The sequence below is a fragment of the Kitasatospora cineracea genome, from assembly GCF_003751605.1.
Lineage (GTDB): Bacteria > Actinomycetota > Actinomycetes > Streptomycetales > Streptomycetaceae > Kitasatospora > Kitasatospora cineracea.
The window spans coordinates 398190-510178 of sequence record NZ_RJVJ01000002.1; the positions used below are offsets into that span (position 1 = coordinate 398190).

At 74.3% G+C, this 111989-nt stretch carries 106 protein-coding genes, 2 pseudogenes and 1 riboswitch (2 of these 109 cut by a window edge); of the genes and pseudogenes, 43 read left to right on the forward strand and 65 right to left on the reverse strand.

Annotation, left to right across the window (positions count from 1 at the left end):
• A protein-coding gene (locus EDD39_RS28270; RefSeq protein ID WP_123561495.1) for an alpha/beta hydrolase crosses the window boundary here: on the forward strand, positions 1 to 639 show its 3' portion. The gene continues 495 nt to the left of window position 1, outside the view; only the last 639 of its 1134 coding nucleotides appear in the window; its start codon lies beyond the left edge, outside the window; the stop codon is at positions 637 to 639.
• A 67-nt stretch (positions 640 to 706) separates the two neighbouring features.
• Here EDD39_RS28270 and EDD39_RS28275 read toward each other — a convergent pair whose 3' ends face one another.
• Entirely contained in the window at positions 707 to 1681 is a 975-nt protein-coding gene (locus EDD39_RS28275; protein WP_148089548.1) for a glycoside hydrolase family 16 protein, read from the reverse strand.
• A gap of 529 nt (positions 1682 to 2210) precedes the next feature.
• On the opposite strand from EDD39_RS28275, the gene EDD39_RS28280 reads away from it, so the two are divergent.
• The 4 genes and pseudogenes from EDD39_RS28280 to EDD39_RS41480 form a co-directional block, all read left to right on the forward strand.
• Positions 2211 to 2594 (forward strand): hypothetical protein, encoded by a 384-nt coding sequence (locus EDD39_RS28280; protein ID WP_123561499.1) that lies wholly within the window; start codon positions 2211 to 2213, stop codon positions 2592 to 2594.
• A gap of 94 nt (positions 2595 to 2688) precedes the next feature.
• Positions 2689 to 4776 carry a bifunctional polysaccharide deacetylase/glycosyltransferase family 2 protein gene (locus EDD39_RS28285; protein WP_425269795.1) on the forward strand — a complete coding sequence of 696 codons (2088 nt, stop codon included), beginning with the start codon at positions 2689 to 2691 and terminating at the stop codon, positions 4774 to 4776.
• A 1-nt stretch (position 4777) separates the two neighbouring features.
• Positions 4778 to 6127, forward strand: coding sequence for an acyltransferase family protein (locus EDD39_RS28290; RefSeq protein ID WP_244257330.1), 1350 nt, complete (start codon positions 4778 to 4780; stop codon positions 6125 to 6127).
• A gap of 325 nt (positions 6128 to 6452) precedes the next feature.
• A pseudogene (locus tag EDD39_RS41480) lies at positions 6453 to 6671 on the forward strand (serine/threonine protein kinase); the annotation flags it as partial.
• Positions 6672 to 6718: 47 nt separating this feature from the next.
• Here the strand turns inward: EDD39_RS41480 and EDD39_RS28300 are convergent.
• A complete protein-coding gene (locus EDD39_RS28300; protein WP_123561504.1) occupies positions 6719 to 7357 on the reverse strand; it encodes a TetR/AcrR family transcriptional regulator C-terminal domain-containing protein in 639 nt (212 codons plus the stop codon).
• Between the two features lie 100 nt (positions 7358 to 7457).
• Between EDD39_RS28300 and EDD39_RS28305 the strand changes: the two genes are divergently transcribed.
• Positions 7458 to 7784 (forward strand): hypothetical protein, encoded by a 327-nt coding sequence (locus tag EDD39_RS28305; protein ID WP_123561506.1) that lies wholly within the window; start codon positions 7458 to 7460, stop codon positions 7782 to 7784.
• Positions 7785 to 7881: 97 nt separating this feature from the next.
• On the opposite strand, the gene EDD39_RS28310 is transcribed toward EDD39_RS28305, so the two are convergent.
• Positions 7882 to 9474 carry a PucR family transcriptional regulator gene (locus EDD39_RS28310; RefSeq protein WP_123561508.1) on the reverse strand — a complete coding sequence of 531 codons (1593 nt, stop codon included), beginning with the start codon at positions 9472 to 9474 and terminating at the stop codon, positions 7882 to 7884.
• Between the two features lie 285 nt (positions 9475 to 9759).
• Here EDD39_RS28310 and EDD39_RS28315 point away from each other — a divergent pair, with 285 nt between their 5' ends.
• The 5 genes from EDD39_RS28315 (at position 9760) to EDD39_RS28335 (ending at position 16356) form a co-directional block, all read left to right on the forward strand.
• Entirely contained in the window at positions 9760 to 10647 is an 888-nt protein-coding gene (locus EDD39_RS28315) for an FAD binding domain-containing protein (RefSeq protein ID WP_123561509.1), read from the forward strand.
• Entirely contained in the window at positions 10644 to 11132 is a 489-nt protein-coding gene (locus tag EDD39_RS28320) for a (2Fe-2S)-binding protein (protein ID WP_030460384.1), read from the forward strand. Before EDD39_RS28315 ends, EDD39_RS28320 begins: the two co-directional genes overlap by 4 nt.
• Complete coding sequence (pucD, locus tag EDD39_RS28325) at positions 11129 to 13489, forward strand: xanthine dehydrogenase subunit D (RefSeq protein WP_208765672.1); 2361 nt, start codon at positions 11129 to 11131, stop codon at positions 13487 to 13489. Before EDD39_RS28320 ends, pucD begins: the two co-directional genes overlap by 4 nt.
• Positions 13490 to 13677: 188 nt before the next feature.
• Positions 13678 to 15141, forward strand: a complete 1464-nt coding sequence (locus tag EDD39_RS28330; protein WP_123561511.1) for an NCS2 family permease — start codon at positions 13678 to 13680, stop codon at positions 15139 to 15141.
• 63 nt (positions 15142 to 15204) lie between these two features.
• On the forward strand, positions 15205 to 16356 hold the full coding sequence (locus EDD39_RS28335; protein WP_123561514.1) for an XdhC family protein: 1152 nt from the start codon (positions 15205 to 15207) through the stop codon (positions 16354 to 16356).
• Positions 16357 to 16362: 6 nt separating this feature from the next.
• Here EDD39_RS28335 and EDD39_RS28340 read toward each other — a convergent pair whose 3' ends face one another.
• The 5 genes and pseudogenes from EDD39_RS28340 to EDD39_RS28360 form a co-directional block, all read right to left on the reverse strand.
• Positions 16363 to 16638: a hypothetical protein gene (locus tag EDD39_RS28340; protein ID WP_123561516.1), complete on the reverse strand. Its 276-nt coding sequence runs from the start codon at positions 16636 to 16638 to the stop codon at positions 16363 to 16365.
• A 53-nt stretch (positions 16639 to 16691) separates the two neighbouring features.
• Complete coding sequence (locus EDD39_RS28345; RefSeq protein ID WP_123561518.1) at positions 16692 to 16961, reverse strand: hypothetical protein; 270 nt, start codon at positions 16959 to 16961, stop codon at positions 16692 to 16694.
• 129 nt (positions 16962 to 17090) lie between these two features.
• Positions 17091 to 17417 (reverse strand): annotated as a pseudogene (locus EDD39_RS28350) (transposase); the annotation flags it as partial.
• 152 nt (positions 17418 to 17569) lie between these two features.
• Entirely contained in the window at positions 17570 to 19141 is a 1572-nt protein-coding gene (locus EDD39_RS28355) for an amidohydrolase family protein (RefSeq protein ID WP_208765673.1), read from the reverse strand.
• A 228-nt stretch (positions 19142 to 19369) separates the two neighbouring features.
• Complete coding sequence (locus tag EDD39_RS28360; RefSeq protein WP_244257331.1) at positions 19370 to 20524, reverse strand: Dyp-type peroxidase; 1155 nt, start codon at positions 20522 to 20524, stop codon at positions 19370 to 19372.
• 31 nt (positions 20525 to 20555) lie between these two features.
• Between EDD39_RS28360 and EDD39_RS28365 the strand changes: the two genes are divergently transcribed.
• Positions 20556 to 21890: a right-handed parallel beta-helix repeat-containing protein gene (locus tag EDD39_RS28365; RefSeq protein ID WP_244257332.1), complete on the forward strand. Its 1335-nt coding sequence runs from the start codon at positions 20556 to 20558 to the stop codon at positions 21888 to 21890.
• Positions 21891 to 22029: 139 nt separating this feature from the next.
• On the opposite strand, the gene EDD39_RS28370 is transcribed toward EDD39_RS28365, so the two are convergent.
• Both EDD39_RS28370 and EDD39_RS28375 read right to left on the reverse strand, forming a co-directional pair.
• Complete coding sequence (locus tag EDD39_RS28370; protein WP_208765674.1) at positions 22030 to 22812, reverse strand: hypothetical protein; 783 nt, start codon at positions 22810 to 22812, stop codon at positions 22030 to 22032.
• A 137-nt stretch (positions 22813 to 22949) separates the two neighbouring features.
• Positions 22950 to 25658, reverse strand: a complete 2709-nt coding sequence (locus tag EDD39_RS28375; RefSeq protein WP_123561524.1) for an SdrD B-like domain-containing protein — start codon at positions 25656 to 25658, stop codon at positions 22950 to 22952.
• A gap of 396 nt (positions 25659 to 26054) precedes the next feature.
• Between EDD39_RS28375 and EDD39_RS28380 the strand changes: the two genes are divergently transcribed.
• Entirely contained in the window at positions 26055 to 26348 is a 294-nt protein-coding gene (locus tag EDD39_RS28380; protein ID WP_123561526.1) for a hypothetical protein, read from the forward strand.
• 36 nt (positions 26349 to 26384) lie between these two features.
• On the opposite strand, the gene EDD39_RS28385 is transcribed toward EDD39_RS28380, so the two are convergent.
• The 6 genes from EDD39_RS28385 to EDD39_RS28410 form a co-directional block, all read right to left on the reverse strand.
• The gene (locus tag EDD39_RS28385; RefSeq protein WP_123561528.1) at positions 26385 to 27008 is read right to left on the reverse strand and encodes a LysE family translocator; all 624 of its coding nucleotides are present in this window, start codon (positions 27006 to 27008) and stop codon (positions 26385 to 26387) included.
• Between the two features lie 26 nt (positions 27009 to 27034).
• Positions 27035 to 27874 carry a DUF3626 domain-containing protein gene (locus tag EDD39_RS28390; protein ID WP_244257333.1) on the reverse strand — a complete coding sequence of 280 codons (840 nt, stop codon included), beginning with the start codon at positions 27872 to 27874 and terminating at the stop codon, positions 27035 to 27037.
• Positions 27875 to 28185: 311 nt separating this feature from the next.
• Positions 28186 to 29919: an SDR family oxidoreductase gene (locus EDD39_RS28395; protein WP_123561532.1), complete on the reverse strand. Its 1734-nt coding sequence runs from the start codon at positions 29917 to 29919 to the stop codon at positions 28186 to 28188.
• Positions 29916 to 30749, reverse strand: coding sequence for a M24 family metallopeptidase (locus EDD39_RS28400; RefSeq protein ID WP_244257334.1), 834 nt, complete (start codon positions 30747 to 30749; stop codon positions 29916 to 29918). Before EDD39_RS28400 ends, EDD39_RS28395 begins: the two co-directional genes overlap by 4 nt.
• A 10-nt stretch (positions 30750 to 30759) precedes the next feature.
• Positions 30760 to 31839, reverse strand: coding sequence for a PDR/VanB family oxidoreductase (locus EDD39_RS28405; RefSeq protein ID WP_123561537.1), 1080 nt, complete (start codon positions 31837 to 31839; stop codon positions 30760 to 30762).
• A 350-nt stretch (positions 31840 to 32189) separates the two neighbouring features.
• The gene (locus EDD39_RS28410) at positions 32190 to 33083 is read right to left on the reverse strand and encodes a metal-dependent hydrolase (protein WP_123561539.1); all 894 of its coding nucleotides are present in this window, start codon (positions 33081 to 33083) and stop codon (positions 32190 to 32192) included.
• A 207-nt stretch (positions 33084 to 33290) separates the two neighbouring features.
• Between EDD39_RS28410 and EDD39_RS28415 the strand changes: the two genes are divergently transcribed.
• Both EDD39_RS28415 and EDD39_RS28420 read left to right on the forward strand, forming a co-directional pair.
• A complete protein-coding gene (locus EDD39_RS28415; RefSeq protein ID WP_123561541.1) occupies positions 33291 to 33593 on the forward strand; it encodes a hypothetical protein in 303 nt (100 codons plus the stop codon).
• On the forward strand, positions 33590 to 34135 hold the full coding sequence (locus EDD39_RS28420; protein WP_123561543.1) for a pyridoxamine 5'-phosphate oxidase family protein: 546 nt from the start codon (positions 33590 to 33592) through the stop codon (positions 34133 to 34135). The genes EDD39_RS28415 and EDD39_RS28420 overlap by 4 nt, the downstream gene beginning before the upstream one ends.
• Here the strand turns inward: EDD39_RS28420 and EDD39_RS28425 are convergent.
• The 12 genes from EDD39_RS28425 to EDD39_RS28480 all read right to left on the reverse strand — a co-directional run bounded on the left by EDD39_RS28425 (position 34128) and on the right by EDD39_RS28480 (position 46411).
• Positions 34128 to 35075, reverse strand: coding sequence for an alpha/beta hydrolase (locus tag EDD39_RS28425; protein WP_244257335.1), 948 nt, complete (start codon positions 35073 to 35075; stop codon positions 34128 to 34130). The two genes, EDD39_RS28420 and EDD39_RS28425, sit on opposite strands and share 8 nt — an antisense overlap.
• A gap of 6 nt (positions 35076 to 35081) precedes the next feature.
• Entirely contained in the window at positions 35082 to 35783 is a 702-nt protein-coding gene (locus EDD39_RS28430) for a DUF6193 family natural product biosynthesis protein (RefSeq protein ID WP_123561545.1), read from the reverse strand.
• A gap of 67 nt (positions 35784 to 35850) precedes the next feature.
• Positions 35851 to 38013, reverse strand: a complete 2163-nt coding sequence (gene helR, locus EDD39_RS28435) for an RNA polymerase recycling motor ATPase HelR (RefSeq protein ID WP_123561547.1) — start codon at positions 38011 to 38013, stop codon at positions 35851 to 35853.
• Between the two features lie 252 nt (positions 38014 to 38265).
• Entirely contained in the window at positions 38266 to 39618 is a 1353-nt protein-coding gene (locus tag EDD39_RS28440) for an ammonium transporter (RefSeq protein ID WP_123561549.1), read from the reverse strand.
• 27 nt (positions 39619 to 39645) lie between these two features.
• Entirely contained in the window at positions 39646 to 40608 is a 963-nt protein-coding gene (locus EDD39_RS28445) for an urease accessory protein UreD (RefSeq protein ID WP_123563417.1), read from the reverse strand.
• An 11-nt stretch (positions 40609 to 40619) separates the two neighbouring features.
• On the reverse strand, positions 40620 to 41240 hold the full coding sequence (gene ureG, locus EDD39_RS28450; RefSeq protein ID WP_123561551.1) for an urease accessory protein UreG: 621 nt from the start codon (positions 41238 to 41240) through the stop codon (positions 40620 to 40622).
• A 22-nt stretch (positions 41241 to 41262) separates the two neighbouring features.
• Positions 41263 to 42003, reverse strand: coding sequence for an urease accessory protein UreF (locus tag EDD39_RS28455; RefSeq protein WP_123561553.1), 741 nt, complete (start codon positions 42001 to 42003; stop codon positions 41263 to 41265).
• 3 nt (positions 42004 to 42006) lie between these two features.
• On the reverse strand, positions 42007 to 43731 hold the full coding sequence (ureC, locus tag EDD39_RS28460) for an urease subunit alpha (RefSeq protein ID WP_123561555.1): 1725 nt from the start codon (positions 43729 to 43731) through the stop codon (positions 42007 to 42009).
• 1 nt (position 43732) lies between these two features.
• On the reverse strand, positions 43733 to 44254 hold the full coding sequence (locus EDD39_RS28465) for an urease subunit beta (protein ID WP_123561557.1): 522 nt from the start codon (positions 44252 to 44254) through the stop codon (positions 43733 to 43735).
• Complete coding sequence (locus EDD39_RS42285; protein ID WP_123561559.1) at positions 44251 to 45090, reverse strand: sirohydrochlorin chelatase family protein; 840 nt, start codon at positions 45088 to 45090, stop codon at positions 44251 to 44253. The genes EDD39_RS28465 and EDD39_RS42285 overlap by 4 nt, the downstream gene beginning before the upstream one ends.
• Before the next feature lie 2 nt (positions 45091 to 45092).
• Positions 45093 to 45398, reverse strand: a complete 306-nt coding sequence (locus EDD39_RS28475; protein ID WP_123561561.1) for an urease subunit gamma — start codon at positions 45396 to 45398, stop codon at positions 45093 to 45095.
• A complete protein-coding gene (locus EDD39_RS28480; protein WP_123561563.1) occupies positions 45395 to 46411 on the reverse strand; it encodes an urea transporter in 1017 nt (338 codons plus the stop codon). The genes EDD39_RS28475 and EDD39_RS28480 overlap by 4 nt, the downstream gene beginning before the upstream one ends.
• Before the next feature lie 169 nt (positions 46412 to 46580).
• On the opposite strand from EDD39_RS28480, the gene EDD39_RS28485 reads away from it, so the two are divergent.
• Together EDD39_RS28485 and EDD39_RS28490 are read left to right on the forward strand one after the other, a co-directional pair.
• Positions 46581 to 47078 carry a fluoride efflux transporter FluC gene (locus tag EDD39_RS28485; protein WP_123561565.1) on the forward strand — a complete coding sequence of 166 codons (498 nt, stop codon included), beginning with the start codon at positions 46581 to 46583 and terminating at the stop codon, positions 47076 to 47078.
• Positions 47068 to 47445 carry a fluoride efflux transporter FluC gene (locus tag EDD39_RS28490; RefSeq protein ID WP_123561567.1) on the forward strand — a complete coding sequence of 126 codons (378 nt, stop codon included), beginning with the start codon at positions 47068 to 47070 and terminating at the stop codon, positions 47443 to 47445. Before EDD39_RS28485 ends, EDD39_RS28490 begins: the two co-directional genes overlap by 11 nt.
• Before the next feature lie 43 nt (positions 47446 to 47488).
• Here EDD39_RS28490 and EDD39_RS39890 read toward each other — a convergent pair whose 3' ends face one another.
• Complete coding sequence (locus EDD39_RS39890) at positions 47489 to 47641, reverse strand: hypothetical protein (RefSeq protein WP_162870236.1); 153 nt, start codon at positions 47639 to 47641, stop codon at positions 47489 to 47491.
• A gap of 288 nt (positions 47642 to 47929) precedes the next feature.
• Between EDD39_RS39890 and EDD39_RS28495 the strand changes: the two genes are divergently transcribed.
• A complete protein-coding gene (locus EDD39_RS28495; RefSeq protein ID WP_123561569.1) occupies positions 47930 to 49030 on the forward strand; it encodes an AraC-like ligand-binding domain-containing protein in 1101 nt (366 codons plus the stop codon).
• Positions 49031 to 49189: 159 nt separating this feature from the next.
• Here EDD39_RS28495 and EDD39_RS39895 read toward each other — a convergent pair whose 3' ends face one another.
• The 9 genes from EDD39_RS39895 to EDD39_RS28540 form a co-directional block, all read right to left on the reverse strand.
• Positions 49190 to 50362 carry a hypothetical protein gene (locus EDD39_RS39895; protein ID WP_162870237.1) on the reverse strand — a complete coding sequence of 391 codons (1173 nt, stop codon included), beginning with the start codon at positions 50360 to 50362 and terminating at the stop codon, positions 49190 to 49192.
• A 56-nt stretch (positions 50363 to 50418) separates the two neighbouring features.
• On the reverse strand, positions 50419 to 51048 hold the full coding sequence (locus EDD39_RS28505) for a GNAT family N-acetyltransferase (RefSeq protein ID WP_208765675.1): 630 nt from the start codon (positions 51046 to 51048) through the stop codon (positions 50419 to 50421).
• 52 nt (positions 51049 to 51100) lie between these two features.
• The gene (locus tag EDD39_RS28510) at positions 51101 to 51889 is read right to left on the reverse strand and encodes an IclR family transcriptional regulator (protein ID WP_123561573.1); all 789 of its coding nucleotides are present in this window, start codon (positions 51887 to 51889) and stop codon (positions 51101 to 51103) included.
• Between the two features lie 180 nt (positions 51890 to 52069).
• Entirely contained in the window at positions 52070 to 53530 is a 1461-nt protein-coding gene (locus tag EDD39_RS28515) for a catalase (RefSeq protein WP_123561575.1), read from the reverse strand.
• A 105-nt stretch (positions 53531 to 53635) separates the two neighbouring features.
• Positions 53636 to 54784, reverse strand: coding sequence for an allantoicase (gene alc / locus EDD39_RS28520; protein WP_123561577.1), 1149 nt, complete (start codon positions 54782 to 54784; stop codon positions 53636 to 53638).
• Between the two features lie 29 nt (positions 54785 to 54813).
• Positions 54814 to 56169 carry an allantoinase AllB gene (allB, locus tag EDD39_RS28525; RefSeq protein ID WP_123561579.1) on the reverse strand — a complete coding sequence of 452 codons (1356 nt, stop codon included), beginning with the start codon at positions 56167 to 56169 and terminating at the stop codon, positions 54814 to 54816.
• Between the two features lie 113 nt (positions 56170 to 56282).
• Complete coding sequence (locus EDD39_RS28530) at positions 56283 to 57407, reverse strand: glycerate kinase (RefSeq protein WP_123561581.1); 1125 nt, start codon at positions 57405 to 57407, stop codon at positions 56283 to 56285.
• A 338-nt stretch (positions 57408 to 57745) separates the two neighbouring features.
• A complete protein-coding gene (locus tag EDD39_RS28535; RefSeq protein ID WP_030460521.1) occupies positions 57746 to 58633 on the reverse strand; it encodes a 2-hydroxy-3-oxopropionate reductase in 888 nt (295 codons plus the stop codon).
• 69 nt (positions 58634 to 58702) lie between these two features.
• Entirely contained in the window at positions 58703 to 59548 is an 846-nt protein-coding gene (locus tag EDD39_RS28540; RefSeq protein ID WP_123561583.1) for a TIM barrel protein, read from the reverse strand.
• A gap of 134 nt (positions 59549 to 59682) precedes the next feature.
• Between EDD39_RS28540 and EDD39_RS28545 the strand changes: the two genes are divergently transcribed.
• The 8 genes from EDD39_RS28545 (at position 59683) to EDD39_RS28580 (ending at position 66966) form a co-directional block, all read left to right on the forward strand.
• Complete coding sequence (locus EDD39_RS28545) at positions 59683 to 60972, forward strand: RNA-guided endonuclease InsQ/TnpB family protein (protein ID WP_123561586.1); 1290 nt, start codon at positions 59683 to 59685, stop codon at positions 60970 to 60972.
• Positions 60973 to 61350: 378 nt separating this feature from the next.
• The gene (locus EDD39_RS28550) at positions 61351 to 61647 is read left to right on the forward strand and encodes a thiamine-binding protein (RefSeq protein ID WP_244257336.1); all 297 of its coding nucleotides are present in this window, start codon (positions 61351 to 61353) and stop codon (positions 61645 to 61647) included.
• Positions 61644 to 62015 (forward strand): helix-turn-helix domain-containing protein, encoded by a 372-nt coding sequence (locus EDD39_RS28555; RefSeq protein ID WP_123561589.1) that lies wholly within the window; start codon positions 61644 to 61646, stop codon positions 62013 to 62015. Before EDD39_RS28550 ends, EDD39_RS28555 begins: the two co-directional genes overlap by 4 nt.
• Positions 62016 to 62167: 152 nt before the next feature.
• The gene (uraD, locus tag EDD39_RS28560; RefSeq protein WP_123561591.1) at positions 62168 to 62674 is read left to right on the forward strand and encodes a 2-oxo-4-hydroxy-4-carboxy-5-ureidoimidazoline decarboxylase; all 507 of its coding nucleotides are present in this window, start codon (positions 62168 to 62170) and stop codon (positions 62672 to 62674) included.
• Between the two features lie 46 nt (positions 62675 to 62720).
• Positions 62721 to 63053 (forward strand): hydroxyisourate hydrolase, encoded by a 333-nt coding sequence (gene uraH / locus EDD39_RS28565; protein WP_030460516.1) that lies wholly within the window; start codon positions 62721 to 62723, stop codon positions 63051 to 63053.
• Positions 63054 to 63084: 31 nt separating this feature from the next.
• Positions 63085 to 64005, forward strand: a complete 921-nt coding sequence (pucL, locus tag EDD39_RS28570) for a factor-independent urate hydroxylase (protein WP_123561593.1) — start codon at positions 63085 to 63087, stop codon at positions 64003 to 64005.
• 211 nt (positions 64006 to 64216) lie between these two features.
• Entirely contained in the window at positions 64217 to 65623 is a 1407-nt protein-coding gene (locus EDD39_RS28575) for a nucleobase:cation symporter-2 family protein (protein ID WP_123561595.1), read from the forward strand.
• Positions 65584 to 66966 carry an 8-oxoguanine deaminase gene (locus EDD39_RS28580; protein WP_123561597.1) on the forward strand — a complete coding sequence of 461 codons (1383 nt, stop codon included), beginning with the start codon at positions 65584 to 65586 and terminating at the stop codon, positions 66964 to 66966. The genes EDD39_RS28575 and EDD39_RS28580 overlap by 40 nt, the downstream gene beginning before the upstream one ends.
• Positions 66967 to 67071: 105 nt before the next feature.
• Here the strand turns inward: EDD39_RS28580 and EDD39_RS28585 are convergent, their stop codons facing one another.
• Entirely contained in the window at positions 67072 to 68307 is a 1236-nt protein-coding gene (locus tag EDD39_RS28585) for an MFS transporter (RefSeq protein ID WP_123561598.1), read from the reverse strand.
• Positions 68308 to 68363: 56 nt separating this feature from the next.
• Between EDD39_RS28585 and EDD39_RS28590 the strand changes: the two genes are divergently transcribed.
• A complete protein-coding gene (locus EDD39_RS28590) occupies positions 68364 to 69365 on the forward strand; it encodes an ArsR/SmtB family transcription factor (RefSeq protein WP_123561600.1) in 1002 nt (333 codons plus the stop codon).
• A 126-nt stretch (positions 69366 to 69491) separates the two neighbouring features.
• Here the strand turns inward: EDD39_RS28590 and EDD39_RS28595 are convergent, their stop codons facing one another.
• Both EDD39_RS28595 and aceB read right to left on the reverse strand, forming a co-directional pair.
• Positions 69492 to 69878, reverse strand: coding sequence for an allophanate hydrolase-related protein (locus tag EDD39_RS28595; RefSeq protein WP_123561602.1), 387 nt, complete (start codon positions 69876 to 69878; stop codon positions 69492 to 69494).
• A 101-nt stretch (positions 69879 to 69979) separates the two neighbouring features.
• A complete protein-coding gene (aceB, locus tag EDD39_RS28600; RefSeq protein ID WP_123561604.1) occupies positions 69980 to 71626 on the reverse strand; it encodes a malate synthase A in 1647 nt (548 codons plus the stop codon).
• Between the two features lie 79 nt (positions 71627 to 71705).
• Here aceB and EDD39_RS28605 point away from each other — a divergent pair, with 79 nt between their 5' ends.
• Positions 71706 to 72524, forward strand: coding sequence for an IclR family transcriptional regulator (locus tag EDD39_RS28605; protein ID WP_123561606.1), 819 nt, complete (start codon positions 71706 to 71708; stop codon positions 72522 to 72524).
• A gap of 25 nt (positions 72525 to 72549) precedes the next feature.
• Here the strand turns inward: EDD39_RS28605 and EDD39_RS28610 are convergent, their stop codons facing one another.
• Positions 72550 to 73836 carry an SUKH-4 family immunity protein gene (locus tag EDD39_RS28610; protein ID WP_148089550.1) on the reverse strand — a complete coding sequence of 429 codons (1287 nt, stop codon included), beginning with the start codon at positions 73834 to 73836 and terminating at the stop codon, positions 72550 to 72552.
• Between the two features lie 101 nt (positions 73837 to 73937).
• Here EDD39_RS28610 and EDD39_RS28615 point away from each other — a divergent pair, with 101 nt between their 5' ends.
• The gene (locus EDD39_RS28615) at positions 73938 to 74387 is read left to right on the forward strand and encodes a hypothetical protein (RefSeq protein WP_123561611.1); all 450 of its coding nucleotides are present in this window, start codon (positions 73938 to 73940) and stop codon (positions 74385 to 74387) included.
• 7 nt (positions 74388 to 74394) lie between these two features.
• On the opposite strand, the gene EDD39_RS28620 is transcribed toward EDD39_RS28615, so the two are convergent.
• Positions 74395 to 75573, reverse strand: a complete 1179-nt coding sequence (locus tag EDD39_RS28620) for a glycoside hydrolase family 16 protein (protein WP_244257337.1) — start codon at positions 75571 to 75573, stop codon at positions 74395 to 74397.
• 13 nt (positions 75574 to 75586) lie between these two features.
• Positions 75587 to 75715, reverse strand: a riboswitch (cyclic di-AMP (ydaO/yuaA leader).
• A 385-nt stretch (positions 75716 to 76100) separates the two neighbouring features.
• Positions 76101 to 77354, reverse strand: coding sequence for an esterase/lipase family protein (locus tag EDD39_RS28625; protein ID WP_123561615.1), 1254 nt, complete (start codon positions 77352 to 77354; stop codon positions 76101 to 76103).
• A gap of 202 nt (positions 77355 to 77556) precedes the next feature.
• On the opposite strand from EDD39_RS28625, the gene EDD39_RS28630 reads away from it, so the two are divergent.
• Entirely contained in the window at positions 77557 to 77952 is a 396-nt protein-coding gene (locus EDD39_RS28630) for a guanyl-specific ribonuclease (RefSeq protein WP_208765676.1), read from the forward strand.
• Between the two features lie 91 nt (positions 77953 to 78043).
• Positions 78044 to 78370: a MoaF-related domain-containing protein gene (locus EDD39_RS28635; RefSeq protein WP_030460502.1), complete on the forward strand. Its 327-nt coding sequence runs from the start codon at positions 78044 to 78046 to the stop codon at positions 78368 to 78370.
• A gap of 51 nt (positions 78371 to 78421) precedes the next feature.
• On the opposite strand, the gene EDD39_RS28640 is transcribed toward EDD39_RS28635, so the two are convergent.
• Both EDD39_RS28640 and EDD39_RS28645 read right to left on the reverse strand, forming a co-directional pair.
• Positions 78422 to 79600, reverse strand: coding sequence for an alpha/beta hydrolase (locus tag EDD39_RS28640; protein WP_123561619.1), 1179 nt, complete (start codon positions 79598 to 79600; stop codon positions 78422 to 78424).
• A 181-nt stretch (positions 79601 to 79781) separates the two neighbouring features.
• Positions 79782 to 80546 (reverse strand): SDR family NAD(P)-dependent oxidoreductase, encoded by a 765-nt coding sequence (locus EDD39_RS28645; RefSeq protein ID WP_123561621.1) that lies wholly within the window; start codon positions 80544 to 80546, stop codon positions 79782 to 79784.
• A gap of 171 nt (positions 80547 to 80717) precedes the next feature.
• Here EDD39_RS28645 and EDD39_RS28650 point away from each other — a divergent pair, with 171 nt between their 5' ends.
• On the forward strand, positions 80718 to 81359 hold the full coding sequence (locus EDD39_RS28650) for a TetR/AcrR family transcriptional regulator (protein ID WP_123561623.1): 642 nt from the start codon (positions 80718 to 80720) through the stop codon (positions 81357 to 81359).
• Positions 81360 to 81382: 23 nt separating this feature from the next.
• On the opposite strand, the gene EDD39_RS28655 is transcribed toward EDD39_RS28650, so the two are convergent.
• From EDD39_RS28655 to EDD39_RS28685, 7 genes are all read right to left on the reverse strand, one after another.
• Entirely contained in the window at positions 81383 to 82246 is an 864-nt protein-coding gene (locus tag EDD39_RS28655) for a universal stress protein (RefSeq protein ID WP_123561625.1), read from the reverse strand.
• Between the two features lie 148 nt (positions 82247 to 82394).
• Positions 82395 to 84047, reverse strand: coding sequence for a bifunctional aspartate transaminase/aspartate 4-decarboxylase (locus EDD39_RS28660; RefSeq protein WP_123561627.1), 1653 nt, complete (start codon positions 84045 to 84047; stop codon positions 82395 to 82397).
• A gap of 24 nt (positions 84048 to 84071) precedes the next feature.
• A complete protein-coding gene (gene aspT, locus EDD39_RS28665) occupies positions 84072 to 85769 on the reverse strand; it encodes an aspartate-alanine antiporter (protein WP_123561629.1) in 1698 nt (565 codons plus the stop codon).
• A 6-nt stretch (positions 85770 to 85775) separates the two neighbouring features.
• Positions 85776 to 87458, reverse strand: coding sequence for an aspartate-alanine antiporter (aspT, locus tag EDD39_RS28670; RefSeq protein ID WP_123561631.1), 1683 nt, complete (start codon positions 87456 to 87458; stop codon positions 85776 to 85778).
• Positions 87459 to 87512: 54 nt separating this feature from the next.
• Positions 87513 to 87863, reverse strand: coding sequence for a DUF488 domain-containing protein (locus EDD39_RS28675; RefSeq protein ID WP_123561633.1), 351 nt, complete (start codon positions 87861 to 87863; stop codon positions 87513 to 87515).
• A gap of 88 nt (positions 87864 to 87951) precedes the next feature.
• Positions 87952 to 90111 carry an MMPL family transporter gene (locus EDD39_RS28680; RefSeq protein ID WP_123561635.1) on the reverse strand — a complete coding sequence of 720 codons (2160 nt, stop codon included), beginning with the start codon at positions 90109 to 90111 and terminating at the stop codon, positions 87952 to 87954.
• A gap of 191 nt (positions 90112 to 90302) precedes the next feature.
• Positions 90303 to 93713, reverse strand: coding sequence for an ATP-binding protein (locus EDD39_RS28685; protein WP_123561637.1), 3411 nt, complete (start codon positions 93711 to 93713; stop codon positions 90303 to 90305).
• Positions 93714 to 94107: 394 nt separating this feature from the next.
• Here EDD39_RS28685 and EDD39_RS28690 point away from each other — a divergent pair, with 394 nt between their 5' ends.
• The 8 genes from EDD39_RS28690 to EDD39_RS28705 all read left to right on the forward strand — a co-directional run bounded on the left by EDD39_RS28690 (position 94108) and on the right by EDD39_RS28705 (position 99417).
• Positions 94108 to 94314: a hypothetical protein gene (locus EDD39_RS28690; protein ID WP_123561639.1), complete on the forward strand. Its 207-nt coding sequence runs from the start codon at positions 94108 to 94110 to the stop codon at positions 94312 to 94314.
• Positions 94315 to 94563: 249 nt separating this feature from the next.
• On the forward strand, positions 94564 to 97149 hold the full coding sequence (gene lanKC / locus EDD39_RS28695; RefSeq protein WP_148089551.1) for a class III lanthionine synthetase LanKC: 2586 nt from the start codon (positions 94564 to 94566) through the stop codon (positions 97147 to 97149).
• Positions 97150 to 97233: 84 nt separating this feature from the next.
• Positions 97234 to 97353 carry a class III lanthipeptide gene (locus EDD39_RS40420; protein WP_193588068.1) on the forward strand — a complete coding sequence of 40 codons (120 nt, stop codon included), beginning with the start codon at positions 97234 to 97236 and terminating at the stop codon, positions 97351 to 97353.
• Between the two features lie 75 nt (positions 97354 to 97428).
• Positions 97429 to 97548 (forward strand): class III lanthipeptide, encoded by a 120-nt coding sequence (locus EDD39_RS40425; protein WP_193588067.1) that lies wholly within the window; start codon positions 97429 to 97431, stop codon positions 97546 to 97548.
• Between the two features lie 66 nt (positions 97549 to 97614).
• The gene (locus EDD39_RS40430; protein ID WP_193588066.1) at positions 97615 to 97734 is read left to right on the forward strand and encodes a class III lanthipeptide; all 120 of its coding nucleotides are present in this window, start codon (positions 97615 to 97617) and stop codon (positions 97732 to 97734) included.
• Between the two features lie 68 nt (positions 97735 to 97802).
• On the forward strand, positions 97803 to 97922 hold the full coding sequence (locus EDD39_RS40435; protein ID WP_198545003.1) for a class III lanthipeptide: 120 nt from the start codon (positions 97803 to 97805) through the stop codon (positions 97920 to 97922).
• A gap of 197 nt (positions 97923 to 98119) precedes the next feature.
• Complete coding sequence (locus EDD39_RS28700) at positions 98120 to 99031, forward strand: MFS transporter (RefSeq protein ID WP_162870239.1); 912 nt, start codon at positions 98120 to 98122, stop codon at positions 99029 to 99031.
• Complete coding sequence (locus tag EDD39_RS28705) at positions 98998 to 99417, forward strand: MFS transporter (protein WP_123561645.1); 420 nt, start codon at positions 98998 to 99000, stop codon at positions 99415 to 99417. The genes EDD39_RS28700 and EDD39_RS28705 overlap by 34 nt, the downstream gene beginning before the upstream one ends.
• Positions 99418 to 99427: 10 nt before the next feature.
• On the opposite strand, the gene EDD39_RS28710 is transcribed toward EDD39_RS28705, so the two are convergent.
• Entirely contained in the window at positions 99428 to 99877 is a 450-nt protein-coding gene (locus tag EDD39_RS28710; RefSeq protein WP_208765677.1) for a group III truncated hemoglobin, read from the reverse strand.
• 143 nt (positions 99878 to 100020) lie between these two features.
• Here EDD39_RS28710 and EDD39_RS28715 point away from each other — a divergent pair, with 143 nt between their 5' ends.
• Entirely contained in the window at positions 100021 to 101010 is a 990-nt protein-coding gene (locus EDD39_RS28715) for an aldo/keto reductase (RefSeq protein ID WP_123561648.1), read from the forward strand.
• 56 nt (positions 101011 to 101066) lie between these two features.
• Here EDD39_RS28715 and EDD39_RS28720 read toward each other — a convergent pair whose 3' ends face one another.
• From EDD39_RS28720 to EDD39_RS28745, 6 genes are read right to left on the reverse strand one after another with little or no spacing between them, the layout of a single operon-like run.
• Positions 101067 to 102137, reverse strand: coding sequence for an LLM class flavin-dependent oxidoreductase (locus tag EDD39_RS28720; RefSeq protein WP_123561650.1), 1071 nt, complete (start codon positions 102135 to 102137; stop codon positions 101067 to 101069).
• 5 nt (positions 102138 to 102142) lie between these two features.
• Entirely contained in the window at positions 102143 to 103057 is a 915-nt protein-coding gene (locus EDD39_RS28725; RefSeq protein WP_123561652.1) for an ABC transporter substrate-binding protein, read from the reverse strand.
• Positions 103058 to 103083: 26 nt separating this feature from the next.
• Entirely contained in the window at positions 103084 to 103848 is a 765-nt protein-coding gene (locus EDD39_RS28730) for an ABC transporter ATP-binding protein (protein ID WP_123561654.1), read from the reverse strand.
• Positions 103845 to 104714 (reverse strand): ABC transporter permease, encoded by an 870-nt coding sequence (locus EDD39_RS28735; RefSeq protein WP_123561656.1) that lies wholly within the window; start codon positions 104712 to 104714, stop codon positions 103845 to 103847. The genes EDD39_RS28730 and EDD39_RS28735 overlap by 4 nt, the downstream gene beginning before the upstream one ends.
• A complete protein-coding gene (locus EDD39_RS28740; protein ID WP_123561658.1) occupies positions 104711 to 105745 on the reverse strand; it encodes an ABC transporter substrate-binding protein in 1035 nt (344 codons plus the stop codon). Before EDD39_RS28740 ends, EDD39_RS28735 begins: the two co-directional genes overlap by 4 nt.
• Before the next feature lie 26 nt (positions 105746 to 105771).
• On the reverse strand, positions 105772 to 106782 hold the full coding sequence (locus tag EDD39_RS28745; protein WP_123561660.1) for an ABC transporter substrate-binding protein: 1011 nt from the start codon (positions 106780 to 106782) through the stop codon (positions 105772 to 105774).
• 336 nt (positions 106783 to 107118) lie between these two features.
• On the opposite strand from EDD39_RS28745, the gene EDD39_RS28750 reads away from it, so the two are divergent.
• Positions 107119 to 107889 (forward strand): IclR family transcriptional regulator, encoded by a 771-nt coding sequence (locus EDD39_RS28750; protein WP_123561662.1) that lies wholly within the window; start codon positions 107119 to 107121, stop codon positions 107887 to 107889.
• Between the two features lie 76 nt (positions 107890 to 107965).
• Positions 107966 to 108421 carry a hypothetical protein gene (locus EDD39_RS28755; RefSeq protein ID WP_123561664.1) on the forward strand — a complete coding sequence of 152 codons (456 nt, stop codon included), beginning with the start codon at positions 107966 to 107968 and terminating at the stop codon, positions 108419 to 108421.
• A gap of 117 nt (positions 108422 to 108538) precedes the next feature.
• On the opposite strand, the gene EDD39_RS28760 is transcribed toward EDD39_RS28755, so the two are convergent.
• The 5 genes from EDD39_RS28760 to EDD39_RS28780 form a co-directional block, all read right to left on the reverse strand.
• Entirely contained in the window at positions 108539 to 109204 is a 666-nt protein-coding gene (locus EDD39_RS28760; RefSeq protein WP_123561666.1) for a winged helix-turn-helix domain-containing protein, read from the reverse strand.
• 578 nt (positions 109205 to 109782) lie between these two features.
• A complete protein-coding gene (locus EDD39_RS28765; protein WP_123561668.1) occupies positions 109783 to 110391 on the reverse strand; it encodes a GTP-binding protein in 609 nt (202 codons plus the stop codon).
• Entirely contained in the window at positions 110372 to 110884 is a 513-nt protein-coding gene (locus tag EDD39_RS28770; protein WP_123563420.1) for a DUF742 domain-containing protein, read from the reverse strand. Before EDD39_RS28770 ends, EDD39_RS28765 begins: the two co-directional genes overlap by 20 nt.
• Positions 110885 to 110892: 8 nt before the next feature.
• Positions 110893 to 111312, reverse strand: a complete 420-nt coding sequence (locus EDD39_RS28775; protein ID WP_030462671.1) for a roadblock/LC7 domain-containing protein — start codon at positions 111310 to 111312, stop codon at positions 110893 to 110895.
• A protein-coding gene (locus EDD39_RS28780) for a sensor histidine kinase (protein ID WP_123561670.1) crosses the window boundary here: on the reverse strand, positions 111309 to 111989 show its 3' portion. It continues 1980 nt past the right edge of the window; the window shows 681 of its 2661 coding nt (coding positions 1981–2661); its start codon lies off the right edge, out of view; its stop codon occupies positions 111309 to 111311. Before EDD39_RS28780 ends, EDD39_RS28775 begins: the two co-directional genes overlap by 4 nt.

Genomic DNA, 111989 nt, shown 5'->3' on the forward strand with positions numbered 1-111989 from the left:
TGGCCGGGCTCCTCGAAGACCTGGTTCGGCACCCTGAAGGTCTCCGAGCAGTTGAAGCCGATGATGCAGAGCGGGCAGGTCTCCCCGTTCATCCTGGTCTCGCCGCGCACCAACCTGCTGGGCGACAACACCGACACCGGCTGCGCGGACGTCCCGGGCAAGGTCAACGCGGACACCTGGCTGTCGCGGGACGTGCCGCAGATGGTGCTGGACAACTTCCGCGTCGACCCGGCCGCCGGCCGCTGGGCGGTGGCCGGCTACTCGGCGGGCGCGCACTGCGCGGCCAAGCTCGCCCTGGAGCACCCGGACCGCTACCGGGCCGGGGTCAGCCTGTCCGGGTACAACGACCCGGGCATCGAGGACAAGTCGCTGACCGCCAAGGACCCGCACCTGCGCGAGGTCTCCAACCCGCTGAACATCCTGAAGTCCGCCAAGACCCCGCCGAAGACCGCGCTGTACGTCAGCGGCAACAAGGGCGACGGCCTGGAGGCGGGCGAGGCGCTGAAGGCGGCCGCCAAGGCCCCGACCACGGTGACCGTGCAGGAGACCGCCGGCGCGCACAGCAGCGACGTCTGGAAGCCGATGGTCCCGGGCGTGTTCACCTGGCTGACCTCGGTCATCCCGGCCGCCGGGCGCTGACCGCGGACGCGACGAGGGGGGTGCGGGCCCGCGGCCCGCACCCCCCTCGTCGCGTCCTGACGGGCGGTCAGGACTTCGGCAGCGTGTTGACGTAGCCGGTGCCCGCGGCGTAGAAGCCGTCGACGGCCTTCTGCACGTCGGCCTGCGAGACGGCCTGGTCGGCCTTGTAGTAGAACCAGTTGACCTTCATGTCCCAGCTGCGCTGCCCGGCGATCGAGGGCATCAGGTCGATGAACCAGTTGCTGAAGTGGATGTCCATCTTCTCGCGCGGCACGTACTTGCCGGTGCTGGTGAACAGGTCCTTGCCGTCCAGCGAGTAGGTGACCTTGCCGTCCATCGCGGTGATCATCATCAGGTGCCAGCCGCCGAGGTTCTTCTTCAGCGCGTGGGTGACCCGGTCCGGCGGGTCGGACTTGAACCAGCTGGTGGTGTCCAGCTGCGGGCCCACCGAGCCCCAGCCGCCGTTGGGCATGTACTCGTAGTCGAGTTCGCTGTAGTTCGCCGAGGAGTCCTCGGGGGAGATCGGGAAGAAGGTCTGCACGACGTGGTCGCCGGTGCGGCCGGCGGCGGGCTTGTCGGCGAGGTAGACCCGGGCGGCGAAGGTGCCGTTGAACAGGTTGTTGCCGGTGCTGTGCACCTCGACCTGCTTGGTGCCCTGCTTGGTGCCGTCGGTGGACGAGCTCAGCTTGAGCACCCGGCCGCCCTGGGCGTCGGCGTCCTCGGGGAAGGCGGCGCCGGTGGTGGACCAGCTGTCCTTGATGCCCGGGCCGCCCGCGCCGTCCCGGACCGCCCAGCCGTGGGCGGCCAGTTCGGGGTCGTCGGCGCCGGTGTAGTGGAAGGTGTCGAACATCGTGCCGGGCGGGCCGGTCGGCGTCGGGGAGGGCGACGCGGCGGCGGCGCCGGAGGCGGACTTCCCGCCCGCGGCGGCCCGGGGGCCGTCGGGGGCCGGGCTGCTGGAGCAGGCGGCGAGCACGCACACCAGGGCCGGCAGCGCGAGCACCCTCCACGCGCGGGAACGGGGGACGCGGCGGGGCTGGCTCACACGGGCTCCTTGGGCGTGGCGGCGGGCCGGTGGCGGAACGTCCGGGGCGCCCGCTGCGCGGGGGGCCGGACGACCGATCATACGAAGCGGTCATCCTAACGGGGCGCGCAAGGGCGCCTCCCCGGGCGGGGGCCCGGTCCTGACGGACATGAGCCAAGGTCACCGCTCCGTACACGCTTGTGCACGGCGCCAGTGCAACGGTCATCTCGATCCGATTACAACACCGCGTCAGATCGCACCAAATCAGGACATCGGTTTCTATTCGGTTCGGACCGGTGGACTAGCGTTCGGCCTACGCTCCCGCGTCCTCCGTCACCCTGCACTGAAAGGGGCCCCGCAAGGTGCGCCCTGCCACGACCCCTCCCCCCGGACCCGGACCGGCGTACCCGGCGGAGCCCGCCGTGCCCGACGACCGGTTCGAGAGGTACCGGGACTTCCTGGAGCCCCACGGCCCCGGGAGTTCGAGGACTCCGAGGACCCCGAGGACTTCGGGGACCCCGAGGACTTCGGGGAACCGCCGCCCGAGCCGGTGTTCGTCGACCAGTCCGGCCTGCGCGGCCGGCTGCTGCGCGGAATGGGCTGGCCGGTCTCGCTGGTGGGCGCGGTCCTGGCGGTCGCCATGGGCGGCAGCCTGATCGGCATGCAGGCCGACGCCCCGCCGCTGGTGATCCCCCCGCAGCCCGCCCAGTCGCCGGCCGCGCAGGCCCCGGTGTCGCCCTCCCCCGCCGCGTCGCCGACGGCCGCCGGGTCGCCCTCGCCCTCGGCGACCTCCTCCCGGACGGCCGTGCGCCCCAGCGGCACCCCGTCGAAGCCGACCGGCACCAAGACCACCGGTACCAAGGCCACCGGCGCGAAGTCCACCGCCGGGCAGCACGGGTCGACGCCGACCGGCACGTCGCCCAAGCAGCCCTGACCGTCCGCACCGCCCATCTCCAGGAGCGCCCTTGTCCCGCCACCAGCGCCGCCGGCAGTCCCTGCTCAGGCCGCGCCGACTGGCCGCGCCGCCGCTGCGGTTCTTCATGCCGCTGTCCCTGCTGGCGTGCCTGCTCGTGCTCCTCGTGCTGCGCGGCCTGGCCACCAACGAGGTGTTCCACGACACCCGGATCGCGCAGTCCGTCGACAAGACCACCGTGCCCGAGGACCTGCTCAAGGGCGGCCCGGTGATCGACGCGCGCGACAAGAAGGCGGAGCCGGTCAGCTACCGGATCCCGGACAAGACCGTGGTGCTGAGCTTCGACGACGGCCCCTCCCCGGAGTGGACCCCGAAGATCCTCAAGGTGCTGGAGGACCACCAGATCCGGGCCGACTTCTTCGTCACCGGCTCGATGACCACCCGCAACCCCGACCTGATCCGGAAGATCGTCGCGGACGGCCACGAGATCGGCCTGCACACCTTCACCCACCCCGACCTGGCCTACCAGTCGCACGCCCGGATCAGCTGGGAGCTGGCGCAGACCCAGCTCGCGCTGGCCGGCGTCGCGGGCGTGCACAGCTCGCTGTTCCGGCCGCCGTACTCCTCCGACGCCTCCGCGATGGACGACTGGAACTACCCGGTCATCAAGTACGTGGGCTCGCACGGCTACCTGACCGCGTTCATCGACCGCGACACCGACGACTGGAAGCGCCCCGGCGTCGAGGAGATCGTCAAGGCGGCGCTGCCCGCCAAGCCCGGCGCGGGCGAGCTGATCCTGCTGCACGACGCGGGCGGCGACCGCTCGGAGACCGTCGAGGCGCTCGAGCAGATCATCGTCAAGCTGCAGGGCGAGGGCTACCGGTTCACCACCATCTCCGACGCGCTCGGCGCGCCCAGCGCCATGGTGCCGGTGCACGGCTACCAGCTGTGGGCGGGCAAGGTGTTCATCTGGGCCAGCAAGGTCGCGGTGGTCACCCTGCCGGTGCTGGTCGCCCTGCTGGCGCTGGTCGGCTTCCTCAACTTCGGCCGGTTCGCGCTGATGGTCGTCCTGGCGCCGGTGCACGCCCGCCGCTCCAGGAAGCAGGGCGCCTGGGGCGAGCCGGTCACCGAGCCGGTCACCGTGCTGGTCCCGGCCTACAACGAGCGCGAGTGCATCGCCAACACCCTCAACTCGCTGGCCGCCAGCGACTACCCGATCGAAGTGATCGTCATCGACGACGGCTCCACGGACGGCACCGCGGACATCGTCGAGGAGATGGACCTGCCGTTCGTCCGGCTGATCCGCAAGGTCAACGGCGGCAAGCCGAGCGCGCTGAACGCCGGCGTCGCGGCCGCCGCCCACGACATCGTGGTGATGATGGACGGCGACACCGTCTTCGAGCCGTCCACCGTGCGCGAGCTGGTGCAGCCCTTCGCCGACCCGAAGATCGGCGCGGTCGCGGGCAACGCCAAGGTCGGCAACCGGGACAGCCTGATCGGCGCCTGGCAGCACATCGAGTACGTGCTGGGCCACAACCTGGACCGCCGGATGTACGACGTGCTCAACGTCATCCCGACCATCCCCGGCGCGGTCGGCGCCTTCCGCCGGGAGGCGCTGCGGGAGGTCGGCGGGATGAGCGACGACACCCTCGCCGAGGACACCGACATCACCATGGCGGTGCTCAGCGCGGGCTGGCGGATCGTCTACGCCGAGCGCGCCCGCGCCTGGACCGAGGCGCCCGCCAGCCTCCAGCAGCTGTGGTCGCAGCGCTACCGCTGGAGCTACGGCTCCATGCAGGCGATGTGGAAGCACCGCCGGGCGGTGACCGCCCGCGGCCCGGCCGGCCGGTTCGGCCGGATCGGCCTGCCGCTGGTGGTGATGTTCGGCGTGGTCGCCCCGCTGCTGGCCCCGCTGGTCGACCTGTTCCTGCTGTACGGGGTGCTGTTCGGCGACACCCCGATCACCCTGGCCAGCTGGGGCGGCTTCATCCTGCTCCAGTCGGCGCTGTCCTGGTACGCCTTCCGGCTCGACCGGGAGAAGCCCTGGCACCTGATCAGCCTGCCGCTGCAGCAGGTGGTCTACCGGCAGTTGATGTACATCGTCCTGTTGCAGTCCACGATCACCGCGTTCACCGGTGGCCGGCTGCGCTGGCAGAAGCTCCGGCGCACCGGCGAGGTCGCCGCCGCACCGGTGGAGGGCTGACATGACTTCACCCGTCGGGCGGCGCGGGGTCCACCAGGACACCGTCCCGCTGCGCATCCCCGCCGGCTTCGGGCGCGACGGGGAAACCCCCGGGCAGCCCGAGGGCTCCTTCGGGCGCCACGAGGACACCATGGCGCTGCGCATCCCCGAGCAGGTGCGCCGCCAGCTGGAGGAGGCCGCCGAGCCCGCGCCGCCGGTCCGCAAGGGCGGCCGGGACCGCTACCTGGACCTGCTGCGCGCGCTGGCGCTGGTCCGGGTGGTGCTCTACCACAACTTCGGCTGGTTCTGGCTGCCGCTGCTGTTCCCGTCGATGGGCGTGATGTTCGCGCTGGCGGGCTCGCTGATGGCCCGTTCGCTGAAACGCCCCGCGCTCGGCGTGGTCCGCGGCCGGCTGCGCCGCCTGCTGCCGCCGATGTGGCTGTTCGGCGGCATCGTGGTGGCCCTCCAGGTGGTCGACGGCGGCGGCCCCGGCGCCGACGGCCACCCCACCTGGTGGTGGGCCAAGCTGTCGTTCTGGCTGCTGCCGCTGAGCACACCCCCGTACGCCGAGGACGGGCTGCACGGCCTGGGCGGCCACCTCGAGTCCGGCTGGGCCACCCAGCTGGTGGTGCCGCTGTGGTACCTGCGGGCCTACCTCTGGTACGTGCTGCTCTCGCCGCTGCTGCTGCGGATGCTGCGCCGATTCCCGGTGGCCACGCTGTGCTTCCCGCTGGCGATGGTGATCGTGATGAACGGGGTCTTCGCCGACCAGGAGTTCGTCTACCACCGGGTCTGGGAGACCGCCAACGACTTCGCCACCTTCGGCTCCTGCTGGATCCTCGGCATGGCCCACCAGGAGGGGCTGCTGAAGAAGCTCCCGCAGTACGTCCTGCCGTCGATCGCGCCGCTGGTGATGGTCGCCGGGTTCTGGTACCTGCAGACCCGGCCGGTCGACCCGACCCAGCCCACCGACATCGAGGCGTGGCCGATCGCCCAGGCGGTGTGGTCGCTCGGCTTCGTGGCCCTGCTGCTGCACGTCAGCCCGTCGTGGGAGCGCTGGCCCGCCCCGCTGGAACGCTGGAACGGCCTGGTCAGCCTGCTCAACTCGCGCGCCGTCAGCGTCTACCTGTGGCACGTGACCGCGCTGGTGGCCGCCGTCCCGGTGATCGACCGGCTGTGGGACGTCGACTTCTTCTACCAGCACCTGCGCTGGCTGCTCACCAGCCAGTGGTTCACCCTGCTGGTCGGCCTGCCGCTGCTGCTCCTGCTGGTGCTGGCCTTCGGCTGGGTCGAGGACGTGGCCGCCAAGCGCTCGCCGCGGCTGCTGCCCTACCCGCGCCGCCCGCGCGGCAAGCGCCGGGGCGCCGCCTGACCCGCCCCCACCCGCCCGCAGGGGCCCGGCCGCCCGGCCGGGCCCCTGCGGCGTTCCTCCGCCAGGCGGTCGGGCCTTCGCGGGGCGGTTCGCGGGCCGCCCGGTAGTCGGCGGCGGCGGTGCGGGCGTCGTGCACGGCGGACGTCCTCCGGTCGGTGGGGAGCGGGAAGGGGCTCAGGCGGCGGTCGGCAGCACCAGCTCCCAGGTGTCGACGGCGCGCGGCCGCGGCCCCGGCCAACGGGCAGCACGCCGGTGTTGGACGCCCAGGTGGTGCCGGGCGGTCGCGCACCAGCCCGTAGCCGACCGGCTGGCCCTCGTCCTGCACACCCGCACCGGCATGCTGATCGGCTCCCCCGGCTTCATGCCCCCGGAGCAGGTCCGGGGCCTCGAACCCACCGCCGCCAGCGACGTGTTCCGCCCCGGCGCGGTCCTGGTGTACGCCGCCACCGGGCGGCTGCTGTTCGGCGCCGCGGACTCCAACCTGAACGCCCACCTGTTCCGGGTCGCCGAGGAGGAGCCCGAGCCCGCACGACGCCCCGGCGGCCCCCGCCCCGCACCCCTGACCCCACCCGCCCTCCCGGCCCCGGACGCTCACCCGCCGGGCCGCTCCAGCAGGGCCGCGTAGCCGTTGACGATGATCTCCAGGGTGCGGTGGTGGCGGCGGTCGAAGTCGAGGCCGGCGCCGGTGGCGAGGGCCCGGGCGAAGTGCGGGTGCGCCTGGGGGTCGAGGGCGGGTGGGGTCTCGGGGGCGTCGCCGAGTTCGGCCAGGGTGTGGCCGATGGTGAAGGTCATCGCGGCGTTGAGGACGTCCATCGCCAGGTCGAGCGGCACGCCGGCAGCCCGCAGCCGGGCCAGGGCGTGCTCGAACACCCCGATCGCGGCGGGTGAGTTGACGGGCCGGACGGCGATCACCGGCAGCATGCCGGGGTGCCGGTGCAGCACCGCGCGCAGCGTGTCGGCGGCGGTGCGGACGGTCTGCGTCCAGGGCTCGCCGTCGGCGTAGCGGGCCTCGGCGTCGACCTGGAGCAGCAGTCGTTCGACCATGCCGTCGAGCAGGGCGGCCTTGCTGGGCACGTAGTGGTAGAGCGTCATGCCCTCGACGCCGAGTTCCGCGCCGAGGCGGCGGGTGGAGAGGGCCTCCGCGCCGTGCCGGTCGACGAACTCAACGGCGGCGTCGAGGACCTTCTCCCTGGTCAGTCCAGAGCGGGGGCGGGAGCGCCGGTCGGCCATGCGGGTTCCTCCTTGACTTCTCTTGCAGTGCAAGGCAATCTATCGCCATCGCGGTTCTTACACCGTAAGAATCCATCGGAACCACGAGGAGGAACCCGCCGTGAAGCTCATCGCCGTCATGGTCCGCACGCTCAACGCAGGCGTCGACTACCAGGAGTTCCGCCGCGCCTGGGCTCCCGACGAGGTCGTCCCGGACGACCCGCGGGTGGTGCTGAGCGCGCTCAACCTGGAGGACCCGCAGGAGCTGTGCACTGTCGCGGTCATCGAGGACGTCGAGCCCGCGGACATCCCGGTCTGGATGGAGCGCCTCGCCCCGATCGAGGAGCGCCGCTACCAGCGGATCCGGCACCTGGTCAGCGAGCCCCGGCTGAACGCCGTCTACCGCGTGGTCGCCGAGGACGCCCTCGCCCACCCGGTCGCCGCCTGAACGGAAAACTCGTCGACGCCGCGCCAGGCCCTCTCGTTCGGATCTTGTCGGATCAGCGCGCGTCGTCGGGCTCCCGGCAAGATCCGAACGAGAGGGCCTAGGCGAGTTCCAGGGCCAGGTAGAAGTCGACCCGGTCCTCCAGCCGGGACAGGTCGCGGCCGGTGAGCTCCTCGATCCGGCCGATCCGGTAGCGCAGCGTGTTGACGTGGACGTGCAGCTGGGCGGCGCAGCGGGTCCAGGAGCCGTCGGAGCGCAGGAAGGCCTCCAGGGTGCGGACCAGGTCGGCCTGGTGCTCGAGGTCGTAGGCGATGACCTTGTCCAGCAGGCGGCTGCGGAAGGCGCGGCGGACCTCGTCGGGGACGGCGGCCAGCAGCAGGACGTGCGAGGCGAGCTCCTCGGGGCCGGCGACGCAGATCCGGCCGACCCGGGCGGCGGCGATCCGGCGGGCGTGCCGGGCCTCTTCGAGGGCGCCGCGCAGGCCGCCGGACTCGGCGGCGGGGGCGCAGACGCCGACGGTGATCCGGCCCTCGGAGCCGAGGCCGGCCTCCAGCGGGGCGAGCAGGGCGCGGACCGCGTCGGCGGGGACGGCGGTGTCCAGGGCGGGCAGGACGACGACGGCGCCGGTGGGGCCGAGGGCGGCGACCAGGGCCCGGTCGGTGGCGGCGGCCAGCGCCTCCTCGAGGACCGGGCGCAGCGCGCCGTCGGGCAGGCCGGTGGCGTCGGCGGAGAGCACCAGCCACTGGGGCTGGTCGCCGGAGGTCTCGGTGGAGCCCTCGTAGCGGGCGGCCATGGTGGTGGACGCCTGGAGGGCGCGGCCGATCTCGGCGGGGTCGGCGTCGCGCTGGAGCAGGGCGAGGACCTCGTCGGCGATCCGGCGGCGCAGCCGGCGGCCCTCGTCGCGGCGGGTGCGTTCGGCGGCGACCAGCCGGGCCAGGTTCTCGGCGAGCTGCTGGCGCTTGGGGGTCCACTCGGTGACGTCGCCGGCGACGGCGAGGATCCAGTCGGCGAGCGGGGCCTCGTCGGTGGGGTCGGCGGCGGCGGGCAGCAGCGAGTAGGTGCCGGTGGCGAGGCGGACCCGGTGCGGGGGGCGGCGGCGCTGGCGCTGGGCGGCGAGGTGGGCGCGGACGAGCTGGTCGCGGTCGGCGGGCGACAGGTGGTCGGCGGGCCCGGCGACGACGCGCCCGGTGGGGGTGAGGACCCAGCAGTCGAGGTCGAGGTCACCGCCGAGCAGGTCGAGGACGGCGTCCAGGCCGCCGGCTCCGGCGGCGGAGACCAGCAGGCGGTGCCGGTCGACCAGGGCGGCGAGGTCGGCGGCCCGGTCGGCGGAGACCTGGCGGCCGACGTACTCGGTGACGGCGCCGAAGGCGACGTCGTCGGGGACGGCGAGCAGCGGCAGGCGGTGGCGGCGGCAGGCGGCGGCGAGGTCGTCGGGGACGGGTCCGACCTCGACCTCGCCGGCGCCGAGGGCGGCGGCGCCGGCCGCGACGATGGTGCGCACGAAGCGTTCGGAGTCGGCGGGGGCGGTGCGCCAGAGCATGCCGGTGAGGACGAGCTCGCCGCCGTGCAGGTAGCGCCCCGGGTCCTGGAGGTCGGTGGTCATCACTCCGGTGACCTGCCGGTCGAGCTCGTCCTCGCCGGCGAGCAGGCGCAGCCGGGGGGCGCCGGGGGCGAGCAGGTCGCGGACGCGCATGGGCGCCCTCCTTGGTCTGTGAGGGTGGGAACGGAGGGTTGGAACGGCCCAGTGTGCACGAGCTGAGCTGGAGGATCGTCCACCTTAGAGGAACGTACAGGACGGCGCGGTGGGCCACCGCCGGGCCTCATGCCATCGGTGACTGCCAGTGGCCCCCGTCACAGAGGTTCACTTGCCAACACGCCGCCGGGCTGCACCGCGGCACCCGACCGGGCCTCCCGGCCCCGGGTGCCGGCAAGGGCGCAGTGCCCGCGTCCGTCGGCGACGACTTGAGGAGTTACCCGCATGGAGTTCCTTCGGCCCGCTACCTGGGACGAGGCACTCGCGGCGAAGGCCGAGCACCCCACCGCGCTGCCCGTCTCGGGCGGCACGGACGTCATGGTCGAGATGAACTTCGACGTGCACCGGCCATCCGCGATCCTCGACCTGAACCGCATCACCGAGCTCACCGAGTGGACGGACGACGGCGACGCCGTCCGGTTGGGCGCGGCGGTGCCGTACGCCCGGATCATCGACGAGCTGTCGGTGCCGCTGCCGGGCCTGGCGCTGGCCGCGCACACGGTGGGCTCGCCGCAGATCCGCAACCGCGGCAGTGTCGGCGGCAACCTGGGCGCGGCCTCGCCGGCCGGCGACTCGCACCCGGCGCTGCTGGCCGCGGGCCGGGACGTGCTGGTGGAGGCGCACTCGGTGCGCGGGGTGCGGCTGATCCCGATCGACGAGTTCTACCTCGGGGTGAAGCGCAACAGCCTGGAGCCGGACGAGCTGATCCGCGCGGTGCGGATCCCGGTCGCGGACGGCCCGCAGCAGTTCTCGAAGATCGGCACCCGCAACGCGATGGTGATCGCGGTCTGCGCGTTCGGCTTCGCGCTGCACCCGAAGGACGGCACGGTCGGCACCGGCATCGGGTCGGCCGCGCCGACGCCGCGCCGGGCCGTGGAGGCCGAGGAGTACCTGGGCGGGGTGCTGGCCGAGCGCGGCCTGTGGGAGTCCGGCGAGCTGCTGGGCCCGGAGGTGGTGCAGCGCTTCGGCGAGCTGGTGAAGGCCGCGGCCTCGCCGATCGACGACGTCCGGGGCACCGCCGACTACCGGCGGCACGCGCTGGCCGTGATGGCCCGGCGCACCCTGACGTGGTGTTGGAACGACTATCGCAAGCAGATCAGGAGCGCGGCATGAGGGTCACGTTCAGCGCGAACGGCAAGCCGGTGGAGGCCGACGACGTGTGGGAGGGCGAGTCCCTGCTGTACGTCCTGCGCGAGCGGGTCGGCCTGCCCGGGTCGAAGAACGCCTGCGAGCAGGGCGAGTGCGGCTCGTGCACGGTCTACCTGGACGGGGTGCCGGTGTGCTCCTGCCTGGTGGCGGCGGGCCAGGTGCAGGGCCGCGAGGTGCGCACCGTGGAGGGCCTGGCCGGCCAGGACGGCGAGCTGGGCCTGGTGCAGCAGGCGTTCGTGGACGCGGGCGCCGTGCAGTGCGGCTTCTGCACCCCGGGGCTGCTGGTGCAGACCGACGCCCTGCTGGCCGCGGACCCGCAGCCCTCGGACACGGACATCCGCGAGGCGCTGTCGGGCAACCTGTGCCGCTGCACCGGCTACGAGAAGATCATGGACGCGGTGCGGCTGGCCTCGGCCCGCAAGTGCTCGGTCGAAGGGGTGGCGAAGTGACCGCGCGGACGATCCAGGGCCAGAAGAACCTGCAGAAGATCAACCAGGCGTCCAAGGACGGCATCGGCGGCTCCCCGCTGCGCCCGGACGGCACGCTGAAGGTGAAGGGCGAGTTCGCCTACTCCTCGGACATGTGGCACGAGGACATGCTGTGGGGCACCGCGCTGCGCTCCCCGCACCCGCGCGCCAACATCCTGTCCGTCGACGTCTCGGAGGCCCTCAAGGTGCCCGGGGTGTACGCGGTGCTCACCCACGAGGACATCCCGGGCGAGAAGTACTACGGCCTGGAGATCGCCGACCAGCCGGCCCTGGCGATCGACAAGGTCCGCTACCACGGCGAGGCGATCGCCCTGGTGGCCGCGGACCACCCGGAGACGGCCCGCCGCGCGGTGAAGAAGATCAAGGTCGAGTACGAGGTGCTCACCCCGATCACCACCGAGGAGCAGTGCCTCGACCCGGAGACCCACGGCTACGTGCACGAGCCGCACGAGTACCGGTCGCACGCGTACGGCAACATCTGCCACGAGCAGAAGCTGGTCTCCGGCCTGGGCGTCACCGACGAGGTGCGGGCGCTGGCGGACGTGGTCGTGTCCGGCGAGTACGAGGTCGGCATGCAGGACCAGGCGTTCCTGGGCCCGGAGTCCGGCCTGGCGGTGCCCGCCGAGGACGGCGGCGTCGACCTGTACATCGCCACCCAGTGGCTGCACGTGGACCGCCAGCAGATGGCGCCCGTCCTGGACCTGCCGCTGGAGAAGGTCCGGCTCACGCTGGCCGGGGTGGGCGGGGCGTTCGGCGGCCGCGAGGACCTGTCGATGCAGATCCACGCCTGCCTGCTGGCGCTGCACACCGGCAAGCCCGTCAAGATCGTCTACGCCCGGGACGAGTCGTTCTTCGGGCACGTGCACCGCCACCCGGCGAAGATGCGCTACGAGCACGGCGCCACCCGGGACGGCAAGCTGGTCTTCGCGGACTGCCGGATCGTGCTGGACGGCGGCGCCTACGCCTCCGCCTCCCCCGCGGTGGTCGGCAACGCCGCCTCACTGGGCCACGGGCCGTACGTCATCCCGAACGTGCGGATGCACGCCATCGCGCTGTACTCCAACAACCCGTCCTGCGGGGCGATGCGCGGCTTCGGTGCGGTGCAGGCCGCGTTCGGCTACGAGTCGCAGCTGGACAAGCTGGCCGAGGCGCTCGGCATGGACCCGGTGGAGCTGCGGCAGCTGAACGCCGTCACCCAGGGCGACCTGATGCCGACCGGGCAGCCGATCGACGCGCCCGCGCCGGTCGCCGAACTGCTCCAGCGGGTCAAGGACATGCCGCTGCCGCCGCCGCTCGACCTGGAGCACCTGGACGTGCGCACCCTGCCGGGCGCGCTTTCCAACACCTCGCACGGCGAGGGCATCGTGCGCGGCGTCGGCTACTCGGTGGGCATCAAGAACGTCGGCTTCTCCGAGGGCTTCGACGACTACTCGACCGCCCGGGTCCGGCTGGAGGTGATCGGCGGCGAGCCGGTGGCCATGGTGCACACGGCGATGGCCGAGGTCGGCCAGGGCGGCGTCACCGTGCACGCCCAGATCGCCCGCACCGAGCTGGGCGTCGAGCAGGTCACCATCCACCCGGCCAACACCGAGGTCGGCTCGGCCGGCTCCACCTCCGCCTCCCGGCAGACGTACATGACCGGCGGCGCGGTGAAGCTGGCCGCCGAGGCGGTCCGGCACGAGCTGCTGGAGCGCGGGCGGCACCGCTACGGCTGGCGGCAGGACGACCTGTCGCTGGTCGGCGGCAAGGTGGTCTCGGCCTCGGCGGGCGTGCTGATCCCGATCGTGGACCTGCTCGGGGACGACGCCATCGAGCAGACCCGCGAGCACCACCACCGCCCCACCGTCCCGTTCGACAAGGAGACCGGGCAGGGCTTCGGCCACGTCCAGTACACCTTCTGCGCCAACCGCGCGGTGGTCGACGTGGACGTGGAGCTGGGCCTGGTCAAGGTGGTCGAGCTGACGGCCGTGCAGGACGTCGGCAAGGCGCTCAACCCGCTCTCGGTGGTCGGCCAGATCCAGGGCGGCTGCACCCAGGCGCTGGGCCTCGCGGTGATGGAGGAGATCGTGGTCAAGGACGGCAAGGTGCGCAACGCCTCCTTCACCGACTACCTGATCCCCACCATCCTGGACACCCCGCCGATCCCGGTGCAGATCCTCGAACTCCCCGACCCGCACGCCCCGTACGGGCTGCGCGGCGTCGGCGAGGCCCCCACCGTCTCCGCCACCCCGTCGATCGTCGCGGCCATCCGCCAGGCCACCGGCAAGGCGCTCAACCGCATCCCGGTGCGGCCGGAGCACCTGACCGACACGCTCTGACGGCCTGTCAAGAACGTCCCCGGGGGCGGCACCAGTCTTCCCTGCCGACCCCCGGGGCGCTGCCGGAGCCTCGCCGGGCCCCGCAGCACCCCCACCCGTGAGTCGAACCAGTCCCCCTGCGTACCCCACCTGACGGGCATTCAGGTCGGCTCGCCCACCCCAACCCCCTATGAACCTTGGGAGTGGACATGTCCCGGACCTCCACGGAGCCCGGCCCCACCGATGAAGCGGCCCCCACCGCGCCCGAAACACCTCCCAGAGGCGCCCTCGACGCCTACTTCAAGATCTCTGCGCGCGGCTCCACCCTGGGCAACGAGATCCGCGGCGGTCTCACCACCTTCATGGCGATGGCCTACATCGTCCTGCTCAACCCGATCATCCTGAGCGGCGCGGACGTCACCGGCGCCAAGCTGAGCCACGCCCAGCTGACCACCGCCACCGCGCTGGCCGCCGCCGTCACCACCATCCTGATGGGCGTGGTCGGCAACGTGCCGCTGGCGGTCGCGGCCGGCCTGTCCGTCTCCGGCGCGATATCCGCGCTGGTGGTGCCGCACACCACCTGGGCGCAGGCGATGGGCCTGTGCGTGATCTACGGCCTGCTGATCGTGCTGCTGGTGGTCTCCGGCCTGCGCGAGAAGATCATGAACGGCATCCCGCTGCCGCTCAAGCACGCCATCACCATCGGCATCGGCCTGTTCGTCTCGATCATCGGCCTCTACAAGGCCGGGTTCGTGCACACCGGCGGCCCCACCCCGCTCTCGCTCGGCCCGTTCGGCGAGCTCCAGGGCTGGCCGGTGCTGATCTTCGCGCTCACCCTGCTGACCATCTTCGTGCTGCTGGCCAGGAACGTCCGGGGCGCGATCCTGATCGGCATCGCGGCCGGCACCGTGGTCGCGCTGGTCGTCAACGAGGCGGCCGGGCTGACCGCGAAGGACTGGGGCGGCTCGGCGCCGACCTGGCCCGGATCGCCGGTCTCCGCGCCCGACTTCGGGCTGTTCGGGCACGTCGACCTGTTCGGCGCGTTCGGCTCGCACGGGCTGGGCGCGATCAGCGCCTCGGTCGCCGTGTTCACCCTGGTGCTGGCCGGGTTCTTCGACGCGATGGCCACCATCATCGGCGTCGGCACCGAGGCCGGGCTCGCCGACTCCAAGGGCCGGATGCCCGGCCTGTCGAAGGCGCTGTTCATCGACGGCGCGGGCGGCGCGATCGGCGGCCTGTCCGGGGCGTCCGGGCAGACCGTGTTCGTCGAGTCGGCGACCGGCGTCGGCGACGGCGCCCGCACCGGCCTGGCCTCCACCGTCACCGGCGGCGTGTTCGCGCTGATGCTGTTCTTCTCGCCGGTGGCCGCCGTGGTGCCGGTGCAGGTCGCCTCCGCCGCGCTGGTGGTGATCGGCTCGATGATGATGAGCCAGGCCCGGCACATCGACTGGTCGGACCGCGAGGTCGCCATCCCGGCGTTCCTCACCTGCGTGCTGATGCCGTTCACGTACAGCATCACCGCGGGCGTCGCGGCCGGCGTCATCTCGTACACCGTGATCAAGGCGGGCACCGGCAAGTGGCGCGAGCCCGGCCCGCTGATGTGGATCCTGACCGGCGTGTTCGTCGTGTACTTCGCGCTCGTCCCGATCAAGTCCTGGCTGGGCGTCCACTGACGCCCCCGCCGCCCCGCCGGACCCCCCGGCGGGGCGGCGCCGTCCCGCTGCGAGGAGCAACCCGTGCACGACATCGCCGCCCAGCTGCACACCTGGCACGCCGCCGGACGCCCCTTCGCGGTGGCCACCGTGGTCGGCGTCTCCGGCTCCGCCCCGCGCGACCCGGGCGCCGCGCTGGCCGTCGACGCGGACGGCGAGGCGGTCGGCTCGGTCTCCGGCGGCTGCGTCGAGGGCGCCGTGTACGAGCTGTGCCGCACCGCGCTGGAGACCGGCACGCCCGTCCTGGAACGCTTCGGCTACAGCGACGAGGACGCCTTCGCCGTCGGCCTGACCTGCGGCGGCCTGCTCGACGTCTTCGTCCAGCCGGTCGTCCCCGGCGCGGACCCCGGCCTGGACGCGGCCGTCGCCTACACCGCCTCCGGCACGCCCGTCGCGGTCGCCCGGATCGTCGACGGCCCGCCCGCGCTGCTCGGCGGCACCGTCGCCGTCACCGCCGACGCCCACCACGGCACCTTCGCCTCCTTCCGGCTGGAGCGCGCCGCCGTCGCCGAGGCCCGCGCGATGCTCTCCGCCGGGCGCACCGGCCGGCTGGTCCTCGGCCTGGACGGGCGGCCCTGCGACCCGTCCGCCGAGCACACCGTCACCGTCTTCGTCGAGGCGTACGTGCCGCCGCCGCGGATGCTGGTCTTCGGCGCGATCGACTTCGCCTCGGCCGTCGTGCGGATCGGCAAGTTCCTCGGCTACCACGTCACCGTCTGCGACGCCCGGCCGGTCTTCGCCACCGAGCGCCGCTTCCCCGAGGCCGACGAGCTCGTCGTCGACTGGCCGCACCGCTACCTCGACACCCAGCTGGAGCGGCTCGACGGCCGCAGCGTGCTGTGCGTCCTGACCCACGACGCCAAGTTCGACATCCCGCTGCTGGAGCGCGCCCTGCGCCTACCGGTCGGCTACGTCGGCGCGATGGGCTCCCGCCGCACCCACCGCGACCGCAACGCCCGGCTGCGCGAAGTCGGCCTCACCGAAACCGAGTTGGCCCGCCTGCACTCCCCCATCGGCCTCGACCTCGGCGCCCGCACCCCCGAGGAGACCGCCGTCTCCATCGCCGCCCAGCTCGTCGCCGAGACCCGCGGCGGCTCCTGCCTCCCGCTCTCCGCCACCGGCGGCCCGATCCACCACGACCTCACCGCCGACCCCGGCTCCCCGCACGCGGCCTGAGAACCCCTACCGGCTGTCCCCGCCCCAGTCCCACCGCCGCGGATCCGCCGCCCGCGGCGCGTACCGGGAGGTACCGGCCCCGCCGTAACGCCCCAGGTGGGTGGGCAGGTCGGCGCCGTCCGCGAGGGTGTCGGCCGCCCAGCCCGTGACGTCCAGCAGCAGCCCGTCCAACGGCCCCCCGACCAACTCCCGGTACGCCCGGCCCGGCCGGGGGCCGGGGTCGTCGTGGTCCGCGCCGTAGACCCGGCCCCGCAGCAACTGCTCGCTGTCGCGTTCGTCCATGGGCTCAGGCTGGCACCCGGGACCGACAACCCGGGCCTCCGCACCGGGGAGCGTCACTCCACGACGGGGTGGAGCGCCAGCAGCACCAGGATCGCCGCGGTGAGGGCACCGGCGGCCAGCGAGGCCACGCCGTAGGCGATCCCGTGCCGGGCGAAGAGCGGGGCGAGTACCGGGGTCGGGCTCCCGGTGAGCCGGGAGCGTTCGAGCAGCGCGGTCCAGCGGGTGGCGAGCCGCGTGCGGACACCGCGGAAATCGGTGACCAGCACCAGCCCGTGGACGATGACCACCGCCACGAACATCCAGCCCACCACGAACCCGGCCACGGGTATTCCGGGCTCCGCCACATCCTCAGCAATGATCATGGCAGCTGATGATCGGGGTCAGCGCCCCCCGTGTCGATCCCCGACCGACCTCCGGGCGCACCGCCGTGACCAGCGCACTTACTGATCATTTCAGAATGAGGTTCGGAGCTTCCTCAGGCAGATGATGCCGCAGGCGAGTTGGAGCAGGCCCAGGTGAAGGTCGGCGTGTGTCTCGTAGCGGATCCGCAGGCGCTTGAACTGGTGCAGCCAGGCGAAGGTCCGCTCGACCGCCCAACGGGTCTTGCCGAGTCCGGAGCCGTGGGCGATGCCGCGCCGGGCGATCCTGGGGGTGATGCCGCGGCGCCGGAGGATGCGGCGGTACTTGTCGCAGCCGTAGCCGCGGTCGGCGAAGAGCCTGCGCGGCCGGTGTCGTGGCCGTCCGCGCAGGCCCCGGATTCGCGGGATCGCGTCCAGCAGGCGGCGGTGGCGTCGTTCGGGAGCGGGTGGCAGCAGTGACGCCACCCGCTCCCACCGGTCGTCCGGGGCAGGATCAGCACGCACCCGGATACCCTGCCGACCGAGATCGCCGAGGGCAGGTCCTGCGGTTCGGCTCGTTCTGTGGTGGCCGGTTACACCGATGCCTTCGGCGCCGTGGGGCGGCGGATCGGGCGGCCGGGGCGCGCCTCCAGGATCTCCTTGCCGTCCTGGATGATCGGGGTGCCGTTCACGATCACGTGCTGGAAGCCGGTGGAGCGTTGCGCGGGCTCGGTGAAGGTGGCGTTGTCCTGCACGGTGGCGAGGTCGAACACGACGATGTCGGCGTCCGCGCCGACCTGGACGCGGCCCTTGCTGCGCATCTGGGGCACGGCCTTCTCCAGGATCTGCGCGGGGATGAGGCTCGTCTTGCGGATCGCCTCGACCAGCGTCAGCTTGGGCTCGGTGCGCTCGCGGCCGCCGCGGGCCCAGCCCGCGAGGAAGCGGGCGTAGCAGCCGGCCGAACGCGGGTGGGCGAAGGCGTCGTCGGGCAGCGGCCAGGCGTCGCCCTCGATGATCGTGCCGTCCTTGCGTGCCCACGGCATCGCGTCGGAGGCGATCGCGGCCCCGGGGTGCAGGACGGAGAGGTCGAGCATCTCGGCGTCCTCGGCGTTGTCGTCCGGGTGCAGGAAGTGCATCACGATGACGGCGCCGGGGTCCTCCTTCTGCAGTTCGTCGATCCTCTCCTGGGTCAGGGGTTCGCCGTTGTACTCCATCGCGGAGGCGTCGTCCACGCCCCAGCGTGCGAGCCAGTCGTTCTTGAAGACCTCGGCGCCCACGGTGCTGGAGCACGCGCCGTAGGGGTAGGCCTCGACGGTGATCGGCAGACCGCGTTCCTGGGCTTCGGTGACGAGTTCCACGCAGGCTTTGACGTCCCGGCCGGCGACGCTGTTGAGGTGGCAGATGTGCATGTGCGCGCCGGTCGCCGCGGCGAGGGAGATGAGTTCGCCGAGTCCTTCGAAGCCGCTGTCCGGCTCCTGGACGGAGAGGTAGCGGATGTGGGTGAAGGTCGGCACGCCGTGCCTGGCGGCGAGCTGGGCGAGTGCGTGGTACTCCTTGCGGCCGTAGCCGGGCGCGTAGCCGCCGTTGATGCCGATGCCCAGGGCCCCCTGGTCCAGCCCTTCCTCGACGCCGGCGATGATGCGCTTCACCTCCTCCTCGTCGGCCAGGCTCTGCTGCCAGCCGTCGCGCTCGAACGCCTTCTGGAACCAGGTCAGTTCGGCCTTGGGGGGCGCCAAGTCCTTCTCCTTCTCCGCGATGCGCGCGTACGTCCACGCGGCGGAGGCGCCGTAGTTGATCGGGCGGCCCTCGGCGGCCACCTGGTCGTAGAAGTCCGCGATCGGCAGGAGTCCCGACTCCAGTTCGAGCGCGGTGGTCACCCCGTCGAAGGCCTGCATCCACGCGGCGGGCAGCTGCTGGCCGTGGGCGTGGAGGTCGATGAACCCGGGGGCGACGACCAGGCCCGTGGCGTCGATCACCGTCTCGCCCTCCAGTGGTTCGGCCGAGATCGCCGCGATCCGCTCCCCGGTGATCCCCACATCGAGGACCTTGTCGGTGCCCGTCTCGGGGTCGACCACTCGCCCCCGTGCGAGCACGACATCGTACGGACCGGGCTCGTTCGGCTGCTGGGGGCGCTCCGTGCGGATCTCTTGCGGGTTCTCGGTCATCAGTACATCCCTGGTCGCCGTAGTGGTTCGCATGCAGGGAGATCCTGACAGTCCATCAATTGGCCGGACTCGGGGCGAGGCCGGGATTCACCCGATGGGCGGAGCCCGACCCAGCCGGCACCCGCCCTCCGCCGTCCAGGAAGTCCTCGTCGTCTTCGGCCGACTCGCGCATTGATCGGCAGCCCCCCAGCTGGCCGGACCCTCTCGCGATCATTCTGGAACGATCAGTCACAGCCCCTCCCCCAGCGTCCCGCCCTCCCGCGCGCCCGGGAGGACCCAGCCGACCGCCGAGGCCGTGTGCGTCAGGAACGGGGTGAGCGCGTCGCGTTCGGCGAGGCGGGTCTGGACGCGGGTGAAGAGGGCGGGGTCGGGCATGAAGGCGAGGAAGAGGAGGCCGCGGTCGGTGGGGGTGTCGTCGTAGGACCAGCCGCGGCGGAGCATCCGGGCGCCGCCGTCGAGGCGGGGGCTGCTGAGGCGGACGTGGGCGGTGGCGGGGATGACGTAGGAGCCGTCGGGGTGCTTGGCGTAGATGTCGGGGTCGTCGTGTTCGGCGGTGCCGGTGAGCGGGGCGCCGGTGTCGGCGCGGCGGCCCGTCGCGAGGTCGCGGCCGTCGGCGGGGAGGGCGGCGAAGGCGGCGGTGTCCATCCGGATCCGGCGGTAGACCAGGACGGTGCCGTCCTGCTGCCAGAGGGCGGGGTCGGCGGGGTCGGGGTTGGCGGTGCCGTCCTTGAAACCGAAGAGGTTGCGCGGGGTCTGCCCGTCGGGGGCGGGGGGCAGGAAACCGGCCTGGTGCCAGCGGAGGGTGGCGCCCGCGGCGGTGGCGGCCGCGAGGAGGTGCTCGGTGAGGATGCCGGTGGTCCAGGGCTGTTCGGCGCTGACCTGGAGCAGCAGGTCGCCGCCGCTGCGGGCCGGGTCGAGGCGGTCGCCGGGGAAGGCGGGGAGTTCGGCGAGGGCGGCGGGGGCGGGCAGGTGGAGGCGGGCGGCGAGGGCCGGGCCGATCGCGGCGAGCGAGGTGGCGGGCGGGGCGCCGGTCAGCCGGGGGTCGGCGAGGCCGCCGTCCGCGGCCCGGGCGAGGACGTCGCTCGCGGCGGCGAGCAGGGTGCGCAGCGCGGCCCGGTCGGTGGCGGCGGGCAGGTCGAGGGCGAGCAGCCGGGTGGCGGGGAGCTGGCGGTGCAGGACGCCGGACTGCCGGGCGCCGTGGAACGGGACGGGCCCGGGGGGCGGCGGGGCGGCGGCGGGGCCGGGCCGGTCCTCGCGGGTGAGGACGGTCGCGGCGCCGGCTCCGGCGGCGAGCGCGGCTCCGGCGGTGAGCAGGGACCGGCGGTCGATCCGGGGGCGGGCGGGGGCGGCGGTGTCCTGCGGGTTCGCCCGTTCGGTGTGCATGGCGGCCATTGCAGACGATAGAACACGTTTCATGCAACTCCTCCTCTCCTCTTCACGGTTGATGCACCGTCAGCGCCGGACGGCCCGGCTGCTGCTCGGTGCGGCGCTGCTGCTGCTCCCGGCCGCGGCCGGCTGCTCCTCGGGCGGGGGCGGCGGCACGTCCGCCGACCGCCATCCGCCGGGGACGGTGCTGCGGGTGCCGGAGGACTTCCCGACGGTGCAGCGGGCGGTGGACACCGCGAACCCGGGCGACCTGGTGCTGGTCGGCCCGGGCACGTACCGGGAGAGCGTGCGGATCACCAAGCCCCGGGTGGTGCTGCGCGGGACGGACCGGGGCGCGGTGGTGTTCGACGGCGGGCTGAAGCTGGTCAACGGGATCACCGCGACCGGCGCGGGCAGCGTGGTGGAGAACCTGACCGTGCACGGCTACCTGGCCAACGGCGTGCTGTTCACCGGCGTCACCGACGAGAAGCTGCAGCGGCACGGCGCGGGCGGCTCCGCGTACGACCCGCTGGACACCACCCGCTTCCCCGCCGTGCAGGGCTTCCGGGCGACCCGGGTGACGGCGTACGGGAACGCGCTGTACGGCATCTACGCGTTCGACGCGCGGGGCGGGGTCATCGAGGAGTCGTACGCGTCCGGGCAGGCCGATTCGGGGATCTACGTCGGGCAGTGCAAGCCGTGCGACACCCTGGTGCGGGGCAACACGGTGGAGCGCAACGCGGTCGGGATCGAGATCACCAACGCGTCGGAGAACCTGACCGTGGTGGGCAACCGGGTGGTGGGCAACCGGGTCGGGGTGACGGTCAACTCCAACGACCTGGAGTCGTTGGCGCCGCAGCACGCCGCGGTGATCGCGGGCAACGTGGTGGCGGACAACAACGCGGCGGACTCGCCGGAGCAGGCCGACGGCGGCTTCGGGATCGGCATCGGGATCGGCGGCGGCACCGGCAACCGGGTGGAGCGCAACCTGGTGCGCGGCAACCGGGCGGCGGGCGTGGTGGTGACCGACCCGCCGGGGCACCCGGCGTCCGGCAACCGGGTCACCGGGAACAAGGTCACCGGCAACGGGGTGGACCTGGTCAGTTCGGCCGCCGACCCGGGCAACTGCTTCACCGGCAACGGGCCCTCGACGCAGAGCCCGGACGGGCTGGAGCGGTTGGCGGCCTGCGACGCGACCGGCGCGGGCCGCGTCCCGGCCGGGCGCGCGGCGGGCGTGCAGGCCCCGCCGGGGACGGCGTTCAACGCCGTGCCGGTGCCGCCCGCGCAGCCCTCGCTGGCCGACCCGCACGCCCCGGCGGTGCCCGCCGTCGACCTGCCCGGCAAGGTCGACCCGGACGCCTACCCGCTGCCGTCGGACTCCTGACGCCGACTCGGCGTGCCGTGGTCCGGGCACCGGTTCGGCGTGCCGCGGTCCGGGCACCGGTTCGGCGTGCCGCGGTCCGGGCACCGGTTCGGCGTGCCGTCGCGCTCCTGACGTCGCGTCAGCCGGAGGTGGCACCGGCTCAGCCCGCCGTCGCCCAGGGCGCCTCGGGGAGCTTCGCCCCGTCCCGCTTGCCCTCGAAGTCGAGGGTGGCGGGGGTGCCGATGCCCGCCATCCGCATGGTGACCCGGCGCAGGCCGCCCTCGGCGTCGATCCAGTAGGTGAGCGGCGAGGTGCCGTCGCCGGTGGCCGCCGCGGTGGTGGCGGCGTCGCGCGGGCGGGGGCCGGAGATCCGGTCGTGCTCGCGGCCGTCGATCCGGTCGCGGCCGAGCCAGCGGGGGCCGGCCTGGGCGAGCAGCAGCGGGTTGTCGGGGCGGTCGGCGCCGAGTTGGACCGCCAGGTCCAGTCCGGCGTCCAGCGGGTCGCTGCCGTAGCTGCGGGAGGCCCAGCCGGTGCGCGGGACGTGCTCGGCCTGCTCCCAGGGCTGTCCGGCCGCCCCGGCGGGGGCCTTGGCCAGGCCGAGGCCGCCGGTGTCCCAGACCACCAGTCCCTCGTCCAGCACCCCCTGGGGTCCGCGCACCCGGTAGCTGCCGGCGGCGTGCCTGGTCCGGTAGTCGATGACGCCGTGCACCTCGACCACCGTCCCGCCGCCCTCGTCGGCGGTGAGCGCGACCCGGACCGGGCTCGCCCCGTACAGGGTGAACCGGGAGAGCGCGAGCCGGGACGCCTCCTCGGTGCTGAGCGGACGGCTGCCGCCGTCCCGGCCGGACACCTGCCAGGCCGTCACCCCGCCGGCGGCGACCAGGACGGCGGCCACCACGGCCGCGACGGCGTACCGGCGGCGGTTCTTCTTCTGCGTTGCCACGGCTTCCTCTGCTGGGGGTTCACGGACATCCGGCGCTCGGTGCGGGGTTCACGGACGTCCCGCGCGCGGTGCGCGTGCGGCGTTCTCACGGGCGGGGGCCCCGGGTTGACGCCCGGGGCCCCCGGTGTGACGTCGGATCAGCTGCTGCGGCGCCTCCTCGCCACGATCACCAGGCCGGTGCCGAGCACCAGCAGCAGCGCGCCGCCGGCCAGCGCGAACGGGACGGCCCCGTCCATGCCGGTGCTGGCGAGGCTGCCGGAGGGCGCCGGGCGGGCCTGCGGCGGTGCGGGCACGACCGGGGTAGGCGTCGGGGCCGGGGTCGGGGTGGGCGTGGGGCTCGGGCTGGGCGGCGGGACGAGGGTGTTGACGGCGGTGGTGGTGATGCCGGCGTCCAGGTGCGCGTCGTCCAGCACGACCGGTCCGAGGACCGGCTGCTCGGGGGCCCGGTAGCCCTTGGGCGGGCTGACCTCCTGCCAGTAGTAGGTGCCGAGGTCGGCCTGCTGGGTGCAGGTGCCGTCCTCGCCGGTGGTGCACGGGTCGCCGACCTCGGCGTCGGGCTTGGCGCCGTCGGTCTGCAGGCCGTCGGTGCCGTTCGACTCGCGCCACAGCTGGAAGACCGCGCCGGGCAGCGGCTTGCCGTCCTGGTCGTGCTTGACCAGGCGCAGCGCGCCCTGCTGGCGGCTGAAACCGAAGTCGAAGCTGTGGTCGTCCTGGCCGGGCCCGCCGGTGGTGAGCACCCGCTCCACGTAGGTGCCGCCCTTGGGGACGGTGCCGTCGGAGTCGGTCAGGCGGTTGCCGCCGACGTTGTCCTTGGTCGGGACCCAGTGGTACAGCGGGCCGCCCTTGGCGTAGTCGGCGGGGTTGTCGAGCCGGATGGTGTAGCCGGTCCTCGGCTTGAGGCCGCCGGTGACATCGGTGTCGTCGAAGTAGTACTCGCCGCGCGCCGTGGTCGTGGTGGTGCCGACCAGCTTGCCGTCCGCGTCGTACAGGTGGACGGTCGCGCCGGGGACGGGCTGCTGCTGCGGGAGTTGCTGCCCGGAGCGCTCGGGGTCGTACCAGACCCGGTTGCCGATCTGCAGCGGGGCGCGGTCGCAGAGCACTTCGAGGTCGGCCATCGCGGCGCCCTTGCCGAAGCGTGAGCGGCCGTCGGACAGCTCCTGGCCGAACCCGGGGTCGGGTGCGCCGGTGCGCAGGGTGAACATGGTGCCGGCGGTGACGATGTTGTTGGACACGTCGTAGCCGGAGGTGGCGATCGAACTCTCCACCCGGGACAGCGCCATGCCCGCGAACGTCGGGTACGGGTGCCCGCCGGGGTAGGGCCGGCTCAGGTCGAAGAAGCCCTTGTTGCGGACGGTCTCCCCGCAGCCGAGGTTGACGTCCAGCACGTACGTGCCGCCGGACCTGCAGGCCTTGTTGAGGTCGGCCGAGGCCAGCACGTAGACGAAGCCGGGCGGGAACGGCTGCCCGTCCGGCGGGGCGGCGGCGGCCTGGTCGGCGTACCGGTCGCGGAAGGACAGCAGCATCGAACCGTCGGTCTCGAAGCCGACCTCGCCGAGCTCGGGCTCGGGGTTGAGGCCGCAGACCTGGCCGTTCTGCAGCGGCTGGTCGTCCTGCCACGGGTACCAGTAGTAGCCCGCGCAGATGTTCGCCGGGGTGCCCCGGTGGTCGAGCGGCTGGTCCAGGACCGCCGCCGCGAAGGCGCCGGTGGCCGGGTCGAAGGGCAGCACGACGGCCCGCAGGTCGGTGATCTTCCCGGTGGACTGGCCGGAGCAGACGCCGCCGACGTAGCCGACCCCGTCCTGCATGCCCAGGCCGTACGGGCGCCAGTCGTCGGCCGACGGGCAGCCGCCGGACGGGATGGGGTACACGGCCTTGGGCGCGGACGCGGTCGGCGCGGTGGCGTCGTACCGGTACAGCTTGCGGTCGTGCAGGTTGACCACGTACAGGTCGCGGCCGTCCTCGGTGAGCTTCAGCCCGCCGAGGCTCTCCTTGCCGACGGCCGGCAGGAACGCCGCGTCGTCGCCGCCGGCGTGGGCGGTGCTGCCCGCGTTCGGGACGGTGGCGAACAGCGAGGTGGTCTTCTTCGCCGGGTCGGTGACGTAGATCGCGCCCGGGCCGCCGGGGCCGTACGCGGTGGCGCGCTTGGCCTGGGCGGAGCTGAACAGCCGCTGGTCGTCGCGGTTCCAGGCGATGCCGAAGACGTTCCCGGTCTCGCCGCTGGTGCCGATGTCCGTGACGTCCTTGTTCACGCCGCGCGCCTCGTACGGGAAGGTCAGCAGGGTGTGCTGGCCCGCCGGGGCGCCGATCGGCGGCTGGCAGGCGGTGGCCAGCGGGGCGTTGCGCTGGCAGTAGTCGGACGGGTTCCACAGGCCGGTGGTCAGGGTGGCCTGCTTGCCCGCGGAGAGGTCGACGAACTCCTCGTTGCTGCTCAGCTTGTTCGGCGCCCCCGCCAGGCCCTCTCGGGCCGCGAACGCCGGGTACAGCACGCCCGGCTGCGGGTTGACCACCTCGACGCGGTACTTGCCGCTCGCGGTGTCCTTGGCGGGCTTGAGGGTCACCGTGCCGTCGGCCGCCGTCACCCCGGTCCGCACCCCGCCGTCCTCGCCGGTCAACGTCACCGTCACCCCGGCCAGGCCCGGCTCCAGCGCCGGACTCCACGTCCCGCTCTCGTCCACCGCCCGCACCACCCGCACCGTCACCGACCCGTCCGCCGGGGCGGGCGAGGCCGAGGGGGCGGCGACGGCGGTGGCCGCCGCGAAGGCCGCCACCACGGCGGCGGCCCGTTCGGCCCGCCGCCGACCGGCGCCCGGTACGGGCGCCCTGGTCTGTTGCTCTGTCTGGGTCATGCCCTGCTCTCGTCGTCGCTCCGGAAGGCGCGCCGGACCGCCGCGGAAGGATCACCGGAACGGCGCAGGACGCACCCCTTTTGGCCGAATGGTAAGCGGAATACGAACATCCGCGGTGCCGTACAAGAAAATTGACGACTCATCAGGAAGCACATCGATCACCGCCGCGTGCGCCTCGTGCGCCCCGCCCTGCGACCTCCTGACGCCCCGTCAGCTACCCGCCCCGCGGCTGGAGCGGCACCCGGCCGAGGGCCGCCGCCACGCCCGCCTCCGTCCGGCCCCCGGGTAGCGGCGCCGGGCCTCCGGGCGGGGTGGACGTTCCACCGCGACCGGGGCGGGCGGGGGCAGGAGAATGGAACGGTTCGCGGAAGCCCTGAGAGGCCCGGGAGGCGTGCGATGCGAACCCTGATCGTCGCGGAGATCGACACCGAGAAGTCCAACGAGCTGGTCACCAGCGGGCAGATGCCCGAGATGATGGGCCGGATGATGGAGCAGTTGCGGCCGGAGGCGGCGTACTTCTACCCGCTGAACGGCCACCGGGGGTTCACCCTCGTGGTGGACGTGGACCAGGAGTCCTCGCTGGTCGCCACCATGGAGCCGCTGTGGATGCAGCTCGGGGCCAAGGTCACGGTGACGCCGTGCATGTCGGCGGACGAACTGCGGGCCGGGATCGAGAAGCTGAGGGGCTGAGCCGGCGGGTGCCGCCGCGGCCCGGGGCCGCGGCGGTCAGTCGCCGAGGGCGAGTTTCGCACCGAAGCCGAGGACGGCGACGCCGGTGGCGCGGTCGAGCAGGCGGCGGACGGAGGGACGGCGCAGGCGGGTGCGCAGGGTGCGGGCGAAGGCGATCAGGGCGGCGGACCAGAGCAGGCCCTCGGCCACGTGGACGGAGGTGAGCAGGACGCCGGCCGCCAGGTGCGGGGCGCCGGCCGGGATGAACGGGGGCAGGACGGCGATGTAGAAGACACCGACCTTGGGGTTGAGCAGGTTGGTGAGCGTCCCGCGCCGCCAGCCGGCCCACCAACCGCCGGGGCGCTCCGCGCTGTCCTCGTCGGCGGGGTGGTCCGGTTGCGGGCGGCGGCGGAGCATCTGCACGCCCATCCACAGCAGGTAGCAGACGCCCGCCCAGCGCAGCGTCTCGTAGGCGAGGCGGGAGGCGGTGAGCAGCACGCTGATCCCGGCGGCGGAGGCGGTGCCCCAGATCAGGGTGCCGGTCTGGACGCCGAGGACCACGCCCCACGCCTGGCGCCGCGGGCCGAGCACGGCGGTGCGCAGGATCAGCGCGGTGTCGAGGCCCGGGGTGAGCGTGAGCAGGCCCACCACCAGGGCGAAGGAGGCGAGCGGTCCGGCCATCGTCGTCAGGTCCACGGCGGGCCAGTCTACGAGCCCGCGGGGCGGCCGAACCGGGCCAGGCAGTGCCAGACCTGCTTGAGGTGCTGCGGGTCGTGCTGCCCGGTGCGGGCGGCGGCGCCGATCGCCGCCGGGTCGAGCACCCCGTCGCGGGCGATCGCGGCGGCGAGCGCGGTGACGTGCGGGCCGCGGTAGTCGGCGTGCCGGGGCAGGTCGGCGGCGGGGAGGCGGTGGCCGGGGTGCCATTCGACGGGGCAGGGCAGGGCGCGGGCGGCGGTCTCGACCTCGGTGCCGCGGTAGCACGGGTCGAGGACGAGGGCGGCGACGTGCGCGTCGAACCGGACGGGGCCGTGCAGGTGGGCCTCGATGCAGTCGTCCAGGGCGTCCTGCTCGTCGGCCTCGGCGACCGCGAGCAGCGGCATGGCGTCGGCGGTGCCGAAGTCCTCGGGCTCGAAGACGCTGTCGGGGTAGCAGAAGGTGGCCCGGTGCAGGGTGCCGGGCATCAGCCGGAAGTGCGCGGATCCGAAGCGGGGGGCGCCGCCGTAGGGGCTGCGCCGGTAGTTGAGCGCGCCGTAGACGGGACGGCGCTCGGCCGGGGCCCCGTCGTAGGCGCCGCCGAAGATCCGGCTCTCCCACTTCCAGCGGTCGCCGCCGGGGTGGGCGGTGAGACCGCCGTTGCTGGTGCCGGTGCTGAACTGGGAGCGGTAGGCGCCGTCGCGGGCCATCGCGGCCAGGATGGGGATCCCGTCGGAACCGGTGCGGTCCGGGTGGAAGTTGAGCGTGACGTCGAGCCCGGCGGGCAGCGGGTCGCCGCTGCTGCGGGCGGCGACGTGCGAAAGGGCTGCGCGGGCTTCGGACGGCTGTTCCATGACGGGCAGTCTGCCCTGGTCAGGCATGCTCCCGCAGCTCCTTTTCCGGACCCGAGAGGCTGCGAAGCCTGGGAGGTGCAACCGGGGGCGCGGAAGGCTGCAAGGCCAGGGGCGCGGGGAACTGCGCGAAGGGGAACGGGGCTTCGGAAAGATCCGGCTTCCCCCGGCACCCGGATCCTGGTCGCGGCCCCCTGCGGAGCGTGCCACCCCCAGCGGCTCCGCCCACCCGCAACCGGCTCTCCGTGCACGGATCTTGCCCGCGTGCCGTTCCCCTGCGCGCAGTTCCCCGCGCCCCTGCTGTCGCAGGGTGTTCAGCCCGCGTTGATCCGGGCGGCCTTGCGCAGGAGGGCGGGGCTGAGGCGGCCGAGGAGGCGGGCGGCCTTGGCTTCGAAGGTGACGGGGACGACGGGCTTGCGGGTGCGGACGGCGCGGAGGATCTCGGCGGCGACCTTCTCCGGGGGGAAGCCCCGGCGGGCGTAGAGCTTGGAGACCTTGGCCTGCTTGGCGGCGAGGGCGTCGTCGTCGAGGCCGGAGAAGGTGGTGGTGCGGGTGATGTTGGTGTTGACGATGCCGGGGCAGATGGTGGAGACGCCGATGCGGTGCGGGGCTAGTTCGGCGCGCAGGCAGTCGGAGAGCATGAAGACGGCGGACTTGGAGGTGGCGTACGCGGCGAGCTGCTTGGCGGGCAGGTAGGCGGCGGCGGAGGCGAGGTTGACCAGGTGGCCCCCCGTACCGCGGTCGACCATGAGCCGGCCGAAGGCGCGGCAGCCGTGGATGACGCCCCACAGGTTGACGTCCAGGACGCGGCGCCACTCGTCCTCGGTGGTCTGCAGGAAGGTGCCGGAGTGGCCGATGCCGGCGTTGTTGACGACCACGTCGGGGACGCCGTGTTCGGTGGCGACCTGCTGGGCGAAGGCGTCGACGGCGGCGCCGTCGCTGACGTCGACCCGGTAGGCGGCGGCCTTGGTGCCGGAGAGTTCGCAGAGTTCGGCGGTGCGCTGGGCGGCGGGCAGGTCGCGGTCGCAGACCACGACCCGGGCGCCCGCGTCGGCGAAGGCGAGGGCGGTGGCCCGGCCGATGCCGCTGCCGCCGCCGGTGACGACGACCAGTTCGCCCGCGGTGGAGGGTTCCTGGCGGGCGGCGCCGTGGTCGCGGGCGGTGAAGTCGCGGACCAGGGCGGCGACGGTGGGGCCCTGTTCGAGCAGTGCGGACCAGTGGGTGGCGTTGAGGGTGCGGCGGGTGAGCCGGGGGACCCAGCGTTCCAGGCCCTCGGAGAGGAAGTCGGAGACGTAGTGGTCGCGTTGCAGGGTGATCAGCTGGACCGGTACTTCGGTGTGCCGTTCGCGCGGGGCCCGGACCCGGGGGCGCATGTTGGCCCGGTACAGCTCGATGCCGTGCACGGCGTCCTCGGCGAGGGTGGCCTGCGGGTGGCCGGGCCGGGGGCGGACGGCTTCCAGGTCGCGCAGGACGCGGGGCCAGAGCCGGGCCAGGCCGAGCTTCCAGGCGGCGGGGGCGAGGACGGGCAGTTGGAACAGCGCGATGTACCAGGAGTGGGCGCCCTGGCGCAGCAGTTGGGACAGGTGGCGGGGGGTGGGGCGGCGCAGCCGGTGCCGGATCCAGTACCCCATGTGGTCCAGGCAGGGGCCGGACATGGTGGTGTAGGAGGCGATCCGCCGGTACGCGCCGGGGGTGGTGACGGCCTCCCAGGACTGGACGCTGCCCCAGTCGTGCGCGACGACGTGCACGGGGCGGTCGGGGCTGACGGCGTCGGCGACGGCGAACAGGTCCTCGCCGAGCAGTTCGAGCCGGTAGTCCTCGCGGGTGGCGGGCACGCCGGAGGCGCCGGAGCCGCGGGTGTCGTAGCGCACCACGTGGTGGTCGGCGGCCAGGTCGGCGGCGACGTCGTCCCAGACCGAGTGGTCGTCGGGGTAGCCGTGCACCAGGACGACCGTGGGGTCGGCGGGGTCGCCCTGCTCGTACACGGCGAGGGCGAGCCCGCCGGAGTCGACGGTGCGGCGGCGGGTGTCGGTGCGGCGGCCGGTCATGCTGCGTCCTCCTGGAGTGCCCAGCGCCGCACGTGCGGCAGGTCGTCGTCGAGCCAGTACGCGTCCTCGTCGGTGACCACGAGGAGTTCCTCGAACTTGATGCCCACGTCGCGGAACCCGATGTGCGGTTCGACCGCCCACAGGCCGGGGGTCGGTGCGTGCCGGGAGGCCCGGCCGCCCGCCCACAGCGGGGACCTGCCCTCCAGGCGCTCCTTGACCAGTTCGCGTCCGAGGGTCTGCAGCGTACGCACTCCGAAGCCGAACAGGTTGACTCCGGCCGGACCGCGGGCGGTGTTCCTGGTCACCTGGTGGCCGATCACCCGGCCCGGGTAGACCTGGTGGCGGTTGTCGTAGCCGTGCGCGGCGAGTTGGGCGTCGACGGCGGCGTACACCTCGGCGAGCGGCTTGCGGGCCCTGACCTCGCGCAGGATCAGGTCGCGGTAGGTCTTGAGGTCCTTGGCGAGCAGGTCCCAGACGGCGTTCTCGCCGACCTTGCCGCCGTAGCCGATGTCGGCGGTGTAGCCGTCCACCACCGGCGCGCAGTCCAGCACGTACGGCATGCCCTCGGTGAGCACCCGGGAGCCGGCGAAGAACTGCAGCGGGGTGTGGAAGTGCCGGAACGCGGTGCGGTCGCCGAACCAGGCGAACGGCACGTGGAAGAAGTCCTGCACGCCGGCCTTCACCAGGCAGCGGCGCAGCTCGGCGGTGGCCTGACGCTCCGTCACGCCGGGTTCGATCCAGGCGGCGACCTGCTCGGCGCAGTGGTAGGACAGCTGCTGGACCTCCCGGAACTTCGCCAGGTCGCGCTCGTCGTACGGAAATCGGGGCACCTTCGACACCTCACACCTCCAGGACGAGGGTCTCGCCCTCGGCGGCCCGGGACACGCACGGCAGCAGCAGGCCGGCGGCCCGCTGCTCGGCGGTCAGTCGGCGGTCGCGGTGCTCGGGCGTCCCGGCGGCGACCTTGAGCACGCAGGTGCCGCAGAAGCCCTGCTGGCACGAGTACGGCAGTTCCGGGCGCACCTCGCGGGCGACGTCCAGCGCGGAGCGGTCCGCCGGGACGGTCAGCGTCTCGTCGCCGACCCGGATCCGGAACGGGCGCCCGTCCAGGATCGGCGCGGCCCCGAACCGTTCGAAGTGCAGCGAGACGGCGGGCGAGGCGGGCAGCGCGCGCTGCACGGCCAGCAGCATCGGCGCCGGGCCGCACACGTACGCGGCAGCGCCCCGGGGCGCGTGCGCCAGCAGCTCGGCGGCGTCCGGCAGGCCGTGCTCGTCGTCGGTGCGGACGGTCACCCGGGCCGGGTCGAGGGCGGTCAGCTCGGTGGTGAACGGGAGCGCCGCGGCGGTCCGGCCGGTGTGCACCAGGTGCCAGTCGACGCCCGCGTGCTGGGCGGCCCGGGCCATCGGCAGCAGCGGAGTGATGCCGATGCCGCCGGCCAGGAACAGCACCTTCTCCTCGCCGCAGAACGCGAAGCCGTTGCGCGGCCGGCGCACCCGCAGCCGCACCCCGACGTGCAGTTCGTCGTGGATCTCCACCGATCCGCCGCCGCCGTCCGCGATCCGGCGCACCGCGACCCGGTAGGCGTGCCGGTCGGCCGGGTCCCCGCACAACGAGTAGTGGCGCTCGCGCCCCGACGGCAGCGTCAGCACGATCCGCGCCCCCGGCTGCCAGCCCGGCAGCATCCCGCCGGACGGGTCGGCCAGCCGCAGCTCCACCACGTCCTCGGCGACCACCCGGTGCGACACCACCACCAGGTACAGCGGCGGCACCGGCCGGGCCTCCGCCCGCCGCGGACTCCGCCGCAGCCCTGGACTCCCCAGCGCGGGGCTGTACCAGTCGCCGAAGGCGGTCAGCCGGGCGAAGAAACGGTCGGCCCGCGGGCGTCCGTACAGGTCGGGGGGCGGGGTTTCGAGATCCATGGCGGGTGCGGGCTCCAGGGAGGGTGGGGTGCAGGACAGGAGGGCTACGAAAGCTGGAGGCTGCGGAAGCCGGGGGCTGCGGAAGCCGGGGGCTGCGAAGCCGGGGGCGCGGGGAACTGCGCGGTGGGGGACGGCAGGCGGGCAAGGTCCGTGGACGGAGAGCCGGTGGCAGGTGGGCGGAGCCGCTGGGGGTGACACGCTCCGCGGGGGGGCCGCGACCAGGATTCGGGGCCGGGGGATACCGGATCTTCCCGAAGTCCCGTTCCCCTGCGCGCAGTTCCCCGCGCCCCTGGCTTCGCAGCCGCTCGCGCCCCAGCCTCTCGGGTTGCGCCGGCCTCTCGCGGGAGCCCTCAGCGGGTGGCGGCGGCCTGCGCGGCCGGGGATTTGGCGAGGTAGGCGAGGGCCTGGGAGGAGCTGCCTTCGCGGGTGGGGTGGTAGCCGGGGCTGAAGTACCTGGCGGCGGAGCGCAGGAAGCGGGCGGGTTCGGGGAGGAGGCCGCGGCGGGCGGCGCGCTGGGCGTCGCGCCAGGTGGGGGCGAGGCGGCCGTCCAGGGTGGGGTCGGCGGCGAGCATGAAGCGGGTGCCGCGGATCCAGAGGTGGACCAGGAGCGGGCCGGAGACGAACATGCCGCGGACGCGGCGCAGGTAGCCGGGGTCGAGGTGGCGCATCAGGTCGTAGGCGACGCTGCGGTGTTCGACTTCCTCGGCGCCGTGCCAGCGCAGCAGGTCGAGCATGGTGGGGTCGGCCTTGGCACGGTCGAGGCCGGGCGAGTTGAGGGCCCAGTTGCCGAGGAAGGCGGTGAAGTGCTCGATCGCGGCGACGAAGGCGACGCGTTCGATGACGTTCTCGCGGCGCCTACGGGCGGTCAGGCCGGGCTTGTCGCCGAGGACGCGGTGGAAGAGCCAGCTGATCTGCCGGACGTAGGGGCGCGGGTCGAGGCCCTGGCCGAGCAGGTGGTCGAGGACTTCCTGGTGGGCCTCGGCGTGGATGGCCTCCTGCCCGATGAAGCCGAGCACCTCTTCGCGCAGCTGTTCGTCGCGGATCAGCGGCAGCGCCTCCTTGAACACCTTGACGAACCACCGCTCGCCCTCGGGCAGCAGCAGGTGCAGCACGTTGATGGTGTGGGTGGCCATCGGCTCGTCGGGGATCCAGTGCAGGGGCAGCTCGGACCAGTCGAAGTGCACGTCGCGCGGTTCGAGCACCAGGCTGTCGTGCACGGTGACGGGCGGGGTGGGGCGGGGCATGGGTGCCTCCTGACACGCGGCGGACGAGGGGGCGGACCGGGGTGGGGGCCCGGCGGGCACACCGGCAAACTACTCGCGGGTAGCGGGTCGGACAAGGGTTTCGACCACTCTTATCAACATCGAGTCTAATAAGCCGCCCGATCGGGTGACACCCCCCTCCGCGAACCCGCTTGTCCCGCCGCCCCGCGAACCGTCAGGCTGGACCCCATGCCCGGTCAGCACAGACGCAAACGCAGGCAGGAAGCAGCGCAACGGCGCCAGGCCGCGCAGTACGAGGGCTGGCAGTGGCACCCGCTGTACTCGACGCAGGACTACGCCGAGTTCACGGCGTACGTCCGCCGACTGCGGGCCGAGCGCACCCACGACGCGGAACGCCTGCGGCTGGACACGTTCTGCGGGCGGCTCACCCACCCGACGACCTACCGGATCAGCGTGCTGATGCCGCCCGACGCCCCGCCAACGCCCGACGCCCCGCCACCGCCCGACGCCCCGCCCCCGGAGACCCCGTGACCGACTCGCCCACCCCCCTCGTCCGCGCGCTGGTCGCGCACCCGGTGCTGGCCGCGCCCGCCTACCCGGCGCCGGACCACGCGCCCGCCGGCCCGGCCGAGCTGTTCACCGCCTGGCTGCTGGACGCGCTGGCCGCGGGCGTCCCGGACGCGCAGGTGCTGACGCTGGCCACGGTGGATGCCGAGGGGCGCCCGGACGCCCGGGTGCTCGTCCTGCGGGACGTCGAACCCGCCGCCGCGGCCTGGCACTTCTGGACCGAACCCGATTCCCCCAAGGCCCGCCAGTTCGCCGCCCGCCCGGACGCCGCACTGACCGTCTACTGGCCGGCCCGCGGCCGCCAGGTCCGCCTGCGCGGCCCGGTCCGCCCCTCCCCCGGCTGCGCCACCCCCTCGCCCGACCTGCGCTGCTACGCCCTGCACGCCGCCGAGGCCGAGTTCTGGCAGGCCGCCCCGGACCGGCATCACCTGCGCCGCCGCCACACCCGCACCGCCACCGGCTGGACGGACACCGGCTGGACCGGCACCCGGCTGCCGGCTAGCTGAACAGCCGCCGCAGCCAGTCCCGGCGGGCCGCGAGCGCCGTCCGGCTGACGGCGGCTCCGGGGGCCAGGGTGTCGAAGCCGTGCGGGGCGCCGGGCCAGACGTGCAGTTCGGCGTGGGCGCCGCTGCGCCACAGGATGTCGGCGTAGGCGGTGACCTCGTCGCGGAAGGTCTCGGCGGAGCCGACCTCCAGGTAGGCGGGCGGCAGGCCGGAGAGGTCGTGGGCCCGGGCGGGGGCGGCGTGCGGCGGGAGGTCGGGGGTGCCGTGCAGCGGGCCGAGGGCGGCCCGCCAGGCGGTGGCGTTGGAGACGGCGTCCCAGGTGTCGTGCCCGGCGGCCTGCCGGGCGGAGGCGGTGGCGCCCCGGTCGTCCAGCATCGGGCTGAGCAGCAGTTGGCCGGCCGGCACCGGCCCGCCCTCGTCGCGCAGCAGCAGGGCGAGTGCGGCGGCCAGGCCGCCGCCGGCGCTCTTGCCGGCCAGCACGATCCGGTCCGGGTCGATCCGCAGCCGTCCGGCGTGCGCGGCCGCCCAGCGCAGGGCGGTGCGGCAGGCGTGCAGCGGGGCCGGGTAGCGGGCGGCGGGGGCGAGCGGGTACTCGACGGAGAGCACGGCCAGGCCGAGCGGCTCGGCCAGCTCGCGCAGCACCCGCGGCAGGACGGCGTGCGCGTTGCCGCCGATCAGCCCGCCGCCGTGCAGGTAGAGCAGGGCCGGGAGCACTCCGGCCGCCGCGGCCGGGCGGCCGTGGACGACCGGGACGCCGTCGGCGTCGTGCTCGGCGGCCGCGAACCGTCCGCCGTCGGCGAGTTGCCGCAGGGTCGGGCGGGGCCGCCGGGCGGCGTCGTGCCGCTGCCACTGCGTCAGGTCCTCGGGCGTCAGCGGGGCGGGCACGCCGCCCCGGGCGGCCAGCGCCGCGGCCAGCTCCGCGTCCAGGTGGGGCTTGTGCACGGGGGCTCAGATCATCGGGGGGCAGGGCGCGGGCACCGCGTCCGCGGGCAGCAGGTCGAGGACGGCGGCGAGGGTGGCCGCGAGGCCGTCCGCCTCGCGGACCTCCCGGCGGCCCGCGCCGTGCCGGATCTCGTAGCGGCCGCCGCCGAGCGCGCCGACCATCGGGAGGTCGCGGCAGAGCGGCGGTTCGGCCCGGCGGCTGAACGTCACCCAGAACATCGACATGCCCGGGGAGAGCGCCCGCAGCCGCGGTTCGGCGTGGGCGGCCTCGATGAACGCGTGCAGTTCGTCGGCGTGCCGGAGCCGGATCCGGGAGGCCCGCAGCTGCGCCCAGCGGGCCGGGACGGGGTCGCCGCACTCGTACCCCTCGGCGAGGCTCCCGGCCGTCAGGAAGGGCCACCGGTCGGTGAGTTCGCGCACCGGACCCGGCCGCAGCCACTGCTCCACCGCCCCGGCCGCCGCCGCCAGGTCGTCGGTGGTGCCGCCGGCCATGTGGATCGTCCGGGCCCAGCACCGGACCCGGAAGCCGCGTTCCCCGGCGACCGCCACCACCGACACCCCCCGCTCGCCCGCCTCGGCCCGCACCGAGTCCGGGTGGCGGTCGGGCGTGTCCGGCGGCAGGGCCGTCCCGAGCGCGGCGCGCAGCGATCCGGCCCGCACCAGGTCGGGGTAGTGGCGGGCGTGGTCGGTCGCCGGTTCCTCGGTCATGCGGTCGAGTATGCGCGAAGTGCGGGCCGCCCGCGGCGGGTTCGCCGGGGCGGCCCCGCGGGGGCGGTCAGCGCAGGACCGCGAGCTGCCCGGTGGCGCGGGTCATCGCCACGTAGCGGTCGACGGCGCCCTCGATGCCGTCGCCGAACGCCTCCGGGTCGACGATCACCACCAGGTCGAACTCGAGGCCCTTGACCAGTTCGGGGCTGAGCGAGCGGACCCGGCCCCCGCCGAGGAAGGACGGGTCGCCGATCACGCAGGCGGTGCCCTCGGGGTGCTCGGCCAGCCAGGCGTCCAGCAGCGCGTCGCGTTCGGCGCGGGCGCCGTGGTGGACGGGCAGGCCGCTGCGGCGGATCGAGGTGGGGACGTTGGCGTCGGGCAGGGCGGCCCGGATCACCGGCTCGGCCTCGGCCATCACCTCTTCCGGGGTGCGGTAGTTGACGGTCAGCGAGGTGAGGGTGACCCGGTCCAGGCCGGCCCGCTCCAGGCGTTCGGTCCACGACTCGGTGAAGCCGTGCCGGGCCTGGGCCCGGTCGCCGACGATGGTGAAGGAGCGGGACGGGCAGCGGGCGATCAGCATCTGCCACTCGGCGTCGGTGAGTTCCTGCGCCTCGTCGACCACGATGTGGGCGAACGGCCCGGCCAGCAGGTCGGGGTCGACGGGTTCGGCCTCGGTGTGGTCGATCAGCGCCTCGCGCAGGTCGGCGCCGCGCAGCATGGCGACCGCGCCCTCGCTGTCGTGGTCGGCGTTCAGCAGGTGGTCGACGACGCCGTCCATCATCTCGCGCTCGGCGGCCAGCCGGGCCCGGTGGGCGCGCTGGCGGCGGTCGGCGTCGGTGTCGCCGAGGCGGCGGCGGGCGGCGTCCAGCAGCGGCAGGTCGGCGAGCGTCCAGGCGGCGGGGTCGGTGCGCTGCAGGGTGCGGATCTCGTCGCGGCTCAGCCAGGGCGCGCACAGCCGCAGGTAGGCGGGGACGGTCCACAGGTCGCCGACCAGGTCGGTGGGCTCCAGGATCGGCCAGGCGCGGCGCAGCGCGCCGAGCAGTTCGGGGTCGCGGCGCAGTTCGCGGCGCAGCACCTCGGGCGAGATGCCGTCCTCCTCGTCGTCGAAGGAGTCGGCGTTCTTGTCGAGCAGGATGGTGATGAGTTCGTCGAGGATCTGCTGGCGGGCCTCGTTGTGCGGGACGCCGGGGCCGGGGGCGGCGAACGCCTCGGACCAGTCCTGGGGGTCGATCCACAGCTCGTACCACTCGGTGGAGAGCTTGCGGCCCTCGGCGGGCGGCTCCTCGTAGACGGCGACGGCCTTCTCGATCGCGCGCACCATCCCGGCGGCGGCCTTCAGCCGGGCGACCTCGGGGTCGGGTTCGGGGGCGACGGCGGCGCCCTCGGGCAGCAGGTCGCGCAGCGTGCAGGTCTGCACGCCCTCCTCGCCGAGGCTGGGCAGCACGTCGGCGACGTACGCCAGGTACGGCTGGTGCGGGCCGACGAACAGGACGCGGCCCTTGCGGTGGCCCAGGCGCGGGTCGGAGTACAGCAGGTGGGCGGTGCGGTGCAGGGCGACCACGGTCTTGCCGGTGCCGGGGCCGCCGTCGACGACCAGGGCGCCGCGCGAGCCGGCCCGGATGATGGCGTCCTGGTCGGCCTGGATGGTGGCCAGCACGTCGCGCATCCGCTCGGAGCGGGAGCTGCCGAGGCTGGCGATGAACGCGGACTGGTCGTCCAGGGCGGCGTGGCCCTCCAGGCCGTCGGCGGTGAACACCTCGTCCCAGTAGTCGCCGACCCGGCCGCGCTGCCAGCGGTAGCGGCGGCGGCTGGCCAGGCCCATCGGGTTGGCGTGGGTGGCGGCGAAGAAGGGTTCGGCGGCGGGCGAGCGCCAGTCGACCAGCAGGCGGCGGCCGTCGGCGTCGGCGAGGCCGAGGCGGCCGATGTAGACCGGCTCGGGGTCGTCGGCGCGGACGATCCGGCCCAGGCACAGGTCGTGGCCGAAGCGGCTCAGGGTGCGCAGCCGGGCGGAGAGCTGGTGCACCTCGTTGTCGCGGTCCATCGCGGCCTGCCCGGCCCCGCCGGGGCTGCGGCGCACCTGTTCGAGGCGCGCGGTCAGCTCCGCGGTGTCCCGGCTCAGGGTGTCGGCGACCTCGGCGAAGTGCCGGTCGTCGGCGGCGATCAGGGCCGGGTCCGCCTTGGCGGCGAGCCGCTCGGGCAGGTCGAAGGCGCTGGTCGTCGGCTGGTTCATGGGTGGTGACTCCGATCCGCTGCCGGGTGGGCCGCGCTCCGTCCGCGTGCTGCTCGCGGTCTGCCCCGTCTGTGCTGTTCGCGCGGGTTCCCCGGTTCAGATCAGCGATTGTGCGGCATCGGGGGGGCCTTGCGGCAAGGCCCCCCTTGCGGTATAAGTTTGATAACGGCAGGAGAGCTTCGGCTCCCTGCCTTTCGTGCGTCCGGGGCCGGTCGTCCGCCGCGGTCCACGCACCGTACCGGGTGCGGCCGGTCAGTTCCCGTCCTCGCGCCGGGCCCTGATCAACTCGGCGATCCGGCGGACGAGTTCGCTGTCGCTGCGGGCGGCGCCGCTGCCGACGAGTTCGCCGAGCCGTTCGGCGGTGAGGGTGTCGTAGGCGGTCTCGGTCTCCTCGCCGGGGACGTGCTGGTACTCGGCGGCGGCCCGGAACCCGACCACCGCCTCGACCAGTTCGGCGAGCAGCCGGGTCAGGGTGAAGGAGAACGCGGCGACCGCGAGGACGGCGAGCGCCTGCTTGCCGAACAGGCTCCAGCCGCCGCCGTAGAACAGGCCCTCGGTGCCGCTGATCCGGGCGGTGGCGAACAGGCCGACCATGAGCAGGCCGGTGAGGCCGCCGACGCCGTGCACGCCGACCACGTCGAGGGTGTCGTCCACGCCGAAGCGGTACTTGAGGGTGACCGCCCAGGCGCAGACCGCCCCGGCGACCAGGCCGGTGACGACGGCGCCGAGCGAATTGATCTCGCCGCAGGCGGGGGTGATGGCGACCATGCCGGCCACGCCCGCGGAGACCACGCCGGTGGTGCTGACCCTCCCGGTGCGCCACTTCTCGACCAGCGGCCAGGTGACCATGGCGGCGGCGGCGCCGAGCTGGGTGTTGAGGAAGGCCGCGGCGGCGGTGCCCTGGTCGCTGAGCGCGGAGCCGGAGTTGAAGCCGAACCAGCCGAACCAGAGCAGTCCGACGCCGATCACCACCAGCGGGATGTTGTTGGGCCGCTCCTCGCACCGGGCCCAGTCGCGCGGGCCGCGCAGGGCGAGCGCGACGGCGAGGCCGGAGGCGCCGGAGCTGAGTTCGACGGGCAGGCCGCCGGCGAAGTCGAGGGCGCCGAGCCGGTCGTGGATCCAGCCCTGGGAGTCGAACACCCAGTGCGCGGTGGGCGCGTAGACCACCAGCAGCCACAGCGGGACGAACACCAGCCAGCCGCGCATCCGGGCCCGGTCGGCGACCGAGCCGCTGATCAGGGCGACGGTGACGACGGCGAAGCCCATCTGGAAGGTGGCGAAGATGTAGGTCGGGATGGCGCCGGTGAGGGTGTCGAGTTCGACGCCGCGCAGGAACGCCCGGTCGAGGTTCCCGATGATCCCGGCCCCGCCGGCGTCCGGTCCGAAGGCCAGGGTGTAGCCGAGCGCCCACCAGACCAGGCTGCCGAAGGCGAGCGCGGCGAAGCTCATCTTGATCATCATCAGGACGTGCTTGAGCCGGACCATCCCGCCGTAGAAGAACGCCAGTCCGGGCGTCATCAGCAGGACCATGGCGGTGGAGGCCAGCAGCCAGGCCGTGTCGCCGGCGTTGTAGGCCGGGGGCATCGGCGGGGGCGCGCAGAGCACGGGGTTACCTCCGGGGGTGGCGGGTGGTCAGGTCTTGCGCAGGTCGGGCGCGGGCGTGCCGGTGAGCAGCAGCCGGACGGCCCGCCAGGCGGCGGCCAGCGCGGCGGCGGTGCGCACGGGGCTGTCGTCGAGCAGGCGCAGCCAGGCGCCGCCGTCCTCGGGCAGGGTGGAGACGCCGTGGCGCAGGCCGCGGCCGTCGAGGGCGCGGTGCAGGGTGTCGGCGATCTCGGCGGCGGGGCGCAGGTCGCTGACCACGAACAGGGTGGCGAGGTGGTCGTGCCCGGCGAACACGGCGGGGCCGGTGACGGTGCGCCGGTCGCCGCCGGGGACCAGCCGCAGGGTGTCGACGGCGAGCAGGGTGCCGTCGGGGCGGGCGATCTCCAGGTCGGTGGCGAGCACCCGGTAGTCGTGCCGTTCGCCGCGGGCGAGCCGGCCGGCGGTGAGGGTCTCGCCGAGCACGACGGTGGAGCCGGGGGCGGCGGTGACGGCGGTGCGCTGGTAGAACCGGGCGCCGCGGAACGGGATCAGCGGGTCGGGCAGGTATTCGAGGTAGGCGCCGGGGGCGGCGGTGAGGTGGACCAGTTGGCTGGCGTAGTCCTGTTCCATCCGGAACACCTTGGTGGCGGCCTGGGTGGTGAGGTGGACCCGGGTGCCGGGGCCGCAGCGGACGTCGATCCGGTAGCGGTCGGCCTGGGTGACGCCGCCGCCGGTGGCCATCAGGTAGACGTGGGCGGCGTCGGGCCGGGCGGGGTCGATCCACAGCGGGCGCATGATCTGCAGCGGGGTCTTCTGGTACCGCTCGACGAGTTCGGTGCGGCCGCCGCGGACGGCGAAGCCGAGGTCGAGGATGCCGACCTTGGCGGGCGAGCCGGGGGCGAGGGTGTCGGGACGGGCGGCCAGGCCGGCCACTTCCGGGGGGAGGCGGCCGGCCGTCCAGTGCGCCGGGTCGAGCCGGTCGGCGGCGGCGGTCTCCGCGGTGCGGAGGAGCACGGGGGCCACGGTCAGATCAGCGCCTTGCGGCGGGCGCCGAGGAACGCGGCGAGCTCCTCGATGCCGGTGCCGTCGAGCGAGTCGGTGAGGATGACGGGCTTGCCGTCGCGGACCTTGTGGGCGTCGGACTCCATCACGGCGATGTCGGTGCGAACGTACTGGGCGATGTCGATCTTGTTGATGACGAGCAGGTCGGACTCGGTGATGCCGGGGCCGCGCTTGCGGGGCATCTTCTCGCCCTCGGCGGTGTCCAGGACGAACACGAACACGTCGACCAGCACCGGGCTGAAGGTGAGGGTGAGGTTGTCGCCGCCGGACTCGTAGAACAGGGTGTCCACGTCGGGGAAGCGCTCGAGGAGTTCGGCGCCGGCGGCCAGGTTCATCGTCGGGTCGTCGCGCACGGCGGTGTGCGGGCAGGCGCCGGTCTCCACGCCGACCACCCGTTCCGGGTCGAGCACGCCGGCCAGGGTGCGGCGCACGTGCTGGGCGTCCTCCTGGGTGTAGATGTCGTTGGTGATCACGGCGGGGCGGTGGCCGCGGGCGATCAGCACCGGCACCAGCGCCTCGATCAGCGCGGTCTTGCCGGAGCCCACCGGGCCCCCGATGCCGATCCGCAGGACGTTGTCGTCCACGGGTGTCTCCTTCGTGGTGGTTTCAGCTCATGAACAGCCGGGCCTCGGCCCGCTCGTGGCGGCCGGACATGATGTCGGCGCCGAAGGCGGTCGAGCCGAGGTCGGCCTCCGGGCGGGCGAGGGCCGCCCGGACGGTCTCCTCGATGACGGGGGCGGCGCCGCGCAGCAGCACCTGGGCCTTGCGGTGGTCGGTCAGCCGCAGCCGCAGCGCGGCCCCGGCGAAGCTGGCGCTGAACGCGAACAGGTCGCCGGCCACGGCCTGTTCGACCGGCACGCCGGCGGCGGCCTGCACGATCCCGGCGGCGACGGCCTGGCAGCCGGGGGCCCGGCGCTCCCGGACCAGCCGCAGGTGCCCGGCGATCGCGGGCTGTCCGAAGACCTCCGCGGCCAGGTCGAGCAGCTGCCGCCCGGTGCGGGTGGCCGCCTGCCGGACCTCGCGGCTCAGCTTGCCCGCGTACAGCCGCCGGTCGACCCGGACCACGGTGTCGGCGTCCCCGGCCAGCACCGCCCGGTGGGCCAGCGCGAGGGCGGTGGCGTCGGACGGGCCGACGCCGTGCCGCAGCAGGTCGGCGAGCAGGTCGGGCAGCGTGTCGGGGGTGACGGCCCCGGCCTGGGCGTAGCCCTCCAGGCCGTGCGAGAGGGTGTAGAAGCCGCTGGGGAAGGCCGAGTCGGTGAGCTGGAGGCTGACCAGCAGCGCGGGCAGTCCCCCGGGCCGGGGCTCGGGGGACGGGCGCGCCGGGCGGTCGTCCGGGCTGAGGAACATCCGCTACACCACGAAGTACAGCTGGTTGAGCGGCAGCGACCGGGCGGGTTCGATGGTGGCGACCTCGCCGTCCAGGGTGACCTTGAAGGTCTCCGGGTCGACCTCGACCTTCGGCAGCGCGTTGTTGCGCACCATGTTGTGCTTGCCGATCACCCGGGTGCCGCGCACCGGCAGCACGGTGCGCTGCAGGCCGAGCTTCTCGGGGACGCCCGCGGCGATGCCGGCCTGCGACATGAAGGTGACGTGGGTGGCCTGCTGGGCCCGGCCGAACTGGCCGAACATCGGCCGGTAGAGCACCGGTTGGGGGGTGGGCAGCGAGGCGTTCGGGTCGCCCATCTGGGCCCAGGAGATGATCCCGCCCTTGATGATCATCTTGGGCTTGGCGGCGAACGAGTGGATCGGCCACAGCACGATGTCGGCGAGCTTGCCCGCCTCCAGCGAGCCGACGTGGTCGGCGATGCCGGTGGCGACGGCCGGGTTGATGGTGACCTTCGCCAGGTAGCGCAGCACCCGCTGGTTGTCGTTGCGGGCGCTGTCGCCGTCCAGCGGGCCGCGCTGGTCCTTGCAGTGGTGGGCGATCTGGAAGGTGCGGGTGACGGACTCGCCGACCCGGCCCATCGCCTGCGAGTCGGAGGAGACCATGCTGATCACGCCGAGGTCGTGCAGCACCGACTCGGCGGCGATGGTCTCGGCCCGGACCCGGCTGTCGGCGAACGAGACGTCCTCCGGGATGTCCGGGTTGAGGTGGTGGCAGACCATCACCATGTCGAGCAGCTCGTCCACCGAGTTGACGGTGTAGGGCAGCGTCGGGTTGGTGGACGAGGGCAGCACGTTGGGCTCGCCGGTGACCCGCAGGATGTCGGGGGCGTGGCCGCCGCCCGCGCCCTCGGAGTGGAAGGTGTGGATGGTGCGGCCGTCGATCGCCGAGCGGGTGTCCTCGAAGAACCCGGACTCGTTCAGGCTGTCGGTGTGGATCGCCACCTGCACGTCGTGCCGGTCGGCCACCGCGAGCGCGTTGTCGATCACCGCGGGGGTGGCGCCCCAGTCCTCGTGCACCTTCAGCGCGCAGGCCCCGGCCGCGATCTGCTCGTCCAGCGCGCCGGGCAGGCTGCCGTTGCCCTTGCCCATGATGCCGATGTTGACCGGCACCTCCTCGACGGCCTGCAGGAAGCGGGCGATGTTGAACGGGCCGGGCGTGCAGGTGGTGCCGTTGGTGCCGTCGGAGGGGCCGGTGCCGCCGCCGATCAGGGTGGTGATGCCGTTGGTGAGCGCCTGCTCGGCCTGCTGCGGGGAGATCAGGTGGACGTGGGTGTCGATCGCGCCCGCGGTGGCGATCAGGTGCTCGCCGGAGATCGCCTCGGTGCCGGGGCCGACCACCAGGTTCGGGTGCACGTCGTCCTGGGTCTGCGGGTTGCCGGACTTGCCGATGCCAGCGATGAAGCCGTCCTTGATGCCGATGTCGCACTTGACGATGCCGATCACCGGGTCGATCACCACCACGTTGGTGATCACGGTGTCCAACGCGCCCTGGGCGGCGGTGGCCTGCGGGTCGGCGCCCATGCCGTCGCGCATGGTCTTGCCGCCGCCGTAGACGATCTCGTCGCCGTACAGGCCCTCGCTGTAGTCCTTCTCGACCTCCACCACCAGGTTGGTGTCGGCGAGTTGGAACCGGTCGCCGACGGTGGGGCCGAACATGTCGGTGTACTGCTTGCGGGTCATGATCGGCATGTCAGTTGCCGCCCTTCTTCTTCGCGGAGCCCTTGCCGCCGGTTCCCTTGCCGCCGGTTCCCTTGCCGCCGGCCCCCTTGTCCCCCGTCCTCTTGCCGCCGGTCCCCGTGCCGTCCGTCCCCTTGCCGCCGGGGCCCCGGTCGCCGGAGCTGTTCTCCGCGCCCTGGAAGCCGTCCGCGTAGGCCCGGCGGAACGCCTCGATCCGGGCGGGGTGGGAGACCGTGCTGCCGTTGAGCAGGCCGCTGAAGCCGACCAGCCGGCCGGTGCCGCCGTACTCGCACAGCTCGACCACGCGGGTGCCGCCCGGCTCGATCCGCACCGAGGTGCCGGCCGGGATGTTGAGGTGCGTGCCGAGCGTCCGGTCGCGGTCGAACCGCAGCGCCGGGTTGACCTCGAAGAAGTGGTAGTGCGAGCCGACCTGGACCGCCCGGTCGCCGGTGTTGCTGACCGTGACGGTCAGGGTGCGGCGGCCGGCGTTGATCTCGATGTCGCCGTCTCCGTACAGGTACGTGCCGAAACTCACTGGTGACTCCTTGCCGCCGTCAGCGGGGACGGGTGGGTGTGCCGGGCGTGCGGGCCGTGGCTGTGGGAGTGGCCGGGCCCGTGGTGGTGGTCGTGGCCGCCGTCGGGGCCGTGGCTGTGCGCGGGCCCGTGCTGCCCGGCGGCGGCCAGCGCGGCCGCCAGGCCGTCCTCGCCGCTGTCGTGCAGCCGCCGGACGGCGGTGGCGGCCCGGGCGGCGAGGACGGCGGCCAGCGCGGCGGGGCCGAGCAGCGGCCCGGCGGCCAGCACGGTGGTGCGGGCGGGGGCGGGCGGCGGGGCGGGCGGCAGGAAGGACGCGGACAGCACCGCGACCTGCCGGGCCCCGAGCAGGACGCAGCGCCGCACGCCCTCGGCCGGGTCGGGGTCGCCTCCGGTCAGCGCGACCTCCACCAGCCGGTGCCGCCCGCGGCTGCGCACCAGGTGGGCGACCCGGTGCAGTTCGGCGTCCTGGTAGGGGTCGCCGGCGGGGGCGGTGAGCAGCAGCGCGGCCCCGGCGGGGACGGTGGCGGCGGCGGCCCGCAGCCAGCCGACCAGGTGCTCGGGGTTCCCGAACGGGTCGGCGACGGCGACGGTGCGGTGCGGTTCGGGCGGCAGGGCGCGGACGGTGCGGGCGGTGTCGGCGACCAGTTCCGGGTCGCGGCCGAGCGTCATCGGGACGACGGCGGTGTCCGTCCCGGCGGGGCGGGCGGCGAGCGCCCGGTGGAGTTCGCGGCCGCTGGTGACCACGGTGGTGTCCGGCCCGGCGAGGTGCCGCAGCGCGGTGCCGTGCCCGGCTTCGCGGCCGCAGACGGCGAGGACGTGGACCGGGGTGCCGGGCACCTTCAGCCGCCGATGGGGTCGTGCACGGAGACCAGTTTGGTGCCGTCCGTGAAGGACGCCTCGACCTGGAGCAGCGGCAGCATCTGCCGCACCCCGTCCATGCAGGCGTCGGGGCCGACCACGTGCCGGCCCAGTTCCATGCAGTCGGCGACGGACTTGCCGTCCCGGGCGGCCTCCAGGATGGCTTCGGTGATCAGCGCGACGGCTTCGCTGTAGTTCAGCTTGAGGCCGCGTCCCTGGCGCTTGCGGGCCAGGTCCGCGACCACGTAGACGACCAGTTTGTCGAGCTCGCGGGGCGCGAGGTTCATCGGTGGGTGCCTTCCTCGGGACGGGGACGGGGGTGCGGAGAAGGGCCTCGGGCGGTGGCGGCCCGCAGCCGGGGCAGTTGCGGGACGGCGGCCAGCAGCGCCCAGGTGGTGAGGATGAACGGCCAGGTGAAGGTGTGGCCGTCGAAGGGGGTGAAGAGCGAGGTGATCGCGGCGGTCAGCCCGGTGGACAGGGCGGCGCCGAACAGCGCGTAGCCCGCGTTCCAGGGGGTGGCGGCCAGGAAGACCGCGCCGAGCGCGATGCCGACCAGGACCGCGTTGTAGCCGTAGATCCCCGAGGAGATCTGCGCGGTGGGTGCGCCGAGCGCCCAGGCCGCGACGATGCCGGCCACCGAGCCGAGCGCGGCGGCGAGCAGCACCCGGAGGCCCGCGCAGGCCAGTCCGGCCAGCATGATCAGGCCGACGTACCAGCTGTTCACCAGGAACACCTGGGAGACGTTGGTGAAGAAGGCGTGCCACAGGTCGGAGAAGGTGATGCCGGTGTCGCCGCTGGTGGGGTCGGCGACGGGGGCGGGGGCGCCGTGCCAGATCCGGGCGAAGGAGGGGGCGCCGAGCACCATCACCCCGGAGACCAGGCAGAACGGGGCGGTCAGCGGGGTCAGCCGGTAGGGCGCCAGCAGGGTGGCGAGGGTGGCGGTCAGCACGGTGGTGACCGCGCAGCCGACCACGGTGAGGACGTAGGTGGCGGGGTGGTGGCCGAGCGAGCCGACCAGGGCGATGCCGGTCAGGCAGCCCGAATAGCCTTGCAGCCCTTGGCCGATGGAGCCGCGGTCGACGTCGAGGGCGTAGGCGGTGGCGGTGGCGATCAGCGTGCCCAGGGTGGCGAACAGGCCGACCTGCCAGCCCGCCGCCCACAGTGCGGCGAGGATCAGCGCCCCGGTGAGCGGCTGCGGTTGCAGGTCGACCTGGCCGACGCCGCGCAGCGAGGCAACCAGGTAGGCCGCCGGCTGCCGGGCCGGGGCCCGTCGGAGGCCGGGCCCGGCGCCGCTCGTCACGCTCTCTCCCGAATGTCCACAGATCGCCGGTTTCCGTGAAATACGCTGGTAGGTACCGGAACTGACCGGCAGTCACTGTTTAGCCCGGTACGGCCGGTCGGCCGGTCCGGCGCCCCACGTGTTCGCCCTTTTCGCCCGATCGGCCCACGACGCCCCGCGGAGCAGCCCGATGACCAATCCGTACCTCGACGCGGGGGCCCGTCCGGCCCGACCGCCGGGCCACGCCCACTCCGAGCACGCCCCGGGCCGGCAGCTGCCGGTGGTGGCCGCGGTGGCGGTGGGCGGGGCGCTCGGCGCGAGCGCCCGCTACGGGGTGGAGCGGCTGTGGCCGACCACCGGGACGGAGTTCCCGTGGCCGGTGCTGGCCGTCAACGCGGTGGGCTGCCTGGCGATGGGCGCCCTGACGACGGTGCTGGCGGCGCGCTTCCCCCGGCAGAAGCGGCTGGCGGGCGCCCTGCTGGGCACCGGTTTCCTCGGCGGGTTCACCACGTTCTCCCACTACGCGGACGGCGTCCGGCAGTTGGTGCGCGACGACGCCTACGGCACCGCCGCGGCCTACCTGCTGCTGACGGTGGCGGCGGCGCTGGCCGGGGTGGTGCTGGGCGTGTTCGCGGCCCGCGCCGCGGTGGGCGTCCCGGCGCACCAGGAGGCGTCCGGTGGCCGTTGACTGGCTGCTCGTGCCGGCGGGCGGCCTGGTCGGCGCACCGGTCCGCTACCTGACCGGGCTGGCGGTCAAGTCCCGGGTGCACAGCCCGTTCCCGTACGGGACGCTGGCGGCCAACGCGGCGGCCTGCCTGCTGCTCGGCTTCCTCACCGGGGCGGCGCTCCGCGGCCACCTGGACCACGACGCGCAGCTGCTGCTGGACACCGGTTTCTGCGGGGCGCTTTCGACCTGGTCGACCTTCTCCTACGAGGTGTTCACGCTGGGCTCGACCCGGCGGGTCGCGCTGTCCGGGTTGTACCTGACGGTCTCGGTGCTGCTCGGCACGGCGCTGTGCTTCGCGGGGGCGGGGGTGGCGGACGCGCTGTGGTGACGGCCCGTCGGGCGCCCGCGGCGGACGGGCGCCCGGCGGGGCGTCAGGAGCGGTGACCGGGTTCGAAGCGCAGGCCGCGGCGGTCGTAGTAGCGGGTCGTGCCGAAGCCGAAGGCCGGCGCCACCACGACGCCCAGCACCTGCCCGGCGTCGGCCGACCGGTCGGGGGCGTCGGGGGGTGTCCCGGTGTTCGCCATGGTGCTCCGCACGCTCGTGGGCCGCGGCCGGCGGCCCGCGGTCGGGTCCGACCCCTCGCGCCCCGGCGGGGCACGGAAGCGACAATATGCGCAAAACGGAAAATCGCCGGCCAGGAGTGCACGGCCCGTCAGTTCGGCTCCGCTCGAAGCGTTCTGACCGGCCGTCAGGACCGGTCGGCCGGGCGGTCGCGGCCGGGCGGGGACCGGCGTTCGGGCAGGTCGGAGCACCTGGCATGCTGGGCGCGCCGTCGGGGGACCGCGCGGCACGGAGCAGGAGGTGGGCGGGAGATGACCGCGACGACGGGGCCCGGGAACCCGGACGGGGAGCCCGGAGCCGGCGGGAAGGCCGCGGCGGCCGAGGCGGAGGAGCGGTTCGAGAGCTGGCGGGACCTGATCACCCTGACCAGGGAGTGCGAGGCCAGCACCCCGCACACCGACGGGTTCTCGGCCGGCCTGCGGCGGCTGGAACTCGGCCCGGTGACCTTCCTCGGCACCTCCTTCCCGTCCTCCCGGTTCCGGCGCACCGCCGCCCGGGTGCGCTCCTCCGACCCGTCCGTCTTCCACCTCACCCTGCTGCTCAACGGGGGGCTGGACCTGTCCGGCCCGCACGGCAGTGGGTTCGCCTCCGGGGCCGGCGAGCTCAGCGTGCTCGACAGCTCCCGCCCCTACGACCTGCGGGCCTTCGGCGCCCGGACCGCCGGGTCGCCCCGGCCCCGGGTCGACGCCCTCGGCCTCGACTTCCCGCGCGCGCTGCTGCCGATCGCGCCGGACCGGCTGCGCCGCCTGCTCGCCCGCAGCTACCGGCCGCAGAGCGGCACCGGCGCGCTGCTGGCCGACTTCCTGCACAGCCTGGACCGGCAGGCCGACCGGATCCCGCCCGCCACCGCGGAACGGCTCGGCCCGGTCCTGGTCGACCTGGTCAGCGCCTGGCTCGCCGAGGAGTCGGAGGCCACCGACGCCCTGGAGCCCGACACCCGGCGGCGCGTCCTGGTCGAGAACGTCCGGGCCTTCGTCCGGCGCAACCTGCACGACCCCGCGCTGACCCCCACCGTGATCGCCGAGGCGCACCACGTCTCGGTCAGCTACCTGCACCGGGTCTTCACCGGGGAGAACGACGGCGAGACCGTCGCCGCGTGGATCCGCCGCCGGCGCCTGGAGCAGGCCCACCGCGACCTCGCCGACCCGGCGCTGCGCGCCCTCCCCATCCACGCCCTGGCCGCCCGCTGCGGCATCCCGCGCCCCGACGACTTCAGCCGGGCCTTCCGCGCCGCGTACGGGCTCTCCCCCCGCGACCACCGCCGGCAGGCCCGGAGCGAGGACGAGTGGACGCAGCGCCAAGCCGCCGTGGACGCACCGCCAACCCGCGGGCACGGCGGCCAGCTAGCGTGATCCGCGTGCAGGGCCCCCGCCGCTCGGGGCCCCGCACGGTCGACGTGACGGCCGCCGGAGGGGGTTCGCCGGGGCGGAGGGGGTCCGCCGGGGGCGGAGGGGACGCGTCGAACGGTGCGGACCGGCCGGCCGGGACGGCTCCGTTCCGGCCGGCCGGTCTCACGGTCCCGGTGCGGCCGGTGCCGCGAGGGCGGCGCGGGCGGCGCGGGCGGCGGCGGTGCCGTGGTGGTCCGGTCCGAAGTGTTCCGTCCAGTCGGCGAGTGCGGTGGTGAGCGTGGCCTCGCCCCGCCCCTGGCGGGTCTCGGCGGTGCCGAGGGCGGTGCGCAGTTCCAGGGCCCGGTGGGTGGGGCGGTCGCTGGGCGGGCACAGGGCGAGGCCCGCGCGGGCGGCGCGTTCGGCGGCGGCCGGGTCGCCCTCGGCGAGGTGCAGGGTGGCGGCGGCCAGGCCGAGCGCGGAGCGGTCGGTGTCGGGCAGGGCGGGCAGCCGGTCGGCGAGGGACAGCGCGGCGTCCAGTTCCGCGTGGGCCTCACCGGTGCGGCCCCGGCCGAGCAGCGCGCGCACCAGGTTGACGTGCAGGATCAGCGCGAACGTGTCGTCGGCGGGGATCGCGGCCTGCGCCCGGTGCAGGAGTTCCTCGGCGTCGGCGTGCCGGCCGCGCAAGGCGAGGCTGACCGCCAGGCTGTTGTTGGCCGAGACCCTGGTCCAGGTGGCGTCGGGTTCGGGTGCCCGGGCGGAATCCTCCTTGAGCCGGACGGCGCCGTGTTCGACCGCCTCGTGCTCGCCCAGGTAGGTGAGTTGGGCCAGCCGGTTGCTCTCGGCCAGCAGGGCGAAGGACGACCGCTCCCGGCGGCCGACGGCCACGAGCGCGGCGTACTGCTCGGCCGCCTCCCGGTGCCGGCCCAGGTCGGCCAGCAGCGCCGCGTTCACGTTCCGGGCCTGCGTGGCGGGGGCGAACGAGGCGTCCGCCACCAGGGCGCGGCCGATCTCCTCGACCGCCTCCGGGTACCGACCCTCGCTTTCCAGCAGGGAGGTGAGCGCGGTGCGCAGCAGCGCTTCCGCGTCGGGCTCCAGGCTGCCGGCGGCCAGCGCGGCCCGCAGTTCGCGTTCCGCTTCCGCCGTGCGGTCCTGGTCGCGCAGTGCGTAGCTCACCGTGACGAGCGCGCCCGCGGTCTGCGCCGCTCCGGGGCCGGCCGCCCGGCCGTACAGGTCGGCGGCCTGCCGGGCGAGGCGCTCGGCCTCGGCGGACCCGCCGCCCCTCTCGGCCCGGTGGGCCTGCTCCAGCAGTTCGGCGGCCTGCTGGAGCTTGCGGCCCGTGAACAGCCTCGTCCTCATCCTCGTCCTCCCCTTCGATCGGCGGTGATCGTAGCGGGGCGGGCGGACGGCGGGGTTCAGCGGGTGGTGGGGCGGCCCAGGTAGGTGAGGGGGCCGGGGTCGGGGACGGGGATGGGGTGGAAGCCGAGGCGGTCGTAGAAGGCGCGGGCGGCGGTGTTGGCGGTGACCATGCCGAGGTGGACCTTCGGGACGCCCTCGGCGGCCAGGGCGTCGAGCAGGGTGTGCATCAACTGCCGTCCGTGGCCTGCCCGCTGGTGGCTGGGGAGCAGGTCGATGTGCAGGTGGGCGGGGTGGTCGGCGAGTTCGGGCAGCAGGAGCCGCTCGGGGGTGTGCAGCAGTTGGACCATCACCTCGCTGGGGGTGGCCGGTTCGCCGGTCGGCGGCGGGTAGCGGTCGGTGACGGTGGGCAGCCACTCGTCGCGGAAGCGCCGCACGAACGTCGGGGTGTCGGCGGTGGCGAGCACGTAGCCGACGGCGCGGCCGGTGCCGTCGTCCAGGACGAACGCCAGGTTCGGTTCGAGTACGGCGTAGGGGGCGGCGAAGATGGTCGGCAGCAGGTCGTGGTCGGGGTAGGTCTGCCGGGAGTCGCCGCCGAGTTCGCCGGTGCGCACGCAGATGTCGTACAGCGCGGCCCGGTCGGCGGGCCGGTACGGGCGGACGGCGGGCCGTCGGGGATGGTCGCTCATCCCCGGCATCCTTCCGTCGAACACGCCGTTCGACAAGCAGGTTGACAGCTGGTCAGACCGCCATCGCCAGCATCAGCGGCGTCGCCCGGGCGGCCAGCAGTTCGGCGGCCTCGCGCAGCCGGTGGGCCTGGGCGACCGGCAGCGAGGTGGCCAGGCAGCCGACGGTGCTGCCGGCCACGATCGGGACGGCCGCGCAGACCGTGTCCATCGAGTACTCCTGGAGGTCCAGCACCGGGACGGTGGCGGGCTGCCGGTCGAGCCGGTGCAGCAGGCGGTCGGTCTCGGTGATGGTGCGCGCGGTCAGCCGGGCGGCCGGGTGCCGGGCGAGGTGGTCGAGCCGGGCGTCGTGGTCGAGTTGGGCGAGCAGGCACTTGCCGATCGCGGAGGCGTGCGCGGTGGCCCGGAAGTCCGCCCACTCGTGCACGGCGGGGGCCTGCTCGTCCGCGCAGACCGCCTCGACCGAGAGTTCGCCGTCGTGGTAGCGGCTGAAGTAGACGGCCGCGCCGAGCTCCTCGCGCAGTTCCTCCAGCCGGTGGTGCAGCCGGGCCCGGACCATCGGCTCCCGGTGCTGGGTGCCGAGCAGGGTGAACGCGCCGCCGAGCGCCCAGCCGCCGTCCAGCCCGACCAGGTACCCTTCGGTCTCCAACTCCTCGGCCAGCAGCCGCACTTGCTCCTGCGGAAGGGTCAGTTCCCGGGCCAGTTCGGCCAGCGTCGCGCCGTCCGGCCGGCGGTCGACCGCCTCCAGCAGCCGCAGTGCCCGCCGCAGCGTCCCGAACGGCCCGCCGCCGGGGCCGCCCGACCCGAGCAACCCGTCCTCCCGGCCCCTGCTCGCCGTCGACATGGCCTCGCCCCCTCCGTCGCCGGTCCCGCCTCCCGTCCAGCGTAGCCAGCCCACCGCGCCCGCACCGTCCCCTCACCGGATATTCGCCCCGGCGGAGGGCCGCGCCCTTGACACGCATATGCCGGACCGGCCCCGGCGCACCACGCGCGCCGGGGCCGGTCCCGAGGGGGTGACGGGGGGTCAGTCCTCCTGGGCGGAGCGGAGCTCGGCGACGGCGGCGGCGAGGCGGCTGCCGTAGTCCGGGTCGGCGGCGTGGAAGTGGGCGAGGTTCTTCTCGACCACGTCGTCGCGGCCGACCTGGGCGAGCGAGCCGGCCAGGTTGGCGATCAGCCGGGACTTCTCGTCCTCCGTCATCAGCCGGTAGAGCTCGCCGGCCTGGAAGAAGTCGTCGTCCTTGCTGTGCGCGGGGGTGGTGTAGGTGCCGGTGTGGCCGGTGAGCGGCTGCGGGGCGTGCAGCGGCTCGTCGGTCTGGGCCGGGCCGCCGTACGAGTTGGGCTCGTAGTTCTTGTTGCGGCCGTTCGGGTTGAGCGCGGCGTAGCCGTCCTGGCCGTAGTTGGCGGCCTCGGCGGCGCGCGGGGCGTTGACCGGCAGCTGGGTGTGGTTGACGCCGAGCCGGTAGCGCTGGGCGTCGGCGTAGGCGAACAGGCGGCCCTGGAGCATCTTGTCGGGCGAGGGGCCGATGCCGGGGACGAAGTTGTTCGGCGAGAACGCGGCCTGCTCGACCTCGGCGAACACGTTCTCCGGGTTGCGGTTGAGCACCAGCCGGCCGACCTTGACCAGCGGGTAGTCGGCGTGCGGCCACACCTTGGTCAGGTCGAACGGGTTGAACCGGTAGTCCGCGGCGTCCTCGACCGGCATCAGCTGCACGTACAGCGTCCAGGACGGGAACACCCCGCGCTCGATCGCCTGGTGCAGGTCGCGCTGGTGGCTGTCGGCGTCGCCGCCGGCGGTCTGCGCGGCCTGCTCGGCGTCCAGCGAGCGGACGCCCTGGTTGGTCTTGAAGTGGTACTTCACCCAGTGCGCCCGGCCCTCGGCGTTGACCCACTGGTAGGTGTGCGAGCCGAAGCCGTTCATGTGCCGGTAGGAGGCCGGGATGCCGCGGTCGCCGAACAGCCAGGTGATCTGGTGGGTGGAGGCCGGCGAGTGCGCCCAGAAGTCCCAGACGTTGTCGGGCTCCTGGATGCCGGTGTACGGGTCGCGCTTCTGCGAGTGGATGAAGTCCGGGAACTTCAGCGGGTCCTTGATGAAGAACACCGGGGTGTTGTTGCCGACCAGGTCGTAGTTGCCCTGCTCGGTGTAGAACTTCACCGCGAAGCCGCGCGGGTCGCGCACCGCGTCGCTGGCGCCGAGCGCCCCCGCCACGGTGGAGAAGCGCAGGAACAGCTCGGTGCGCTTGCCGACCCGGGAGAGGAACGCGGCCCTGGTGTACTGCGAGACCTCGTCGGTCACCTCGAAGTACCCGTACGCGCCCGACCCGCGGGCGTGCACCACCCGCTCCGGGATCCGCTCGCGGTTGAACCGGGCCAGCTTCTCCAGCAGGTGCTGGTCCTGCACCAGCAGCGGGCCGTACTCGCCGGCCGAGGCGCTGTTCTGGTTGTCGGCGACGGGCGCGCCGGACTCGGTGCTGAGGGTTTTGGGCATGGGTGATCCTTCTCGGGCGTGCAGAGAACAGGAGGAGTGCGGGGGTGGTGCGCCGTCGGCGCGAGCAGTGGCGCGCCGACGGCGCGGGGGGGGGGTGACGCGCCGTCAGTGCGCGTACAGCGGCCGGATGGCCGTCGCGTCGGCGAGCGGGCGGGCCTCGGCGAGGTCGTCGGCGAGGCCGACCGCGGCGAGCGCCTCGCGGGCCTCCCGCGCGGGGAGCGCGTTGAACCAGCGCAGCGCGAGGGCGTCCTGGCCGGCGGGGGTGAGGCGGCCGGTGAGGCGCAGGCGGGCGAGGCCGCCGTCGGGGTAGACGTTGATCCGGACGTGGGTGACGGGGGTGCCCGCGGGGAGCCGGAAGCGGTGGCGGGTGTCGGGCTGCAGGCGGGTGCGCGGCAGCAGGACGGTCTCCCCCTCCCCGTCGGTGCCGACCAGTTCGGCCCAGCCGGGGGCGTTGGCGACGAAGCAGGAGGTGTCCACCTCCGCCGCCAGGACCTCGCCGCCCCCGGCCAGGGCGATCTGCACCCAGTCGTTGGCCTTGTCGCGCCGACGCCGGGTCTCCCAGCCGTCGCCCATGACGGTGGCGCGACCGGGAGCGTTCAGGTTGTGCGGGGAGGAGAAGTAGCGGTCCGAGGCGGCCTCGGCGACGCCGCCGTGCTCCTGGGCGGCCAGGTCGAAGGTGAGGCCGGCCAGGTCGCGCGGGTCGGGCAGCACCTCGCCGTGCACCCGGAGCCTGGCGACGCCGCCGTCGGGCCAGATGTTCAGGCGGACGTGGGTCCAGCGGGTCGGGTCGTCGACCGGGAACAGGTGCGCGGTGTCGCCCTTGAGCGCGGTGCGCGGGACCAGGTCGGTCCACTCGGCGGCGGCCAGCTCCTCGGGCGAGGGGTGGCCGGGTACGGACGCGGCCTGCACGGACGCGGTCTCGGGGTAGTTGCCGGTGAAGTGCGCGGTGTCGACGACCACGCCGCGGATCCGGCCCGCGACGCCGAGCCGGACGACCGCCCAGTCGTGGTCCTCGTCGGTGGGGTGCGGCTGCTCGGCGCTCGCGCCGCGGCGGCGGCGGGACTCCCAGCCGTCCATGATCTGGCCCTTGTGGCCGAAGGTGTGCGGGCGGAACTCGGCGGGCTGGGCGACCAGCAGGTTCTCGGCGTCCGCGAAGGTGTCCTCGTTGGTGGCGACCACGCCCGCGCCGAGCAGCCGGGAGGCCAGGTCGACCAGCTCGGTGAACGGCGCGTTCGAGGTCAGGTCAGTACTCAACTGGTGCTCCTTCTATCGGCGTTGGACTGTCAGGGTCGGGTGATCTGTCGGCCGTGCGGGGCGCCTTCGGGGTCGACGGTCCGTCCCCGCAGCCAGGTGTGCCGGACCAGACCGGTGAGGGTGCGGCCCGCGTAGGGGGTGACCGGGTTCTTGTGGTGGAGGCGTTCGGCGCGGACGGTGAGTTCGCCGTCCGGGTCGAAGGCCACCAGGTCGGCGTCGTACCCGGGCGCGATGGCGCCCTTGGTGCCGGTCAGGCCGACCAGTGCGGCGGGTCCGGCGGCCATCCAGCGGACCACGTCCGCCAGGGTGTGGCCGCGGCGGCGGGCCTCGGTCCAGACGGCGGGCAGGCCGAGCTGGAGCGAGGCGATGCCGCCCCAGGCGGCGGCGAAGTCGCCGCTGCCGCCGTGCCGGGTGAGGAGTTTGAGGTCGGGGGTGGAGGGCGAGTGGTCGGAGACCACGGCGGTGAACTCGCCGTCCGCGAGGGCCTGCCAGAGCAGGTCGCGGTTGGACTCGTCGCGGATCGGCGGGCAGCACTTGAAGGCGGTGTCCCCGTCGGGGACCTCCTCGGCGGCCAGCGTCAGGTAGTGCGGGCAGGTCTCGGCGGTGACGTCGACGCCGTCGGCGCGGGCCTGCCGCAGCAGCGGCAGCACGGCGGCGGAGGAGACGTGCAGGACGTGCACCCGGGCGCCGGTGCGGCGGGCGGCGGCCAGCAGGGCGGCGACCGCGGCGGCCTCGGCGCCGTCCGGGCGGGAGGCCAGGAAGTCGCGGTAGTGGGTGCCGGGGACCTGCGGGGCGGCGGCCAGCACCGCCGGGTCCTCGGCGTGGATGATCGCCAGCGCGCCGATCCGGGCCTGCTCGGCGAGCGCCGCCTCCAGGTCGGCGGGGGTGGCCAGGTGCGGGAACTCGTCCACCCCGGACGGGGCGAGGAAGGACTTGAAGCCGAACACGCCGGCGCGGTGCAGGGGTTCGAGGTCGGCGGTGTTGCCGGGGACGGCGCCGCCCCAGAAGCCCAGGTCGACCCAGGTCTGGCCGTCGGCGGTCTTCCGCTTGGCGGCCAGGCCCTCGACCGTGGTGGTCGGCGGGATCGAGTTGAGCGGCATGTCGACGACCGTGGTGACGCCGCCGGCCGCGGCGGCCCTGGTCGCGGAGGCGAAGCCCTCCCAGTCGGTGCGGCCGGGCTCGTTGACGTGCACGTGGGTGTCGACCAGGCCGGGCAGCAGCGCGGTGTCGCCGAGGTCGGTGAGCTGCCGGTCGCCGGCGAGCAGGGTGCCGTGCGGGGCGACCTGTTCGATCTTTCCGGCCCGCAGCAGCACGTCGGCGGGGCGCTCGCCGTCCGGCAGGACCACCCGCCGGGAGCGGATCACCGCGGTGTCGCCGATGGACATGAGGGGACCTCCGAGCGTCGTGAACAGCGAGGGTGGGTCGAAGGAGTGGTGGGAGCCTAGGCTCGCCTTCAACAAAACGTCAATGTGTGAACGTACGAGAATTCAACAAACCGTCAGGCCAGCAGCGCGGCCGCCAGCCGCTCCCCCGCGAGCTCCGCGAGCTCGCCCGCCCGGGCCATCGACTCCGCCGGATCGCCCGCCAGGTCGGCCAGCGCCAGCGCCGACACGAAGCCCGCCGCCCGCCACTCCCGCTCCGCCAGCTCCAGCCGCCCGGCCACCGCCGCGACCGGCACCCCGGCCCGGGCCGCCGCCGCGGCCACCCCCGCCGGGGCCTTGCCGTGCAGGGTCTGCTCGTCCAGGCAGCCCTCGCCGGTCACCACCAGGCGCGCCCCGCGCACCGCCCGCTCGAAGCCCAGCAGCTCCAGCAGCAGCTCGATGCCGGGCCGCATGGTCGCCCCCAGCAGCGCCAGGGCGGCGAAACCCACCCCGCCGGCCGCGCCCGCGCCCGCCGCGCCCCGGACCTCACGGCCCGTCAGGTCGGCGACCGCGTCCGCCCAGCGGGTCAGCCCCTCCTCCAGCACCACCAGGTCGGCGGCGTCCGCGCCCTTCTGCGGGCCGTACACGGCGGCCGCGCCGCGCGGGCCCAGCAGCGGGTTGTCCACGTCGCACGCGACGATCACCTCCACCCCGCGCAGCCGCTCCGCGAGCGGGCCCGGCTCCACCCGGGCCAGCCGGCGCAGCGCGGCCCCGCCGGGCGGCAGCAGGGCGCCGTCCGCGTCGTACAGCCCGACGCCCAGCGCCTGCACCATGCCCGCACCGCCGTCGGTGCAGGCGCTGCCGCCCAGGCCCAGCACCACCCGGGACGCCCCGAGCGAGACCGCCTTGGCGATCAGCTGGCCCACCCCGTACGAGCCCGCCGCCAGCGGCGCGGTCCGGCCGCCGGGCAGCCGGGCCAGGCCGGAGGACTGCGCCAGCTCGACCACCGCGGTCTCGCCCTTCACGGCCAGCCCCGCGACCACCGGCAGGCCGGTCGGCCCGGCGACCTTCACCTCGACCCGGGAGAAGCCCGCCGCGAGCGCCGCCGCGAGCGTCCCCTCGCCGCCGTCGGCCACCGGCAGCTCCCGCACGTCGAGGCCGGGCACCACCCGCCGGATCCCGGCGGCGATCCGCGCGGCGACCTCGGCGCCCTCCAGCGACCCCTTGAACTTGTCGGGGGCGACGACCACATGACCTCGCACGGCGGACCGGCCTTTCACGGGGAGGAACTGTCAGGGAGCTGGGGGATGCGGGAGCGGGGCCCGGGGCGGCCGGCGGTTCGCCGCCGGTCGTCCCGGGGCGGCCGGCGGTTCGCCGCCGGTGCGCGCCGTCCCCCGGACCCCTGGTGAGGAGTCTCCCTCCCCGCCGACCTCCCGTCCCGCTTCCGACGTGCGGGAGGCTCCCCTCGGCGGGGAGGGGGTGGTGCCCCCCTGGCGACGCGGGCGCGACCGGACAGGTACACGCCGCCAGGGGGAGTCCGTTGTTCGGCCTCCGGCGGCCCGGCCTCCAGTGGCCCGGCCCCCGGCTGCCGGCCCGTCGGCTACTTGACCTCGCGGCCGGAGAGCCGCTCGACGCCGCGCAGCAGGGCGGAGTGGTCGAGCGAGCCGTCGCCGTTGGCGCGGGCGGAGGCGACGAGCTGGGCGGCGACCGCGCCGAGCGGGAGCGCGGCGCCGACGGCGCGGGCGGCGTCGGTGACGATGCCCATGTCCTTGTGGTGGAGGTCGATCCGGAAGCCGGGGGCGAACTCGCGGGCGAGCATGTTGCCCTTCTTGCGGTTCAGCACGGTGGAGCCGGCCAGTCCGCCGCCGAGCACGTCGAGGGCGGCGGCGAGGTCGACGCCGGCGTTCTCCAGGAACACCACGGCCTCGGCCAGCACCTGGATGTTGACGGCGACGATCAGCTGGTTGGCCGCCTTGACGGTCTGGCCGGCGCCGGCCGGGCCGACGTGCACGACGGTGGTGCCGAGCGCGTCGAACAGCGGCTTCGCCTCGGCGAAGTCGGCGGCCTCGCCGCCGACCATGATGGAGAGCACGGCCTCGACCGCGCCGGCCTCGCCGCCGGAGACGGGGGCGTCCAGGGTGCGGACGCCGCGGGCCCTGGCGGCGGCCTCGACCTTGATCGAGGTCTGCGGGGTGATGCTGGACATGTCGATGACCAGGGTGCCGGCCTTGACGTTCTCCAGGACGCCGCCCTCGCCGAGGACGGCCTGCTCGACGTGCGGGTCGGCGGGGACCATGGTGATGACGACCTCGGCGTCGGCGACGGCCTCGGCGATCGAGGCGGCACCGTGGCCGCCGGCCGCGACCAGGGCGTCGATGGGCTCCTGGGTGAGGTTGTAGCCGGTGACGTGGTGGCCGGCCTTGACCAGGTTGACGGCCATGGGCTTGCCCATGATGCCGAGGCCGATGAAGGCGATCTTGCGGCTCATCGCGTGCGGGTCCTTACGTGTGAGGGTCTTGCGGAAAGGGGGGAGCGCGCGGGGCTCAGCGCCCGGGGCTCAGCGCGCGGCGCGCAGTTCGCGCGGCAGCCAGTCGAAGCTCTCGGCGCTGACGCCGCCGGCCGGGCGGTACTCGAGGCCGATGCGGCCCCGGTAGCCGGCCGCGGTGAGGCGGGCGAACAGGTCCTCGAAGTCGAGTTCGCCGGTGCCGGGTTCGTTGCGGCCGGGGGTGTCGGCGATCTGCACGTGGCCGATCCGGTCGGCGTAGGCGTCGATGACGGCGGCCGGGTCCTCGCCGTTGCGGGCGAGGTGGTAGAGGTCGCAGAGGAACTTGGCGTTGCCGAGGCCGGTGGCGGCGTTGACCTTGTCGACGACGTCGACCGCGGCGGCGGCGGTGACCAGCGGGTAGTCCGGGGACTCCGCCTTGTTGAGGGTCTCGACCAGCAGGACCGCGCCGACGGAGTGGGCGGCCCGGGCGGCGAGGGTGAGGTTCTCCAGCGCGAGGGCGTCCTGTTCGGCGGGGTCGGCCTCGGGGACGCGGTTGCCGTAGAGGGCGTTGAGCGCGCCGGTGCCGAGGCGTTCGGCGAGGGCGGTGGCGACCGGGATGTTCTCCCGGAAGCGCTCGCTCTCGGCCGGGACGGAGAGCGTGCCGCGGGCGCCGCGGGTCAGGTCGTCGACGAAGTTGAGGCCGGTGAGCTGGACGCCCGCCGCCTCGAACGCGCCTGCCAGGGCGTCGAGTTCGGCGTTGCCGGGGGCGTGGTCCTCGCCGAACGGCCACCAGAGCTCGGCGGCGGTGAAGCCGGCCGCGGCCGCGGCGGCGGGCCGCTCCAGCAGCGGCAGTTCGCCGAACAGGATGGACAGGTTGACCGTGAAGCGGTGCTGGGCGGCAGCGGTCACGTCGTTCACCTTTGTTCTCCCAGGATGTCCCCGGCTTCAGCCGGGGGAGAAATTGGTCCTTGGCCCGGAGCCGCAAAGCGGCGGAGTGATCTTCGAAGGTACTGACGTGAGCTGTTGTCAGTGCCTGTCGGTAGATTGATCCCGTGTACCTTCGGTACTCCTATCGCATCTATCCGACAGCGGGTCAGCGTCAAGCGCTGGCCCGTACGTTCGGCTGTGCTCGGGTGGTGTACAACGATGCTCTGGCCGCGAGGAAGGAAGCCCGCAAGGCGGGGCTGCCGTTCCCGAAAGCCGGAGATCTGCAGAAGCAGGTCATCACCGCGGCGAAGCGCACCGCCGAGCGGGCATGGCTCGCGTCGGTGGGTGTCGATCCGCTGATCCAGTCCATCCGTGACCTGGACAGCGCGTACCGGAACTTCTTCGAGTCGGTATCGGGCAAACGAGCCGGCCGCAAGGTCGGGCTGCCCCGGTTCAAGTCCCGCAAGGACACCCGGCAGTCGCTGCGGTTCACCCGCAACGGGTTCCGCATCCGGGGTAATGGCAAGCTGAACCTGGCGAAGATCGGCGATGTGCGGGTGAAGTGGTCGCGGGCGCTGCCCGCAGACCCGTCGTCGGTGACGCTGGTCCTCGAACCGTCGGGCCGCTACCACGTCAGCTTCGTCGTGGACGTGGAACCCGATGTGCTGCCCGAGTCGGACACCGAGGTCGGCATCGACCTCGGCCTGACCACCTACGCCGTCATGTCCGACGGAACGGTGATCGACAACCCGCGCTTCCTGCGCAAGGCCGAGAAGCGGCTCAAAGCCGCGCAGCGGGAACTGTCGCGCAAGGCCGAGGGCGGCAAGAACCGGGCGAAGGCCCGGCGCAAGGTCGCCAGGGCGCACGCCAAGGTGGCCGACACCCGCAACAACTGGCTGCACCAGCAGACGACCAGGATCATCCGCGAGACTCAAGCGGTGTACCTGGAAGACCTGAACGTGCGCGGCCTGGGACGGACGCGCCTGGCGAAGTCCGTGCACGACGCCGGATGGTCCACGTTCCGGCGCATGCTCGTGGAGAAAGCCGCCCGCTACGGCCGCCACGTCGGCATCATCGGCCGGTACGAGCCCACCAGCCAGGTGTGCTCGACCTGCGGGGTCCCGGACGGGCCCAAGCCTCTCGCCGTGCGCGACTGGATCTGCGAGGCGTGCGGTGTGCTGCATGACCGTGACCTCAATGCTGCTCGGAACATCCTGGCCGCCGGACGGGCGGACAGGCTAAACGCCTGCGGAGGGCCGGTAAGACCCGGCGTGGCAATCCCACACAGGGCACAGCCCGTTGAAACAGGAACCCACCGGAACGCCGACGGATCAGGGCGCAAGCCCCGTGCCGAAGGCGCGGCCGGAATCCCCGCGCTTCAGCGTGGGGAGGATGTCAACTCAATCGCTCTCTGACCGCGGGCGACGCCCGCCAGACAACTTCCACGATCCGGAAGCTGGATTTTGCTTGATGGAAGCTTCTCCGCCGCCCGGCCGGACTGTCAAGGACGCCGCAACAATTTGTTGAAGCAGCCGAACTCCCGGCCGCCCGTCCCGGCGGCACTGTCCGATCGACCAGACCGGGTGGGTCGATAAGACCGACCGACACATGGAGGGTGGGGGAAGAAGGGGGCACCTCCCGGCCGAAGGCTGGGGGAGGGTCGAGGGCCGAGTCCGGGCGGTGCCGACGAGGGAGCCGTGGCGGAGCCACGGCGACCGAGGAGAAGCCGTCCGGGCGAGAGCCATCGGCCCGCGACGCCGCCCTCCATGTGCCGGTCGGTCTAAGGTGGGCGGGTGCGATTGATGGTGGAGTTCACGACAGAGCCGTTCGAACTGGACGGGTTCCCCGAGCACGCCAAGGCCGCGCGCCGGGTGGTGGACGAGGCGGGTCTCGCCGTCTCGGTCGGGCCGTTCGGCACCAGCGCCGAGGGCGACGCCGAGCCGGCCCTGGCCGCCGTCACCCGGCTGCTGCGGGAGACCCTGGCGGCGGGGGCGAGCCGGATCTCGGTCCAGGTCAGCGTGCTGGACGAGCGGCCCGGGACGCCCGGGACGCCCGGGCCGGAAGGATCCGAAGGAGGGGATAAGCAGTGAGCGACGCCCTGAACCACCCGCTCACCGCCGCCCTGCGGCCACTGCTGGACGCGGTCGGCGCGACCGCGGTCGCGCCGACCGAGGCCCGCGCGGAGGACGTCGTCCTGGAGTGGGACGGCGCGCCGGCCCTGGCGGTGCGGCTGCCGCACCTGAGCAGTGCGCTGGACCGGCTGCTGGCCGAGATGGTCCGGCAGTTCGACGGGCGGCCGCTGACCGAGCTGGACCGCGCGGACAAGCAGCGGGTCGTCGCCCTGCTGGAGGAGCGCGGCGCGTTCACCGTCCGCCACGGGGTGGAGACGGTCGCGTCGGCGCTCGGGGTCAGCCGGTTCACCGTGTACAACTACCTGAACCGGCAGGAGAAGGACTGACCCGCCGGGCCCCGTCTTGGCGGATCGCACACGGCGCCGGGTCGCGGACCCGGCGCCGTGTGCTGTCAGCACAAACAGTTCAACAAAGTGTTGACGGCCTGTTGCGGCCCATCTAGCTTGTGCGGGTGGCACCAACCCTCAGGAGGTCCACCGTGACCCAGCCACCCCCTGCCCTCCCGGCCCTGGCCGCCACCGGCGCGTCCGGGCTGCGGGAGATCCTGCTGGAGGTCTGCTCCAGCCCCACCTGGGCCGCCGCCGTCGCGGCGTCCCGCCCCTGGCACGACCGCGCCGAGCTGTCCGCCGCCAACGCGAAGGCGATGGCGGAGCTCTCCGCGGACGACCTGCGCGACGCGATGGCCGGGCACGCCCGGATCGGCACCCCGAAGGCCGGCGACGCCACCTCCGAGCGCGAGCAGGCCGGCATCCGGGGCACCGCCCCGGCCGTGCTGGACGAACTGCGCGCGGCCAACGCCGCCTACGAGGCGAAGTTCGGCCACGTGTTCCTGATCTGCGCGACCGGCCGCACCGCGGAGGGCATGCTCGCCGCGCTGCGCGAGCGGTACCCGAACGACACCGCCACCGAGGCGGAGAACGTCCGGGAGGAACTGCGCAAGATCAACGAGATTCGCCTCGATCAACTGCTTGACGTCAAGCAATGAATTGACGGACAGTCACTTCCTGCCATTCAGTGAGGTCTTCCCCACCATGACCGGCATCTCCACGCATGTGCTCGACACCAGCCTCGGCCGTCCGGCCGAGGGCGTTCCGGTCGAGCTGGCACTGCACACCGAGGGTGGCTGGCAGGTGCTCGGCACCTCCGCCACGGACTCCGACGGCCGGGTCAAGGACCTGCCGGCCGCGGAGGCGGGCTCGGTCGTCCGGCTGCTGTTCGACACCGCGGCGTACTACGCGGGGTCGGCCGAGCAGCCGTTCTTCCCCGAGGTCTCGATCGTCTTCACGGTCGCGCCCGCGCAGCACCACTACCACGTGCCGTTGCTGCTCAACCCGTTCGGCTACTCGGTCTACCGCGGAAGCTAGGTAGACCGTCTGGAACCCTAGGAGCCACGTCATGGCCCACGTGCTCGGTCAGAACCAGTACGGCAAGGCGGAGAACCGCATCGTCCGGGTCTACCGCGATTCCACCCGCCACGAGATCAAGGACCTGAACGTCTCGGTCGCGCTGCGCGGCGAGTTCGACGACGTGCACCTCACCGGCTCGAACGCCAACTGCCTGCCCACCGACACCACCAAGAACACCGTGTACGCCTACGCCAAGGAGCACGGCATCGAGTCCGCCGAGGGCTTCGCGGTCCGGCTGGCCCGGCACTTCGTGGACGACACCGAGCGCGGCGTCGTGCACAGCGCCCGGATCCGGGTCGAGGAGTACGGCTGGGAGCGGATCAAGACCCCCGACTCCTCCTCCCGGTTCATCGGCTCCGAGGAGGTCGGCCACTCCTTCGTCCGCAAGGGCCAGGAGGTGCGCACCACCGAGGTGGTGTACGACGGCGACCGGTTCCGGGTGATCTCCGGGCTCAAGGACCTGGTGGTGCTGAACACCACCAACTCGGAGTTCTGGGGCTACATCAAGGACCAGTACACCACCCTCCAGGAGGCGTACGACCGCATCCTGGCCACCCAGGTCACCGCCCGCTGGGCGTTCGGCTTCCACGGCCGCGACGACCAGCCGGAGCCGAACTGGAACCGCTCGTACCAGCAGGTGCGCCGCCACCTGCTGGAGGCGTTCGCCGAGACCTACTCCTACTCGCTGCAGCAGACCCTGCACGCGATGGGCACCCGGGTGCTGAACAACCGCGCCGAGGTGGACGAGGTCCGCCTCGAACTGCCGAACAAGCACCACTTCCTGGTCGACCTGGAGCCGTTCGGACTGAAGAACGACAACGAGGTCTACTTCGCCGCCGACCGGATGTACGGCCTGATCGAGGGCACCGTGCACCGCGAGGGCGTCACCCCGGTCATCCCGGTCGCCTGACGCTCCGCCAACAGCCTTACGCAGCACCGAAGTTCCACTCTCTCCCTCCCCCCACCGTTCGGAGACCGTGCCCGCCCTCACGGCGGCAGTCCCGGGAGCTGGAGAGCAGTCCGGAGGGACTCTGCACCGTCGTCCCGCCCTCCGGCCGATCCACACCCTCTCCAGCGCCCGGGTTGCGCCGAGAGCCTGGGGCAGCAAAGGGGCTACTTCCATGGCACTCCGCACCACCCCCACCACTGACGACGGTTCCACCCCCACCCACCCGGTGGACGAGGTGCTCTCCCCGCCGAAGCTGTTCGGCACCGGGCTGCAGCACGTCGCCGCGATGTACGCCGGCGTGGTCGCTCCACCCCTGATCGTGGGCGCGGGCGTCGGGCTGACCCCCGGCGAACTCGCCCTGCTGATATCGGCCAGCCTGTTCACCGCCGGACTGGCCACCCTGCTGCAGACCCTGGGCGTCTGGCGGATCGGGGCCCGGCTCCCGTTCGTCAACGGCGTCTCGTTCGCCGGCGTCGCACCGATGCTGGCGATCGCCAAGGAGCACGGCCCGAAGGACGCCCTCCCGGTGATCTTCGGCGCGGTGATCGTCGCGGGGGTCCTGTGCTTCCTCGCGGCACCGTACTTCTGCCGGCTCGTCAGGTTCTTCCCGGCGGTCGTGCAGGGCACCGTGATCACCCTGATCGGCGTCTCCCTACTGCCGGTGGCGGTCAACTGGGCGCGCGGCGGCTCGCCGGGCGCGCCCGGCTACGGCTCCGCGAAGGCGGTCGGCCTGGCCGCGTTCACGCTGGCCGCCGTGGTGCTGGGCAACCGGCTGCTGCGGGGCTTCTGGCAGCAGATGTCCCTGCTGATCGGACTGGCCGTCGGCACCGCCGCCGCCTTCCCGCTCGGCCTGGCCGACTTCTCGAAGGTCGGCGAGGCGCAGGTGTTCGCGCTGCCCTCGCCGTTCCACTTCGGCGGGCCGCAGTTCGACGCCGCGGCCATCGTGTCGATGTGCATCGTCATGGTGGTCTCGATGACCGAGTCCACCGCCGACATGCTGGCGCTGGGCCGGATCGTCGACCGCGAGGCGGACGAGCCGACCCTGGCGGCCGGCCTGCGCGCCGACGGCCTGGCCACCGCGGTCAGCCCGGTGTTCAACGGCTTCGCGTGCAGCGCGTTCGCCCAGAACATCGGACTGGTGGCGCTCACCAAGGTCCGCAGCCGGTTCGTGGTCGCGGCCGGCGGCGGGATCCTGGTGCTGCTGGGCCTGTTCCCGGTGCTCGGCTCGGTCGTGTCGCTGGTGCCGCAGCCGGTGCTCGGCGGCGCGGGGATCGTGCTGTTCGGCACGGTCGCGGCGTCCGGCATCCGCACCCTCGCGGAGGCCGGGATGGAGTCGACCTCGCACACCATCCTGGTGTCGGTGTCGCTCGGGGTCGGGATCATCCCGATCGCCGTACCGTCCTTCTACGACGGGTTCCCGGAGGCCGTCCGCACCCTGATGCACTCCGGCATCTCGGCCGGCTGCCTGGCCGCGGTGCTGCTCAACCTGCTGTTCCACCACGTCGGCTCCGCCGGCCGTTCCCTCCAAGGAGTACCCCCATGGCAGTCCAGCCCCCCGCCGCCGACCGGCGGATCGTGATCGAGAACGTCGCGATCGCCACCGTCGACGCCCAGGACACCGAGTACGCCCGCGGCCACGTGGTCGTGCTCGGCAACACCATCGAGTCGGTCGGCGACGGGCCCGCGCCCGCCTGGCTGGACAACGTGGCGCGACGGATCAACGGCGAGGGGCACCTGCTCACCCCCGGGCTGGTCAACACCCACCACCACTTCTACCAGTGGATCACCCGCGGGCTGGCCCAGGACAGCATCCTGTTCGACTGGCTGGTGGCGCTCTACCCGACCTGGGCACGCATCGACGAGGACCTGGTGCACGCCGCCACCCAGGGCTCCGCCGCGGCGCTGCTCAAGTCGGGCTGCACCACCGCCTCCGACCACCACTACGTCTTCCCGCGCGGCGGCGGCGACGTGCTGGGCGCCTCGGTGGCCGGCGTGCAGGAGCTGGGCCTGCGCTTCACCGCGCTGCGCGGCTCGATGGACCGCAGCAAGAAGGACGGCGGCCTGCCGCCGGACCACGCGGTCGAGGACACCGACGAGATCCTCGCCGCCTCCGAGAGCGCCGTCGACAAGTGGCACGACGCCTCGTTCGGCTCGATGCTGCAGGTCGCCATCGCGCCCTGCTCCCCGTTCTCGGTCTCCACCGAACTGATGCGGCAGTCGGCCGAGTTGGCCCGCCGCAAGGGCGTGCGGCTGCACACCCACGGCTCGGAGACCGCCGAGGAGGAGGAGTTCTGCAAGCAGCTGTTCGGGATGGGCCCCACCGACTACTTCGAGTCGACGGGCTGGCTCGGCGAGGACGTGTGGATGGCGCACTGCGTCCACATGAACGACTCCGACATCGCCAAGTTCGCCGAGACCGGCACCGGCGTCGCGCACTGCCCGTCCTCCAACGCCCGCCTGGCGGCCGGCATCGCCCGGGTCCCCGACATGCTGAAGGCGGGCGTCCCGGTCGGCCTCGGCGTGGACGGCACCGCCTCCAACGAGTCCGGCGAGCTGGGCACCGAACTGCGCAACGCCCTGCTGATCAACCGCCTGCACGGCCGCCCCGACGCCCTGACGGTCCGCCAGGCGCTGCGCCTGGGCACCATGGGCGGCGCCCGGGTGCTGGGCCGCCAGCGCGAGATCGGCTCGATCGAGGCCGGCAAGCTCGCCGACCTCGCCCTGTGGAAGGTCGACGGCGTCCTGCACTCCTCGATCGCCGACCCGGTCGCCGCCCTCGTCCTGGGCGCCCTCCCCCCGCTGGCCGCCCTGTTCGTCAACGGCAACGCGGTGGTCGAGAACGGCCGCCTCACCACCGCCGACGAGGACCGCATCGCCCTCGCCGCCGCCCGCGCCGCCCGCGACCTCGCCGCCCGCGGCTGACGCCCCCTCACACTCCGGGGGCCCGCCGCCAGGGACGACGGCGGGCCTCCGGACCCACGGCCCCGGACCCACGGCGAAGGGTCCGGGGCCGACTCCGCGCTCCGCTCACGCCACCGCCGGGCGCACCGCCGCCCCGCGCGCCACCGCCCGGATCGCCAGCCCCGCCGCGGCCAGCAGGGCGCCCAGGACGGCCCAGCCCGCGACGCCGTGGGTGAGGACGGTGGCGGTGACGACCAGCGGGCCGATGACGTGCGAGCCGGCCTGGCCGCTCATGAACACGCCCTGGTACTCGCCGTGCCGGTCCGGGTCGGCCAGGTCGAGGCTGAGCGTCCAGCCGCCCGCGGAGGTGAGCAGTTCGGCGAGGCTGTGCAGCAGCACGCCGGTCAGCACCAGGGCCACCGCGAGGACGGCGCCGTGCCCGGCGGCGGCCGCGTACACCAGGCAGGCCGCGCCCAGCAGGACGCCGCCGCGGGCGCAGGCCCGGGCGGCCGAGCGGAGGTCGGTCACGCCGCGGCCGGCGCGGACCTGGAACAGCACCACGGTCAGGCAGTTGACGATGCCGACCACCGCGACCAGGGCGCGCGGCGCGGCGGTGCGGGTGGCGATCCACAGCGGGATGCCGATCTCCAGCATGGCGAACTGCAGTTCCAGCACGGCGTGCAGGAAGGCCACCAGCAGGTAGCGCCGGTCGGCGAGCGCGGTGCGCGCCCGGCCGGCGCCGGTCCGCCGCCCGGCGGGGACGTCGGCCTCCGGCAGGCCGCGCAGCAGCAGCGAGGTGGCGGCGAAGCTGGCGGCGTCCACGGCCAGCGCGGCGGTGTAGCCCCAGTGGCTGTCCGACTGGAGGGCGAAGACCGCGCCGGTGGAGCCGATCACCAGCCCGGCGTTCATCACCGAGCGCAGCACCGCCCGCGAGCGCACCTGGTCCTCGGCGGGCAGCAGGTGCGCGATCAGCGCGCTGCGCACCACGACCGCGCCGCGTTCCAGCACGGTGGCGGTGACGACGGCGGCGACGAACGGTGCGAAGCCGTCGACGAAGGCGTAGGTGAGGACGGCCAGGCCCTGCAGCGGCCCGAGCAGGTACAGCAGCCGGCGGTGGCCGACCCGGTCGGCGAGCCGTCCGAACGGGACGCCGGCCAGCATCCCGGCGACTCCGGCGGCGGCCAGTCCGGTGGCCAACTGTCCGGCGCTCAGCCCCACTTGGCGGGTGAAGTAGAGGGCGCTGACGGAGTAGTAGAGGCCGTTGCCGACGGTGTTGACGGCGGTCATCACGGCGAGCCGACGCAGGATCGGGTCTGCGGGCAGGAGGGAGCGGCGCCCGGCGGGCGCGGCGGCGGCGGTCATGCGGGCCAGGACACCAGGGTTCCCGACGGCCGGGAATCCTTTTACCGTTGGGGTCAATGTTCGAGTTCGCCTTCGGCGTGGACGACCTCGCCACCACCTGGATCACCTACTCGCCCCTGCAGGAGGCGGTGTTCAGCCTGCGGGCCCGCCGCCGCCCGGCGGCGTACCCGCACTACCGGCGCTGGACGGCGTCCTGGGAGGCCGAGTACCGGGAGCTGGACTCCGCCCTGCTGGACGCGCTGGTGACGCCCCGGGTCTGGGTGCCGGACTTCCTGACGCCCCGCCCGTCCTCCCGGCGGCCGTCCTTCGAGAGCGAGTTGGCGCTCCTGGCGCGGACCGCGCCGGAGACGGTGGCGAAGGACTTCGCGGCCGCGTACCGGGGCGACGGGGCGCCGCTGCCGGAGGCGGTGGCGTCCCGGCTGGACGATCCGGAGCGGCTGCTGGCGCACTGCACGGCACAGCTGCGCGGGTACTGGGAGCGCTGCCTGCTGCCGCGCTGGTGGCCGCGGGCCCGGGCGGTCCTGGAGGCCGACCTGGCGTACCGGGGGCGGCTGTTCGCGGAGCACGGCGCGGAGGGACTGTTCGCCGAACTCTCCCCTCAACTCTCGTGGAACGCCGGGGTGTTGAGGCTGGACGACCCGGATCCTCGGGTGCGTGCGCTGGGCGGCCGACGCACCCGGGTGGCGGGGCGCGGCCTGGTCCTGCTGCCCACCCTGTGCGGCCGCAGCGCGCACACCGTCATCGACCCGGGCGAGCCGCCGGTGATCAGCTACCCGGCCCGCGGCACGGCGCTGCTGGGCGAGCAGCAGCCGTTCCCCGAAGTGCCGGACGCGCTGGCCGAGTTGATCGGCCCCCCGCGGGCCCGCCTACTCCTGCTGCTGGCCCACCCCGCCACCACCACCGCCCTGGCCCACCGCCTCGGCGTCACCCCGGGCGCCGTCAGCCGCCACCTGTCCGCCCTCACCGCCGCGGGCCTGCTCACCCGCACCCGGGCCGGCCGCAGCGTGCTGTACGCCCGCTCCCCCTTGGGCGCCGCCCTCGCCTCCGGCGGCCGGTGAAGTCCCCGGCCGGTGCGGGGACTTCGCCGCCCGGGTCGCCGCGCCTGCCGGTCCTGTGCACCGGGACGGCTTCGCCCCGGCCCGGACGGCCCCCTGCCCGCACCTGCTTTTTTTCTCGGCGGCCGGTCAGGCCTCGCGGCCCAGGGTCGCCAAGTAGGCGCGCCAGCCGCCGTGTTCGGTGATCTCGCGGTGGGTGCCGCGTTCGAGCTGGCCGCGGGCGAGGACCATCGAGAGGGAGGGGGTGCCGTCGGCCAGCTCGATGACGCCGAGCTCGAGTTCGAGGGGTTCGCCGGGGAGGACGGCGTCCCGGAGGTGTTCCAGCGGGAGGTCGTACAGTTCGCCCTCGATGGCGGTGTCGACGTTCGGGTCGGCGAGCAGGGCGGGGCATTCGTCGCGGATGGAGAAGAAGCGGTAGCCGGGGGCGGTGCTGACCGGGCCGACCAGGTGGCCGTGGACCTTGGCGTGGAAGGGGCCGCCGGTCATCGCCTGGCCGTTGAAGAAGATGCGTGCCATGGTGCTCCTTTCGTTGGGCCGCCCCGTACCGCGGCCGGTGTGAGGGTGCCGGCGGTACGGGGCGGGGCGTGCGGGGCGTGGGCCCGGTCGACGGGGGCGGGTCAGTCGATGAGGGCGAGCGCCGGGAGGGTGAGGAAGTCGGGGAAGTCCTCGGCGAGGGCGACCTGTTCGAACAGCGCGGCGGCTTCGGTCCAGCGGCCGGCGGCGTACCCCTGTTCGCCCGACTCGCCCTGCAGGGCGGCGAGTTCTTCGGCGACCAGGCGGCGGACCAGTTCGGCGGTGGTCTTCTCGCCGGTGTCGGCGAGGACCACGCCGTTGTGGATCCACTGCCAGATCTGGGAGCGGGAGATCTCGGCGGTGGCGGCGTCCTCCATCATGTGGAAGATGCCGACGGCGCCGAGGCCGCGCAGCCAGGCCTCGATGTAGCGGATGCCGACCTGGACGGCGTTGTGCAGTCCGGTGTGCGTGCAGCTGCCGCCGGCCGCGGCGACGTCGAGGAGCTGGGCGGGGGTGACCGGTTCGGGCGCGCCGGGGTTGTCCTTCTGGTGCGGGCGCTCGCCGAGCACGGCGTCGAAGCAGGCGCGGGCGACGGGCACCAGGTCGGGGTGGGCGACCCAGGAGCCGTCGAAGCCGCCGTTCGCCTCGCGCTCCTTGTCGGCCCGGACCTTGACCAGGGCGGCGGCGTTGACCTCGGGGTCCTTGCGGGAGGGGATGAACGCGGCCATGCCGCCGATGGCGTGGGCGCCGCGCTTGTGGCAGGTCCGCACGAGCAGGCGGGTGTAGGCGGCCATGAACGGGGAGGCCATGGTGACGGTGTTGCGGTCGGGCAGCACGTAGCGCTCGCCGGCGTCCCGGAAGTTCTTCACGATGGAGAACAGGTAGTCCCACCGGCCGGCGTTCAACCCGGCGGCGTGCTCGCGCAGTTCGTAGAGGATCTCGTCCATCTCGAAGGCGGCGGTGATGGTCTCGATCAGCACGGTGGCGCGGATCGTGCCGTGCGGGATGCCGAGGGCGGCCTGGGCGTGGGTGAAGACCTCGTTCCAGAGCCGGGCCTCCAGGTGGCTCTCGGTCTTGGGGAGGTAGAAGTAGGGGCCGGAGTTGGGGTCCTGCTCGCCCTTGGCGAGCAGCCGGGCGGCGTTGTGGAAGAAGTACAGGCCGAAGTCGACGAAGGCGCCGGCCACCGGGTCGCCGTCGACGGTGAGGTGGCGCTCCTCGATGTGCCAGCCGCGCGGGCGGACCACGACGGTGGCGAGTTCGGCGGCGGGCTTGAGCGCGTACGCCTTGCCCTGGGGGCTGGTGAAGTCGATCCGGCCCTCGAAGGCGTCGATCAGGTTGACCTGGCCGGAGACGACGTTCTCCCAGGTGGGGGCGGTGGCGTCCTCGAAGTCGGCGAGCCAGACCTTCGCGCCGGAGTTGAGCGCGTTGATGACCATCTTGCGGTCGGTGGGGCCGGTGATCTCGACCCGGCGGTCGGTGAGGGCGCGCGGGGCGGGGGCGACCTGCCAGTCGCCGGAGCGGACGTCGGCGGTGTGCGGCAGGAAGTCCAGCGTTCCGGTGCGGGCGATCTCGGCGCGGCGCTCGCGGCGGGCGGCCAGCAGTTCGCGGCGGCGGCCCTCGAACGCCCGGTGCAGGTCGGCGACGAACTGCAGTGCTCCCGCGGTCAGCACCTCCTCGGCGCGCGGCACCGGCGGACCGGAGACCGTGACACCGGGGACGGAGGGGGACGAACCCTGATCTGCGGCGGCCATGGGCAGGACTCTCCTTGGGCTGTTCCGTTCTGTACAGTGGAGACTAGTTTCCGCGATACAGAATTTCAACGGTTTGTTGATGAATCGCGTGGACTCTACTCCTCCCCGGACATTGAAGGGAACGCCCGTGGCCAGCACCTCCACCGAACGCACCACCGGCTCGGTGCAGTCCGTCGAGCGCGCCTTCCAGCTCCTGGAGGCGCTCGCCGACTCCGGCGGCGTCGCCACCCTCAGCGAGCTGTCCGCCAGCTCCGGCCTGCCGATGCCGACCATCCACCGCCTGGTCCGCACCCTGGTCGCCCAGGGCTACGTCCGGCAGGACACCGCCCGCCGCTACACCCTCGGCCCGCGCCTGATCCGCCTCGGCGAGACCGCCGGCCGCCTCCTCGGCTCCTGGGCCCGCCCCTACCTGGCCGAACTCATGGAGGCCACCGGCGAGACCGCCAACCTGGCCGTCCTGGAGGGCGGCGAGGTGGTCTACGTCGGGCAGGTCCAGTCCCGCCGCTCCATGCGCATGTTCACCGAGGTCGGCCGCCGCGTCCAGCCCCACTGCACCGGCGTCGGCAAGGCGCTGCTCGCCCAGCTCCCCGAGGACGAGGCCCGCGCCCTGCTCGGCCCCGGCCCGCTCCAGGCGCACACCCCGCACACCGTCACCACCCCCGCCGCGCTGCTCACCCAGCTCGCCACCGCCCGCGAGCTCGGCTACGTGGTCGACGACCAGGAGCAGGAGATCGGCGTCCGCTGCATCGCCGTCGCCGTCCCCGGCGCCCCCACCCCGACCGCCCTCTCGGTCTCCGGCCCCGAGGCCCGCATCCAGGCCCTGGAGGCCCAGTCCGGCGCCGCCGGCCTGGTGCCGCTCATGCAGGCGATCGCCGCCCGCCTCGGCGAGGTCCTCTGACGGTGCGTCAACTCCCTTTTCCCGCCTAGCTGTTGTGCAGGTGACCCATCAGCCGGTGCCAGAACCCGTCCGGGTCGGCGGCCGCCTCCGGGTCCACCCGCCGCAGCAGCGCCGTGAAGCGCCGCTCGACGCCCGCCGGGTCGAGGTGGTCGCGGTAGCGGAGGCCGGTCTCGTAGAAGGGGCGCTCCGCCTCCAGGGCGTGCAGCGCCAGGACGAACGCGTCGATCCGGGTCGCGGCCAGCTGCGGGGGCCCGCCGTCCGGGACGTTGTGGACCCGGCCGGTGACGGTGTCCAGGTGGAAGTCGTCCGCGCCGAACCGGCCGAGCGCCAGCCGGTCGGCCCCACCGGACGCCGCCGGGTCCGCGCCCCCGATCCGCACCTCGCCCCACCGCAGCTCCGGCTGCAGGGCCAGGAACGCGGCGTCGTCCGGCAGCCCGACCTCCCGCAGGAACACCCGGCTCGGCCGGTGCGCGACCGCGGCCGCCGAGCGCCCGTCCAGGGTGACCATCCCGTCCGCGCCGAACACCGCCCGCGCCGCGCCCCGGTCGAGCAGGAAGCCGTGCACGAGCGCGTCGTCGGGCCCGGGCGGCGCCGCGAAGTCGACGGCCGCCAGGCAGGTCCGGAAGCGCTCGGCCGCCAGCCGAAGCCGGTCCTCGTGCCGGTCCAGCGCCACCGCGCAGCGCTCCACCTCCGCCGGGTCGAAGCGGTGCTCCGGGCCGAGGTCCTCGCCCCGGTCGAGCGCGGCGAGCAGTTCCGCGGAGCGCGGCCGCTCGGGCCCGCGCGACGCCTCGGCGACGATCGCCGCCAACTGGTCGGCCGCGACCTCGCTCACCTGGTCCAGCGCGTAGTGCTCCAACTGCCGCTGCAGGTAGGCGATCTGCTTCTCCGCCGCGGCGGCCCGGTCCGCCACCGGCCGGCCCTCGTCCGCCGCCAGCGCCGCCAGTTCCTCGACCACCTCGTTCTGCATGCCGGCGATCACGTCGGCCGCCACGTGCAGCCGCCGCGCGCACGTCCGCGCCCCGGCCACCATCCGGGCCATCCGCCCCCGGGCCGCGTCCCGGTACTCGGCCAGCAGCGCCTCGTACACCGGCCCCCGGTAGTGCTCCCCCAGCCCGGTCAGCACCCGCAGCCCCTCCCGCAGGTTCTCCTCCAGCGCGTCGGCGAACTCCCCCACGTACCGCCCGAAGCGCCGTACCGCCCCGTCGTTCGACGGCTCCCACCCCACCCCGGCGCCGTCGAGGAACGCCCTTGCCGCACCCGGCAGTTCGGCCGTCCACACCGCTGCCCCGCCCGCATCCCCCGCAGTTCCCATGCGCCCCACGCTACCCGCCGCCCGGCGTGGTCCGACGGGGCGGTCCGGGTGCCGCGGCTACGCTGGGTGCACGACTGACCGCGCTCCGCCGGAGGCCCCCCGTGCACCGTCTCCCCGCCCTGCTGGCCGCGCCCCTGCTCGCCCTGGGGGCGCTGGGCGCGGCCGCCGCCCCCTCGGACTCGGACCTGCGGGTGGTGCGGCTGGATCCGGACCCGGTGGCGCCGGGCGGGGTGACGACGGTGCACGCCTTCGTCGCCAACGGCGGTCCGCAGACGACGGGTTCGCCGTTCACGGTGGTGGTGGAGCTGCCGCCGGGCTTCGCCCCGGAGGGGCCGTACTTCCCGTCCTCGTGCACGGCCGCCGGGCGGACCGTCAGCTGCGTGTTCCCGGCGGGCCTGCCGCCGCTGCGGTCGGCGACGGCGCTGGTGCCGGTGCGGGCGGACGCGCAGCTGCCCCACGGCCTGCGGACCGTGGGGCAGCTGCGGGTGGTGAGCGCGGACGACCGCGTCCCGGCGAACGACCGGACGGCGTTCGCGCTCACCGTCTCGTGAGGGACCGTCAGCGGTAGACCCGCAGGTAGTCGGCGCTGAACGAGACCGGCGCGCTGCCGCTCGCCGCCGGGTGGTACTGGCCGGCGCTGAGCGACAGGTTGAGGATCGGGTAGGCCGACCAGTTCGCGCCGACGCCGGTGCCGTCGGAGAACACCTTCGCCCCGTTGACGTACCAGTCGACCGAGTCGGCGCCGTAGTAGGTGCCGACGGTGACCCAGCGGTCGGGGGCGATCGCGTTGGCGTCGGTGTGGTACTTCAGGCCGGAGCGGATCCGGTTGGAGAGTTCGAGCAGGTTCGGGTTGTCCGGGTGGTACTCGAAGCTGTCGATCTCGTTGTTGCCGTCCTTCCAGGTCCACAGCGCGGGCCAGGCGCCGGTGCCGGCGGGCAGCTTCACCCGGGCCTCGATGTAGTCGCCGGTGCGGACCTGGAAGCCGTCCTTGCTGTACTCGGTGGTGAGCAGGCCGGTGTCCCAGGCCTGCTTGCCGTTCTCCAGGGTGTGCGCGGAGGGGGTGGCGGTGAAGGTGGCGACGCCGCCGGAGACGGTGACGGCGGACGGGGCCAGCCAGTCCAGCTTGTTGTCGTCGGGGTTGTGGCTGCCGTAGCGGTAGGCGCTGCTGCGGTCGCCGGTCCACTTGCTGCCCCAGGCGATCGGCCCGGAGAACTCCTCCGACCAGGTCAGCGACTTGCCGGGGACGGGCGCCTGGCCCGGGGCCGGGTCCGGCGCCGTCGGCGTGGTGGGCGTGGTCGGGGCCGTCGGCGCGGTCGGCGCGGTGGTGGCGCCGGCGACGGTGAGGGTGCGCGAGGGCAGGTTGTGCCAGCCGCCCGCGGTGTCCTGCCAGAACCCGAACTGGGTGTAGGTGCCGGCCGGCAGGGTGCGCGCGCCGGTGGTGACGGTGACGCCGCCGGAGCAGATCCGGACGTTGCTCGCGCTGCCGGGGAAGTCGAGGTTGGCGCCGGCCGCGTCGCGGATGCCGACGCCGACGGTCTTCGCGGTGAAGCAGCGGTTCGCGTGCAGGGTCAGCGAGGCGGTGCTCGCGCTGCCGGCGGTCATCCCGGCCGGGGCGAGCCGGTCCTGGACGACGGTGGTGGCGGTGGCGGCGCCGGCGGGTCCGGCGGCCAGCGGCACGCCGACCAGCGCGGCGGCGCCGGCCAGCACGCCGAGGCGGGCGGGGGTGGCAAGGGGCATGGGTCGCATGGGACGGGTTCCTCCGCGACGCCTGCGAGGTGAGCTGTCGGGTTCGGGCGCCGAGGCCGCCCGGCCGCGCGCAGGCGCGGCTTCACCCCGAGGCCCTGTCCGGTCGATCTTGTCGGATCGGCGCGCGACGTCGGGCGCCCGGCTGGGAGTGCCGGCCCGACGCCCTCGTACTGGATGTACTCGGGTGTTGGGCCGGTGCTTCCAGCCGAAGGGGGCACCTCCCAGCCCCCCTTGGGGCTGGGGGAGATCCGGCGTCGCGCGCCCGGCAAGATCGGCCGGACAGGGCCGAACCGCACCCGGGCCCGCCGGGCAGGGGCGGGGGAAGGCGCGGCGTACTGCCGTGGGTCCCCCGCTCCCGCCCGTGGTCTGTTGCTGTGGGACGACGCCGTCGGTCGGGCGGGATTCGGCGTCCCGTCGGCGGGTGCGTCCGGTCCTGGACGCACCCGCAGGCTAGGCAGATTGTCGCTTTGTCTCCAAGGGTCCGGGGCCCGCTGAGAGCACTCTCACATCGCGGTCCGTCATCCCAGCCAGGCGCTGACCTGGGCGGTCGCGGCGGGGGCCCAGGCGAGTTCCAGGTGGTTGAGGCCGCCGAGCAGCGCGGTGCCGCCGACCGTCGGGACGCCGGTGGTGTCCAGCGCGCTGGCGGTGAGCACCAGGCCGTCGCTGGGGCCGCGGGTCTCGTTCAGGATGCCGGGGATGTCCGCCGAGCCGCCCGCCAGCAGGTAGCCGGGCACGGCGGCCGGCACGCCGGCCCGCTGGAGCGGTGCGATCAGCGAGCCGGCGTCGATGGCGGCCTGGATGCCCTGCCCGGAGGTGTAGTAGCCCTGGCCGCCGTAGTACGTGGTCCACCAGTCCTGCATGGCGGTGTCGAGGCCGTAGCGGCCGTCCCAGCGGGCGAGCAGTTGGCGCTGGCCGGGGAAGCAGTCGTAGCCGCCGGTGGGCAGGACGCCCAGGCAGGGCTGGGCGGTGTAGGTGCCGTAGCAGGTCATGTACAGGTGCGGGGAGGGCGCGTTGGCGGTGCCGCCGCAGGCGGGCCAGGTGGCGAGGGAGAACGCCCAGCCGTGGGCGTAGCTGTAGTCGAGGCCGCCGTTGGGGCCGCCGAGGGTGACCAGCCGGCGGACGTCGCCCGCGTAGGCCCGGCCCCAGGACGGCTTGACCGAGGAGACGTAGGCGCGGGCCGCGACCTCGCCCTTGCTCCAGGCGACCAGGTCGACCTGGGCGGCGCCGGTGCGGGCCCGGACCAGGGCGAGCGCGTCGCCGACCGCCTGAGCCTGCTGCAGGTTGTCGCCCTGCTTGTGCGCGAAGCCGATGGCGAACACCCGGTGCCCGGCGGCGGCGAGCGCCTGCGCCATGCCGGTGGCGGGGCAGTTCGGCGCGCCGCAGCCGCCGCTCTCGCCGGGGTTCGCCCAGGCCCGGTCGGCGTTGTCGTTGGCGCCGTGCACCAGCAGCACCGGCGTGCCGGGGGCGGTGTCCCAGCCCTGGGCGCTGTACAGCAGGAAGCGCCCGGAGTAGGGGCGGGCGGCGCCGAAGTAGGTGACCCGGGCGCCGTCCTGGTCGCCGCGCCCGTCGGCGGGGTACTGCTCCTGCCGGAAGCCGGTGGTGGTGTCGAGGTAGCGCTCGACCTGGGCCCAGCCGTTGCCGGGGGCGGGGAACGCGGCCTCCCGGGTCAGGTAGCCGGGCGCGGCGGTGGCGGCGTGCGCGGGTGCGGGGCCGAGCGCGAGCAGCGCCGCGGCCAGCAGTGCGGCGGACAGGGACCTGAGCGGGTGGCGCACCGGGCCTCCTCGGACGGGGGTGACGGGGGGTCAGGTCACGGTAGGGGCGGTGGCGTCCGGGCCCCATGTGTCAGGACCACACCCCGCGGACGCCGCTGGTGGCGGTCCGGCACGCGGCGGCGGGGTGGTGCGGCGGTGGCCCGGGGATGAAGTGTTCGCGCCAAGGGTTCCGCCGGACCCGACGGGGCGTCACACTGCTGGCATGCGAATGACTCTACGCGCGTTGAAGATCCGTGCCGTCTCGGTCGCCGCCCTCGGCCTGCTGACCCTCGCCCCGACCGCCGTGGCCGCCGGCCAGGCGCACGCCGCCGTCAGCGGGAACATCTGCTACACGGCGCTGCCCAGCCAGGGCCGCGACACCATCCGCCTGATCGACGCGGGCGGGCCGTTCCCGTACTCGCAGGACGGCGTGGTGTTCCAGAACCGCGAGGGCGTCCTGCCCGCGCAGTCCACCGGCTACTACCACGAGTACACCGTGATCACCCCGGGCAGCCCGACCCGCGGCACCCGGCGGATCATCACCGGCAAGCTCCACCACGAGGACTACTACACGGCCGACCACTACGTGTCGTTCCGCCGCGTCGACTTCGGCTGCTGACCGGAGCCCCGGTCCGATAGGTTGGGCGGGTGCGGCCGGCCCGGTCGCGCCCGCCCGCCGATCCGACCCGCCCGAAGGACCGAGGACCTCCATGAACGCCCCCCTGCCGGGCTTCGCCGGCCGCACCTACCTCTTCGAGGTCGACAACGGCGCCTCCTTCCGCAACTCCTACTCCGCGGACGGCACCCGGCTGCGCTGGGAGGGCCTCGGCGAGTCGGCCGGCCAGTACGAGGACGTCCCGCTGCACGTCGCGGCCGTCGCCCCCGGCGTCTGGTTCGTCTCCTGGACGGAGCGCAGCGGCATCACCGTCAGCCACGTCATGGACCTCACCGCCCTGACCGTGAAGGTCTTCTGGACCTGGGAGGGCGAGACCGGCCGGGTCGGCGAGCTGCACACCGGCACCCTCACCCCGGCCTGACCCTCACCCGGCCCCGGCCCTCCCCCGGGCCCGACCCTCCCCCCCCGGCGCTCAGGCTTTCAGCCGCTGCGACAGGAACCGGAACCCGGCCGGCAGCAGCTTGATCCAGGTCGTGTAGTTGTGCCCGCCCTCGGGGACGGAGGCCACCGCGGTGGCCAGCGGCGGCTTCGCGGCGGCGGTGAACGCGTCGGCCTCGGCGCGGAAGTCGCCGTCGCCCTTCTCGGCGCCGCTGAGCATGACCCCGGTGGCGGGCATCGGCAGGTTGCGCAGCCGCCACAGCAGGTCGGCCTCGTCGCGGCGCTGCCCGCTGCCCTTGAACAGGTCGCCGGTGGTGACGTCCTCGGCGGCCTTCAGGTAGCCGGAGATGGAGACGCCGCCCGCGAACACCTCGGGGTGGCGCATGGCGAGCTTGGCGGCGCAGTAGCCGCCGGTGGAGTTGCCCATCACGCCCCAGCCGCCGGGGCCGTCGGAGGTCCGGTAGGTGGCGCCGATCGCGCGCGGGACGTCCGCGGCGAAGTAGGTCTCGGCCTGCGTCCCGCCGGGGACGTCCTCGCACTCGGGGTCGGCGGGCATCGCGGGCGAGGGGCGCATCAGCACCAGGACGGTGGGCTGCATCCGGCCCGCCCGGATCTCGTCGAGGGCGACGCCCGGGTAGTTGAAGCGGGTGATCAGGGCCTTGGCGTCGCCGGGGAAGCCGGTCATGGCGATGACCGCGGGGAACTTGCGCCGCTCGTTGCCGGGCTGGAAGTACTGCGGCGGCAGGTAGACGTACCCGTCGGTGCTCAGGCCGGTGCGGGCGCCGGGGATCCGCACCGCGCGGATCGCGCCGACCCGCTCCGGGTCGCGCGGGCCGCCGGTGTTGACCGGTTCGCTGCCGGTCTCCTGGGCGGGCAGCACCGGGAGGTCCGGCGGGTCCGGCTGCCGGGAGGGCGCGGCGGACGGGGCCGGGGCGGCCTGGGCGGCGGGTGCGGCGGCCCGCACGGCGACCGGGGCGTCCGGTCCGGTGCCCAGCAGGTCGTTCCAACTGCTGTAGAACGAGAAGTAGTTGTTGGCCAGCAGGCCGATCACGGCGAGCAGCGCGAGCTGGCTGCCGAGCAGCATGCCGATCCGTCCGAGCACCGCCCGCCAGTGCCGCCGGGCGAGGGCGGGCCACCACCAGACGGTCGCCCCCAGCGCCGCCACCGCGACCTCGATCGTGAACAGCAGCAGTGTCGTGCTGGTCAGCCCCATGCCCCGTGCTCCCCGTGCCTTCCGCTCGCGGTGTTCCCCGCGCGGCGCGGCCGGGCCGGTGGGCGGGGTGGCGCGCGCGGGGGTGCGGCAAGCAGTATGCCCGCCGCCGGGGTGACGCCCGCACCCGCTCCCGCGGTTCCCCCGCTCCGGGCCGGGCGGTCCGGGGCGGGGGCGGGGGGCGTCAGGCGTGGGTGCCGCCGTCGATCCGGACCTCGGTGCCGGTGACGAACGCGCCGTCGTCGGAGGCCAGCATGGCGATCACGCCGGCCACCGTCTCGGGGCCCGCGAAGCCCTGGCCGATCGCGGGCTGCAGCTTGGCGAACCACGCCATGTCGGCGTCCGCGGGCAGGCCCGGGTCGGCGGTCATGCCGGAGGCGATCGAGCCGGGCGCGACGCTGACGGCGCGCAGGCCCTGCTTGGCGTACTCGGCGGCGATGGCGTGCGTGAAGGACTGGATGCCGCCCTTGGACGCGGCGTACGCGGCCATGTAGGGGTGGGCGAAGGAGGCGGAGGTGGAGGAGAAGTTGACCACCACGCCGCGGCCGGTGGCCAGCAGCGCGGGCAGCGCCTCCCGGGTGACCAGGAAGGTGCCGGTGAGGTTGACGGCCAGCATCCGGTTCCAGAACTCCAGCGTGGTCTGCCCGGTGTGCGCGGAGCGCAGGATGCCCGCCGCGTTGACCAGTGCGTCCAGGCCGCCGAGGGCGGCGACGGCGCCGCCGATGCCGTCCCGGACGGACGCCTCGTCGGAGATGTCGACCACCGCGGTGGTCAGCCGGTCGGCGGTGCCGTCGGCCTCGGCCTGCTGCCGGGTGGCGGCGAGGCCGGCCTCGGCCACGTCGGCGGCGACCACGGTGCCGCCCTCGGCGAGGATCCGGTGGACGGTGGCCCGGCCGATGCCGGAGCCGGCGCCGGTGATCAGGACGCGGCGGCCTTCGAAACGCTTCATGACGGGGGTCTCCCTGCGGTGCGGGTGGATCGGGAGGTCGGCTCGGCCTCTCGCCCTGCACGGTACGCCTTGATGGCACGTTGTGCCACATCCGCATTCTGTGACGTTCCCGGGCTAGGCTGGACCCGCCCGCACCACCGGCCGACCGCACCCACCGGGGGACCCGCAGAGATGTCCGCGCCCGACCGACCGCAGCCCGACCGTCCGCAGCCCTCCCTCACCGAGCGCCGCAAGGCCGCCACCCAGCAGGAGATCGCCCTCGCCGCCGCCCGCCTGTTCGCCGAGCACGGCGCCGAGGGCACCACCGCCGAGGACGTCGCCCGCACCTGCGGCATCTCGCTGCGCACCTTCTACCGCTACTTCCGCACCAAGGAGGACGCGGTCGCCCCGCTGCTCGCCGAGGGCTCCCGCCAGTGGATCGCGCTGCTCGCCGGCACCGCCCCCGGCACCCCGCCGCTCACCGCCCTGCTGGACTCCGCCCGCGCCTCCCTCACCCCCGCCCCCGGCCGGGCCGCCGAGGCGCTGGACTGGACCCGCGGCCTGCTGCGCGCCATGCCCGCCGACCCGGCGCTGCGCGACGTCTGGCACCGCATCCACCACGACGCCGAGACCGCGCTGCGCCCCGTCCTGGCCCGGCTGGCCGGCCTCGACCCGGAGGGCCTGGACGCCCGCCTGCTGGCCGCCGCCGCGAACACCGCGATGCGGCTGGCCGTCGAGACCTGGGCCGCCGGGGACGCGCCCCCCGCCGGGGCCGCCGCGCTCGCCGACACCGCCTTCCGCCGCCTCGCCGGACCGCTCCTGCCGCCCGCCTGACGGGCCGCGGCCGCCGGGCGCCCTCAGACCGGGACGACGGCCACCGGGCAGTGCGCGTGGTGCAGGACGGCGTGCACGGGCGTGCCCAGTCGCAGGCCGAAGCGCGGCGCGGGCTCGTGCCGGGAGAGCACCACCAGGGCGGCGGTCCGGGACTCCTCCACCACCGTCGCGGCGGCGGAGCCGGTCAGCTGGTGGCTCTCCACCTCGACGTCCGGGTACTCCGCGCGCACCGGGTCGCAGGTGCGGCGCAGCAGCTGCTCGTGCAGCCGGGACTCCTCCCCCAGCTCGTCGACCATCGGCGCCATCCGCCCGACGTCGGCCACCACCGGCGACCAGGTGTGCACGGCCCGCACCGGCAGGCCCCGGCGGGCGGCGGTCTCGCAGCCGAAGCGCAGCGCGGCGGCGTCCCGCTCGTCGTGCAGGGCGACCAGCACCGGCCCGTCGGGGTGGTCGGTGCCGCGGACCACGACGACCGGGCAGGTGGCGTGCGCGGTGACCCGCAGGCTGACCGAGCCCAGCAGCAGCGAGGCGAACCCGCCGTGGCCGCGGGTGCCGAGCACCGCGAGCGAGGCGTGTTCGGCGGCGGTCAGCACCGCCTCGGCGGCCTCCCGCGGCACCACGTCCCCGGTGATCCGCAGCCCGGGGTGGGCGGCCTCCAGGGCGGCCTGCACCGCCTCCAGCAGTTCTGCGGCCTCCCGCAGGATCAGGTCGGTGACGGTGGCCCCGGTGCGCGGCGAGAGCGTCACCGTCCCGGTGTTGACGGCGTGCACCAGGTGCAGTCCCGTCCCCCGCCACTCGGCCTCCCGGGCGGCCCACTCGGCGGCCTCCGCCCCGGGCACCGACCCGTCGACCCCCGCCACCACCCCGTTCGCTGCCCTGATCTCCATGGCGCACTCCTCCGGGCCGGGTCGCCCCGGCCGCTCCCTTCCAGCATGCGCCGCCCGCCCCGGCCCGGACAAACAGGGACGGCCGGGCCCCGGCGGCGGGGGCCGCCCGGGCCCGGCCGGGACGGGCGCGGGCGTGCCTGGCGGGTCGTCAGTTGCCGGTGGTGGCCTGCCATTCGGCGCGGTAGTCGTCGAAGATGGTCTTCAGGTGGTGGCCGATCTTGAGGTAGTCGAGGTCGTCGAGGTTGGCGAGGGAGACCCGGACCGACCACTCGGGGCCGTCGAAGCCGCCGCCGTTGAGCAGGACGACGCCGGTCTGCTCGGCGAGCCGGAAGAGCGGTTCGGTGGGTTCGTAGTTCTTCTGCAGGTGGGCGGCGAACTCGGGGCCGGAGGTGCGTTCGGCCTCGGCGAGCAGGTCGAGTTCGACGTAGTAGCCGGCCCGCTTCGGGTCCTCGGAGATCTTCATGCCGGAGCCCTCCAGCAGCAGGTCCAGGCGCTGCTTGACGACGGCCTGCACCTTGGCCTTGTACGCCTTGCCCTCGGGGAGCATCGCGAAGAGCGAGAAGAGGGTGAGCTGGGCCTGCTGCGGGAGGGAGAGCCCGGCGGTGTGGTTGAGGGCGACCTGGCGGGAGTCGGCGACCAGGCGGTCGATGAAGCGGATGCTGCCGGGGTCGAGGCTGAGGCTGCCGTAGCGCTTGGCCAGGCGGTCCTTCTCGGCCTGCGGGAGGGCGGCGATGGCGTCGTCGATGACGTTGTCGCGCTGCAGGCCGATGACGCCGAGGCGGTGGCCGGTGGCGCCGTAGTGCTTGGAGTAGGAGTAGACGAGCAGGGTGTTGCGGGGCAGGTCGGCGGCGATGCTGCGGAAGTGGTCGACGAAGGTGCCGTAGACGTCGTCGGTGACGATGATCAGGCCCGGGTTGTCGGTGGCGACGATGGACCTGATCTGGTCGGCGACCCGCTGGGAGAGCGCGAGCGAGGGCGGGTTGCTGGGGTTGACCAGGCAGACCAGTTTGACGGCGGGGTCGGCGAGCTTGGCGACCTCCTCGGCGGGGTAGCGCCACTCGCGCACGCCGGCCTCGGCGAAGGAGGACGCCTGGACCGGGACCACGTCGAACTCGTAGGTGTCGAGTTCGGGGATCTCGATGTAGGGGGTGAAGACCGGCACCATCAGGGCGATCTTGTCGCCCTTGTGCAGGATGCCGTTCTTCATCAGGGAGTCGAAGACGTAGCACATGGCGGCGGTGCCGCCCTCGGTGGCGAACAGGTCGAGCTGCCCCTCGGGGGGCCGGCGGTCCATCAGCTCGTCCTGGAGGTAGCCGGTGACGATCTGCTCGGCGCAGGTCAGCATCCGGTCGGGGACGGGGTAGTTGTCGCCGATCGCGGCGTCCGCGAGTTCGTGCAGGAAGTCGTCGCGGTCGAGGTCGAAGCGGTCGACGGCGAGGCTGGTGCAGGCGGTGAGCAGTTCGATGCCGGGCAGTTCGGGGTGCGAGCGGGCGAAGTGGTCGTAGCGGGCGGCGATGCCCCGCCGTTCGGGCATGCCGCCGAGGTTGTCGGCGGTCCAGACCCGGCGGGACTCGGCGAGCGCGAAGTGGCCGAGCGCGAGCATCGCCTCGCGGGGGCCGGTGCAGACCCAGTTGGGGTTGCCGCGGCCCGCGTTGAGCATGTGGACGGTGGTCTTGTCCTTCTGCCCGGGCCGGTCGGCCTGGTAGTGCTGGGCGAGTTCGATGAACTCGCCCTTGAGCTCGAACGGGCTGAGCCGGGAGAGGCGCTGGATCTCCTCGCGGCTGATCGACGGCTTGCTCATGGTGCGGGTCCTTCCGGGAGGGGGCTAGCCGAGCAGGGCGACGATGACGGCGCCCCAGATGGTCAGCAGGACGTTCCCCGCGGCGTACGGGATGGTGTAGCCGAGCGTGGGGATCTGGCTGCGGGAGGCTTCGTTGACGGCGCCGATCGCGGCGGTGGTGGTCTGCGCGCCGGCCACCACGCCCATCAGGATCGGCGGGCGCATCCGGAACACGAAGTGGCCGACCAGCAGGCCGACCACCAGCGGGACGACGGTGGCGACGGCGCCCCACAGCAGCAGGCCCCAACCCGCCTGGGAGAGGCCGCTGGTGAAGCTCGGCCCGGCGTTGATGCCGACGATGGCGACGAACGCGCACAGGCCGAAGGTGTCCATGAACCACTGGGCGCCGGGCGGCACGTTGCCGAAGGTCGGGTACTTGCCGCGGATCCAGCCGAACACCAGGCCCATGATCAGCGCGCCGCCGGAGGTGGAGAGGCTGATCGGCACGCCGCCGAGGGTGAGCGCGGGGATGCCGATGCAGCCGCCGAGGAAGATGCCCAGGCCCACCCAGGTCATGTCGGTGGCGAAGCTGGTCGGCACCGGCTTGCCGATCGCCTTCCCGGCCGGTCCGACCAGCCGCTCGGGGCCGGACAGCAGCAGGGTGTCGCCGCGTTCGACCTGGGTGGTGAGCAGATAGGGGAACTCGGCGCCGGAGCGGTAGACCTTGTCGACGAACACCCCGACCATGAACGGCTCGCGCCGCAACTGCGCGATGGTCTTCCCGAGTTGGGCCTTCTCGGCGGCGACGACGTGCAGGTGCTCGGTGCGGTAGCCGAGCAGTTCGACGTCGTCGGTCTCCGGGCCGATGGCGGTGGCCGGGTCGAGTTCGACCAGGTCGTGGCGGAGCGCGCTGACGGCGAGCACGTCGCCGCGTTCGACGACGGTCTGCTGGTCGTGGTCGAGGATCCTGCCGTCCCGGCGGATCCGGGTGAGGTAGACCCGGCGTCCGGCGGCCTGCTGGCGCTGTTCGAACTGCTCGACGGTGGAGCCGATCGGGCCGTTGACGGCGGTGTAGGCGCGCAGCACGACCTCGTAGTAGCCCTCGGAGAGGTCGGGGTCGTCGGCGGGGGCGTCGAGTTCGGCGGCGAGTTCGCGGGAGTCGGCGGCGAGGTCGCTGTGCAGGAAGCGGGGGGCGATGTTGGCCAGCAGGATCGCGCACAGGACGGTGCCGAGCGGGTAGGTGACGGCGTAGCCGATCGGGACGAGGTTCTGCTGGGCGGTGATCTGGTCCGCGCTGAGGCCGGGCAGGCCGCCGATGGCGTCCTGGGCGACGCCGATCACGGCGGACTGGGTGAGCGCGCCGCCGAGCAGTCCGGCGCCCAGGCCCGGGCCGTAGCCGAGCATCTCGGCGAAGCCCCAGCAGATCGCCAGGCCGCTGAGGCAGACCGCGAGGGTGACGGCGACCTGCGGCAGGCCGTCCTTCCTGAGGCCGCGGAAGAACTGCGGGCCGACCTTGTAGCCGAGGGCGAACAGGAACATGATGAAGAACACCGACTTGACGGTGCCGTTGACCTCGACGTCGGTGAGCCAGCCGGTGAACAGCCCGGCGACCAGGCAGCCGGTGACGGCGCCCAGGCCGATGGCCTTCCAGTGCAGCCGGCCGACCAGGAAGCCGATCGCGACGGTCAGGAAGATCAGCAGTTCGGGGTAGGGCTTGAAGACGTGGTCGGTGATCCAGTCCACGGGTCCTCACCCCCCGCCCAGGCCGACCAGGCCGACCAGCAGCGGTCCGGTCAGCGGCAGCAGGAAGTTGGAGATGGTGTAGGTGATGGTGTAGCCGAGCATCGGGACGCTGCTCTGGGCGACGTTGCCGACGGCGGTGATGGCGGGGGTGGAGCACTGCTGTCCGGCGATCGCGCCGACCAGGATCGGCGGTTCGATCTTGAGGAAGCGGCGTCCGATGAACAGGCCGAGGAAGGCCGGGATGACCACCATCAGGATGCCGGAGACCGGCAGCAGCACGGGGTACTGCTTGAGCAGCGGCCCGGCGTCGGGGCCGGCGGCCATGCCGGTGACGGCGATGAACATGGCCAGGCCGAGGTCCTTCATGGTCTGCGCGGCGGCGGGCGGGTAGGCGCCGAAGGTGGGGCGCAGCGAGCGCAGCCAGCCGAAGACCAGGCCGGAGATCAGGCAGCCGCCGCCGGTGCCGAGGGTCAGGTTGACCTCGCCGAAGTGGAGGTTGACCTTGCCGAGCAGGACGCCGAGGCAGATGCCGAGCGAGATGTAGATGTAGTCGGCGGTGTCGGAGCGGACGGTGGCGCCGACCTTGCCGGCGAACTTCTCGACCCGGGAGCGGGCGCCGACCACGGTGAGGGTGTCGCCGCGGTGCACCTCGGTCTCGCCGACGGCGGGCAGGTGGTGGTCGACGCGCTGGATGTCGGTGAGGAAGACGCCGCCGGTGACGTCGTGGTCCCGGTCGCGGACGGCGTTGAGGGTGTGTCCGGCGACCTCCTTGTTGGTGACCACGATCTGGCGGACCGCCATCGGGCTGTCCAGGCCGGGGACGCCGCTGGTCTCGGGGCCGAGTTCGTGCCCGGCGTCCAGCACGGCGGCGCGGCGGCCGACCACCAGCACCTGGTCGCCGCGGCGCAGCACCGGGTCGTCGTCGACGCCGAGCTTCTTGCCGCCGCGCTGGACGGCCTCGACGGTGACCAACTGGCCGGAGCGTTCCTGGACCTGGCTGACCCGGGTGCCCTCGCCCTGCGAGACCAGGTAGGTGCGGCCGACCAGGGCGGGCAGCGAGGGGGCTTCGCCGGCCTCGAGTTCGCCGTCGCCGCCGCGCATCTTCTCCCAGACCTGCCGGGAGGCTTCGGGCAGCTTGATCCGCATCAGCATCGGGAACAGCTGGCTGGTCAGCAGGACGATGCTGATCAGGCCGAACAGGTAGCAGACCGAGTAGGCGGTGGCGACGTGCGCCTGCAGCTGGGTGGTCTGGTCGGCGGTGATGCCGGGGAGTTTGGCGATCGCGTCCTGGGCGGTGCCGACGGCGGCGGACTCGGTGGCGGCGCCGGCCAGGATGCCGGCGGCGGTGCCGACGTCCAGGTCGAAGCCCTTGGCGATGCCGAGCGCCATCAGGACGACGACGACCGCCTCCATGACGGACAGCACGCCGAAGCGCAGGCCCTTGGCGTTCATGTTGGCGAAGAACTGCGGGCCGGCGATGTAGCCGAGCGAGAAGATGAACAGGGCGAACGCCACGTTCTTGACGTCGGCGTTCACCGAGACGTGCTGGGCGCCGACCAGCATCGAGACGATCAGGACGCCGCAGATGCCGCCCAGTTGGATCGGTCCGACGCGCAGCTTCCCGACCAGGTAGCCCAGGCCCAGGCAGAAGAAGAGGGCGAGAACGGCGTTCTCACGCAGGAGGCTCATGGGCGTATTAGACCGGTTTCTCACTGTTCGCCCGGAGCTAACACGCCGTCATGATCACCCGGCTCGATCCAGACGCTCCAGCAGCACCTCCACGTGGCTGTGCTCCGGCTCCTTGACCGCGGTCAGCAGCACCAGGTCGTCCTGCGCCGCCAGTTCCCGCAGTTCGGCGAGTTCCTGCTGCACCCCGGGGGCGTCCAGTTCGGCCCGGTAGCGGCGGGCGAACTCCCGGTACTCCCCCTCGGGGCCGTGGAACCAGCGGCGCAGTTCGGTGGAGGGCGCCACCTCCTTGGCCCACCGGTCCAGGTGCGCGTCCTCCTTGCGCAGCCCGCGCGGCCACAGCCGGTCCACCAGCACCCGCACGCCGCCGTCCGGCGCCTCGTACACCCGCTCCACCCGTACGCTCATGCGCCCCACCGTAAGCACCGCGGGCCCGGGCGGGCGGGAGCGGCGCGAACGGCGGGGCGCGGGGGCGCACCGGGCCGGGCCGGGCGGGTCAGGCGGGGACCGGTTGCGGGACGGGGGCGGGGGCCTCGCCGGGTTCGACCCGCAGTTCGGGGAGCAGGCGGTCCAGCCAGCCGGGCAGCCACCAGTTGCGGTGGCCGAGCAGGGTCATGGTGGCGGGCACCAGGACCATCCGGACCACGGTGGCGTCCACCAGGACGGCCGCGGCCATGCCCACGCCGATCATCTTGACGGTGATGTCGGGGTCGATGGCGAAGCCGGTGAAGACCGCCACCATGATCGCGGCGGCGCTGCTGATCACCCGCCCGGTGGAGGACAGCCCGCGCACCACGCTGCCGCGCGCGTCGCCGGTGGCCAGCCAGTCCTCGCGGACCCGGGAGAGCAGGAACACCTCGTAGTCCATCGACAGGCCGAACAGGACGGTGAACATCAGGATCGGCACCCAGCTGGAGACCGGCACCGCGTGCGGCAGCCCCAGCAACCCGGCGCTCGCGTCGTGCTGGAAGACCGCCGTCATCACGCCGTACGCGGCGGCCACCGACAGCAGGTTCATCGCGGCGGCCTTGACCGCGATCACCGGCGCCCGGAACAGCACGGTCAGCAGGATCAGCGAGAGCGCCACCACGAACGGGACCACCACCCACAGCCGCTGCGAGAGCCGGTCGGAGATGTCGGAGAACGCGGCGACCGTGCCGGTGGCCTCGACCCCCGTCGGGAGTCCGCCGCCGCCGCGCAGCCGCTGCAGCAGCTTCGCGGTCGCCCGGTCCTGCGGGCCGGTGGTCGGCTGCACGCTGATCACGGCCGCGTCCCGGGCCGCGTTGAACCGGGCCGGCTGGACCGCGGCGACCCCCGGGTCGGCCGCCATCCGCCCCTCCAGCGCGGGCAGTTCGGACTCCGGCAGCTTCCGCAGGTCGACGGCCAGCAGCAGCGGCCCGTTCGCGCCCGGGCCGTACGCCCCGGCGATCAGGTCGTACGCCTTGCGGGTGGTGTTGCCGGACGCCTGGCTGCCCGCGTCCTGCGGCCAGGTGCGCATGCCGAGCATCGGCGCGGCCAGGCCGAGCAGCACCGCCAGCGAGAGGACGGCCGCGGCCACCGGGCGGCGGCCCACCAGGCGGGCCCAGCGCTCGGTCCGGGTCGGGCCGGGCCGGGCGCCCGCGCCCCCGGCAGCGGCGGGCGCGGCGGGGGCGGCGGGGGCCCGGCGTTCGGCGCGGCGCAGCAGGCGCGGCCCGGCGAGCGCCGCCAGCGCGGGCACCAGGGTGAGCGCGGCCGCCATCACGGCGCCGACGGTGGCGAAGGTCGCGTAGCCGAACGAGGCGTACACCGACAGGCCCGCCAGCTTCAGGCCGAACAGCGAGACCAGCACGGTGGCCCCCGCCACCACCACCGAGGAGCCGGCCGTGGCGTTCGCCTCGGCCGCCGCCGCCCGGGCGTCCAGGCCCCGGCGCAGGCCCTCCACGTGCCGGGAGACCAGCAGCAGCGCGTAGTCGATGCCGACGCCCAGCCCCACCATCGACGCCACGGTCGGCGCGATCCCGCTGATGTCGGTGACGGCCGACAGCAGGGTGATCAGCCCGGTGCCCGCACCGAGGCCGGCCAGCGCGACCAGCAGCGGCAGGCCCGCCGCGATCACCGTGCCGAGCGCGAGCACCAGGATCACCAGCGCGGCGACCATGCCGATCGCCTCGGCGGTGCCGTTGGGCGCGCTGAAGTTCTCCGGCAGTTCCCCGCCGAACTCCACCTGGTACCCGGCGTCGGTGGTGGACCGGGCCGCCGCCCGCAGCGCGTCCAGGCCCGCCGAGCCCTTGAAGTCGGTGACCTTGACGTCGTAACCGACCGTCAGCAGCGCGGTGTCACCGGCCCGCGAGGGTATCGGCCCGGTCACCGACAGCGCGTGCGGCAGCCCCGCCAACTGCTCCCGCAGCCCCGCCAGCGCCCCGGCCGGCAGCGCCCGGCCGCCCCGGTCGTGCACCACCACCCGGGCGCTGGTGCCGGAGCTGTCCGGGAACCGCGCGTTCAACAGGTCCATGCCCGCGGTCGAACGCGTCCCGGGCACCCGGTAGTTGTCCCGCGGTTCCCCGCCGAACGCCTGCGCCAAGCCGAAGATCGCGCCGATCAGCAGCACCCAGGCCGCGACGGTGCGCCAGGGCCGGGCCGCCGCGGCCCCGCCGAGGCGGCCGAGGAGTGTGGACATTGCGGAAGCCTTCCGTTCTACGGTCGATGCGGTGTCGAACCCCAGTGTGGAAGGCCGCTCTTGGAGCCCACTTGGCGGCCCGGTTCCAAGTCCCGTACCGGGTGCGGGTACCGGGTGCGGGTACCGGGGGTGGAGCGGCTCCGGATCTCCGGGCCGGTCCCGGGGTCGTTCCCGAGGCCGGTCCGGGCGGGTCAGTCCTGCGGGGAGGCCAGGGATGCCAGCCCCGCCAGGGCCTCGGCCGCCCAGCCGGGGGCCTCCCAGCGGTGGGCGATCTCGTGGGCCTGCCGGAAGTGGGCGGCGGCCTCGGCGGGGCGGCCCAGGTGGCGGGCGAGGTCGCCCAGGGTGAGGGCGATCGGTCGGGCGGCGATCGAGGTGGAGGCGGCGCCCGCGACCAGGTGGGCCAACGGGCGGAGCTGGTCGAGGAGTTCGGCGGCCTCCTCGCGTTCGTCCAGGGCGATGACCAGGTCGGCGCGCAGCTGCAGGAAGAGCGAGCGGAAGTAGTCGGCCTGGATCTCGCGGCGTTCGCCCCGGGCCCGGCGGGCCTCGTCCGGGCCGTGGCCGGCGGCGAGCAGGGCGAGGGCGGTGACGTCGGCGATCAGGTGGCCGTACTGGGCGCGGTGCTCCTCGATCAGCGGGAGGATCTCGGCCAGCCGGCCCTGCCGGTGGGCGATCACCACCCGGATCAGCGCGCCCAGGCCGCCGGCGTGCAGCGAGGCGCGGGCGTGCAGCCCGGCCAGGCCCCGGTCGTAGAGGGCGGTGGCCGCGTCGATCCGGTCGGCGACGAGTTCCAGCATGCCGCGCTGGAACAGGGCGACGTCGGCGAGTTCGGCCAGCCCGTAGCGGTGCGCGATCTCCTCGCCCGCGACGAGGTGGCGGCGCAGCGCGGGCAGGTCGGCGCGGGCGGCGGCCGCGGTGGCGGCGAGGTGTTCGGCCTGCCAGCGGTAGGCGGGCAGGTCGTGTTCGGCGGCCAGCGCGGCGAGTTCGGCGGCGGTGCGGCCCCGTTCGGCGGAGGCCAGTTCGTAGTCGCAGGCCCGGGCCCGGGCGGTGAGGGCGAGGCAGAGCAGGCGCGGGTCGCCCTCGGCGCGGGCGATCGCCACGGCTTCGGCTCCGGCGTCGGCGAGTTGGGCCGAGTCGACGCAGTCGAGTTCCTGGGTGAGGGCGTCGAGGAGGCGGCAGCGGGTGACGGGCGGCAGGTCGGTGCGGCGCAGCAGCCGGGTGAGCTGGTCGACGGCTTCCCGGTCGAAGACGCCGTAGGGGTGGGTGACCCAGGGGGTGGGTTCGGTCCAGGCGGTCCAGGCGGCGATCAGGAGTTCCTCGCGGCCGCTCTCCCGGGCGGTCCGCAGCGCCCGGTCCTTGGTGGCGATGGCGGCGGTGACCTGGCCGGCCCGGACCTGGGCCCGCAGCAGGGCGCCGAGCAACTCGATCCGGCGGGCGGTGCGGTCCTCGCCGGGCTGTTCGGCGGCCCGTTCGAGGTTGTCGACGGCCTGCCGGAGCAGGCTGACGGCGCTGGGGTGGGCGTAGCGGCGTTCGGCGGCCTCGGCGGCGCGGACGCAGTGGTCGACCGCGAGGGCGGCGGTGGCGGTGGTCGCGGCCTGGGTGAAGTGGTGGGCCAGCGCGGTGAGTTCGCCGGGGCGCAGGTCGTGCAGGGCGTGGCCGATCCGGCCGTGCAGGCGGGCCCGGCGCAGGCCGCCGAGGTCGGCGTACAGGGTGTCGCGGACCAGCACGTGCGCGAACCGGACGGTGCCGGGCCGGGGTTCGAGCAGCAGGCCGCCCGCGACGGCGGCCTCGACGGCCTCGGTGGCGGTCTCCTCGTCCTGTTCGCCGGCTCGCAGCAGCAGGTCGACGTCGCTCTCCCGGCCGGCCACGGCGGCCAGCCGCAGCAGGTCGACGGCGGGGGCGGGCAGCCGCTCGAACCGGCGGCGCAGCACGTCCCGGACGCCCTGCGGGACCTGCCGCAGCGCGGTCGACTCGTCCTCCAGCGCGAGGAGTTGGGCGCTCTCGGCGAGGTAGAACGGGTTGCCGCCGGTGCGTTCGGCCAGCGCCCGGACGGTCTCGGGGCGGACCGGGGCCGCGCACACCGCCTCGATCAGCCGGCCGGCGTCCGGCTCGGCGAGCCCGCCGAGCGGCACCCGGACCGGCGAGCGGCGGGCCAACGTGGCCAGCACGTCGGCGAGTTCGCCCTCGCCCGGGCGCAGCGCGGCCACCAGCAGCAGGCCGCCGCCCGCACCGAAGGACGCCCGGTCGGCGGCCAACTCGCCCAGCAGTTCCCGGGTTTCCGGGTCGGCGGCGTGCAGGTCGTCCAGCAGGACGGCGAGCGGCGCCGCCCCGGCGGCGGCGTGCAGCCGGGCGACCACCGCCCGGTGCAGCCGGAACCGGCCCGACAGCGGGTCCTGGCGGTGCGCCGGCTCCTCCGCGGCGGCGAGCAGCGGGGCCAGCAACGGGTCGGTGGCGGTGGCCGGTTCGTGCCGGGCCAGCTCGCGCAGCACCTCGGTCCACGCCCAGGCCGCGGGGGCGCCCGCGCTCTCCGGACAGCGCCCCGTCAGCACCCGCCAGCCGTCCGCCACCAGCTGCTCGCGCAACCGCCCCAGCAGCGTGGACTTCCCGGCCCCGGCCTCTCCGCTGACCAGCGCGAACGCCGCCGCACCGCGGGCCCGCGCCGCCGCACCCCGCAGGGCGGCCAGCTCCTCCTCCCGCCCGACGAACACCTGCGGGCGGCCGTCGGTGCCGGGCTCGGCGCGGCCGGGGCGCTCCGGCCGCGAGGCCGGGCCGGAACCGTCCACCGGACCGGAAGCGTCCACCGGGCTCGCCCCGCCCGCGCCGGTACGGGCCACCGCCCCGCCCACCGAACCGGCCTGACGGGGCGTCAGCTCCTCGGTGCGCTGGTGCAGGATCGCGGACTCGACGGCGGTGAGCAGCGGCCCCGGGTCGAGGCCGAGTTCGGTGGCGAAGTAGCCGCGGGCGCGGCGGATCGCGGCGAGTGCGTCGGCCTGGCGGCCGCCGTGCCAGAGGGCGAGGGCGAGCAGCCGCCAGGCCTGTTCGCGCAGGGGGTGGTCCTCGACCAGGGCGGCGGCGTCCTGCGCGGCGGGGCCGGGGCGGCCGGCGGCGAGGTCGGCCTCGACGGCTGATTCCCTTGCGGTGGTGCGGAGTTCTTCGAGGCGGGCGGCTTCGGGGGCGGCCCAGGGGCGGTCGGCGAACTCGTGGTAGGCCGGTCCCTGCCAGAGGGCGAGCGCCTGCCGGAGGGGTTCGGCCCCGCCGGTCCGGGCGGCCGCGGCGAGCAGGTCCTCGAAGTCCCGGGCGTCGGTGCGGATGCCGCGCAACGCGTAGCCGCCGGCCTCGCTGACCAGCAGCCGGGCCTCCTGGCGGGGGCCGCGGCCGGGTTCCAGCAGGCGGCGCAGGTTGGAGACGTACGCCTGGAGGGAGGCGGCGGCCTTGGCGGGCGGGCGGCCGTCCCACAGGTCGTCGATCAGCCGGCCGGCGGGGACGGCGGTGCCGCGGGCGACCAGCAGGTGGGCGAGCACGCCGCGCTGGCGCGGGCCTCCCAACCGGGCGGCGGCCCCCGCCACTTGCGCCGTCAGTGTCCCGAGCACAGTGATCCGCACCATCGTGGGGCCGAGCCTATGCGATGGCCGGGCGCCACCGTCGCCCACCTGCGCTCCGAGCGGGTTCCAAGCCGCGCCGGGCGGTGTCCTGGCGGCGTCCCACCGCTGCCGTGGACGGCGCCCCCGGCGGCGGTGGACGGCACCCCCGGCGGCGGCCGGAGCCGTCCCCGTCCGGCCGTTGTGACGGGAGTGGCGTGTGGGACGAGTGGACGACTTGTGCCAGGGCAGCATCCGTCCATCACAACGGACTTCCGCGCCCCGCCCGGGCACGCCAGAGTAGAGGTGTCGGCAGGGGAGAAAGAGCGAAGAAAGCGAATGCCGGCAGCACGGGACCACACACCGGGAAAACCCGGAAAGTGCCGCAGCAGAATCTATTTCCTGAGGGAGAGACAATTCCGTGAACGCCACCCGTACGGCCCGAACCGCGCTCGCCGGACTGCTCGTCGCCGGCCTCTCGACCCTGGTCGGGCTGGCCGTCCCGGTCCTCTCCTCCCCGCCCGGCAGCACCACCCGGGCCGACGGCCCGGAGGTGTCCGCCACTTCCGCCCCGTCGCCCACCGCCACGCCGTCCGCGCACAGCGACGACGTGACCTGGGGCCAGTGACCCACCGATTACGCCAAGGAGCCCGCCATGCACGCCACTTCGAACTTCCTCGCCGATTCGCCGGAGTCCGCGGAGCGCACCGACCGCGTCCTCGGTGACACCCGCCGCAACCTGAACCAGGGCTGGGTCGTCGCCTGAGAAGGCGCCGGGGGAATCCCCCCGCCGGGCGGCCGGTGAACGGCCGCCGCGCGGAGACCGGAATCGCAATCCACGACCACGGAAAAACGACCACGGAAAGGGGTGGACGACGTGAAACGCAATCACCACATGTTCGCCGGGGACGATCCGCACTTCTACGACCACCCCGTGGACCGCGCCGAGAAGCGCCGGTTCGCCGCCGCCGACCGTCCCGCCCCGGCGGGCTGGCGGAGCCACCAGGACGGCTCCTGGTTCTTCCTCACCCCCGAGCGGGCCGAACTGCCCGACCAGGGCTGGAAGATCCACGTCTCCGCGGTGCCGGCCGAGGCCGCCGAGGTGATCGACCTGGTCTCGGCGTACTGCCTGGAGGCCGGGCTGCCGCACAAGTTCCTGGCCACCCCCCGCATCCACCACCTGAACAACAGCAAGTACGCCCGCCGGGGCAGCAGCGGCAAGCTGATGACGCTCTACCCGGCCGACGAGGCCCGGCTGCGCACCGTGCTGGACGGGCTCGGCCCGCTGCTGGCCGGCCGCCGCGCCCCGTACGTGCTCGGCGACCTGCGCTGGCAGGACGGCCCGCTGTACCTGCGGTACGGCGGCTTCCTGGAGCGCTGGTGCACGCCGGAGAACGGCGAGCGGGTGCTGGCGATCGCGGCCCCGGACGGCACCCTGGTGCCGGACCGCCGCGACCCGTACTTCACCCTGCCTCCCTGGCTGGAGGCGCCGGAGTGCGTCGCCGAACAGCTGCGGGCCGACGAGGCCGCGGCCGCCGGACAGCCCGGACTGCCCTACGCGATCGAACGGGCGCTGCACTTCTCCAACGGCGGCGGCGTCTACCTGGCCCGGGAACGGGACGGCGACGGCGGCGAGGGCGGGCCGGTGGTGCTGCGCGAGGCCCGGCCGCTGGCCGGGCTGGACGGGGCCGGCCGCGACGCGGTGGACCGGCTGCGCACCGAGGCCCGGGCGCTGCGGGCCCTGGCCGGGCTGGAGTTCGTGCCCCGGCTGATCGACGAGTTCACCGTCTGGGAGCACCACTACCTGGCGGAGGAGTACGTCGAGGGCGAGACGCTGCGCCAGTTCCTGGCCCGCTCCAACCCGCTGACCCGGCCCGAGCCGTCCGCCGAGGACCTGGCCCGGTACACCGCGCGGGCCCTCGACATCATCGACCAGTTGCAGCGGGCGGTCGACGGGATCCACGCCCGCGGGTACGCGTTCGGCGACCTGCACCCGGCGAACGTGCTGCTGCGCCCGGACGGGCGGATCTGCCTGGTCGACTTCGAGGTCGCGCACCGCCCCGGCCTCGACCCCGAACCGGCCGTGGCCTGCCCCGGATTCGTCGCCCCGCACGCCCTGTCCGGCTTCGCCCGGGACGACTACGCGCTGGACTGCATCCGGCTCTCGCTGTTCCTGCCGTACACCATGCTGCTCGACCTGGACCCCGACAAGGTGGACCAACTCGCCGACGCCATGGCCGAGTTCTTCCCGGTACCGGCCGCCCACACCGAACGGGTCCGGCGCGGCCTGCGCCGCCCCGGCCGCTCGGCCGACACCGGCCGGACCCCCGACGCCGGCCGAGCGGCCGAGCACCCCGGCGGGAGGCCGTTCGACCGTCCGGACGCCGAGGGGCTGCCCGGGGCGCTCACCCGGGCGATCCGCGCCGCCGCCACCCCGCAGCGCGCCGACCGCCTCTTCCCGGGCGACCCGGCCGGCCTGAACGACGGCGGCTACACCCTGGCGCACGGCGCGGCCGGCGTCCTGCACGCCCTGCACAGCACCGGGCAGGACGTCGACGAGGAGCACACCGACTGGCTGTGGCGGGCCGCCCGCCGCTCCCGCGACCGGCGGCCCGGCCTGTACGACGGCCTGCACGGCGCCGCCCTCGTCCTGCACCGGCTCGGCCGCGAACCGGAGGCGTGGGAGGTCCTCCAGCGCGCCGGCACCACCTCCCCCGGAGACCTGTCGCTGCGCAGCGGACTGGCCGGCCTCGGACTCGTCCTGCACCGGCTGCACCGCGCCACCGGCGACGGCGGCCTGCGCGACGCCCTCGACCGCGCCACCGAACGGCTGGCCGCCGCCCTCGACCCGGCGGCGCCGCCCCCGGCCGGGGCGGGCCTGCTGACCGGGCCGAGCGGGATCGCCGCGTTCTTCCTGCACCTGCACCAGGACAGCGGCGACCCGGCCCACCTCGACCTGGCCGCCCGCGCCCTGCGCGCCGACCTGGAACAGTGCCGCACCAGCGAGGAGGGCGCGGTCAACCTGCTGGACGGCACCCGGCTGCTGCCCTACCTGGGCAACGGCAGCGCGGGCACCGGCCTGGTCCTCGGCCAGTACCTGCGGCACCGGCCCGACGACGAGGAGTTCGCCCGGGCCCTGGACGGGATCCTGCTGGCCGCCCGCGCCCGGCTGGTGATCTTCGGCGGGCTGTTCCACGGCCGGGCCGGCCTGCTGGCCCTGCTCGCCGAGCACCGCAACCGGCCCGGCGCCGCCGAGCGGATCGCCCGCCAGCGCCGCCTGCTGGCCTGGCACGCCGTCCCGTACCGCGACGGCACCGCGATCGCCGGCGACCAGCTGCACCGCCTGTCCACGGACCTCGCCACCGGCGCCGCCGGCGTCCTGCTGGCCGTCCACGCCGCCGCCGGCGCACCGCTGGACCTGCCCGGCGCCACCCTGCCGGCCCTGGTGGCCGGCCGCCCCTGAGCCCGCGCCGACGCCGGGCCCCACCTGCCCCTCCCGGGCGACCGTCCGGGAGTGACCGCACCACCGGAGAGAAGGAGAACCGCCATGTCCGAGGTCCTGAAGCTGCAGAACCTGTCCGTCGCCGACACCGACGAGGGCGAGCTCAACGACTGGAGCACCGTCTCCAACCACTGCGGCAGCAAGATCGAGGAAGACGCGCTCTAAGCCCTCCCCGCCCCACTGCACCACACCACACCGCACCGCACCACCCGCATCCCGACCCCCAGAAGGAGAACCGCCATGTCCGAGGTCCTGAAGCTGCAGAACCTGTCCGTCGCCGACAGCGACGAGGGCGAGCTCAACGAGTGGAGCACCGTCTCCAACTACTGCGGCAGCAAGATCGAAGAGGACGCGCTCTAAGTCCTCCCCGTTCCACCGCTCGATCCCCTGCTCGACCAACCACCCCACACCCCGGAGGAGTTCACCATGTCCGAGATCCTGAAGCTGCAGAACCTGTCCGTCGCCGACACCGACGAGGGCGAGCTCAACGACTGGAGCACCGTCTCCAACCACTGCGGCAGCAAGATCGAAGAGGACGCGCTCTAAGTCCTCCCCGTTCCACCGCACCTGGCACCCGGCACCACCAACCACCTGACACCCCGGAGGAGTTCACCATGTCCGAGATCCTGAAGCTGCAGAACCTGTCCGTCGCCGACACCGACGAGGGCGAGCTCAACGAGTGGAGCACCGTCTCCAACTACTGCCACAGCAAGATCGAAGAGGACGCCGTCTGATCCTCGCCGGACACCGGCCCCCGGTCGCGCCCCTCACCCCCGTACGGGCGCGGCCGGCCCTCGGCCGGGGCGGCCGGTGCCCTCCCGGGTACCGGCCGCCCCGGCCGTTGCGTTCCCCCGTCCCCGCTCTCGACCCCAGCCCCCGCCCCCGCTCTCGACCCCCGCCCCCAGCCCGCTCCGGACCCGGGAGGACCGCCGTGGCAGACGCCCCGCCCACCCCGCTGTACCGCAACCCCGACTACCAGCGCCTGTGGCTGGCCCACGCGCTGTCCGCGTTCGGCTCGCAGGCGACGTACATCGCGCTGCCGCTGGTCCTGCTGGCGGCCACCCACTCGATCACCGACTTCGGGCTGGTCACCTTCGCCGAGATCGTCTCCTCGCTGTTCGCCAGCTTCCCGGCCGGGGTGCTGGTCGACCGGCTGCGCCGCCGCACCGTGCTGCTCTGCTGCGACCTGGGCCGGGCCGCGGCCTTCGCGCTGTTCGCGCTGGCGGTGCTCGCCGACCGGGTGAACCTGCCGCTCGCGGTGGGCCTCGCGGTGCTGAACAGCCTGCTCAGCGCCCCGTTCGGGCCGGCCGCCTCGGCGGCGCTGCGGCACGTGGTGCCGCGCGCCCAGCTGACCACGGCGGTGTCGATGGCGCAGGCCAGGTCGGCGGTGGCGACCCTGGTCGGGCCGATGCTGGGCGCCGCGCTGTACGCCGTCACGCCGGTGCTGCCGTTCGTGGTCGACGCCGCCTCGTTCGCCGCGTCCGCGCTGTGCGTGCTGTCCGTGCGGCTGCCGAAGGAGGCACCGGGTGCGGGGCGGCCGAAGGCCGAACGTCCGCCGTTCCTGCGGGACTTGACCACGGGGCTGGTGGAGGTGCGGCGCAGCGCGTTCCTGCGGTACACGCTGGTGAACGCGGCGCTGGTGAACTTCGTGTTCAGCGGGATCGTGGTGGTGCTGGTCGCGCAGGGCGCGCAGGCCGGGTCCGGCGGCAGCTACCACAACGGGCTGATCATCGCCATGTCCGGCGCGGGCAACCTGATCGGCGCGGTGTTCTCGGCCCGGGCCGGGCGGACCCTGGCCCGCGCACCCTGGTGCTGGCGGTCTGCTGGAGCACCGCGCTGCTGACCCCGCTGCTCGCGCTCGACCACGGGGTGCTGTTCACGGCGCTGGTGATCGGCCTGTGCGGGCTGACCTCGCCGGCCGCGAACGCGGTGATCTCCGCGGCCCGGCTGCACTCCGTCCCGGACCACCTGCTGGGCCGGGTGCAGACGGCGTGCGGGATCGCGCCCGCGCTGTTCGTCCCGTTCGGCCCGCTGGTCAGCGGCGCGCTGCTGGACCGCTTCGCGGCGTCCACCGTGCTGCTGCTGAACGCGGGCGTGCTGCTCGTCCTGGCCCTCTACAGCACCGCCAGCGGCGGCCTGCGCCGGATCCCGGACCTGCGCGGGCCCCGGGCGGCGGCCCCGGCGGCGAAGGGCCGGCCGGTGGAGCCGCGCCCGGTCGCCAACACCTGAACGGGGGCCGTCAGAGCGCGGCGCTGCCGGAGGCCAGGCGGACGGCCGAGAGCGGGACGAAACCGCCGCTGCCGCCGCCGGTGTCCGGTTCGCCGAGGCGGCGCAGCATGGTGACGGCGATCCGCTGCGCCTGGGCCTTGGCGCGTTCGGTGACCGGCCCGGCGTGCCGGCCGTCGAGGGTGGCGCGCCAGAGCTGGACCCAGCGGCCGAAGTGCGCGGCGGTGAGCGGGGCCGCGGCGTGCAGGGCGGCGTGCGGGGCGAGCGCGTTGCCCCGGTAGGAGGCGGTGCGCAGCAGGGCGCTCTCCCAGAAGTCGGTGATCCGCGGGAGGTGCGCCTCGAGGTCGAGGCGGGCGATCCCGGTGAAGTACGGGCCGATCAGCGGGTCGGCGAAGGCGGCGCGGTAGAAGAGCCGGAGGGCCTGTTCCAGGTCGGCCCGGCTGGTGATGTCCGGCAGTGCCACGGCGGTGTCCTCCTCGTGCTCCCACGCGCTGTCACGGGCGGTGGCGCTCCGCCGCGCCCGCCCGGCCAGGGTACGCCGGGGCCGGTGTCCGCGGGCAGGGCCGTTGGTCCCGCCGGAGGTCCCCACCTGGCAGGATGCTGACCATGAGCTTCCTCCCCGCGGACGACCGCTATGCCTCGATGACCTTCCGCCGCGCCGGGCGCAGCGGCGTGCAGCTGCCCGCCGTCTCGCTCGGCCTGTGGCACAACTTCGGTGACACCCAGCCGCTGGAGGTGCAGCGCGCGGTGCTGCGCCGGGCCTTCGACCGGGGGGTGACGCACTTCGACCTGGCGAACAACTACGGCCCGCCGTACGGCAGCGCGGAGCGCAACTTCGGCTACCTGTTCGCGCAGGACTTCCGCCCGTTCCGGGACGAGCTGTTCATCGCCTCGAAGGCGGGCTGGGACATGTGGCCGGGCCCGTACGGGGACGGCGGCAGCCGCAAGTACCTGCTGGCCAGCCTGGACCAGTCGCTGGAGCGGATGGGCCTGGACTACGTCGACGTCTTCTACTCGCACCGGTGGGACCCGACCACCCCGCTGGAGGAGACCATGGGGGCGCTGGACACGGCGGTGCGCTCGGGCCGGGCGCTGTACGCGGCGATCTCCAACTACCCGGCGGAGCAGCACCGGGAGGCGGTGGCGATCCTGCGCGAGCTGGGCACGCCGTGCCTGCTGAACCAGGCCAGCTACTCGATCCTGAACCGGGAGCCGGAGCAGGGCCTGCTGGACGCGGTGGGCGAGACGCAGACCGCGCTGATCGCCTACTCGCCGCTGGCGCAGGGCCTGCTGACGGACCGCTACCTGTCGGGTGACGTGCCGGCGGGTTCGCGGATGTCGGTGGGCCACTTCCTGAAGGAGGAGGCGCTGACGGGGGCGAAGCTGGACCAGCTGCGGGCGCTGGCGAAGGTCGCGGAGGGCCGCGGGCAGAGCCTGGCGCAGCTGGCGCTGTCCTGGGTACTGCGGGACGAGCGGGTGGTGTCGGTGATCATCGGCGCCTCCGGCGTGAAGCAGCTCGACCAGAACCTGGACGCGCTGGCGGCCGGTCCGCTGACCGCGGCGGAGCTGGCGGAGATCGACCGGATCAGCAAGTAGCACCCGGCGTGCGGAACGGGCGGGCGGCCGGGGAGGGTTCGGCCGCCCGCCCGGGTTCACGGGTGGAGCCCGGGCAGCACGGTCTCGGCGACCCGGTACGCCTCCTCCAGCAGCGGGTTGCCGGAGAGGATGAAGGTGTCCACGCCCAGCTCCTGGAACTCCCGCAGCCGTTCGACGACCTGTTCGGTGGAGCCGACCACGGCGGTGCCGGGGCCGGGACGGAATAGGCTCATCCCGGGCCACAGGTTGGGGTGCTCCTCCAGCTCCCGCGCGCGGGCCGGGACGCGGCCGCCGTGCTGGCGGAACTGACGCTGCCAGCCGACGCCGTCCTCCTCGGCCCGGCCGCCGAGCCGACGGGCGTAGGTGGCCTCGCTGGTGACGTCGAGCAGGCGGTCGGCGGCGGCCCAGGCCTGTTCCTCGGTGTCGCGGACGATCAGGTGCAGGCGCAGGCCGAGCCGCAGGGTGCGGCCGTGGGCGGCGGCGCGTTCGCGGACGCGCTCCAGCTTCTCCTTGAGCAGGTGCGGGGGCTCGCCCCAGGTGAGGTAGACGTCGACGTGCTCGGCGGCGACCTCGATGCCGGCCGGGGAGGAGCCGCCGAACCAGAGCGGGATGTGTCCTTCGCGCAGCGGCGGCAGGTCGCGCAGCGAGGCCCCGGCGTTCTTCAGCCGGTAGAACTCGCCCTCGTGGTCGAAGACTTCGCCGCTGGTGAGGCGCTTGACCAGGTTCCAGTACTCGGCGGACAGCCGGTAGCGGTCGTCGTGCTCGACGTGCAGGCCGTACTCGCGCAGTTGCTGCGTCGACCCGTTGACCACGTTGAAGCGGAGCCGGCCGGGGCCGTGCAGGTGCTCGAAGGAGAGTGCCATCTTGGCGAGCAGGGTGGGCGAGACGAGGCCGGGGTGGACGGCGAGCAGGGGTTGGAAGCCGGGGCCGGTGGCGGCGGCCAGCGCGGAGCCGAGCGTCCACACGTCGTACTGGTCGGTGGCGAGCAGCGCGCCGGTGTAGCCGAGCCGCTCGACGGTGGCGGCGAGGTGCTGGAGGTAGCCGAGGTCGACCGGGCGGCGGCCTTCGGGCTCCCACGGGTAGTGGCCCTCGCGGGGGATCAGGTACCAGAGGACTTCGGTGGCCATGCTGCTCAGACCTCCCGGACGGCGGCGGCGCGGGAGATGGCGGCGGCGACGGGCTGCTCCAGTTCGGGCAGGTGGATGTCGGCGACGGTGACGGCCCGGTCGATGAAGCCGACCCGGTGGAAGATGTCGGCGGCCTCCTGCTGTTCGGCGGCGAACTCGGCGGTGGCGGGCTCCAGTTGCCAGGGCAGGGCGGCGAGCGCGGTGTGCCAGTCGGCGGCCTCGCCGCCCTGGTCCTCGGCGGCGATGGCGGCGGCCTCGGCGGGGTGGGCGGCGGCCCAGTGGTCGGCCCGCTGCAGGGCGGTGACGATGGCGGCGACCACTTCGGGGCGCCGGACGGCGAGTTCGCGGCGGGCGAAGAACACCGAGCGGTCGGTGATGACGTCGCCGGTGCGGACCAGTTCGCGGAAGTCCCCGGTGCGGCGGGCGGCGGCGAGTTCGGCGCCCTGGGCGATCCAGCCGGCGATGGCGCCGCTGCGCAGCCGCTCGGCCTCGTCCCCGGCGGGGCGCTCGGCGCTGATGTCGTCGCGGTAGGAGAGCCCGTGCCGGTCGAGGGCCTTGGCCAGCAGGTGGGTCTGCCAGGAGCCGATGCCGAGCACCACGGTGGCGCCCTTGAGGTCGGCGATCGAGCGCACCGGCCCGTCGGCGGCGACCAGCAGCGCCCCGTGGTCGGGGCGGGGCGCGGAGACGGCGGTGTAGACGATGTCGTGCCCGGCGGCCTGGGCGGTGATCGGCGGGGTGGAGCCGGTGCCGCCGAAGTCGATGGTGCCGTCGGCCAGGTAGGGGCCGGTCCTGGTGCCGTCCGTGTAGTGGTGGAACTCGGCGCTCTCGCCGAGCGGGGCCAACTCCTGCTGCAGGTAGTCGAGTCGGGCCAGGTGGTAGAGGGAGGGGTTGGAGCGGTGCACACCGACGGTGACGGTCATGGCGGTCTCTTTCCTTGCAGGGGTGGCTAGTTGACGTGCTGTGGTGCGGAGTCCCGGTGCACGCCGAGGTCGGCGAGCAGGCGGCGGCGCAGCGCGGCGAAGTCGGGGTCGGCCGGGTCGCGGGGGCGTTCGACGGTGACGGTCTCGTCGCGGACGAGTGCGCCGTCGCGCAGGACGGCCACCCGGTCGGCGAGCCGGATCGCCTCGTCCACGTCGTGGGTGACCAGCAGGACGGCGGGCCGGTGCTTGCGGCACAGTTCGCCGACCAGGTCCTGCATGCGCAGCCGGGTGAGGGCGTCCAGGGCGGCGAACGGCTCGTCCAGCAACAGGAGTTCGGGCTCCCGGACGAGGGCGCGGGCGAGGGCGGCGCGCTGGGCCTCGCCGCCGGAGAGGGTGCCGGGCCAGGCGTCGGCGTGGTCGGCGAGGCCGACCTCGGCGAGCGCCCGGCGGCCGGTGTCCCGGGTGGCGGCGCCGCGCGGCAGGCCGACGGTGACGTTGGCCAGGACGCGCTTGGACGGGATCAGCCGGGGTTCCTGGAAGACCACGGTGCGCGAGGGCGGGACGAGCACGGTGCCCTCGTCGGCCCGGTCGAGCGCGCCGAGGATCCGCAGCAGGGTGGTCTTGCCGGTGCCGGAGGCGCCGAGCAGGGCGAGGAACTCGCCGCGGGCGATGTCCAGGTCGATGCCGTCCAGGACGGCCCGGCTGCCGAACACCCGGCGCAGGCCGCGGAGGTGGACGGCGGGGGCGGTGGTCGCGGTCGTGGTGGTCGTGGTGGTCGTGGTGGTGCTCATCGTCCGGCCCCCGCTCGCCCGCCGGCGGACCGCCAGGGCATCAGGACCCGTTCCAGGACGCGCACCGCGCCGTCGGCGGCCAGGCCGAGCAGGCCGTAGATCAGGATGCAGACGGCGAGCACGTCGGTGCGGGAGAAGTTCTGCGCCTGGGCCATCAGGTAGCCGATCCCCTCGGTGGAGTTGATCTCCTCGGCGGCGATCAGCGCGATCACGCTGAGCGTCATCGATAGCCGCAGCCCGGACAGCAGGGCGGGCAGCGCGCCGGGCAGCACCACCTCGCGGACGATCGCCCAGCGGGAGAGGCCGAAGCTGCGCATCGCCTCGACGAGTTTGCGGTCGGTGTTGCGGACGCCGCCGGAGGCGGAGACGTACATCGGGAAGGAGGTGGCCACGCCGATCAGCGCGATCTTCGCGGTCTCGGTGATGCCGAACCAGACCATGAACAGCGGCACCAGCGCCAGGAACGGCACGGTGCGCAGCACTTGGACCGCCGAGTCGAGCAGCTCCTCGCCGAGCCGGAAGAAGCCGGTGACCACGCCGAGCACCAGGCCGGCCCCGGCGCCGAACAACAGGCCGAGGGCGGCCCGGGCGAGCGAGGTGGAGAGCGCGTCGGCGAGCTGCCCGTTGCCCCACAACTCCCCTACGGCTTGCAGGACCTGGCCGGGCGAGGCGAGCACGTCGGGGGTGAGCGCGCCGGTCGCGGAGGAGATCTGCCAGGCGGCGATCAGCGCGAGCGGGCCCAGGGCGCGCAGGGCGAGCGAGACGCCGCGCGGCCGGGCGGTGGCGGCACGGGCCCGGGGGGCGACCAGCCCGGCCGCCCGGGCCTGCTCGGTGCCGGTGGCGGCGCTGGTGGTGGCGGTGCTCACTTTCCGTCCCCGGGGAGGGAGTTGACGTCGAGCAGGTAGGGCTTGACGTCGACCAGGGTCTTGGTGACGCCCTGGTCGGCGTAGAACTTGGCGACCACGGCGAACCGGGCGGCGTCGGCGTCGGTGATCGGCGAGTCCACGGCGCGCTGCTTGCCGAAGTCGACGGCGACCGCCTGCTCGGCGGGGGTGACGGCGGTCGGGCCGGCGTCGGTGAACACGTTGAGGTAGGCGGCCGGGTCGGCCTTCTCCTTGGCGCCGTTCTCGTGCAGGTAGCCGTAGAACGCCCCGACCACCTCGGGGTGCTTCTCGGCGAAGGCCGAACGGACCGCCCACACCGCGTAGTTGTCGCTGCCGACGGCCTTGCCGTCGGCCAGGAAGTGCGCGCCCGCGTTGGCGATGGCGGGGATCGAGAAGGTGCCCCAGGTCGCCCAGGCGTCGACCTGGCCGGAGTTGAAGACGCCGGAGGTCTGGTCGGCCCGCAGGTAGACCCGCTGCACCCGGTCGGCCGGGATGCCGTTCTTCTCCAGGGCCTTGAGCAGCAGGTACTCGGAGGTGCCGCCCTGCGAGACGGCGACCTTCTTCCCGACCAGGTCCTTGATCTCCTTGATCGGCGAGCCGTTCTTCACCAGGATGCCTTCGCCCGCCTGGTCCGGTTCGGTCTGCGCGAACAGCTTGAACCCGGGCTTCTGGGCGAGCGCGGCGACCGCCGAGGTGATCGAGCCCTGGGCGACGTCCAGTTGGTCGGCGTTCAGCGCCTGCGCGGCGGGGGCGAACGGTCCGGCGCTGCCCGTCCACACCACCTTGGCGTGCGCGGCGGCCAGCGCCGCGTCCAGCGAGCCGTCCTTCTTGCCCTTGGCCAGGAAGCCGGAGTTCCCGGGGTCGGGCACCCGCAGCACCACCTCGGCGCCGCCCTTGCCGTCGGCGGGGGCCGCGGTGTCCTGCGCGGAGGAGCAGGCGGTCAGGGCGAGCGCGGCGACGGCGGTCAGCGCGGTGGCGGCGAGCGGGGAGCGGCGGCGGGCGGGGGTGCGCATGGGGTTCTCCAACGGAAGGGGGGTCGTCAGGGGCGGGCGGCGAGCAGGGCGCGGGCGGCGGCCAGCGGGGCGGGGTCGGCCCAGGCGTGGACGTCGACCCGGTCGGCGAGGAAGCCCCGGGCGTGCAGGAACTCCTCCTGCTGCGCGAGGAGTTCGAGGCGGTCGGCGGACAGGTCGGGGTGCAGGGTGCGGTGGCTGCCCACCGCGTACGCGCCGGCGACGCCCTCCGGTCCGGCCCCGGTCTCGGCGCCGAGGATCCGGGCCACCTCCGCGGGCCGGTCGGCGGCCCAGTCGGCGGCCCGCAGCAGCACGGCGAGGAACCGGGCCACCAACTCGGGGTGCTCGTCCAGCAGTTGCTGGTGGACGGTGATCGGGCGCGGGGTCCCGTTGTTGACCCGGTGGCGGCGGTCCGGCAGCGCGTCCAACTCGACGGCGGGGACGGCCCCGTGGCGGCGGGCGGCCTCCACGGCGAGCGCGCCCTTCACGTACACGGCGTCCACCCGGCCGTCGGCCAGCGCGGCCAGCTCGGCCTCCCACTGGCCGCCGCTCCGTCCGGCCTCGACGTCCACCCACTCGGCGTCCGCCGGGGCGAGTCCGGCCGAGGCCAGCGCGCCGTGGTGCCCGGCCAGCGCCATCGCCCGCCAGAAGTCGATGGCGATCGGGTGCCGGGGCACCGCGAGCCGCCGGCCGCGCAGCTGCCCGGCGGAGGTGATGCCGCTGCCCTCCCGGACCAGGACGGCCTGCCGCTCCTCGATCCAGGTCAGGCCGATCAGCCTGGTCCGCTCGCCGCGCGAACGCGTCCACAGCGCCGGGACGTTGCCGCCCTCCCGGAACAGCCCGGTCAGCGCGTGGGTGTAGTGGTGGTCGGCGGCGACCTCCGGCGGGACGTCCTGCAGCGAGCGCACCGCGATGCCCTCGGCCGCGAACTCCCGGCCCAGCCAGCCGCGGTCGGCGGCGATGCCGGTGGCGGTCGGCACGGGGCAGCGGGTGAACCACAGGGTGTCGGGGTACGGCGGCGCGGCGGGGGGCGTGCTCATGGCGGGGCTCCGGAGATCGGCAGGAGGCGCGCGGGCGTCGTTCCACATGGCGGGAACGGCCGGGCGGGGGAAGGGGGTTCGGGGAGCGGTCAGTGACAACAGGAGGAGTGGCACCGGTGCGGCTTCACGGTGGACCCCCTCCTGCTCGAACCGGCTGACGGACCGAGCGTTCCACCCGTCCGGGGGCGGAATCAAGCCTTGCCAGATGATGGGACCAGCTGTTCACGGCAGGCCGGACAGCCGCAACACCGCCGACACACTGCCGTCGCGATCACTCCCATATCCTGGAAGCGGCACGGGAGTTGCCCGTCCACGAGCCGACCCGGAAGAGGTGCGATGCCCGGCCCCGGAACCCTCTCCGCCCCGCCGGCCGGCGCCCAGGCGGTCCACCGGGCGCTCGGCCTGCTGCACTGCTTCCACGACAACGGGCCCGACCTCAGCGCCTCCGAACTCGCCCGCCGCACCGGCCTGTCCGTCTCCACCGCGCACCGCCTGGCCCGCACCCTGGTCGCCACCGGCTTCCTCGACCAGGACGAGCACACCGCCCGCTACCGGCTCGGCCCGGCCGTCGCCGAACTCGGCCAACTCACCTTCCACCAGCGCGGACTGCACCTGGCCGGCCCCGAACTCGACCTGCTCGCCCGGCGCACCGGCGCCACCGCCGACCTCGCCATCCGCTCCGGCCCGCACGCCGTCATCCTGGTCGGCGGCTCCGTCCTGCCCTCCACCGGCCTCGGCCTGCGCCGCCCGCTGCACTCCACCGCCCTCGGCAAGGTGCTGCTCGCCTGGCCCTCCCCCACCGAGACCCCGCTGCGCGGCCCGCTCCCCGCCTACACCCCGCACACCCTCACCGACCCCGCCGCCCTCGACGCCGAACTCGCCCGCACCCGCGACCGCGGCTACGCCCTCAACGACGGCGAATCCGCCCCCGGCATCCGCACCCTCGCCGTCCCCGTCCTCGACCGCACCCCCACCGCCCGCTTCGCCCTCGCCGTCCGCTCCACCCCCACCCACCTCACCCCCGAAACCCTCCCCCGCACCCTCACCCACGCCCACACCTGCGCGGCAGCCCTCGCGGTCCTGCTGCTGCCGCCGGACCAGCGCTAGCTCCTCCCGAGCACCGGGACCTGCGGAGGGCGTTTGCCGCGGTCGGTGCGGTGGGGCGGACACCAGGAGAAGAACCGTGCCCGTACGTCCCGCCGCCGCCCTCGCCGCAGCGACAGCCGTCCTCGCCCTCGCGGGCTGCACCGGCACCGACCGCGCAGCCGCGGGTGCTGCTTCGCCGGAGCAGCCGGGCCCCGCGTGCAGCGCGGCGCCGAGTCCCTCCGAGAGCTGGCTGGGCGGCTGGCGCAAGTCGCTGCCGGACGAGGTCCGTTGCCTGCCGCACGTCTCCTCCGGCTACTACATGCGCCAGCCGTCCGGTTCGGACGAGGTGGAGGGCGAGGGGAACGTCGTGATGGTCACCGTCGAACCCGGCACCGCCCGCGAACAGACCCTGGCCCTGTGCCGGCGCATCACCGAGCTCGGCTACGGCATCGACGGCCCCAACGAGGTCGTCTTTCTCTCGGTCGGCAACGGGGAGGAGACCGGCTCGTACTTCTCGATGCCCGGCCAGGAGACCTGCCTCATGCGCCTCTGACCACCGAGGACGTCCCCGGCACCCGAGGGGCCGGGCTTCGCCGCGCCGGCGTCCGGGCGGCGAGGGGCCCCGCCTGCACGAGCGGAAGCAGGCGGGGCCCCGTGCTGTCCGGGCCGGTTACGCGGCGGGCGCGTACTTGTAGCCGACGCGGCGGACGGTGACGATGGTGTCGCGGTGGGCCGCGCCGAGCTTGCGGCGCAGGCGGGCGACGTGGACGTCGACGGTGCGGCCGTCGCCGACGTGGCCGTAGCCCCAGACGGTGTGGACGAGTTGGTCGCGGGTGTGGACGCGGTGGGGGTGCTCGGTGAGGTGGGCGAGGAGTTCGAACTCGAGGTAGGTGAGGTCGAGCAGCGAGCCGTCGACGTAGGCGTTGCGGCGGTCCAGGTCGACGGAGATGCCGTTGTCCGCGGGGCGGGTGAACGGCCGGGCGGCCGGGGTCTCGGCGGGGGCGGGGGCGGCGGTGCCCCGGCCTTCGGCGGGCACCAGGACCAGGTAGCCGACCAGCGGGGAGTCGGCCGCGCCGAGCTGCGCCAGCAGCCCCTGCGGGAGGACGGACTGCGGGAGGGCGGCGACCACGGCCGCGCCGTCCTGGAGTCCGGCCAGCAGGCTCTCGGGGGTGGGTGCGGCGGGTGCGGCGACCGGCCGCGGCGGGACGGCGGTCCGCCGGTGCTCGGTGAGCGGGGCGGGTCCGCCGGCGGGGGCGAGGTTGGGCAGGGCGCGGACCGCGCGCAGGTGCGGGGTCGAGGTGGCAGCGGCGGTGGCGGTGGCGGTGGCGTACGGCATGGTGAGGGCTCTTTCGCGCGTGACGGGCGGTGGGTGGTCGTCGTCTGCGCTTCCGGCGCACGGGGGGTGACGGTGAGTCAGGTCCGGGGCCGGGAGGCGCGGGGCGCGCGCCGACAGGTCTGGTCGAAGTGGTGGTTCCGGCGCGAGGGCCAGAACGGTTCGAGGAGGGTGCGAGGCTGCACGGTTGCTCTCCGGAGCGCGGCGGGGTCGACGGGGACGCGCGGAACCGCCACCGCCCGGCGAGGCGGCGGGGGGTGGCGGTGCGTCAGCGACAGCAGGCGCTGTAGATCCGGCCGTGGTCGATGTACCGGCGGACGGTGAGCACGGGGAGGGCGGGGAGCACGGCGAGGCGGACCGGGACGGTCATGACGCTGCTCCTCCCCCGGAGTGTGTCGGGAGCCCGCGGCCAACGGCGGGCACGGGTACGAGACTTCCACGCCCGGCGCCCGGAAGGCAACCCACTGCACCGCCCCATCCGCGGGGCGAGACGGAAACCGTCCGCCATCCGGACAGCACCGCTGCGACCTGCACGGATCCGAAAAAGATCGGAGGCAGAACTACCTCGGGCGGGAGCCGCGCTACAGCTGGATCCCGGCCCGGACCGCCGCGTGCTCGACCAGCCGGATCAGCAGTTCCTTGCCGTCCTCGCGCCGCCGGGCGTCGCACAGCAGCACCGGCACCCCGGCCGGCAGGTCGAGCGCGGCCCGGACGTCGTCGGGGGCGTACACCTCGGTGCCCTCGAAGCAGTTGACGGCGACCACGAACGGGATGCCGCGCTGCTCGAAGTAGTCGACCGAGGGGAAGGAGTCGGCCAGGCGCCGGGTGTCGGCGAGGACCACCGCGCCGAGGGTGCCGCGGGCGAGTTCGTCCCAGACGAACCAGAACCGGTCCTGCCCGGGGGTGCCGAACAGGTAGAGGGCGAGGCCGGGTCTGAGGTCGATCCGGCCGAAGTCCATGGCGACGGTGGTGGTGCGCTTGGCCTCCACCCCGGCGGTGTCGTCGACCGGCCGGCCGACCTCGCTGAGCAGTTCCTCGGTGCGCAGCGGGCGGATCTCGCTGACCGCGCCGACCAGGGTGGTCTTGCCCGCGCCGAAGCCGCCGGCGATCAGGATCTTGACCGCGCTGGCGCCCCAGGGGGCCTTGCGGGCGGCGGGGGTGGACGGGGCGTCAGAGTGCACGGAGGCCATTGATCACGTCTCGCAGCAGGCGCTCGTCCGGTTGCTGGGCGAGCTGGAAGGGTCGGGTGACGCTGATCAGCTCGGCGTCGTGGAGGTCGCCGAGCAGGACCCGGACCACGCTCACCGGCAGGTCGGTGTAGGACCCCAGCTCGGCGACGCTGAGCGGCTCGTCGCGGCAGAGTTCGAGGATCGCGTGGTGTTCCGGGTCGAGCGCGGGGTCGGTGCGGGGGCCGCCGGGGCCGGGCAGGGCCGGCACCGCGGCGGTGACGAGCGAGATCAGGTCGAACAGGCCGTCGTCGACCGGGCGGGCGCGTCCTCTGGTCATCGAGAACAGCCGGACCACCGGTCCGGCCTCGTCGTCGAACCAGCGGTCGTCCACCGGGGTGCGGGGGGCGAACAGGTCGACCGGCTGTTCGCCGGCCGGCCCCTGGTCCGCGGTCGCCCCGCTGAGGTCGGCCGGGGCGGGGGCCCCGGTCGGCTCGGTCGGCTCGGGCTCGCTCATCGGATCGGTCATCTCCCGGGCAGCGTGGTATCGGTCCTCGGTTCGGCGGCGAGGTGCTCGCCGACGCGCTTGACCAACAGTGCCATCTCGTAGGCGATCTGGCCCACATCGGATTCGGCGTCGCTGAGCACGGCCAGGCAGCTGCCGTCGCCGGCCGCGGTGATGAACAGGAAGGCGTCGTCCAGTTCGACCATGGTCTGCCGGACGCCGCCGACCCGGAAGTGCCGGCCGGCGCCCTTGGCGAGGCTGTGGAAGCCCGCGGCGACCGCGGCGAGGTGCTCGGCGTCCTCCCGGTCCAGGCCGCTGGAGACGCCGGTGGCCAGGCCGTCGCTGGAGAGGATCACCGCATGCCGAAGGGTCGCCACCCGGCCGACCAGGTCGTTGAGGAGCCAGTCGAGGTCCCCGGACGGCGGTGTTGTTGCGGTCATGATTCGGTTCCTTCTGCTGGTGCGGGCGGTGCGGTCGGCGTCGGGTGCGCCGGTGGGACGGAGCGGGCGGGGGGCAGCGCGTGCGGCACCGGCGCGGAGGGCAGCGCGACCCGCAGTCTGGGCGGCTGGCCGGGGGCCGGCGCCCGTACCGGGGTGGGCCGTTCGGGGGCGCCCGGGCTGTCGGCGGGCTCCGGGTCGGAGCGCACCACGGTGAGCGAGGCGGGCTGCAGCCGGTCGCCGCGGCCGCGGGCGAAGCCGCGCTGGAAGGAGGCGAACGCGGAGCGGGCCTCCTCGGGGTCGCGCTCGCGGGCGGGTTCGGCGGCCTCCGGTCCGGCGCCGGCCCGCAGTTGCGGGGCCAGGTTGGCCTGCCGGACCCGCTTGGGCAGCAGGCCGCCGGCCACCGGGGTGAGCGCGGGGCCCGCGGCGGGCCCGGCAGGCGCCGCGGCGGACCCGGCGGGCAGCGCGGGCCGTCCGCCGTCCTCCTCGCCGGGGCGGCGGTGGCGCCCGGTGCCCTCGGCGGCGGCCTGCTCGGCCGCGGCCGCGGTGGCGGTGCGGCGGCGGGGCAGCCCGCCGGGGGTGTTGGACGGTTCGGCGGCGGACGGCCGGGGCCCGCCGAGCACGGCGGCCGGGGCGGCGGGCGCGGCGTGCGCGCCCTGGCCGCGGACGGCCGGCCCGGC

Excerpts from the sequence above, each read along its gene's own strand:
- EDD39_RS28725 (WP_123561652.1), bottom strand. The coding sequence starts at position 103,057 with ATGACCGTCACCGTCGGTGTGCACCGCTCCAACCCCTCCCTCTACCAC.
- EDD39_RS28300 (WP_123561504.1), bottom strand. The coding sequence starts at position 7,357 with ATGGCCGACCGGCGCTCCCGCCCCCGCTCTGGACTGACCAGGGAGAAG.
- EDD39_RS28745 (WP_123561660.1), bottom strand. The coding sequence starts at position 106,782 with ATGAGCACGCCCCCCGCCGCGCCGCCGTACCCCGACACCCTGTGGTTC.
- EDD39_RS40430 (WP_193588066.1), top strand. The coding sequence starts at position 97,615 with ATGTCCGAGATCCTGAAGCTGCAGAACCTGTCCGTCGCCGACACCGAC.
- EDD39_RS28715 (WP_123561648.1), top strand. The coding sequence starts at position 100,021 with ATGAGCTTCCTCCCCGCGGACGACCGCTATGCCTCGATGACCTTCCGC.
- ureC (WP_123561555.1), bottom strand. The coding sequence starts at position 43,731 with ATGCCGATCATGACCCGCAAGCAGTACACCGACATGTTCGGCCCCACC.
- EDD39_RS28375 (WP_123561524.1), bottom strand. The coding sequence starts at position 25,658 with ATGACCCAGACAGAGCAACAGACCAGGGCGCCCGTACCGGGCGCCGGT.
- EDD39_RS28510 (WP_123561573.1), bottom strand. The coding sequence starts at position 51,889 with ATGTCGACGGCGAGCAGGGGCCGGGAGGACGGGTTGCTCGGGTCGGGC.
- EDD39_RS28760 (WP_123561666.1), bottom strand. The coding sequence starts at position 109,204 with ATGCCGTACGCCACCGCCACCGCCACCGCCGCTGCCACCTCGACCCCG.
- EDD39_RS28455 (WP_123561553.1), bottom strand. The coding sequence starts at position 42,003 with ATGTTCCTCAGCCCGGACGACCGCCCGGCGCGCCCGTCCCCCGAGCCC.
- EDD39_RS28595 (WP_123561602.1), bottom strand. The coding sequence starts at position 69,878 with ATGGCACGCATCTTCTTCAACGGCCAGGCGATGACCGGCGGCCCCTTC.
- helR (WP_123561547.1), bottom strand. The coding sequence starts at position 38,013 with ATGAACCAGCCGACGACCAGCGCCTTCGACCTGCCCGAGCGGCTCGCC.
- EDD39_RS40425 (WP_193588067.1), top strand. The coding sequence starts at position 97,429 with ATGTCCGAGGTCCTGAAGCTGCAGAACCTGTCCGTCGCCGACAGCGAC.
- EDD39_RS28620 (WP_244257337.1), bottom strand. The coding sequence starts at position 75,573 with ATGCCCCTTGCCACCCCCGCCCGCCTCGGCGTGCTGGCCGGCGCCGCC.
- EDD39_RS28330 (WP_123561511.1), top strand. The coding sequence starts at position 13,678 with ATGTCCCGGACCTCCACGGAGCCCGGCCCCACCGATGAAGCGGCCCCC.
- EDD39_RS28685 (WP_123561637.1), bottom strand. The coding sequence starts at position 93,713 with ATGGTGCGGATCACTGTGCTCGGGACACTGACGGCGCAAGTGGCGGGG.
- EDD39_RS28720 (WP_123561650.1), bottom strand. The coding sequence starts at position 102,137 with ATGGCCACCGAAGTCCTCTGGTACCTGATCCCCCGCGAGGGCCACTAC.
- EDD39_RS28390 (WP_244257333.1), bottom strand. The coding sequence starts at position 27,874 with ATGGAACAGCCGTCCGAAGCCCGCGCAGCCCTTTCGCACGTCGCCGCC.
- EDD39_RS40420 (WP_193588068.1), top strand. The coding sequence starts at position 97,234 with ATGTCCGAGGTCCTGAAGCTGCAGAACCTGTCCGTCGCCGACACCGAC.
- EDD39_RS28320 (WP_030460384.1), top strand. The coding sequence starts at position 10,644 with ATGAGGGTCACGTTCAGCGCGAACGGCAAGCCGGTGGAGGCCGACGAC.
- EDD39_RS28315 (WP_123561509.1), top strand. The coding sequence starts at position 9,760 with ATGGAGTTCCTTCGGCCCGCTACCTGGGACGAGGCACTCGCGGCGAAG.
- EDD39_RS28650 (WP_123561623.1), top strand. The coding sequence starts at position 80,718 with ATGTCCGCGCCCGACCGACCGCAGCCCGACCGTCCGCAGCCCTCCCTC.
- allB (WP_123561579.1), bottom strand. The coding sequence starts at position 56,169 with ATGTCCATCGGCGACACCGCGGTGATCCGCTCCCGGCGGGTGGTCCTG.
- EDD39_RS28430 (WP_123561545.1), bottom strand. The coding sequence starts at position 35,783 with ATGACCGAGGAACCGGCGACCGACCACGCCCGCCACTACCCCGACCTG.
- EDD39_RS28750 (WP_123561662.1), top strand. The coding sequence starts at position 107,119 with ATGCCCGGCCCCGGAACCCTCTCCGCCCCGCCGGCCGGCGCCCAGGCG.
- EDD39_RS28535 (WP_030460521.1), bottom strand. The coding sequence starts at position 58,633 with ATGAGCCGCAAGATCGCCTTCATCGGCCTCGGCATCATGGGCAAGCCC.
- EDD39_RS28290 (WP_244257330.1), top strand. The coding sequence starts at position 4,778 with ATGACTTCACCCGTCGGGCGGCGCGGGGTCCACCAGGACACCGTCCCG.
- EDD39_RS28775 (WP_030462671.1), bottom strand. The coding sequence starts at position 111,312 with ATGACCGCAACAACACCGCCGTCCGGGGACCTCGACTGGCTCCTCAAC.
- EDD39_RS28340 (WP_123561516.1), bottom strand. The coding sequence starts at position 16,638 with ATGGACGAACGCGACAGCGAGCAGTTGCTGCGGGGCCGGGTCTACGGC.
- EDD39_RS28630 (WP_208765676.1), top strand. The coding sequence starts at position 77,557 with ATGCGAATGACTCTACGCGCGTTGAAGATCCGTGCCGTCTCGGTCGCC.
- EDD39_RS28765 (WP_123561668.1), bottom strand. The coding sequence starts at position 110,391 with ATGGCCTCCGTGCACTCTGACGCCCCGTCCACCCCCGCCGCCCGCAAG.
- EDD39_RS39895 (WP_162870237.1), bottom strand. The coding sequence starts at position 50,362 with ATGAGGACGAGGCTGTTCACGGGCCGCAAGCTCCAGCAGGCCGCCGAA.
- EDD39_RS28660 (WP_123561627.1), bottom strand. The coding sequence starts at position 84,047 with ATGAGCAAGCCGTCGATCAGCCGCGAGGAGATCCAGCGCCTCTCCCGG.
- EDD39_RS28640 (WP_123561619.1), bottom strand. The coding sequence starts at position 79,600 with ATGGGGCTGACCAGCACGACACTGCTGCTGTTCACGATCGAGGTCGCG.
- EDD39_RS28380 (WP_123561526.1), top strand. The coding sequence starts at position 26,055 with ATGCGAACCCTGATCGTCGCGGAGATCGACACCGAGAAGTCCAACGAG.
- EDD39_RS28675 (WP_123561633.1), bottom strand. The coding sequence starts at position 87,863 with ATGAGCGTACGGGTGGAGCGGGTGTACGAGGCGCCGGACGGCGGCGTG.
- EDD39_RS28575 (WP_123561595.1), top strand. The coding sequence starts at position 64,217 with ATGGCACTCCGCACCACCCCCACCACTGACGACGGTTCCACCCCCACC.
- EDD39_RS28770 (WP_123563420.1), bottom strand. The coding sequence starts at position 110,884 with ATGAGCGAGCCCGAGCCGACCGAGCCGACCGGGGCCCCCGCCCCGGCC.
- EDD39_RS28730 (WP_123561654.1), bottom strand. The coding sequence starts at position 103,848 with ATGAGCACCACCACGACCACCACGACCACCACGACCGCGACCACCGCC.
- EDD39_RS28505 (WP_208765675.1), bottom strand. The coding sequence starts at position 51,048 with ATGAGCGACCATCCCCGACGGCCCGCCGTCCGCCCGTACCGGCCCGCC.
- EDD39_RS28590 (WP_123561600.1), top strand. The coding sequence starts at position 68,364 with ATGTTCGAGTTCGCCTTCGGCGTGGACGACCTCGCCACCACCTGGATC.
- EDD39_RS28645 (WP_123561621.1), bottom strand. The coding sequence starts at position 80,546 with ATGAAGCGTTTCGAAGGCCGCCGCGTCCTGATCACCGGCGCCGGCTCC.
- EDD39_RS28360 (WP_244257331.1), bottom strand. The coding sequence starts at position 20,524 with ATGCACACCGAACGGGCGAACCCGCAGGACACCGCCGCCCCCGCCCGC.
- EDD39_RS28585 (WP_123561598.1), bottom strand. The coding sequence starts at position 68,307 with ATGACCGCCGCCGCCGCGCCCGCCGGGCGCCGCTCCCTCCTGCCCGCA.
- EDD39_RS28580 (WP_123561597.1), top strand. The coding sequence starts at position 65,584 with ATGGCAGTCCAGCCCCCCGCCGCCGACCGGCGGATCGTGATCGAGAAC.
- EDD39_RS28605 (WP_123561606.1), top strand. The coding sequence starts at position 71,706 with ATGAATCGCGTGGACTCTACTCCTCCCCGGACATTGAAGGGAACGCCC.
- EDD39_RS28655 (WP_123561625.1), bottom strand. The coding sequence starts at position 82,246 with ATGGAGATCAGGGCAGCGAACGGGGTGGTGGCGGGGGTCGACGGGTCG.
- EDD39_RS28740 (WP_123561658.1), bottom strand. The coding sequence starts at position 105,745 with ATGCGCACCCCCGCCCGCCGCCGCTCCCCGCTCGCCGCCACCGCGCTG.
- EDD39_RS28310 (WP_123561508.1), bottom strand. The coding sequence starts at position 9,474 with ATGCGCGTCCGCGACCTGCTCGCCCCCGGCGCCCCCCGGCTGCGCCTG.
- EDD39_RS28680 (WP_123561635.1), bottom strand. The coding sequence starts at position 90,111 with ATGTCCACACTCCTCGGCCGCCTCGGCGGGGCCGCGGCGGCCCGGCCC.
- EDD39_RS28495 (WP_123561569.1), top strand. The coding sequence starts at position 47,930 with ATGACCGCGACGACGGGGCCCGGGAACCCGGACGGGGAGCCCGGAGCC.
- uraH (WP_030460516.1), top strand. The coding sequence starts at position 62,721 with ATGACCGGCATCTCCACGCATGTGCTCGACACCAGCCTCGGCCGTCCG.
- pucL (WP_123561593.1), top strand. The coding sequence starts at position 63,085 with ATGGCCCACGTGCTCGGTCAGAACCAGTACGGCAAGGCGGAGAACCGC.
- aspT (WP_123561631.1), bottom strand. The coding sequence starts at position 87,458 with ATGAGCCTCCTGCGTGAGAACGCCGTTCTCGCCCTCTTCTTCTGCCTG.
- EDD39_RS28610 (WP_148089550.1), bottom strand. The coding sequence starts at position 73,836 with ATGGGAACTGCGGGGGATGCGGGCGGGGCAGCGGTGTGGACGGCCGAA.
- EDD39_RS28385 (WP_123561528.1), bottom strand. The coding sequence starts at position 27,008 with ATGGCCGGACCGCTCGCCTCCTTCGCCCTGGTGGTGGGCCTGCTCACG.
- EDD39_RS28475 (WP_123561561.1), bottom strand. The coding sequence starts at position 45,398 with ATGAACCTCGCGCCCCGCGAGCTCGACAAACTGGTCGTCTACGTGGTC.
- EDD39_RS28410 (WP_123561539.1), bottom strand. The coding sequence starts at position 33,083 with ATGCCCCGCCCCACCCCGCCCGTCACCGTGCACGACAGCCTGGTGCTC.
- EDD39_RS28515 (WP_123561575.1), bottom strand. The coding sequence starts at position 53,530 with ATGCCCAAAACCCTCAGCACCGAGTCCGGCGCGCCCGTCGCCGACAAC.
- EDD39_RS28395 (WP_123561532.1), bottom strand. The coding sequence starts at position 29,919 with ATGACCGGCCGCCGCACCGACACCCGCCGCCGCACCGTCGACTCCGGC.
- EDD39_RS40435 (WP_198545003.1), top strand. The coding sequence starts at position 97,803 with ATGTCCGAGATCCTGAAGCTGCAGAACCTGTCCGTCGCCGACACCGAC.
- EDD39_RS28415 (WP_123561541.1), top strand. The coding sequence starts at position 33,291 with ATGCCCGGTCAGCACAGACGCAAACGCAGGCAGGAAGCAGCGCAACGG.
- EDD39_RS28405 (WP_123561537.1), bottom strand. The coding sequence starts at position 31,839 with ATGGATCTCGAAACCCCGCCCCCCGACCTGTACGGACGCCCGCGGGCC.
- aceB (WP_123561604.1), bottom strand. The coding sequence starts at position 71,626 with ATGGCCGCCGCAGATCAGGGTTCGTCCCCCTCCGTCCCCGGTGTCACG.
- EDD39_RS39890 (WP_162870236.1), bottom strand. The coding sequence starts at position 47,641 with ATGGCGAACACCGGGACACCCCCCGACGCCCCCGACCGGTCGGCCGAC.
- EDD39_RS28635 (WP_030460502.1), top strand. The coding sequence starts at position 78,044 with ATGAACGCCCCCCTGCCGGGCTTCGCCGGCCGCACCTACCTCTTCGAG.
- EDD39_RS28355 (WP_208765673.1), bottom strand. The coding sequence starts at position 19,141 with ATGACCGAGAACCCGCAAGAGATCCGCACGGAGCGCCCCCAGCAGCCG.
- EDD39_RS28485 (WP_123561565.1), top strand. The coding sequence starts at position 46,581 with ATGACCAATCCGTACCTCGACGCGGGGGCCCGTCCGGCCCGACCGCCG.
- EDD39_RS28365 (WP_244257332.1), top strand. The coding sequence starts at position 20,556 with ATGCAACTCCTCCTCTCCTCTTCACGGTTGATGCACCGTCAGCGCCGG.